Annotated in this window: 107 protein-coding genes, 2 pseudogenes and 2 riboswitches (2 of these 111 only partly in view); of the genes and pseudogenes, 37 read left to right on the top strand and 72 right to left on the bottom strand. The window is 44.4% G+C overall.

Annotation, left to right across the window (positions count from 1 at the left end; all coding sequences use genetic code 11):
- From ACXADE_RS18270 to ACXADE_RS18310, 9 genes are all read right to left on the bottom strand, one after another.
- Positions 1-47 carry the start of a DUF4166 domain-containing protein gene (locus tag ACXADE_RS18270; RefSeq protein WP_474981846.1) on the bottom strand. It extends 598 nt beyond the left edge of the window, so only the first 47 of its 645 coding nucleotides appear in the window; the start codon lies at positions 45-47; its stop codon lies beyond the left edge, outside the window.
- 274 nt (positions 48-321) lie between these two features.
- Positions 322-1,845, bottom strand: a complete 1,524-nt coding sequence (locus ACXADE_RS18275) for an RQC-minor-2 family DNA-binding protein (RefSeq protein WP_474981847.1) — start codon at positions 1,843-1,845, stop codon at positions 322-324.
- 82 nt (positions 1,846-1,927) lie between these two features.
- A complete protein-coding gene (gene rpiA, locus ACXADE_RS18280) occupies positions 1,928-2,626 on the bottom strand; it encodes a ribose 5-phosphate isomerase A (RefSeq protein WP_474981848.1) in 699 nt (232 codons plus the stop codon).
- Between the two features lie 343 nt (positions 2,627-2,969).
- Positions 2,970-3,602: a response regulator transcription factor gene (locus ACXADE_RS18285; RefSeq protein WP_474981849.1), complete on the bottom strand. Its 633-nt coding sequence runs from the start codon at positions 3,600-3,602 to the stop codon at positions 2,970-2,972.
- Positions 3,599-4,639 carry a sensor histidine kinase gene (locus tag ACXADE_RS18290; RefSeq protein ID WP_474981850.1) on the bottom strand — a complete coding sequence of 347 codons (1,041 nt, stop codon included), beginning with the start codon at positions 4,637-4,639 and terminating at the stop codon, positions 3,599-3,601. The genes ACXADE_RS18285 and ACXADE_RS18290 overlap by 4 nt, the downstream gene beginning before the upstream one ends.
- Entirely contained in the window at positions 4,636-5,355 is a 720-nt protein-coding gene (gene liaF, locus ACXADE_RS18295; RefSeq protein ID WP_474981851.1) for a cell wall-active antibiotics response protein LiaF, read from the bottom strand. Before liaF ends, ACXADE_RS18290 begins: the two co-directional genes overlap by 4 nt.
- A 66-nt stretch (positions 5,356-5,421) precedes the next feature.
- The gene (locus ACXADE_RS18300) at positions 5,422-6,063 is read right to left on the bottom strand and encodes a PspA/IM30 family protein (protein WP_474981852.1); all 642 of its coding nucleotides are present in this window, start codon (positions 6,061-6,063) and stop codon (positions 5,422-5,424) included.
- Positions 6,064-6,085: 22 nt separating this feature from the next.
- On the bottom strand, positions 6,086-6,433 hold the full coding sequence (locus ACXADE_RS18305) for a lmo0954 family membrane protein (RefSeq protein WP_474981853.1): 348 nt from the start codon (positions 6,431-6,433) through the stop codon (positions 6,086-6,088).
- A 697-nt stretch (positions 6,434-7,130) separates the two neighbouring features.
- Positions 7,131-8,231 carry a M24 family metallopeptidase gene (locus ACXADE_RS18310; RefSeq protein ID WP_474982270.1) on the bottom strand — a complete coding sequence of 367 codons (1,101 nt, stop codon included), beginning with the start codon at positions 8,229-8,231 and terminating at the stop codon, positions 7,131-7,133.
- A 174-nt stretch (positions 8,232-8,405) separates the two neighbouring features.
- On the opposite strand from ACXADE_RS18310, the gene ACXADE_RS18315 reads away from it, so the two are divergent.
- Positions 8,406-8,807 carry a hypothetical protein gene (locus ACXADE_RS18315; protein WP_474981854.1) on the top strand — a complete coding sequence of 134 codons (402 nt, stop codon included), beginning with the start codon at positions 8,406-8,408 and terminating at the stop codon, positions 8,805-8,807.
- 36 nt (positions 8,808-8,843) lie between these two features.
- Here the strand turns inward: ACXADE_RS18315 and ACXADE_RS18320 are convergent, their stop codons facing one another.
- A complete protein-coding gene (locus tag ACXADE_RS18320) occupies positions 8,844-9,431 on the bottom strand; it encodes a biotin transporter BioY (protein WP_474981855.1) in 588 nt (195 codons plus the stop codon).
- A 183-nt stretch (positions 9,432-9,614) separates the two neighbouring features.
- On the bottom strand, positions 9,615-11,894 hold the full coding sequence (locus ACXADE_RS18325; protein WP_474981856.1) for a helicase C-terminal domain-containing protein: 2,280 nt from the start codon (positions 11,892-11,894) through the stop codon (positions 9,615-9,617).
- A gap of 171 nt (positions 11,895-12,065) precedes the next feature.
- Between ACXADE_RS18325 and ACXADE_RS18330 the strand changes: the two genes are divergently transcribed.
- The 4 genes from ACXADE_RS18330 (at position 12,066) to cysK (ending at position 14,657) form a co-directional block, all read left to right on the top strand.
- Positions 12,066-12,698, top strand: a complete 633-nt coding sequence (locus ACXADE_RS18330; RefSeq protein ID WP_474981857.1) for a GDSL-type esterase/lipase family protein — start codon at positions 12,066-12,068, stop codon at positions 12,696-12,698.
- A complete protein-coding gene (locus tag ACXADE_RS18335; protein ID WP_474981858.1) occupies positions 12,670-12,996 on the top strand; it encodes a GDSL-type esterase/lipase family protein in 327 nt (108 codons plus the stop codon). The genes ACXADE_RS18330 and ACXADE_RS18335 overlap by 29 nt, the downstream gene beginning before the upstream one ends.
- Before the next feature lie 17 nt (positions 12,997-13,013).
- Positions 13,014-13,649, top strand: a complete 636-nt coding sequence (locus ACXADE_RS18340) for a YpmS family protein (RefSeq protein ID WP_474981859.1) — start codon at positions 13,014-13,016, stop codon at positions 13,647-13,649.
- Between the two features lie 78 nt (positions 13,650-13,727).
- Positions 13,728-14,657: a cysteine synthase A gene (gene cysK, locus ACXADE_RS18345; RefSeq protein WP_474981860.1), complete on the top strand. Its 930-nt coding sequence runs from the start codon at positions 13,728-13,730 to the stop codon at positions 14,655-14,657.
- 84 nt (positions 14,658-14,741) lie between these two features.
- Here the strand turns inward: cysK and ACXADE_RS18350 are convergent, their stop codons facing one another.
- Positions 14,742-15,353 carry a trimeric intracellular cation channel family protein gene (locus ACXADE_RS18350; RefSeq protein WP_474981861.1) on the bottom strand — a complete coding sequence of 204 codons (612 nt, stop codon included), beginning with the start codon at positions 15,351-15,353 and terminating at the stop codon, positions 14,742-14,744.
- 226 nt (positions 15,354-15,579) lie between these two features.
- On the opposite strand from ACXADE_RS18350, the gene ACXADE_RS18355 reads away from it, so the two are divergent.
- Together ACXADE_RS18355 and ACXADE_RS18360 are read left to right on the top strand one after the other, a co-directional pair.
- Positions 15,580-16,281: a YqjF family protein gene (locus tag ACXADE_RS18355; RefSeq protein WP_474981862.1), complete on the top strand. Its 702-nt coding sequence runs from the start codon at positions 15,580-15,582 to the stop codon at positions 16,279-16,281.
- A gap of 79 nt (positions 16,282-16,360) precedes the next feature.
- On the top strand, positions 16,361-17,317 hold the full coding sequence (locus tag ACXADE_RS18360) for a ring-cleaving dioxygenase (protein WP_474981863.1): 957 nt from the start codon (positions 16,361-16,363) through the stop codon (positions 17,315-17,317).
- Between the two features lie 35 nt (positions 17,318-17,352).
- Here ACXADE_RS18360 and ACXADE_RS18365 read toward each other — a convergent pair whose 3' ends face one another.
- The gene (locus ACXADE_RS18365; protein WP_474981864.1) at positions 17,353-19,302 is read right to left on the bottom strand and encodes an aconitate hydratase; all 1,950 of its coding nucleotides are present in this window, start codon (positions 19,300-19,302) and stop codon (positions 17,353-17,355) included.
- A gap of 320 nt (positions 19,303-19,622) precedes the next feature.
- On the opposite strand from ACXADE_RS18365, the gene ACXADE_RS18370 reads away from it, so the two are divergent.
- Both ACXADE_RS18370 and ACXADE_RS18375 read left to right on the top strand, forming a co-directional pair.
- Positions 19,623-20,903: a helix-turn-helix domain-containing protein gene (locus ACXADE_RS18370; protein ID WP_474981865.1), complete on the top strand. Its 1,281-nt coding sequence runs from the start codon at positions 19,623-19,625 to the stop codon at positions 20,901-20,903.
- Positions 20,900-21,022: a hypothetical protein gene (locus ACXADE_RS18375; protein ID WP_474981866.1), complete on the top strand. Its 123-nt coding sequence runs from the start codon at positions 20,900-20,902 to the stop codon at positions 21,020-21,022. The genes ACXADE_RS18370 and ACXADE_RS18375 overlap by 4 nt, the downstream gene beginning before the upstream one ends.
- A 236-nt stretch (positions 21,023-21,258) precedes the next feature.
- Here the strand turns inward: ACXADE_RS18375 and ACXADE_RS18380 are convergent, their stop codons facing one another.
- The 6 genes and pseudogenes from ACXADE_RS18380 to ACXADE_RS18405 form a co-directional block, all read right to left on the bottom strand.
- On the bottom strand, positions 21,259-22,665 hold the full coding sequence (locus tag ACXADE_RS18380; protein ID WP_474981867.1) for an MBL fold metallo-hydrolase: 1,407 nt from the start codon (positions 22,663-22,665) through the stop codon (positions 21,259-21,261).
- Between the two features lie 165 nt (positions 22,666-22,830).
- Positions 22,831-23,340: a DUF6933 domain-containing protein gene (locus tag ACXADE_RS18385; protein WP_474981868.1), complete on the bottom strand. Its 510-nt coding sequence runs from the start codon at positions 23,338-23,340 to the stop codon at positions 22,831-22,833.
- Positions 23,341-23,429: 89 nt separating this feature from the next.
- On the bottom strand, positions 23,430-24,143 hold the full coding sequence (gene treR, locus ACXADE_RS18390; protein ID WP_474981869.1) for a trehalose operon repressor: 714 nt from the start codon (positions 24,141-24,143) through the stop codon (positions 23,430-23,432).
- Positions 24,144-24,163: 20 nt separating this feature from the next.
- Positions 24,164-25,843, bottom strand: coding sequence for an alpha,alpha-phosphotrehalase (gene treC, locus ACXADE_RS18395; RefSeq protein ID WP_474981870.1), 1,680 nt, complete (start codon positions 25,841-25,843; stop codon positions 24,164-24,166).
- Between the two features lie 25 nt (positions 25,844-25,868).
- Positions 25,869-27,277 (bottom strand): annotated as a pseudogene (treP, locus tag ACXADE_RS18400) (PTS system trehalose-specific EIIBC component).
- 20 nt (positions 27,278-27,297) lie between these two features.
- Positions 27,298-27,786 carry a PTS sugar transporter subunit IIA gene (locus tag ACXADE_RS18405; RefSeq protein WP_474981871.1) on the bottom strand — a complete coding sequence of 163 codons (489 nt, stop codon included), beginning with the start codon at positions 27,784-27,786 and terminating at the stop codon, positions 27,298-27,300.
- A 341-nt stretch (positions 27,787-28,127) separates the two neighbouring features.
- On the opposite strand from ACXADE_RS18405, the gene ACXADE_RS18410 reads away from it, so the two are divergent.
- The 3 genes from ACXADE_RS18410 to trhO all read left to right on the top strand — a co-directional run bounded on the left by ACXADE_RS18410 (position 28,128) and on the right by trhO (position 31,185).
- Positions 28,128-28,676: a cysteine hydrolase family protein gene (locus tag ACXADE_RS18410; RefSeq protein WP_474981872.1), complete on the top strand. Its 549-nt coding sequence runs from the start codon at positions 28,128-28,130 to the stop codon at positions 28,674-28,676.
- Between the two features lie 120 nt (positions 28,677-28,796).
- Complete coding sequence (locus tag ACXADE_RS18415; protein ID WP_474981873.1) at positions 28,797-30,158, top strand: MFS transporter; 1,362 nt, start codon at positions 28,797-28,799, stop codon at positions 30,156-30,158.
- Between the two features lie 85 nt (positions 30,159-30,243).
- Positions 30,244-31,185, top strand: a complete 942-nt coding sequence (gene trhO, locus ACXADE_RS18420; protein ID WP_474981874.1) for an oxygen-dependent tRNA uridine(34) hydroxylase TrhO — start codon at positions 30,244-30,246, stop codon at positions 31,183-31,185.
- Positions 31,186-31,351: 166 nt separating this feature from the next.
- Here trhO and thiD (ACXADE_RS18425) read toward each other — a convergent pair whose 3' ends face one another.
- Positions 31,352-32,158, bottom strand: coding sequence for a bifunctional hydroxymethylpyrimidine kinase/phosphomethylpyrimidine kinase (gene thiD / locus ACXADE_RS18425; protein ID WP_474981875.1), 807 nt, complete (start codon positions 32,156-32,158; stop codon positions 31,352-31,354).
- A gap of 244 nt (positions 32,159-32,402) precedes the next feature.
- On the opposite strand from thiD (ACXADE_RS18425), the gene ACXADE_RS18430 reads away from it, so the two are divergent.
- The 4 genes from ACXADE_RS18430 (at position 32,403) to ACXADE_RS18445 (ending at position 35,830) form a co-directional block, all read left to right on the top strand.
- Positions 32,403-32,714: an MGMT family protein gene (locus tag ACXADE_RS18430; protein WP_474981876.1), complete on the top strand. Its 312-nt coding sequence runs from the start codon at positions 32,403-32,405 to the stop codon at positions 32,712-32,714.
- Between the two features lie 44 nt (positions 32,715-32,758).
- Entirely contained in the window at positions 32,759-33,703 is a 945-nt protein-coding gene (locus ACXADE_RS18435) for a PD-(D/E)XK nuclease family protein (protein WP_474981877.1), read from the top strand.
- 78 nt (positions 33,704-33,781) lie between these two features.
- Positions 33,782-34,417, top strand: a complete 636-nt coding sequence (locus ACXADE_RS18440; protein WP_474981878.1) for an SDR family oxidoreductase — start codon at positions 33,782-33,784, stop codon at positions 34,415-34,417.
- A gap of 141 nt (positions 34,418-34,558) precedes the next feature.
- Positions 34,559-35,830, top strand: a complete 1,272-nt coding sequence (locus tag ACXADE_RS18445) for a tetratricopeptide repeat protein (RefSeq protein WP_474981879.1) — start codon at positions 34,559-34,561, stop codon at positions 35,828-35,830.
- A 37-nt stretch (positions 35,831-35,867) separates the two neighbouring features.
- Here ACXADE_RS18445 and ACXADE_RS18450 read toward each other — a convergent pair whose 3' ends face one another.
- On the bottom strand, positions 35,868-36,743 hold the full coding sequence (locus ACXADE_RS18450; protein ID WP_474981880.1) for a 5'-3' exonuclease: 876 nt from the start codon (positions 36,741-36,743) through the stop codon (positions 35,868-35,870).
- A 198-nt stretch (positions 36,744-36,941) separates the two neighbouring features.
- Here ACXADE_RS18450 and adh point away from each other — a divergent pair, with 198 nt between their 5' ends.
- Together adh and ACXADE_RS18460 are read left to right on the top strand one after the other, a co-directional pair.
- Positions 36,942-38,462, top strand: coding sequence for an aldehyde dehydrogenase (adh, locus tag ACXADE_RS18455; RefSeq protein ID WP_474981881.1), 1,521 nt, complete (start codon positions 36,942-36,944; stop codon positions 38,460-38,462).
- A 53-nt stretch (positions 38,463-38,515) separates the two neighbouring features.
- Entirely contained in the window at positions 38,516-38,884 is a 369-nt protein-coding gene (locus tag ACXADE_RS18460; protein ID WP_474981882.1) for a DUF779 domain-containing protein, read from the top strand.
- Positions 38,885-38,949: 65 nt separating this feature from the next.
- Here the strand turns inward: ACXADE_RS18460 and ACXADE_RS18465 are convergent, their stop codons facing one another.
- A complete protein-coding gene (locus ACXADE_RS18465) occupies positions 38,950-39,678 on the bottom strand; it encodes a hypothetical protein (RefSeq protein ID WP_474981883.1) in 729 nt (242 codons plus the stop codon).
- 96 nt (positions 39,679-39,774) lie between these two features.
- Between ACXADE_RS18465 and ACXADE_RS18470 the strand changes: the two genes are divergently transcribed.
- The gene (locus ACXADE_RS18470) at positions 39,775-40,779 is read left to right on the top strand and encodes an NADP-dependent oxidoreductase (RefSeq protein ID WP_474981884.1); all 1,005 of its coding nucleotides are present in this window, start codon (positions 39,775-39,777) and stop codon (positions 40,777-40,779) included.
- Between the two features lie 62 nt (positions 40,780-40,841).
- Here the strand turns inward: ACXADE_RS18470 and ACXADE_RS18475 are convergent, their stop codons facing one another.
- Positions 40,842-41,663: an STAS domain-containing protein gene (locus tag ACXADE_RS18475; protein WP_474981885.1), complete on the bottom strand. Its 822-nt coding sequence runs from the start codon at positions 41,661-41,663 to the stop codon at positions 40,842-40,844.
- 111 nt (positions 41,664-41,774) lie between these two features.
- On the opposite strand from ACXADE_RS18475, the gene ACXADE_RS18480 reads away from it, so the two are divergent.
- Positions 41,775-41,936: a hypothetical protein gene (locus ACXADE_RS18480; RefSeq protein ID WP_474981886.1), complete on the top strand. Its 162-nt coding sequence runs from the start codon at positions 41,775-41,777 to the stop codon at positions 41,934-41,936.
- A 52-nt stretch (positions 41,937-41,988) separates the two neighbouring features.
- On the opposite strand, the gene ACXADE_RS18485 is transcribed toward ACXADE_RS18480, so the two are convergent.
- Genes ACXADE_RS18485 through ACXADE_RS18495 form a run of 3 tightly spaced genes read right to left on the bottom strand, consistent with a single transcriptional unit; the run spans position 41,989 to position 44,718 of the window.
- Positions 41,989-42,360: a thiol-disulfide oxidoreductase DCC family protein gene (locus tag ACXADE_RS18485; RefSeq protein ID WP_474981887.1), complete on the bottom strand. Its 372-nt coding sequence runs from the start codon at positions 42,358-42,360 to the stop codon at positions 41,989-41,991.
- A gap of 22 nt (positions 42,361-42,382) precedes the next feature.
- Positions 42,383-44,122, bottom strand: coding sequence for an aminodeoxychorismate synthase component I (gene pabB / locus ACXADE_RS18490; protein WP_474981888.1), 1,740 nt, complete (start codon positions 44,120-44,122; stop codon positions 42,383-42,385).
- Positions 44,119-44,718, bottom strand: a complete 600-nt coding sequence (locus tag ACXADE_RS18495; RefSeq protein WP_474981889.1) for an anthranilate synthase component II — start codon at positions 44,716-44,718, stop codon at positions 44,119-44,121. Before ACXADE_RS18495 ends, pabB begins: the two co-directional genes overlap by 4 nt.
- 179 nt (positions 44,719-44,897) lie before the next feature.
- Between ACXADE_RS18495 and ACXADE_RS18500 the strand changes: the two genes are divergently transcribed.
- The 3 genes from ACXADE_RS18500 to ACXADE_RS18510 are packed head-to-tail and all read left to right on the top strand — an operon-like array spanning position 44,898 to position 47,633.
- Complete coding sequence (locus tag ACXADE_RS18500; protein WP_474981890.1) at positions 44,898-46,253, top strand: sensor histidine kinase; 1,356 nt, start codon at positions 44,898-44,900, stop codon at positions 46,251-46,253.
- On the top strand, positions 46,231-46,851 hold the full coding sequence (locus ACXADE_RS18505) for a response regulator (RefSeq protein ID WP_474981891.1): 621 nt from the start codon (positions 46,231-46,233) through the stop codon (positions 46,849-46,851). The genes ACXADE_RS18500 and ACXADE_RS18505 overlap by 23 nt, the downstream gene beginning before the upstream one ends.
- Positions 46,852-46,910: 59 nt before the next feature.
- Positions 46,911-47,633: a Bax inhibitor-1/YccA family protein gene (locus tag ACXADE_RS18510; RefSeq protein WP_474981892.1), complete on the top strand. Its 723-nt coding sequence runs from the start codon at positions 46,911-46,913 to the stop codon at positions 47,631-47,633.
- Between the two features lie 50 nt (positions 47,634-47,683).
- Here the strand turns inward: ACXADE_RS18510 and ACXADE_RS18515 are convergent, their stop codons facing one another.
- The 3 genes from ACXADE_RS18515 to ACXADE_RS18525 all read right to left on the bottom strand — a co-directional run bounded on the left by ACXADE_RS18515 (position 47,684) and on the right by ACXADE_RS18525 (position 51,986).
- On the bottom strand, positions 47,684-48,976 hold the full coding sequence (locus tag ACXADE_RS18515) for an alpha/beta hydrolase family protein (RefSeq protein ID WP_474981893.1): 1,293 nt from the start codon (positions 48,974-48,976) through the stop codon (positions 47,684-47,686).
- 322 nt (positions 48,977-49,298) lie between these two features.
- On the bottom strand, positions 49,299-50,690 hold the full coding sequence (locus tag ACXADE_RS18520; RefSeq protein WP_474981894.1) for an amidase: 1,392 nt from the start codon (positions 50,688-50,690) through the stop codon (positions 49,299-49,301).
- Positions 50,691-50,708: 18 nt separating this feature from the next.
- Entirely contained in the window at positions 50,709-51,986 is a 1,278-nt protein-coding gene (locus ACXADE_RS18525) for a diguanylate cyclase domain-containing protein (protein ID WP_474981895.1), read from the bottom strand.
- A gap of 352 nt (positions 51,987-52,338) precedes the next feature.
- On the opposite strand from ACXADE_RS18525, the gene ACXADE_RS18530 reads away from it, so the two are divergent.
- A complete protein-coding gene (locus ACXADE_RS18530) occupies positions 52,339-52,677 on the top strand; it encodes a hypothetical protein (RefSeq protein ID WP_474981896.1) in 339 nt (112 codons plus the stop codon).
- Between the two features lie 111 nt (positions 52,678-52,788).
- Here ACXADE_RS18530 and ACXADE_RS18535 read toward each other — a convergent pair whose 3' ends face one another.
- The 3 genes from ACXADE_RS18535 to ACXADE_RS18545 all read right to left on the bottom strand — a co-directional run bounded on the left by ACXADE_RS18535 (position 52,789) and on the right by ACXADE_RS18545 (position 55,360).
- The gene (locus ACXADE_RS18535) at positions 52,789-53,493 is read right to left on the bottom strand and encodes a CAP domain-containing protein (RefSeq protein WP_474981897.1); all 705 of its coding nucleotides are present in this window, start codon (positions 53,491-53,493) and stop codon (positions 52,789-52,791) included.
- A gap of 86 nt (positions 53,494-53,579) precedes the next feature.
- Positions 53,580-54,710: a DEAD/DEAH box helicase gene (locus tag ACXADE_RS18540; RefSeq protein ID WP_474982271.1), complete on the bottom strand. Its 1,131-nt coding sequence runs from the start codon at positions 54,708-54,710 to the stop codon at positions 53,580-53,582.
- 209 nt (positions 54,711-54,919) lie between these two features.
- Positions 54,920-55,360, bottom strand: a complete 441-nt coding sequence (locus ACXADE_RS18545) for an SRPBCC family protein (RefSeq protein ID WP_474981898.1) — start codon at positions 55,358-55,360, stop codon at positions 54,920-54,922.
- 631 nt (positions 55,361-55,991) lie between these two features.
- Here ACXADE_RS18545 and ACXADE_RS18550 point away from each other — a divergent pair.
- The 4 genes and pseudogenes from ACXADE_RS18550 (at position 55,992) to ACXADE_RS18565 (ending at position 60,973) form a co-directional block, all read left to right on the top strand.
- Positions 55,992-56,902: pseudogene (locus ACXADE_RS18550) on the top strand (Na+/H+ antiporter NhaC family protein).
- A gap of 263 nt (positions 56,903-57,165) precedes the next feature.
- On the top strand, positions 57,166-59,277 hold the full coding sequence (locus ACXADE_RS18555; protein WP_474981899.1) for a BglG family transcription antiterminator: 2,112 nt from the start codon (positions 57,166-57,168) through the stop codon (positions 59,275-59,277).
- 21 nt (positions 59,278-59,298) lie between these two features.
- Positions 59,299-59,568, top strand: coding sequence for a PTS sugar transporter subunit IIB (locus ACXADE_RS18560; protein ID WP_474981900.1), 270 nt, complete (start codon positions 59,299-59,301; stop codon positions 59,566-59,568).
- 37 nt (positions 59,569-59,605) lie between these two features.
- Positions 59,606-60,973: a PTS ascorbate transporter subunit IIC gene (locus tag ACXADE_RS18565; RefSeq protein ID WP_474981901.1), complete on the top strand. Its 1,368-nt coding sequence runs from the start codon at positions 59,606-59,608 to the stop codon at positions 60,971-60,973.
- Positions 60,974-61,088: 115 nt separating this feature from the next.
- Here ACXADE_RS18565 and ACXADE_RS18570 read toward each other — a convergent pair whose 3' ends face one another.
- From ACXADE_RS18570 to ACXADE_RS18610, 9 genes are all read right to left on the bottom strand, one after another.
- Positions 61,089-61,574 (bottom strand): GyrI-like domain-containing protein, encoded by a 486-nt coding sequence (locus tag ACXADE_RS18570; RefSeq protein WP_474981902.1) that lies wholly within the window; start codon positions 61,572-61,574, stop codon positions 61,089-61,091.
- Positions 61,575-61,760: 186 nt separating this feature from the next.
- Positions 61,761-62,717 carry an ornithine carbamoyltransferase gene (gene argF, locus ACXADE_RS18575; protein WP_474981903.1) on the bottom strand — a complete coding sequence of 319 codons (957 nt, stop codon included), beginning with the start codon at positions 62,715-62,717 and terminating at the stop codon, positions 61,761-61,763.
- A complete protein-coding gene (locus tag ACXADE_RS18580) occupies positions 62,717-65,719 on the bottom strand; it encodes a carbamoyl phosphate synthase large subunit (protein ID WP_474981904.1) in 3,003 nt (1,000 codons plus the stop codon). Before ACXADE_RS18580 ends, argF begins: the two co-directional genes overlap by 1 nt.
- Positions 65,709-66,773, bottom strand: coding sequence for a carbamoyl phosphate synthase small subunit (locus ACXADE_RS18585; protein WP_474981905.1), 1,065 nt, complete (start codon positions 66,771-66,773; stop codon positions 65,709-65,711). The genes ACXADE_RS18580 and ACXADE_RS18585 overlap by 11 nt, the downstream gene beginning before the upstream one ends.
- A gap of 110 nt (positions 66,774-66,883) precedes the next feature.
- Positions 66,884-68,044 carry an acetylornithine transaminase gene (locus ACXADE_RS18590; protein WP_474981906.1) on the bottom strand — a complete coding sequence of 387 codons (1,161 nt, stop codon included), beginning with the start codon at positions 68,042-68,044 and terminating at the stop codon, positions 66,884-66,886.
- Complete coding sequence (gene argB, locus ACXADE_RS18595) at positions 68,041-68,850, bottom strand: acetylglutamate kinase (protein ID WP_474981907.1); 810 nt, start codon at positions 68,848-68,850, stop codon at positions 68,041-68,043. Before argB ends, ACXADE_RS18590 begins: the two co-directional genes overlap by 4 nt.
- Complete coding sequence (gene argJ, locus ACXADE_RS18600; protein ID WP_474981908.1) at positions 68,813-70,039, bottom strand: bifunctional ornithine acetyltransferase/N-acetylglutamate synthase; 1,227 nt, start codon at positions 70,037-70,039, stop codon at positions 68,813-68,815. The genes argB and argJ overlap by 38 nt, the downstream gene beginning before the upstream one ends.
- Positions 70,040-70,059: 20 nt before the next feature.
- The gene (gene argC / locus ACXADE_RS18605) at positions 70,060-71,097 is read right to left on the bottom strand and encodes an N-acetyl-gamma-glutamyl-phosphate reductase (RefSeq protein ID WP_474981909.1); all 1,038 of its coding nucleotides are present in this window, start codon (positions 71,095-71,097) and stop codon (positions 70,060-70,062) included.
- 318 nt (positions 71,098-71,415) lie between these two features.
- Positions 71,416-72,723: a lysine N(6)-hydroxylase/L-ornithine N(5)-oxygenase family protein gene (locus ACXADE_RS18610; RefSeq protein ID WP_474981910.1), complete on the bottom strand. Its 1,308-nt coding sequence runs from the start codon at positions 72,721-72,723 to the stop codon at positions 71,416-71,418.
- Between the two features lie 164 nt (positions 72,724-72,887).
- Here ACXADE_RS18610 and ACXADE_RS18615 point away from each other — a divergent pair, with 164 nt between their 5' ends.
- Positions 72,888-73,352, top strand: a complete 465-nt coding sequence (locus ACXADE_RS18615) for a GNAT family N-acetyltransferase (RefSeq protein ID WP_474981911.1) — start codon at positions 72,888-72,890, stop codon at positions 73,350-73,352.
- A gap of 94 nt (positions 73,353-73,446) precedes the next feature.
- On the opposite strand, the gene ACXADE_RS18620 is transcribed toward ACXADE_RS18615, so the two are convergent.
- Positions 73,447-73,899: a hypothetical protein gene (locus ACXADE_RS18620; RefSeq protein ID WP_474981912.1), complete on the bottom strand. Its 453-nt coding sequence runs from the start codon at positions 73,897-73,899 to the stop codon at positions 73,447-73,449.
- 171 nt (positions 73,900-74,070) lie between these two features.
- Between ACXADE_RS18620 and ACXADE_RS18625 the strand changes: the two genes are divergently transcribed.
- The 3 genes from ACXADE_RS18625 to ACXADE_RS18635 all read left to right on the top strand — a co-directional run bounded on the left by ACXADE_RS18625 (position 74,071) and on the right by ACXADE_RS18635 (position 78,911).
- Positions 74,071-75,588 (top strand): spore germination protein, encoded by a 1,518-nt coding sequence (locus ACXADE_RS18625; protein ID WP_474981913.1) that lies wholly within the window; start codon positions 74,071-74,073, stop codon positions 75,586-75,588.
- A gap of 2 nt (positions 75,589-75,590) precedes the next feature.
- The gene (locus tag ACXADE_RS18630) at positions 75,591-76,793 is read left to right on the top strand and encodes a Ger(x)C family spore germination protein (protein ID WP_474981914.1); all 1,203 of its coding nucleotides are present in this window, start codon (positions 75,591-75,593) and stop codon (positions 76,791-76,793) included.
- Positions 76,794-77,801: 1,008 nt separating this feature from the next.
- Positions 77,802-78,911, top strand: coding sequence for a GerAB/ArcD/ProY family transporter (locus ACXADE_RS18635; protein WP_474981915.1), 1,110 nt, complete (start codon positions 77,802-77,804; stop codon positions 78,909-78,911).
- A gap of 24 nt (positions 78,912-78,935) precedes the next feature.
- On the opposite strand, the gene ACXADE_RS18640 is transcribed toward ACXADE_RS18635, so the two are convergent.
- The 5 genes from ACXADE_RS18640 to ACXADE_RS18660 form a co-directional block, all read right to left on the bottom strand.
- Positions 78,936-79,589 carry a LysE family translocator gene (locus ACXADE_RS18640; protein WP_474981916.1) on the bottom strand — a complete coding sequence of 218 codons (654 nt, stop codon included), beginning with the start codon at positions 79,587-79,589 and terminating at the stop codon, positions 78,936-78,938.
- A gap of 44 nt (positions 79,590-79,633) precedes the next feature.
- Positions 79,634-80,089 carry a cupredoxin domain-containing protein gene (locus ACXADE_RS18645; protein WP_474981917.1) on the bottom strand — a complete coding sequence of 152 codons (456 nt, stop codon included), beginning with the start codon at positions 80,087-80,089 and terminating at the stop codon, positions 79,634-79,636.
- Between the two features lie 162 nt (positions 80,090-80,251).
- On the bottom strand, positions 80,252-81,154 hold the full coding sequence (locus ACXADE_RS18650) for a vanadium-dependent haloperoxidase (RefSeq protein WP_474981918.1): 903 nt from the start codon (positions 81,152-81,154) through the stop codon (positions 80,252-80,254).
- 55 nt (positions 81,155-81,209) lie between these two features.
- Positions 81,210-83,027 (bottom strand): ABC transporter ATP-binding protein, encoded by a 1,818-nt coding sequence (locus ACXADE_RS18655; protein ID WP_474981919.1) that lies wholly within the window; start codon positions 83,025-83,027, stop codon positions 81,210-81,212.
- Positions 83,024-84,727, bottom strand: coding sequence for an ABC transporter ATP-binding protein (locus ACXADE_RS18660; protein ID WP_474981920.1), 1,704 nt, complete (start codon positions 84,725-84,727; stop codon positions 83,024-83,026). Before ACXADE_RS18660 ends, ACXADE_RS18655 begins: the two co-directional genes overlap by 4 nt.
- 330 nt (positions 84,728-85,057) lie before the next feature.
- Between ACXADE_RS18660 and ACXADE_RS18665 the strand changes: the two genes are divergently transcribed.
- Together ACXADE_RS18665 and ACXADE_RS18670 are read left to right on the top strand one after the other, a co-directional pair.
- On the top strand, positions 85,058-85,255 hold the full coding sequence (locus ACXADE_RS18665) for a hypothetical protein (protein ID WP_474981921.1): 198 nt from the start codon (positions 85,058-85,060) through the stop codon (positions 85,253-85,255).
- Between the two features lie 16 nt (positions 85,256-85,271).
- Positions 85,272-85,637, top strand: coding sequence for a winged helix-turn-helix transcriptional regulator (locus ACXADE_RS18670; RefSeq protein ID WP_474981922.1), 366 nt, complete (start codon positions 85,272-85,274; stop codon positions 85,635-85,637).
- 45 nt (positions 85,638-85,682) lie between these two features.
- Here the strand turns inward: ACXADE_RS18670 and ACXADE_RS18675 are convergent, their stop codons facing one another.
- The 10 genes from ACXADE_RS18675 to ACXADE_RS18720 form a co-directional block, all read right to left on the bottom strand.
- Positions 85,683-86,669 carry a Gfo/Idh/MocA family protein gene (locus ACXADE_RS18675; protein ID WP_474981923.1) on the bottom strand — a complete coding sequence of 329 codons (987 nt, stop codon included), beginning with the start codon at positions 86,667-86,669 and terminating at the stop codon, positions 85,683-85,685.
- Between the two features lie 74 nt (positions 86,670-86,743).
- Positions 86,744-87,439, bottom strand: coding sequence for an SGNH/GDSL hydrolase family protein (locus ACXADE_RS18680; protein WP_474981925.1), 696 nt, complete (start codon positions 87,437-87,439; stop codon positions 86,744-86,746).
- A 66-nt stretch (positions 87,440-87,505) separates the two neighbouring features.
- On the bottom strand, positions 87,506-88,270 hold the full coding sequence (locus ACXADE_RS18685) for a CAP domain-containing protein (protein ID WP_474981926.1): 765 nt from the start codon (positions 88,268-88,270) through the stop codon (positions 87,506-87,508).
- A gap of 301 nt (positions 88,271-88,571) precedes the next feature.
- Positions 88,572-88,778: a hypothetical protein gene (locus tag ACXADE_RS18690; RefSeq protein WP_474981927.1), complete on the bottom strand. Its 207-nt coding sequence runs from the start codon at positions 88,776-88,778 to the stop codon at positions 88,572-88,574.
- Between the two features lie 78 nt (positions 88,779-88,856).
- Entirely contained in the window at positions 88,857-90,296 is a 1,440-nt protein-coding gene (locus tag ACXADE_RS18695; protein WP_474981928.1) for an aldehyde dehydrogenase family protein, read from the bottom strand.
- Positions 90,293-91,360, bottom strand: a complete 1,068-nt coding sequence (locus ACXADE_RS18700; RefSeq protein ID WP_474981929.1) for a homoserine dehydrogenase — start codon at positions 91,358-91,360, stop codon at positions 90,293-90,295. The genes ACXADE_RS18695 and ACXADE_RS18700 overlap by 4 nt, the downstream gene beginning before the upstream one ends.
- Positions 91,357-92,559 carry a M20 metallopeptidase family protein gene (locus ACXADE_RS18705; RefSeq protein WP_474981930.1) on the bottom strand — a complete coding sequence of 401 codons (1,203 nt, stop codon included), beginning with the start codon at positions 92,557-92,559 and terminating at the stop codon, positions 91,357-91,359. Before ACXADE_RS18705 ends, ACXADE_RS18700 begins: the two co-directional genes overlap by 4 nt.
- A gap of 2 nt (positions 92,560-92,561) precedes the next feature.
- Entirely contained in the window at positions 92,562-93,755 is a 1,194-nt protein-coding gene (locus ACXADE_RS18710; protein ID WP_474981931.1) for a cystathionine gamma-synthase family protein, read from the bottom strand.
- Positions 93,736-94,710: a cyclodeaminase gene (locus tag ACXADE_RS18715; RefSeq protein WP_474982272.1), complete on the bottom strand. Its 975-nt coding sequence runs from the start codon at positions 94,708-94,710 to the stop codon at positions 93,736-93,738. Before ACXADE_RS18715 ends, ACXADE_RS18710 begins: the two co-directional genes overlap by 20 nt.
- 13 nt (positions 94,711-94,723) lie before the next feature.
- Positions 94,724-95,926: a M24 family metallopeptidase gene (locus ACXADE_RS18720; protein ID WP_474981932.1), complete on the bottom strand. Its 1,203-nt coding sequence runs from the start codon at positions 95,924-95,926 to the stop codon at positions 94,724-94,726.
- 185 nt (positions 95,927-96,111) lie between these two features.
- Between ACXADE_RS18720 and ACXADE_RS18725 the strand changes: the two genes are divergently transcribed.
- Entirely contained in the window at positions 96,112-97,341 is a 1,230-nt protein-coding gene (locus ACXADE_RS18725; RefSeq protein ID WP_474981933.1) for a threonine synthase, read from the top strand.
- An 85-nt stretch (positions 97,342-97,426) separates the two neighbouring features.
- Here ACXADE_RS18725 and thiE read toward each other — a convergent pair whose 3' ends face one another.
- The 5 genes from thiE to thiW form a co-directional block, all read right to left on the bottom strand.
- Positions 97,427-98,041, bottom strand: coding sequence for a thiamine phosphate synthase (gene thiE / locus ACXADE_RS18730; RefSeq protein WP_474981934.1), 615 nt, complete (start codon positions 98,039-98,041; stop codon positions 97,427-97,429).
- Positions 98,038-98,796 carry a hydroxyethylthiazole kinase gene (gene thiM / locus ACXADE_RS18735; protein WP_474981935.1) on the bottom strand — a complete coding sequence of 253 codons (759 nt, stop codon included), beginning with the start codon at positions 98,794-98,796 and terminating at the stop codon, positions 98,038-98,040. The genes thiE and thiM overlap by 4 nt, the downstream gene beginning before the upstream one ends.
- Positions 98,793-99,599 carry a bifunctional hydroxymethylpyrimidine kinase/phosphomethylpyrimidine kinase gene (thiD, locus tag ACXADE_RS18740; protein WP_474981936.1) on the bottom strand — a complete coding sequence of 269 codons (807 nt, stop codon included), beginning with the start codon at positions 99,597-99,599 and terminating at the stop codon, positions 98,793-98,795. The genes thiM and thiD (ACXADE_RS18740) overlap by 4 nt, the downstream gene beginning before the upstream one ends.
- The gene (tenA, locus tag ACXADE_RS18745; protein ID WP_474981937.1) at positions 99,596-100,282 is read right to left on the bottom strand and encodes a thiaminase II; all 687 of its coding nucleotides are present in this window, start codon (positions 100,280-100,282) and stop codon (positions 99,596-99,598) included. Before tenA ends, thiD (ACXADE_RS18740) begins: the two co-directional genes overlap by 4 nt.
- Positions 100,283-100,324: 42 nt before the next feature.
- A riboswitch (TPP riboswitch) is annotated at positions 100,325-100,431 on the bottom strand.
- A gap of 5 nt (positions 100,432-100,436) precedes the next feature.
- Entirely contained in the window at positions 100,437-100,925 is a 489-nt protein-coding gene (gene thiW, locus ACXADE_RS18750; RefSeq protein ID WP_474981938.1) for an energy coupling factor transporter S component ThiW, read from the bottom strand.
- Positions 100,926-101,018: 93 nt separating this feature from the next.
- Positions 101,019-101,128: riboswitch (TPP riboswitch) on the bottom strand.
- Between the two features lie 112 nt (positions 101,129-101,240).
- Between thiW and ACXADE_RS18755 the strand changes: the two genes are divergently transcribed.
- Complete coding sequence (locus tag ACXADE_RS18755; protein ID WP_474981939.1) at positions 101,241-101,777, top strand: DUF3221 domain-containing protein; 537 nt, start codon at positions 101,241-101,243, stop codon at positions 101,775-101,777.
- Between the two features lie 19 nt (positions 101,778-101,796).
- On the opposite strand, the gene ACXADE_RS18760 is transcribed toward ACXADE_RS18755, so the two are convergent.
- From ACXADE_RS18760 to ku, 5 genes are all read right to left on the bottom strand, one after another.
- Positions 101,797-103,467 carry a PucR family transcriptional regulator gene (locus ACXADE_RS18760; protein ID WP_474981940.1) on the bottom strand — a complete coding sequence of 557 codons (1,671 nt, stop codon included), beginning with the start codon at positions 103,465-103,467 and terminating at the stop codon, positions 101,797-101,799.
- A gap of 16 nt (positions 103,468-103,483) precedes the next feature.
- Positions 103,484-104,449, bottom strand: coding sequence for a pyridoxal-phosphate dependent enzyme (locus ACXADE_RS18765; RefSeq protein ID WP_474981941.1), 966 nt, complete (start codon positions 104,447-104,449; stop codon positions 103,484-103,486).
- A gap of 206 nt (positions 104,450-104,655) precedes the next feature.
- A complete protein-coding gene (gene asnB / locus ACXADE_RS18770; RefSeq protein ID WP_474981942.1) occupies positions 104,656-106,161 on the bottom strand; it encodes an asparagine synthase B in 1,506 nt (501 codons plus the stop codon).
- A gap of 628 nt (positions 106,162-106,789) precedes the next feature.
- A complete protein-coding gene (locus ACXADE_RS18775) occupies positions 106,790-106,972 on the bottom strand; it encodes a hypothetical protein (RefSeq protein WP_474981943.1) in 183 nt (60 codons plus the stop codon).
- Positions 106,973-107,044: 72 nt separating this feature from the next.
- A complete protein-coding gene (gene ku / locus ACXADE_RS18780) occupies positions 107,045-107,884 on the bottom strand; it encodes a non-homologous end joining protein Ku (RefSeq protein ID WP_474981944.1) in 840 nt (279 codons plus the stop codon).
- Between the two features lie 111 nt (positions 107,885-107,995).
- Between ku and ligD the strand changes: the two genes are divergently transcribed.
- Positions 107,996-109,753, top strand: coding sequence for a DNA ligase D (ligD, locus tag ACXADE_RS18785; protein ID WP_474981945.1), 1,758 nt, complete (start codon positions 107,996-107,998; stop codon positions 109,751-109,753).
- A gap of 78 nt (positions 109,754-109,831) precedes the next feature.
- Here ligD and ACXADE_RS18790 read toward each other — a convergent pair whose 3' ends face one another.
- From ACXADE_RS18790 to ACXADE_RS18810, 5 genes are all read right to left on the bottom strand, one after another.
- A complete protein-coding gene (locus ACXADE_RS18790) occupies positions 109,832-111,388 on the bottom strand; it encodes a long-chain-fatty-acid--CoA ligase (RefSeq protein ID WP_474981946.1) in 1,557 nt (518 codons plus the stop codon).
- Positions 111,389-111,517: 129 nt separating this feature from the next.
- Positions 111,518-112,285, bottom strand: coding sequence for a 3-hydroxyacyl-CoA dehydrogenase (locus ACXADE_RS18795; protein WP_474981947.1), 768 nt, complete (start codon positions 112,283-112,285; stop codon positions 111,518-111,520).
- A gap of 2 nt (positions 112,286-112,287) precedes the next feature.
- Positions 112,288-113,430 (bottom strand): thiolase family protein, encoded by a 1,143-nt coding sequence (locus ACXADE_RS18800; protein ID WP_474981948.1) that lies wholly within the window; start codon positions 113,428-113,430, stop codon positions 112,288-112,290.
- A gap of 13 nt (positions 113,431-113,443) precedes the next feature.
- Entirely contained in the window at positions 113,444-114,592 is a 1,149-nt protein-coding gene (locus tag ACXADE_RS18805; RefSeq protein WP_474981949.1) for an acyl-CoA dehydrogenase family protein, read from the bottom strand.
- Positions 114,593-114,824: 232 nt separating this feature from the next.
- Positions 114,825-115,343: the 3' portion of a Cof-type HAD-IIB family hydrolase gene (locus ACXADE_RS18810; protein WP_474981950.1), read on the bottom strand. Its footprint extends 225 nt past the window's final position; 519 of the gene's 744 nt are visible here — the last part of the coding sequence; its start codon lies beyond the right edge, outside the window; the stop codon is at positions 114,825-114,827.

The following is a 115,343-nucleotide window of genomic DNA, read 5'->3' on the forward strand; positions in this document are numbered from 1 at the left end:
AGATTTTGGAATTGCTCTCCTAATGCTCGCTGAAAAATTGACTTCATATAAAAACCTCCCGCTAACGGTTCCATCCAACACGGTGGATGTTCTGGATGGTCGTCCTTTATGTACTCATTCTATTATCATCTGGTATGAAACTATAAAATTTGAATATGGTTTTATTTAGGAACTTCATTCTGTTGAGGTATGTATTGGCATTATAGCATAAGTAACCGCTTTCTATTACATCTGTCCATAAAAATAAGACCTGCCGATTCAGCAGGTCTTTCCACTTGCCTAACCATGCAGAGAATGACACCATGGATCAAAGCCAAGAGCTTACATCACTTCTTCTGCAAAATCACTAATGGAATAGCCTTTCTGTTGTTTCATAAGCCACCCTTGTTTTTCAAGTTGATTGAATAATTTTTGAATGTTTTTCTCCGGCCAGCTAGATAGGATCCCGAACCATCTTGTTTCGTGCAAATGCAGCTTTCTTAACTTGTTTGTGGCTTTTCCAGCGAGCACTTGTACCAGCGTATGGGCAGGGAAATCTGTTCCGTAATAATGAATGAGATCGAGCACTTGCTGTGTTTCTGCATAAGTCAGCGACCTTCCCTTGACCGTGATAATTACATCATCTTCATCATAACGCACGTCGTTCAATTTATTTTTCAATTCTTCCAGCACATGACTAGTCATCGGATATACGTGCTCAGGGACGATCTTCTGCCACTCCCGAAGCTCTTTCAACATTTTCACGTCATCGAGTTCCACTTCTGAGAGCCACAATAACTCGGATTCAGTCTTACGTTCAGGAATGCGACTCTGATTCAGTTTGTCATACATATAGAGCAGCGGATAAGACTTCATGTCCTCTTTACACTGGTATCTTTCGATTTGTCTTAAAACGTCCAAACTTTCATCCAACGTTTTTCTCGCGGTCGTCAATTGCTTTTTCAAGCCTCTTAACTGGTGAAGTTGTTCTAACAAGCGTTGATTCTGTCCAGCAATTTCATTGAACTGCTTTTCAATGGTCTCCATCCGCTTCCTAGCTGTTGCGACATTGAATTCTTCTTCAAGCTCCACTCGATCCTCGTCGATATAGTAGATCAGCGAATAATCACACGTTTCACAATGACAGCAAATCGCACGCTCCCTCGAGTAGAAAGTCAAAGATTTCCTATGTGAGCAGCCCTCTTCTCTTCCTTCGAGCCACGATTCAGGTAAAGCTCGGAAAGGCCGCATGACGATACCTGCTCGATGCCTCCAATAAGCCACATCTTCCGGATAATTCAACACCGACAGAAGGGCAGATTGATTCATGATTTCCACAGCGTCCACCACGTTCCTTTTTTCATGGAACAACCGGACGATCGGGTGATTATGAAAGGCGTTCGTGATCTTGTCGATCCAATGCTCGCGGTCTTTTTTACTAATATGTGATAAAAACAGATAATCCTCAAGAATTTCTCCTATATGCTCATTAAGCTTTTCAGAAGAAAGTTGAGTGAAATCTGTCGGGTACAGATAATCCTCTTGTAAAGGTAGTCCATGTTCTTCAGACAAGGACCTCCATAAAAATAATTCTGGGCGCAACAAGTGTGGATGAACGGTTCCTTCTTTGACGAATGAAACCGGAAGGACAGCACTTCCTGACAATCCTAAATAAGAGCGGATGTGCTCAAGATCAAGCGCTTTGTCATTGATCTGATCCACGATTGCGTCATTCAGCCTGGATAGTAACCCCCGTTCAAATTTATGTCCAATCGACCGGATTTGTTTGTTCTTCTTTCCGATCGGTGCAAGTACTACATACGGGTATCGTTGATCCTGGTAAGCAATCCTGTTTGGCAGTCCCATAATGATTCCCCTTTGAATAAGGATTTACTACTATTATAGAAAAAGTATTACGATATACCAATAAATATAAGTAAAATGGGCGTCATACCGTTAAAATTTCCACGGAATACCCAATGAAAAGGCCCGTTTCTATGATTCCTGGAATCGCACTCAGCTCTTTTTCCAATGTATCGTAGATCTGAGGGAACCTCACGTCCATGAGAACATTCCCACCTTCAGTTATGATGGGGCCGTCCTTCGATTGTGCCATCCTTAATTGGATATAAGAGGGGCTGAACGCTTGTATGGAGGTTTCCACAAGGTGTACAGCACGCGGATCCACTTCGAGAGGGACCGCGAACTTCTCTCCCAGCCTTTTCACATGCTTGCTTCCATCTACTAAAATGTACGTTTTTGCAGCACTGGCCATCACGAGTTTTTCAGCAAAAAGAGCCCCTCCTCTTCCTTTGATGAGCCGTTGTTCCCCATCCACTTCATCAGCTCCATCGAATCCCCAATCTGGTTTATGAGTGAGAAGGCTGGTCGTGTTCAGCCCGTAGTAACTGCAGTTCATTTCTGCCTCTTTAGAAGTCGGCACTGCCATAATGGACAGCTTTTCCTTCCTGGCCCTTTCCGCAATCTTCTGAACCGCAAGGAATGAAGTCGATCCGGACCCAATCCCGATTACATCGCCATCCTTCACAAACTGGCTCACTTGTTGAGCGACTTCCTCTTTCTTCTGCCGATTGGATATATCCCCTGAACATACAGGGTGACAAGCCAGATCATTCTTCCACTTCACTGAAATCACCTCTCCCTTGGTATTCCCGAATGGCCTGGAAAACAAGCATAGGTGTTATAAAAAGTGTACCAAAAGAAAAAGCCCCTCTTCAGATTCTCTATGAAAACTTAGTCATTCTTAACGCTGCGTTCACATAACAATAAACTAACCATTGTTCTACAGAAAGAAGGGGATGGAATTGAAACGAGTATACTGGAAACTGTTCATCTTCTATCTCATTCTCATCACGGCCATCGTGCTGGTCTCATTGAACCAATGAGGGAGCTTAAACATTGAACAAACGTTTGATTAAGGCATTAATATTTCAGCACATGAAAAACCTCGACCAATAATGGTCGAGGTTTTATTGGATTAGATCATGCTTGAAAGCATAAATAACCGCCTGTGTTCGATCTGATACCTGCAGTTTCCCAAGAATATTACTCACATGGACTTTTACGGTTTTAAGCGCTATAAACAACTGCTCTGAAATTTCCTGATTGGTTTTCCCTTCCGCCATTAACATCAGGACTTCTTTCTCTCTTTCTGTCAATTGGGCATGTAGTTCTGTTTCTTCCGGCGAACGCATCTTCGTCATGATTTTACCGGTTACTTCAGGTTCTAAAATAGACTGGCCTGCGTATGTAGAGCGGATGGCTTTTGCAATCTCCTCGGCTTTCGAGGTCTTTAACATATAGCTCGTTGCTCCTGCTTCAAGTGCCGGATAAACTTTTTCATCATCAAGAAAACTGGTGACGATGATGACCTTCGCTTCCGGCCATTGTTCAGTGATCCGTTTGGTCGCTTCTATACCATCCATCACATCCATCACCAGGTCCATTAAAATGATATCCGGACGATGTTTCAACGCAAGATCCACGGCCGCATCTCCATCGTCCGCCTCCGCAATGACTTCTATATCCGGCTGGGCAGATAAGTACGCCGACACTCCGATCCGGACCATTTCGTGATCATCAGCAAATAATACGGTTATCACCTTTCATCGCCTCCTGTAGTGCGGTGAGGTACTTTGACTTCCAACCGCGTTCCTTGATCTTTTACGCTCACAATTTTTAAATTCCCGCCTATCTCAAACGCACGTTCCTGCATATTCTGCAGCCCATAGGAACTCGTTTTCGCCTCTTCCACATTAAACCCTATACCGTCATCCATGATTCTGAGGATGACATTGTGATCCCGTTCAATCAACATGACGCTTAATGAGTGAGCTTTGGCATGACGGAGTGTATTGGAAACAGATTCCTGCAGGATGCGGAAGAGTTGATCTTCGATTCCTTTTTCCAGGACCAATGGTTCTACAGACCAATCAATTTCCATCGGTACTTTTTGGGTGAGTTCATACAACAGTTCTTCCGCACCTTCAGAAAGGGATTTGTCTTTGAGGGCTACGGGTCTCAAATGGAGCAGCAGCGCCCGCATTTCGAGTTGGGATTGATGAATCATTCGTTCGACCATTTTCATCTGCTTTTGGGTTTCACGGCGGTCAGCATCATCACTATCGTTTATAGCAGACATCATCATGGACGCTGCAAAAAGCTGCTGACTGACGGAGTCATGAAGTTCTCTCGCCAGACGGTTTCTTTCCTGTACGACCACTTCCTGCAAACTCTTTTCACGTTCTTCCGCTCTTTCTGTCACCATCCGTTGAGCAAGCTCTGTTTGTTTGATCATCTTTTCTTCCAACTGTCGTAAATAAAGGTCGATTTGTGCAATTTCTTTCAAGTTGATTTCTTCTTCGGAAAGTTCATTCCCCTTGCTCAATTCCGATACGCGATGTTCAATGGTGAGCAGCTGCCTTCTCCAAAACCAACCATGGAGGACGCCAACTATAAACCCAAACGATAGAGAGGTAAACAACACAAAGAAGATGTAAGGAAGGTCGAAAACCTCTCTCTCCCAAAGCTCCCCCCAGGACCCAAACGGAAAGGCATAAAAAGTAATCCCGAGAATCAGAATGGCGAATCCGGAAAACGTCAACGTACCAGACAGCAGCTGCCTCTGCCATACATTCATACGCGCTTCACCTCAAGTTCTCCCGAAACCATGGACGTAATAATCTTCACTCGAGGCTTCCCTTTGTGATAACCCTCCGTTTGATAGGAGACCACTTGATTAAGCACTTTCGACTTTTTATATTGGAAGATGGAACTGCGACCTACTAAAGCACTGTGGTGAATACTGACTTCTACTTCGTAGGGGACATATACGGTCAGATTACCAATCAACTGCCGGATGGAAATCACCGCTTCATCGTGGGGGAGTACAGTTTGACTTAAATCAACCACACGATCTCCGAATCCGCCATGTATATTTATATCTCTCCATTCATAAGAGGTTTTCGGCGTAGATTCATTTCCAAAAAACTTCTGCTTCAGCACCGGCTCCTGATCAGGAATCTCCTGGGAGACTTCAATGATTTCCGGGCGGATTCTTGTTGGATTATCCCTCGATTTGAAGTAATCTCTCAAAAAAATCAGAAGGAGCGCAATAACAAGAAATCTCACAGCGATCATACTCAGTACGGTGAAAATCAAACTGATCAAACCGACCCAGAAAAAAACTTTCCTCCATAATGGGCGGTAATTTTTCCATCCGATATAAATGAGAACACCGGAAAATACAACAGAAAACACAAGTCCTCCGTTAAAAAAGACAATTTCCACGACGAGGAGAATCACCCCTATGATTAAAATCGTGTTCATCATATCTGTTGAAAGCCTTTTAAGCATAAAGGTCATCCCCCTCTCTAAATCGATAAAGGCGCAGAAATCTGCGCCTTTATCATACCATGATTTCTATTGAGCGGACACTTCTTCCCGTTTCTCCATTTCTTTTTCCAAGTGTGCCATCTTACTGTCGAAAGTATTATGATAATAGTCACTATTCACTTTGTATTCCAAGTCCTCCATGTAACGGTCAATTTCAGAAAACTTGGAATAAGGCTTGTCCGCTGCATCATCAATGACGCGATCCATCCGATGATGGGCGCGGGCAATGTTCTCCCGCCCCATCAATTCCATCCTCTTCAGGTGCATATCTTTCAATTTATGTTTCATTTCTTCATATTTGCGTTCCAGAGCCTCCAACTGTTCTATCGACTCTTTCCGTGAAGATTGCAGACGCTCCGTACGCGCTTCATATTCCTGCTGCTCTTTAACTGCAAATTCGTACATGTCCGTTTCTCCGGCTTTCTCGGCAATTTCTGCCTGACGCTTACGCTTGTCCGCCATATCCTGAGCTTTATGTGCCTCTCGGGAAAACTCATCCTTCAACCGATACTGACGCTCGACCAGCTTTCTCACCTTTTCTGTTTCCTTTTCACTCTCACGCAGATATTGATTCAACATCGCGATCGGATTTTTTTGTTCCTTTTGGTCCAACGCTTCGTGCAAATCTGCTGTGACGGAATCTTTCAACCTTGTAAATAAGTTTGCCATAACGTGAATCTCTCCTTTGAAATTATTTGTTCATCTCTGCCCATTGACGTTCAAAGTTTGTAAAAGGATCATCAGACTTTGAAGAGTGGACTTGTCCGCTTTTGCTTGTCCAATTTTTATAGATCCAATAAAGCGCAAAAGCAGCAGCTACACCGAGTACCGCATAAATATTGGAAACGGCTATGCTGAGGATGATCAGTCCAAGAATGACCCAGCCGATTTTTCCGGCCGTAGAATCACTCTTCATGAATTGCTTGAACACGACATACAACAGCCATACACTGACACCCAGGAGGATCATCGGTCCAAGATTGGCAAGCAATACGGTCAGAGCGATTAATCCAGCCAGGAAAAGTAGAAACTTCTTCATCGTTTTTCCCTCCTTGCTGTTTTCTTGTCTTTATCATACCTAGAATAGAATTTTGCCGGAATGATCCAGAGATATATTTTCAACTAAGACCAGAGGCGTATAACACGTTGGACGCGGATCGATACACGCATGTTTTAACTTTCCTTTTTCTAAGGCTCTGTTCAAGTTCAGTGATGATATTTGCACCAACAGATTGAAGTGACAATGAATGATGGGAGGATTAAAAGGGGGGTATTTCCAAGTGTCGAAACCTTTAGATGATCTCCTTTAACGATGTAACCATTAAATCTTGTTGGATTATGATTTCGAAACGGTGTCTTAAGCTAAATGGCAGGATTGTTGAAGACTCCGTTTCGAGAGGGTTCGGGGTTCGTTATTGTGTTGAGTGCCAGGGGTGGCTGGGAAACTACTCGCTTTCCTGCGGGGGAGTGCCGAGCTTCCTCGGGCTTATCGCCCTGCGGGATCTCGCCGCTCTCCTTTCTCCCACGGGAGTCTCGCAGCCCCTAACTCCCACACAAACATCTCGAAGCTGAGTCTTCAAGAAAAGGGAGTTTTAGTTGAATAAGCCAAATACAAAAAGAAACTTCCTTTAAATGGAAGTTTCTTTTTTTGCAGTAATATCAAAACTAAACTTTAACAGAGCCTTTTCTAAAAATCCCCTACAAAAAAAGACCGCCAGGACATGGCGGTCTTTTGATTATTCGATAATTCGCAGTTCTTTCGGTGTCTTCGTCAACGTGATATATCCATCATCCGTCACTAAAACGTCATCTTCCAAACGTACGCCCCCTACTTCAGGGTCGTAGATGCCCGGTTCGATCGTGTATGTCATTCCTTTCTTCAACACACCATCGTTCAGATGGCTCATGGAAGGAAATTCATGTACATTGATTCCGAGGCCGTGGCCGATCCGGTGAGGGAACTTGTCCCCATAACCTGCTTCTGAAATAACATCCCGTGCCGTCTGATCAAGGTCACCGATGCGCGTGCCAGGCTTACTAATAGCAAGCGATGCTTCCAGCGCTTCTTTCACTTTGTTGTAAATGGTCCTTTGTTCTTCATTTACTGAACGATAAGCGAATGTCCGTGTGATGTCTGAGGTGTATCCTTTCCAGACAACGCCAAGGTCGAATAAAACGAAGTCCCCGGCCTGAAGACGGCGGTCGCCAGGGTTTCCGTGGGGCTGGCCGGATTTTTCACCGAATAAGACCATCGTGGAAAAGGACATTTCCGCTACCCCTTTTTTCTTCAATTCGTATTCGATCTTTGCAAGGACTTCCATTTCAGTAATTCCTTCTTCAAGGGCTTCAACACCTACGCTCACACCGAAATCTGCAAGCTCCGCTGCTTCCTTCATAATGCTGATCTCATGCTCATCTTTAACGACACGCATCTCATTCAATCGTCCTTCTATGTCCTCAACACTCACTTGATCAAACAGTTGAAAGAAGGATTCACTTCTGCCGTAAGAAAGCACCTGCTTTTCAATGCCGACGGTTTTCACACCGGTGATGCCGTTCTCTTTCATTTTAACAGCCATCATCGCCCACGGATCTTCGTGATCCGCATAACCGATCACTTCACGAGTCCATCCTGCATCACGGATCTGACCTTTTTCCATTCCTGGAAGTACGGCAATGGGGTCTGCTTCAGGAAAAACAAGCAGACCGAGCAGTCTTTCATGCGGGTCGGTATGAAATCCTGTCAAATAAAAAAAGTTTTCGGTCGAATTAATAAACGCTGCATCAACGTTCGTTTCTTTCAGATATTGTGAAAACTGTTCCAATCGATGTTCCAACATTCATCACTCCTCTTTACTTCTTGTTCCATCATAGCTCAAACATTCAAGCAATCCAAATCACACAAAAGTCCGAAAAATATGAGGTTTTCCAACTCTTACAGCTTTTTCATTCTCATAAGTGAAAGCATTCGATATAATGGCAGAAGTTGATTCATTTTAGGAGGTGAATATATGGACCGCACTCGTTTCTTTGTTCGTACAGCTGCGATCTATGCACTGATCGGTGCATTCATGGGCTCTCACATGGCTGGGGGTGGAGGACTTCAATTAAGCGCCATACACGCCCATATCCTGGTTGTTGGGTGGCTTTCCCTTTTTGCATTCGGTATTTATTACAGAGTGTTTTCCATTCCGAAACACTCGAAGCTGGCAACTGCCCACGTATGGACATCTTTTTCAGGGGTCTTCGGTTTGACTGTCGGGATGTGGCTTTACTACACGCAGCCGGTGCCCGGCCTGCAAACTTTCAATACCGTATTTTTCATTGTAGGCGGTACGATTCTCCTTACTGCTTTCGTTTTGTTCGCCATCATGACATTCGTTCATGGAAAAGAGATATCTGAGGACGCATAGAAAAAGGATCCGCCGAACCACGGCGGATCCCTTTTTTTATGCGGCCTGCCTTAAGGGAGTGCGGTGAAGCAACACCCTTTCCAACCTAATGGCAAACCCGGCAGCTACTATAGCTAATGCTATATCTTTAATCAAGAATGGGACCATACTGGACCAGGCTACGGCAAAGCTTATGCCTCCTCCACCTACCCAGAAATTCAAAGCCAGATAGAAAAGATTGACCCCGATTAGATAATTCAAAGCAATACCGACCAATGCTGCCGTAATGTAAGTCGGAAGGTTACGTTTGGATTCTGCAATCTTTCCAACGAAGAACGCAAGGATCACATAAGAGACGATAAACCCAAATGTAGGGGATAGAAGTATGGCAAGTCCCCCTTTGAATCCTGCAAAAATCGGGGCACCGACAAGGCCTAAGACGGCATAAACCAAAACTGAAAACCCTCCAAGTCTGCTGCCAAGCACAAGACCAGCTAAAATTGCGAAAAATGTCTGCAGCGTCAGCGGCACGCCCATGACTTGCAGAAATGGCATAAATGCGGTGATATTGGCCCCGATGGCCATGAGTGCTACAAATAGACTTCCAAGGGTAATGTCGTATGCAGATAAACGAGATGATTTCATGAAGATGTCCTCCTACTTTTATACTCTAGAACTAATATAAAGATACGAGAACTCACCCCACAATGTCAACCTTAATTGAAAAGGGTTAACATCATCTGTTCTTCATGAGCTCACGTTCTCCCTAATTGCCCTTCGCCTGATTATCCCGACATCACCCGTCTTTTTATTTCCTGGGAAATCAAATTACTTCAAAATTTGATAATCTCCCCAATCTTCCGGGATAAGCTGCAAATATTTTCTTGAAAGAAAACGGTCATCGACAAGTTGTATCGAACCATGATCATACTCAGAGCGGATCAGCCGTCCTCCTGCCTGCAATACTTTATTCATCCCTGGATAAACATAAGCATAATCATAGCCGCTTCTCCCTTTTTGATTGAAGTAATCTTTGATCAATTCCTTTTCAAAGCTTTTAGGAGAAAGACCTATCCCTATAACAGCGACCCCATTCAACCGGTCGCCTCTAAGGTCTACACCTTCTGAGAAGATACCACCAAGTACCGCAAACCCTGCAAGACGGCCGCCTTCCTCAAATTGAGAGAGGAAATCCTCTCTACGATCTTCATCCATCCCCCGCTCCTGCATGACGGCATCCACATCTGAAAATGCTTTGAACTTTTGATAGATCATCTCCATGTATTGGTACGAAGGAAAGAAGAAGAGATGATTGCCTTTATTCTGAGCGGTTTGTTCATACAAACGCCGGGCCAATTCCTCTGACGTTTTTTCTCTACTCTTGTACCTTGTCGATAAAGGCGTGATCGTAAAATCGATTTGAGAAGGATTATATGGAGAAGGGAGATGGAGAATATAATCCTCCTTCGTACCACCCAACATCTCTTTATAATAGGCAAAAGGCGATAGGGTAGCAGAAAAAAAGGTGCTTGACCGGAATGTTTTTGTTGTTTCACGGAGCACATGAGAAGGATCGAGACAAAACAGCTTCATGATAAAGTCTCCTTCTTTCGTACTTTCCCCCAGCAACCGGTAATGTTCATCCACATATTCAAGAATTTTTATAAATCTCTGAGATTGAAAATATACATCCGCCAGACGCTCAGCTCGATCTCCTTCACTATCTTCTAGTAAGAGAGATTCAGCTGTTGATAAAAACCTTTCCAAATTTTCCTCCAATTGACCCGGCACCTGTTCCAACTGCTGAAACTCTTCATTCGTAGAAAAGAACCGTTCCAAATCTCCAGCGATTGCAGAGGCTGCTTTCACCAGGGAGTCCTCATCCCCCGCCCATTCTTCTGACACGTTTTCATACGACTGCTTTTGGATAGAAGCAGAATACATGTCCCGGGCACGTTCGACAAGATTATGACTTTCATCAACGAGAAGTGCTGTTTTTTTTCTGCGCTCAGGCGTCAATCGTTTCAAAGACACCCTGGGGTCAAAGATGTAATTGTAATCACCAATGACTATATCAGCCACATCGGTAAGATCCAGAGAAAATTCAAAAGGACATACCTTATGTTTTCTAGCATACGACTCAATGATCGGACGGGTCATCCGCGTTTCATGAAGCAAGATATCAATGATGGCTCCATTGATCCTGTCGTAATACCCATCTGCGAATTCACAGTAATCCGGCTGACAGATCGTTTCTTCCTGGAAGCAAATCTTATCCTTGGCCGTCAGCGTAACGGAACAAAGCTCTAGACCACCGTCCTCCATCCGCTGAAGGGCTTCTTCTGCCGTAGCCCTCGTAATCGTTTTCGCGGTTAGATAGTAGATGCGCTCCATTCCTTCAGACTGCAGAGCTTTGATCGCAGGGAAAAGAGTGGATATCGTTTTTCCGATTCCTGTAGGGGCCTGAGCAAATAAATGTCTTTTTTCTTCAATCGTCCGATACACGCTCCCTGCCAGTTTTCGCTGTCCATCCCGGTAGTTTGGAAAGGGAAATTGCAGGTCAGGGACTGTCTTTTCTTTCTGCTCTCGAACATGGATAAGAATTCTGGCATAAGAAGCATACTCTTTGACTGTTTCCTCCATAAACTGATGCAGGTCACCATATGTAAATGTACGTAACATCCGTTTTTTCTCTTTCGTTCTTTTCTGGACATACGTCAGTTGCACCTGGATTTCGGGAAGCTCTTCCTTCGCCGCGTAAATAAATGCATATCCTTTGGCCTGCGCCCAGTATACAGGGTGGCTTGAATCATCAATCTCCTCCAATTCTCTGGAGGTGGACTTAATTTCATCAATGACCGGACCTTTATCGGTGTCCAATAGACCATCACAACGTCCCTGTACCCTGAGGTTAACGCCATCCTGCTGAAACTCATATTCCAGAAAGACTTCGGACTCATCCTTTTCTTTATACTTTTTTTGGACCTCTTGATGTATAGCCGTTCCTTCTACAAGGGCTGTATTGGTTTGGAATCGTTCATCTATACTTCCGGACCTGTATACATAGGAGACAAGATCTCTGACTGATATCGTCATTTGATTATCCATCAAGTCCCTCCTTCTCCGACGGTTTTTATTTCTTACCCTCATCTTCTTATACTCTTTTCCGTATGTCTATTGTATAAGACCATGATATAATTGTGGTTAAAACTTTTCATTTCCCAATGGATGGAAACCACATATAATAGAAGTGAGATTACCCTCGGGAGGGATTAAGCTTTGAAAACATGGAGATGGTTAGCAGCCGTCGCACTCTCCTTCGTGATTGCCTTTTTTATCATAGCCGCTTTTATATATACCCCGGAAGAAGAGCCGTCGACAAAACCAAAAGACTCAGAGCAAGCAGCGGAAAGTATCCCTGCCCAGGACCAGAAGGTAGATGATGGAGAAATCGATGCCTCGGAACCGGAAAGCGAAACAGAAGATGAAGATAAATTGAGTGAAGGACTGCGCGAGGTCTTCACAAGTGTGATTGAAAGTGCAAGGGATGTATTTATTAAAGATGACTTAAATATCGTTGCTATAGGTGACTCTTTGACCCAGGGGGTCGGAGATGCTACGGACAGCGGAGGTTACATTGGCATTCTGGAAGAAACGTTCAATGCCAATCCGGATACAGAAAGCCTCAATATTACAAACTACGGAAAAAGAGGGAACCGGACGGATCAAATGCTGGCACGGATGGAGGATGAGGAGATTGCCCAATCCCTTCAGGAAGCAGACATCATCCTGATCACCATTGGTGCCAACGATGTTATGAAAGTCGTGAAAAATAATTTTTCAAGCTTGAATTATGAGGATTTCGTTGAGGAACAGGACGGATATGAAGCGAGAGATGCGTCAAATTATTGATCGAGTTCAACAATTGAACCCAGAGGCGCCGGTCTATCTATTAGGTCTCTACAACCCTTTTAACCAATACTTCAATAACATCCCGGAACTTGGACAAATTATGGGAGACTGGAATGACATCAGCCGTCAGGTCACCCAGGATTATGAACAAGCGACCTTCATCCCCATCCGGGACTTATTTGAAGGAGAAGAAGATGAACTGCTCTGGGAGGAAGATTCGTTTCACCCGAACGAAAGAGGGTACAAAAAGATGGCTGAGCGTGTATTACAATATATCAAAGAAGATATCCAACAATAACAGGTGGAATGTATAAGATGAAACGACTTTTGTTAAATAATAAATGGAGAACGTTATTTTGGTTTTTAGCTCTGATTAATGTAGGAATTATCATATGGCTTGTCGCGCTCGTATTTTTACCAAGTTCCTATACCATCGTCAATGTAGATCAGAAAAAAGAGAGTCAGGATGCAGAGTTCACCATCGTCTCCACAAAAGAGAATATGGAGCAGCTCGCCAATGAATATTTAGCTGAACTCTCCACACAAACCGTTTTCGATTATTCAATTTCATTGGATCGTAATGTTACCTTATCCGGGAATATCAAAGCCTTTGACCAGGTCATCCCCATCAATGTCGAACTTCAGCCTGAAGTACAGGAAAACGGGGACCTTATATTAAAACAGGAAAAGATTTCTCTCGGAAAACTACCTCTTCCAAACAAAAAGGTACTGGAGTTTGTGAAAGACAATTACAACCTTCCTGACTGGGTGATCGTAAACCCGAACGAAGAAAATATATATGTAGCTGTCACTCAAATGGACACAGCGAGCAATTTCAATGTCCGAGTCGACCGGTTTAACTTGAATTCAAACCAGCTCGCCTTCAAAATTGCCGTGCCGAGTAACTCGTTCCAATTCGCCCAGCAAATGGTCAACGAACACCTGGAGTAATGAGCACACGGTATGAATGCTCCCATCGATTTATGATAAAATTGGACTACCATTCCCAACTATAAGGAAGTGACAGACATGCGCGTAGTAAACAATATTTCGGACTTAATCGGTGATACACCGTTAGTGAAATTGAATCGTGTTGCTCCAGAAGACGGAGCTGATATTTATATGAAACTGGAAAAGTATAACCCGAGTGGTAGCGTCAAAGACCGTGCAGCTTTCAACATGATGGAACAAGCAGAAAGAGACGGACTACTCAAAAAAGGCGCGACCATTATAGAGCCGACAAGCGGTAATACCGGAATCGGAATTGCTATGAATGCTGCAGCCAGAGGGTACCGCGCCATTCTCGTCATGCCGGACACGATGACCCAGGAGCGCATCAATTTGCTTAAAGCTTACGGTGCTGAAATCGTGCTCACCCCTGGCGATGAAAAAATGCCGGGAGCGATCGCTAAAGCGAAAGAGCTCGTCAACGAAATTGAAGGAAGTTTTATGCCGATGCAATTTGAGAATATGGCAAATCCGGATGCTCACCGACACACCACAGCCGCTGAAATTATTGAAGCGATGGATGAGCTGGGCAAGCCTCTGTCCGCTTTTGTTTCAACTGCCGGTACTGGCGGAACCATTACAGGAACCGGGGAAGAACTAAAAAAACGTTATGAACATTTGACGATTCATGTAGCAGAACCCGCCGGCTCTCCCGTTCTTTCTGGTGGAAAACCCGGAAAGCATAAACTCGTAGGGACAAGTCCTGGATTTATACCGTCGATTTTGAATGAAAAAATCTATGATGAAATCTATCAGGTGACGGACGAAGATGCTTATGATATCACCCGCCGATTAGCCCGTGAAGAGGGATTACTTCTCGGCACCTCCTGTGGTGCCGCCTGCTGGGCAGCTATTCAGGTAGCTAAACAAAAAGAACCAGGCGAAGTCATTGTATGCATTGCACCTGACACAGGTGAACGGTACCTGTCAGGAGACCTTTTCCGCTACTAGTTGAATGAAGCCTCCAGAGCATACGATCTCTGGGGGCTTTTTTTGGTATCATCTCTATTCATTCTGCGAGCGGCAGAACTCTTTTTATAGGCGATATAGATCTCTGAAGCGTAAGTGCCAGCCCAGATGGAAGGAGGCGACGCGACAGATGATGACGAGTAGGAAAATCATATAGGTCTGCCATGCACTTCCTATATCCACCCACCCCAATCCGATAACGAGTCCGGCCATTAATGCCCATACCGCATAGATTTCCTGGTGCATAACCATTGGGCGTCTCTGAGCAAGGACGTCCCTCGTAACACCGCCCCCGACCCCTGTTAGAATGGCCGCAAAAATGATCCCACCCAAAGGAAATTCGTGGTTGATAGCAAAGGATGCCCCTTGCAAAGCGAAAGCCGATAACCCGACAGCATCCGGATATATATTCCACCGGTCCCATGCCATGACCCATGTTTTAGGAAAGAAATACACAATAGCAATCGTCCCTAGCGCCACATAAAAAAGGTACCCCTGCTCCCACACGTGCACAACCGGGACATCCAATGCAATATTCCTGATAATTCCTCCAGCAAAAGGGGTGGCAATACCTAAAATGAATGTTCCAAATATGTCATATCTCTCATTTAACGCTACAATTGCTCCACTGAAAGCAAAAGCCGACACAGCTAATATATTCAAAATTTCCCACGTCATAATGATCCTCCTCCCGGCTCAACGTATGGCCTATTTATATATTCAAAGGAAATATCCCTCCAGGGGATGACGTTTATTCATGCCAGACTGATGTATTATATCAAATTTTTCTGAAGGAAAGATGGAGTTTTCATCTTTTTCTTGTTCGTTCTCAAAGCCTCTCTCTTCCACATCGAGATGTATGGTTCATATGTCTGGAGGGTAAAACATGGGGGAGGTGATTGACATGAAGCAAAAAAATTGGATCATGCACCAGGAATGGGAAGACTTAATTTTTATGCACTGGCCTGTCCCCACCGATACCTTACGACCGTTCATCCCCTCCCCCTTTGAAATTGATGAGTACGACAATACTGCATGGATAGCCATCGTCCCTTTCCGGATGCAGAATATCAGGTTCCGCTTTCTCCCTCCTCTTCCATTCGGTGACCAGCTGCTTGAGTTGAATGTCCGCACGTATATTACTTATAAGGGAGAACCAGGAGTATATTTTTTAACATTAGATGCCAACCACCCTCTCGGTGTCCTTCTAGCCCGTAACATTTTTAAACTCCCTTATGTAAATGCCAGGATGAGGATGGATCAGACGGAGAATGGCTATCATTTCACAAGCCGCAGGGTACATAAAGGCTACCCGGCTTACCATTTCCATGCCAGCTTCCATACAATATCTGAACCGATGCACCCCCGTCCATGTTCCCTCCTTTATTGGTTAACGGAGAGGTATGCTCTCTGGGTGAAAAATGGTTCAAAAATTTACAAAGGACCCATCTTGCACAAACATTGGCAGCTTCAAAAAGCTGAAGCTGTCATAAAAACCAACCATCTTCTCGATTTTCTGCCTGTTGAAGTAAGGAATAAGAAACCAATCACCTACTTCTCCAGATCCCTTCACACAAGGATTTTTCCTTTTGAGAGAATAGATTGATCCTGAAGCTTTGACACTTTCTTTGAATCATTATATAATTATCTCGAATTCAAGATAAATGATAAAGGGAGGATTCACCATGGAACTCAAAGGGATTCATCACGTATCAGCCATTACTGCGAATGCTCAGCGAAATTATGATTTTTATACAACGGTTATGGGCATGCGTCTCGTAAAAAAGACGGTCAATCAGGATGCTCCGTCCATGTACCATCTATTTTATGCTGATGAACAAGGCCGTCCAGGAACAGATTTAACCTTTTTCGAAATCCACCGTGCAGGAAATACGTACCCTGGAACCCGGAGCATTTCCACCACCTCCTTGCGCGTACAGACAGATGAGGCACTTGAATACTGGCAGGATCGCTTCAAAGAATATGAAATTGAAGCAGAAGAGATGAAAGAAAGATTTGGAAGAATGACGATCGCCTTCAAAGACCCAGAAGGCCAACGATTGATTTTGGTCTCTGATGAAAATAATCACGGTGTAACTTCGGGAAAAGCGTGGAAACATGCTTCTGTACCAGAAGAATATGGGATTACAGGACTTGGCCCTGTTCACCTGACCGTTAATGAAGCTCAAAAAACCGAAACTGTCCTGACAGGGATTTTAGGTTTCCGTAAGAAAGGTACGTATGAGCATTGGACGGTTTATGAAACCGGAGAAGGAGGTACAGGCGCGGAAGTCCATGTAGAAGAAAAAAGGCAGGAAAACCCTGAAAAACCTGGCCGCGGTAGTGTACATCACGTAGCTTTCCGCGTACATGACGAAACTGAATTGAAAAAATGGCACGAAATCATCCAAGCGGCCGGTTACCCTAACTCAGGACTGGTTGATCGCTACTATTTCAAATCTCTTTACTTCAGGGAAGCCAATCACATTTTATTTGAACTAGCTACGGACGGCCCTGGTTTTGCTACAGATGAAGACATGGATCACCTAGGAGAAACACTCGCCCTTCCTCCATTCTTAGAGCACAAACGTGAGGAAATAGAAGAGAACTTAACCCCCTTGGATACCTCGCGGCGGCAATAAAAATTCCCGGCAGGTTTTTCTGCCGGGAATTTTCATTAGGCTTCTAATCTATTCTTCACCCAATTGATCAAGCCACCCATCTGCATGATCTCTATTTGCCGATCGGATAACGCATGCTCCAGCTTCAGGGTTTTCCCTTTTCCTTTCACTTCAACTTCCACCTGAGGGGACTGCTTGATTGTATTGCGAAGATCTTTGAAAACGAGCACGTCCCCTTGTTCTAATTCATCAAGATCAGCACTGTCTGTGAAAGTTAATGGGAGTACTCCAAAATTCGCAAGGTTCTGCCAGTGGATACGGGCAAAATCTTCGACGATTGCTACTTTAAGACCAAGGTACTTCGGCGCAAGAGCCGCGTGCTCACGACTTGAACCTTGTCCATAATTGGCCCCCGCAACCACGGCATGCCCTCCATCATCTCTCACTTCCACCGCTCGATCGTAATAAGTTTCGTCTACAATTTCAAAGGTGAATTTGCTGATTTCCGGCAAGTTGCTTCGATAAGGCAGTACACGTGCCCCTCCTGCTAAGATTTCATCCGTGGAAATGTCATTCCCCATCTTCAAAAGAATAGGCAGTTCCATTTCATCAGGAAGTTCTCCCATTTCAGGAATAGAAGCAACGTTCGGACCCTTGACCAGCTCCACTTCTTTCGCCTCTTCATAAGGCAGCGGTTGGTCCAGCAATCTTGTATCTACCGTTGGATGATCCAAGTCTTTCACAGATGGGAAATCGATTTCTGATTTTCGCGGATCGGTGATTTCTCCTGTTATAGCTGATACAGCTGCCGTTTCTGGACTGGAGAGGAACACACTATCTTCTTTTGTACCCGAACGCCCAGGGAAATTCCTCGGAGTTGTACGTAGACTGTTCCGGCCGGTCGCAGGAGCTTGTCCCATTCCAATACATCCATTACATCCTGCCTGATGAAGTCGACCACCAGCTTGAAGGAAGTTCGCAATATGCCCTTCCTGGGAAAGGTCAATTAACATTTGACGTGAAGTCGGGTTCAAATCTAAGGAGACTCCATCTGCAATACGCCGACCTTCAACGATTTTAGAAGCCACTGCAAAATCACGATAGCCAGGGTTCGCAGATGAACCGATGTACGATTGGTAAATGGGCTCCCCTTCGACTTCCTCAATCGGAACTACATTCCCTGGACTGGATGGCTTAGCAACCATCGGCCCTAGTGACGAAAGATCCAACTCATCATGGACATCATACGAAGCATCTTCATCCGCTACAAGCTCCATCCATTCATCTTCTCTTCCCTGGAGCTTCATAAATCGTTTCGTTTCCTCATCAGAAGGAAATACCGTTGCAGTAGCTCCCAGCTCAGCTCCCATATTTGCAATGACATGACGATCCATTGCGGTCAGGTTTTTCAACCCAGGACCATAATACTCAAAGATATGATTGACACCACCTTTGACACCATGCCTGCGGAGCATTTCCAAAATAGCATCCTTAGCACTTACCCAATCTGGAAATTCACCTGTAACTTTTACTCCCCAGACTTTAGGCATTTTCACATAGAACGGCTCCCCAGCAATAGCCATGGCTACATCAATTCCTCCAGCCCCCATAGCAAGCATCCCCATACAGCCATTCGCACAAGTATGGCTGTCAGATCCTAGCAAAGTCTTACCAGGCTTGGCCAAACGCTGCATATGGACAGGGTGACTCACACCGTTGCCCGGTCTGCTGAAATGAAATCCAAACCTCTTCGCAGCACTCTCAAGAAATAGGTGATCATCCGGGTTTTTACTATCTTCCTGGATTAAGTTGTGATCCACGTATTGCGCAGATGCTTCCGTTTTCGCCCGTTCGATGCCCATCGCTTCCAGTTCGAGCATGACCATCGTCCCTGTCGCATCCTGCGTAAGTGTTTGATCGATTTTCAAACCAATTTCCGACCCCGGGTTCATCTCCCCCTCTATCAAGTGATCTTTAATTAATTTCTGTGCGACATTATATCCCACAATTATTCCTCCTTCTCACTTGTAGTCGATGACGTTCCTGATGATAGACTTTTTATTAAATTCCTATACCTTTTATACCCTTAATACGTTATGATTACTCATAAGTAACAAAATATCCCTTGCCAGGGATATTATAGGTTGCTGAAGATCAATCTATGAAAGTCCCCCTCCAAAAGTCCCCTTAAAGCAACAAAAAATCCTCAACTTGGGAAACTAGTAAATTTTGTTGAAAATCCCGGAACGAACATGTATTCTAAATATAGATTTAAAAGAGTTATTACTCTGAAAAATCAAGAGTTGATCAACTAGGTGTGAGAAAAATGGAATATGGTAAAGTGCTTCGATTCCATCGTGTGAAGCAGGGTTTGACGCAGAACCAGCTCGCAGATGGGATAATCTCTCCGGCGTATTTGTCTAAGATTGAGAACGACCAAACCGTTCCCGCGTTCGAGGTACTTGAACACCTCTACGAACGTCTTGGGCTCGACTTCCACGACTCCTCCTATCATCATCCTTCCAAAGAAAAATTGAAGGAATGGTATGAAGCGATCGTTTTCAAAAGGAAAGAAGAAGCCAGGGAATTGAGGGAAGAACTCTCACAACAAAAAGATACGCTTAACAATCATCATTTGTATATATTCTTCGAGCTGTTCCGCATCCGCCATCTTTTGTTGGAAAACGAAGTGGAGGAGGCTTACGAAGTATGGAAAAATATACGACAGCATAAGGATACATTCGATGAAGAGATGGAGTATTATTTCCACGTAACTTCTGGTCTAGTTAGCTACTATAGAGAAGACTTTGAACAATCTTATTTAGAACTTATGGAAGCCAAGAATTATAGTGTTTCCATTAGTTTAGAAGGTTGGGAAGAAAGTGACCTCTATTACCTTCTTGCCTTGAGTGCTAGTCAAGCTAATAATATATCAGCTTCTATTTTTAATGCAGAGCATGCATTGGATTTATATCAAAAACAATATAATTTGTTTAAAAGTGCAAACTGCCATATTTTATTAGGTATAAACTATGGTCGACTTAAAAATTATGGAAAAGCATTAGAAAATTATCACTTAGTTAGTAAAATTGCCCTTCAAACTAATAATTATTATCAGTTGGGGGTTATATATCATAATATAGGCGTAATAGAATCTAGACTCGGAAATTTCGAATCAGCTATTATGAATTACAAAAAATGTCTTTCATATAGGACTGAAACCGCATCCGATCACGAAATTTTCGAAACAATTTATTGCTTAGTTGTAGAAACTTATAAAATTGGAAATATTGATGATTGCAGAAATTGGCTTGATGAAGGTTTTTCTCATTTGAAATCCTCATCTTCTGACACGACTACAGACGAAATTCATTTAATTATTTATAAAATGCTAATAGAGCAAAATGAAAGTACAATTGATTATCTAGAGAATTCAGCAATACCTCATTTTCTGGATAAAAAACATCATAGATTCGTAATTCGCTATTGCATGATTGTTTCAGAACTATTAGAAGCTGAGCGAAGTTATAAAAAATCCACAAAATATTTAAGGTTAGCAATTGATTTGTTAAATAAATATTCCAACTTAGGAGGTATTGTAATATGAAAAAGCTTTTCGGCGTTATCATCGCTATGGGGCTTGTTTTATCTGTTTCAGCTGGAGTTAACTATGTTGATACTGCAGATGAAAGACATCCTCAACCACTAGTTGTGGATCAAATCTAATTCACAAGCAACATTTTTGTTTTAATTTTGTGTGTTAATTCAATTTCTATATAATTAACACCTCCCCTAATCCTATACCTATACAAACTTTCGCCTCTATCTCTATGGTAGAGGTCTTTTTTTGTCAAAAGATTCCCATCTCGGATAATAGGCCGTTCCGCTCCTTATAAAGCAAAAGGACGAACACCCTTACTAAACCTAAAAAACACCTGCCTTTTCCAAGGCAGGTGTTCGTGTTAAGCTTTGGCTTTTTCATAAAAATCTTTCAAGGCCGAGAATCCACCTTTTAAATTTAATACACCTTTAAACCCATTCGCCTGCAGGACACTTGCAGCAATCGCCGACCTCACCCCTGACTGACAATGGACAATCGGTGTTTTATTTGAAGGAATATCCTGAATGCTTTCCTTCAATCTCCCCAGCATGATATGCTGCGCTTCATCAATATGATCATCGTCCCATTCACTGTCATTCCTAACATCAACGATGACATAATCCTCGTGCTTCCTGTACGTATCCTCCAATTCTTCAGCGGTGATACTGGCGTATGTTTCCAATCCTCCATACCCATCGATTTCTGATTCATCAATATAGCCTACTAAATCATCCAGTCCGATGGATTCCAAGGAACGTTTGATATCAGGAACAGAATCTTTCGAAGCTACTACTATGATTTTTTGATCATAGTCAATTAGCCACCCCGCCCAATTTGTGAACGAACGATTATACGGGATGTTCAACGTTCCTTTTAAGTGACCGTTTGAAAACTGAGCGGAAGGTCGAGTATCTACGAATGCATATTCTTCGGTTTGGTAATTTTGTGAATCCTGTACGGATACGACATTTACATCTCTGTCTTTTTCTAAGGAAGGTCCTTCTTTGTTTAATTTTTTCATCATAGAGAAATATTTAGGTGGTTCTGGCTGTCCATCCAGCAGCTCCTCATTAAATGACTGTTCCTCCGTATGTTTCAACGCCCAATTGTTCTCTTTCTCGTACCCTACCGTTGAAGATGGCACGGCGCCAAGAGATTTACCACAGGCACTCCCAGCTCCATGTCCCGGCCATACCTGCACATAATCCGGAAGTTCTTTGAAGCGCTGAAGTGAATGATACATTTCTGAAGCCCCCTGGCTTGCAGTTCCTTCTGCTCCGGCTGATTTTTCAAGTAAATCAGGACGGCCCACATCTCCAACAAAAACAAAATCACCTGTAAAAATCCCCATCGGAACAGATGAACCTCCTCCTTCATCCGTGAGCAGGAAGGAGATGCTCTCCGGCGTATGACCAGGAGTATGGATGACATCCAACCTGACTTTTCCTACATAAATTTCATCTCCATCTTTCACCAACTGATGACGAATTTCTTGAAGGTATTGATATTTCCAGTCATCATCTCCCTCATCCGAAAGGTACAATTTAAGTTCGTTGTCATTGGCCAGCTCTCTAGCACCTGAAAGGAAGTCGGCATGGATATGTGTTTCAACTGCTGCTGATAAATGAAACCCTTCTTTTTTAGCTGTTTCATAATAAGGAGATAAATCCCGCGCAGGATCAATAACCATGGCTTCTCCGGTTTTCTGACAGCCGATCATATACGACATCTGCGCTAATTCTTCATCAAAATACGATTTAAAAAACATTCAAACCCCTCCATTTTATGAAATACTCTCCACTATACTTATACCCTGTGCGGTATAAGAAAAACATTATTCCATTCCCATATTATCTATCCTCTAATTGATATCCTTCTTTTCCTACTGAATTTAATACAGGGTTAACATAAAAAAAGCAGTAGTGTATATACACTACTGCTTTTTGAAATATCCGTTGAACTCTTTAAATGGAACAGTATGTTCCAGATTGTTGAAAATGAGAACCTTATTATGATGTTCATTAATGCCTGCTGCATCTATATCTTCATAAGCTTTACCTGCTGCCAGCTTCTCTGTGAAAAGCTTAATTTCATTCATCATTCCCAAAACTTTTCTACTCTTCGTTTTTGTATAGACAATTTCATCAGCAGCACCCAACATGTAGTCTGCCTTCTCTTTATCGATACCTAGCAGTTGAAATAATTGCTGGAGAGATCCTTTGATGACGCTGTCCAGGTGCTGGAACTGCTCTTTTCTCAGACCGAGCAGTGTCAAATTAAGCCCCGTGGCGTTATTCATAAGAATGAGGCATTTTCTCCTATTAATCGTCACCACATTTGCATGCCATTGATGAATTTCGGGGACCTCTTTATAGTCTTCTACATTTCCAATCGGGTAATCGATCTCATTTTGTAATTTCTTTGTAGCTCCAATAACGAACAATTCGCCCACCTCGTCCTTACTAGTCGTACTATTATTCTAACGTGTAACGATTAAAAAACAAAGAGGAACCAATCTATGGCCCTCTTTGTTTACATTTTTGTCCTGCGAGCAAAATCCACAAACTGAAATTTATCAGGTCTGTGCCTGGACTCTGTATATTGGAAGGCCGTTGTATCGCCCAAATACACATAATTTCGGATGACAACCACTTGGTCATGTCCATTTAAATCCAGGAATTCTTCATCTTCCTCTGTAACCGGTTCGACGACGATCTCTTTCTTCGCGAAACTGATATCCAGACCAAGTTCATCCTCCAAGTATTGATAAATTGAAATTTGTGCAATTTCTTTTGTTAGACCAGGGACAAGATCTTTTCTTAGATAATCTTTATCCAAGATGATTCGTTCACCGCCAATTTCTCTGGAGCGTATGATTTTCCATAGGGGCGCCTTGGATTTATCGTTAAGCTTCCTGCAAACATCCGGGTCTTTCACCAGAGTCAATTCATGTACATGGGTATGGAAACTCTGTCCCAGTCGTTCTGAAAGTTCTTTGAAGCTGGTCAATCCTGAAACGGGGAATTCAAATTTATCACGATCAAGAACAACCGACCCTTTCCCTCTCACTTTTTGAATATATCCATTTTGAGAGAGGAGATTAAGTGCTTTACGGATGGTTTCCCTTGATGTTTCAAACCTTGCACTTAAATCATGCTCAGAAGGGAGAGTACCCCCGACCGTGTACTCTCCCTTTTGTATATCTTTGACGAGACCGTGATAAATCTCGACATATTTCTTTTTCATAGTAAGCCCCCTCACCTGGATTAGGTAAGATGATAAACGACCGACTCGTATGGGCGCAGATTGATTTCCCGGTGACCTTCCGGAGCATCTTCGTAATTGCTTAATAGGATGTCAGCTTTCCCAAGTCCTTGAATATTTTCAGGTACCGTGAACGTCGTCTCTTTTCCATAGAAATTGTTCACAACGAGCAGCTGTTCACCATTCCATTCCCGCAGGAAAGCAAACACTTCTTTATGATCCGGCGTCAAGAGCAGGTAATCCCCATGCGTGATAATATCATACGTCTTACGCAAACCTATCAATTTTTGATAGTGATGGAAAATAGAATCTTCCTGATTCATGACTTTTTCCGCATTGATTTCCTTATAATTATCCGCTACATCAATCCATGGGGTCCCTGAAGAAAAGCCGGCATTTTCCTCTTGATTCCATTGTACAGGAGTACGGGAATTGTCACGAGACTTCTGTTTTAAAATTTCCAGGATTTTGTCCTCACTGACTCCTTTTGCCTTGAAGTCTTCATACATATTCAGTGATTCCACATCCCGATAGCGGCTGATGCTTTCAAATTTAGGATTCGTCATGCCAAACTCTTCACCTTGATAGATATACGGCGTCCCCTGCATCATATGAATCGTTGTGGCCAGCATTTTCCCTGATTCTTCAGGATAGTTTACGTCATCTCCGAATCTTGATAAAACACGGGGCTGATCGTGGTTACACCAGAATAGAGCGTTCCAGCCATTCCCTCGATTCATTTCACGCTGCCACTTGGAAAGAATCTGCTTTAAATCATAGAAATTAAAATCAGCATCTGTCCATTTTTCACCATTTGGATAATCCACTTTCAAATGATGGAAATTGAACGTCATACTCAATTCATCCCGTTCAGGAGCCGTGTATTTTATGCAGTGTTCTATGCTGGTCGAAGACATTTCTCCCACCGTCATCAAGTCATAGGGTTTGAAAACTTCACGGTTCATTTCCTGCATGAATTCATGGACACGTGGTCCATCTGTATAGTATTTACGACCATCACCTGGAGCGACACTTCCATCATCATTGGGGAACTCCTGATTTTTGGAAATTAGATTGATGACATCCAAACGGAAGCCATCCACTCCTTTTTCACCCCAGAAACGCATCATTTCATAGATATCTTCACGCATCTGTTCGTTTTCCCAGTTTAAATCGGCTTGAGTAACGTCGAACAAATGCAAGTAATACTGACCTGTTTGTTCATCGTACTCCCACGCATTGCCCCCGAATTTAGACTGCCAATTCGTCGGCTCTTCCCCATTCACAGGGTCATGCCATATATAATAGTCACGATAAGGATTGTCTTTTGACTTTTTAGCCTCTTGAAACCATCGGTGTTCCGTAGACGTGTGGTTAACGACGATGTCCATGATGAGTTTCATCCCACGTTTGTGTGTTTCTTGAAGCAGTCTTTCAAAGTCTCGCATGGTCCCGTATTCATCGTGAATGTCATAATAGTCACTGATATCATATCCATTATCATTTTGAGGAGACTTGTACATCGGGGTCAGCCAAAGGACATCGACCCCGAGTTTATGCAAGTAATCCAACTTTTCAATAATTCCCTGAATATCACCGACACCGTTTCCTGTCGTGTCATTGAAGCTTTTCGGATAAATTTGATAAACGACAGCTTTTTTCCACCAAGGTTGTTCAATCATTGTAGCACCACCGTTTTTAAATTTTTTATACGTCTTTTTTACGCTTCGCATAGAGATACGTTCCTACGAGCGGAAGGACAATGACGATGACCATTCCGATGGCAAAGTCCAGCCAGTACTCTGCAACGATTGAGAGATCCCCGGCACACCACCGACTCCGATAGAGCTTGCCAATACACCTTGAGCTGAGATATAAAGGCCAGCAAGGGCGGAAGAGCTGATCGCTATAATGAATGGATACTTAAAGCGTAAATTCACTCCGAATAGGGCAGGTTCAGTAATGCCGAGCCAAGCTGAAATACCGGAGGAAACGCCCAGGCCTTTAAGCTTGTCGTCTTTAGAAGCGAGCCAAATAGCAAATGCTGCAGAACCCTGTGCAATGTTGGAAAGAGCGAGCATCGGCCATAAGAATGTGGTGCCCGTACTCCCCACCAGTTGGATATCAACCGCTAAGAATGTATGGTGCATTCCTGTAATGACGAGCACACCGTACAGACCACCATAAATCAGACCGCCTAACCAGGCGAATGTATCAAAGACACTAACAAGACCATCTGTAATCCAGTTACCGATTGCAAATGTAATTGGTCCAATGATAATAAACGTCAGGAAACCAGTAACTAACAAGGAAATCGGTCCAACGAACAGCAGTTGAATATTATCAGGAATACGGTTCCTTAAGAAAAGTTCTATTTTAGTCAACAAATAAGAGGCAACAAGGACGGGAAGCACCTGCCCCTGATAACCGATTTTTTCTACTGTCAATCCGAATAGATCCCAGGTTGGTACAGAACCTTCAGCTACGGCATCACCGTAAGACCAGGCATTCAGAAGGTCCGGGTGGACAAGTACAAGACCTATGACAATCCCTAAAATCGGACTACCTCCGAATTTTTTAACCGCCGACCAGCCAATGAGTCCGGGTAAGAACACGAAGGCGGTATTGGCTATGATGATGATCATATTCGCTATACCGGACCACTGTGGATAGACATCAATGATCGACTGATCATCCCAGAAAATACCCTGTGCCGTCAAAATATTATTGATCCCCAGCAATAAACCAGCTGTTACAATCGCTGGCAAAATCGGAATGAAAATATCCGCAAGCGTTTTGATTGCTCTTTGCAGCGGATTCATCTTTTCCTTGGATGCTTCCTTGACTTCCTCTTTTGAAGATTCACCGATGCCTGCAAGCGCGACGAATTCCTTATAAACCTTATCCACCGTTCCTTGACCGACTACTATTTGAAACTGTCCGTTCGTTGAAAAAGAACCTTTTACAGCATCAATGTTATTCAATTTTTCTTGATCAACGATTCCTTCATCGTGTAAAGCTAAACGTAGTCGTGTCACACAGTGCGTCGCAGCAGAGAGGTTTTCCTTTCCACCGATCGCTTCTAATATTTGTTCGGCCTGTTGCTTATGGTTCATTTTTCATACCTCCTGATGAGTTATTTTTTCCTCAGCGTCATGAGTGACGTAGAACCAGCTTTCATTTCAACTTCTTCAGATGCCTGCACCACAAAGCCATCACTGTTCGTAACGATGACTGGAGTCACCGTGCTCTTTGCCTTTTCCTTAACGAGGTCAAGATCGAATGAAATCAACTTATCTCCAGCTTTTACCTTGTCTCCCTGAGATACAAATGCTTCAAAACCTTCCCCTTCCATGGCAACCGTTTCAAGGCCGATATGGATTAAGATTTCTGCCCCACTTTTCGTTTCTAACCCTACCGCGTGATTCGTCGGAAACACTTGGACAACTTTACCTTCCACCGGACTGAGGACTAGACCTTCATCAGGTTCGATTGCAATTCCTTCTCCCATCATCTTCTCTGAGAATACTGGATCCGGTACTTGCTCCAAGACCACCTTCTTTCCTGACATGGGTGACGATACAAGCTCTTCGGTTTCTTTATTTCCAAACAATTTCCTGAACATCCATCTTCCTCCTCAAACGCTTTCATAAAATCTCAAACATGTATATACATCAATTAACTATGATTATAATTTGTATATACATGTTTTGCAACCGTTATCAACTTATACTTATATCTGGAATTCCCTTCCTTACGGGAAGAAAACTTATGAACAGAAAAAATGCTGGATATCTCTTCATTCTTCTTTCATCAAAGATCGGTTTTTACTCTCTCCTCCGATGTTTTTCGTTTTTTTCTTCCCGTACGTTACTCGTAGAAGAAATAGAAATTTTTAATGACGATCGAGCGTTCTTATCACTGACACATGTTAAGATAGATGTAAAGACATCGGGAGGGGATTGTATGACACGTGCGTTGATCATCATTGATTATACAAATGACTTTATAGATCATGACGGAGCCTTAACATGTGGAGAACCCGGGCAGGTTTTAGAACCGTACATTTGTGAGACAGCAGAGGCCTTCCTGCAAAGAGAAGACTTTGTCGTCTTTGCCGTCGACGTCCATGAAAAAGGGGACCCTTATCACCCGGAGACGAATCTTTTTCCTCCTCACAACCTGAGAGGATCAAAAGGCAGAGAATTATACGGAACGCTCCAAAGCATTTACGAACAAAATGACAAGAAAGCCCATACCCTATACTTGGATAAAACAAGATACAGCGCCTTCACAGGAACGAACTTGGACGTAAAGCTCAGAGAACGTGAGATTACTGAACTTCATCTCTTAGGTGTCTGCACGGATATATGCGTCCTCCATACAGCCATTGAAGCTTATAATCTTGGATATGAAATCCACGTTCATAAAGACGGAGTGGCAAGTTTCGATGAAACCGGCCATCACTGGGCATTGAAGCATTTTGAATCGACTCTTGGAGCAACCCTGTTGTAAAAAATCTCCCGTTGAGATCTCAACGGGAGATTTTTTATGCCTGTTATTTTTCTATCTTTGAAACATGTGGTATAGTATTTCGGGTGTCTAATGAAATGATAGAAAGGAAGAAGTGACGATATGCCAATAACTTCTCATCCTTCCCAGGAACATTTTCGTACAGTTTTTATATTAGCTGCTACCATTTTGATTGTTGTTATGAATACCACAATGTTTAATATTGCACTTCCAAATATTCTTCAAGACTTTTCCCTTCTGCCATCGGAGGGAGCCTGGATTGTTTCAGGCTATTCAATCGTCTTAGCTATTTTCACCATTACTTTTACGCGACTATCTGATTATCTGCCGATCCGAACCTTGTTGACGATAGGAATTTGTATATTCAGCCTCTCTTCCATCATTGGTTTTCTTGCCGACAGTTACCTCTGGTTAATGATTGCGCGTTTATGCCAGGCAGCAGGTGCAGCCTCCATCCCTGGGTTATCAATGGTCTTTGCCGGGAGATACATTCCGATGACCCGGCGGGGAAGTGCGTATGCTCTGATCGCCTCCGCTACATCCTTAGGCTTTGGATTGGGACCTGTGATTGGGGGTCTAATCACTGACTACTTGAATTGGAATTATTTATTCATTGTAACCATCATGGTTTTCATCGTTATTCCCGCCCTCTATAAATTCATGCCATTAGAGGAATCAAGAAAAGGACGTTTTGATTTCATCGGAGCTGTTTTATCTGGTGCCACAGCCACCTTGTTCTTGTTATATATTTCAACATTAAGCCTCTCCTATCTGTTTGCAGGCCTCTTGTCCGCCGGCCTTCTATGGTGGAGAGTCAATCGTACTAAAGTTCCCTTCGTTCAACCTGATTTACTAAAGAACGGACACTATCTTAAAATCGTCTTTGTAAGCTATATCGGCTTCACGATGCACTTCTCCATCCTATTCCTAATGCCGATTATGCTCGAGCAGGTTTACGGGCGCGGAGCAGCCGCCATCGGGTTCATCATCTTTCCTGGTGCGATGCTGTCAGCTGTAGCAGCCATTTACGTAGGACGGATGATCGATGCTTACGGAAACATCAGAGTTCTCTTTTTGTCTCAAGTATTATTGATGATCTCTGCATTGATTTTCTTCATTCTTGCAGGTAAACACCCGTATATGATCATGGGGGCTTACATGTTCACAAGCTTCGGCTTCTCGAGCCTTTCATCAAGCTCTACCAATGAGGTATCGCGAATTCTTCCCAGTGAACAGATCGGTGCCGGCATCGGTTTGAAGCAGCAGATGCAATTCATCGGAAGTGCGACCGGTTCTGTCCTTGCCGGAATCCTATTGGAGCTCAGTCCTAAACCTTATTCGGCTGAAAACTTCGTTCTCCCTTTCGGATCCTTGGTTTTTCTAATGACGGGATCCATTCTGGCTCTGTGCGTCTATTCATACAGGATTAGACGTGTGAAAATTGTTCAAAAAACTGACATTTGAAATCTGTTGACAAATCGAATATGATGGACTATGGACATTTCTGTTATTTACTATTGTTTAGATATAAATCTAGGAGGAATCACTTATGAGCTCAAAAGATTATCGAGTTCTGCTGTATTATAAGTATGCCGACCTTCCTGACTATGAAGAATATTGCCAAAACCACTTAAAATATTGCAAAGACCTTGGTTTGAAAGGCCGTATTATCGTTTCTCACGAAGGGATCAACGGAACGGTCTCAGGAACCGTTGAACAAGTGGAAGACTATATGAATTTTGTACGCTCTGATGAGCGTTTTGCAGATATCCACTTCAAGATTGATGAACACGAAGGTCATGCATTCAAAAAAATGCATTGCCGCGTGAAGCCTGAACTGGTCAACTGGAGCCTCGATGATGATGACATCGATCCGAAGACGTACGGCGGTAAACACTTGAAGCCGAAAGAATTCAACGAACTGTTAAAAAACGATGACACCATTATCATCGATGGGCGTAACGAGTATGAATATCGAATCGGACATTTCCGCAATGCGATCCAGCCTGACGTCAACCACTCCCGTGAATTCCCTGAATGGATCGCTGAAAATGCAGATCAATGGAAGGATAAAAAGGTCCTCACCTACTGCACAGGTGGCATTCGTTGTGAAAAACTTACCGGAATTCTTAAGAAAAACGGAGTCGAAGATGTATACCAGCTTGAAGGTGGCATTACCACTTACGGCAAAGATCCTGAAGTTAAGGGTGAACTCTTCGATGGAAAGATGTATGTATTTGATGAACGCATTTCTGTGCCTATCAACCAAGTAGAAGAAAAGGTGATCGCAGAATGCGAACACTGCGGAAAAGCTGAAGACCGTATGATCAACTGCAGTAACCCCGTGTGTAACCGTCAATATGTATGCTGTCAGGAATGTGAAGAAAAGCAACATGCGGCATGTACAGCAGAATGTAAAGAACACCCAGAAAACCGCTGGGACGTTGACCGCAAGAAACAAATCGATAAATATGACCGAATCAATGGTTAATAAAACAAAAACCCCATGCCCACCGGATCCGGTGGGCATGGGGTTTTATTTTAAGCCTCTGTTAAAGTTTAGTGTTGATATTTCCAACACAAACAATGTACCCTCAAAACGTCTTGAAATTAAGGATTATCCACCATTTATGCACAGGGTGATTTCCAAAAATTGTTCATGATGATTCCATGGTTCGATGAGCCGCATGGTAGGTGGAACCAATCCCACGATCAAAAGATAAGGCATGACGGATAGCACTGGTTACGAATGACTTTGCTCTTCTGACCGCCTCCTCAACCGGGACGCCTTTAGCAAGTTCTGCTGTGATAGCCGCTGAATACGTACACCCTGCACCACTGGTGTGTATAGTGTCCACCCTCTCCGTTTCAAGCTCCACAATACCAGACCCATCATAGAGCATATCCACTGCAGGATATCCTTTCAAACTGCCTCCCTTGACTAACACATAATCGGCTCCTAAATGATACAAGTCCCTTGCCACCACTTTCATATCTTCCGGTGTTTCAGGAACCTCACATTGGAGCATCCGCGCTGCTTCATGCAAATTCGGAGTGATGACTCTTGCCAGCGGGACGAGTTTTTGAGTAAGACTGTTAATGGCTCCATCTTTCAACAATTGGGACCCCATCTTCCCGATCATCACGGGGTCCACCACCACATTTTCTATTCCGGTTTGTTCAATCAATCTGGCTACCGTTTCGATGATTTCTTCGGTGAACAGCATACCCGTTTTTAGTGCATCCACTCCCACATGTTCCAGGGAAGCATGAAACTGAGCTTCTACGGATTCAATAGGTTGAGTGAAAATTCCCTGTTTTGTTTGAGAGTTGTTTGCTACAACAGCTGTAACCGCACTCATTCCATATACATTGAATTCCTGAAACGTTTTTAAGTCTGCCTGTATCCCTGCACTCCCCTGCGCCGCAGACCCTGCTATACTCAAAACTTTTGGTATATTCATGAAGAATCCCCCTCTCTACTTTCTATGAGAAATTGTACCAATAAAGATGGACTGGTTCTATTCCTGAAGCCTATGTCCCCAATAAAGTGCAGAGTTCTGTTACTATTATTGGATGAACCCTAAATATCCATCCGTTAAAGACATCAAACGGTGCACTCTATAGAAGGTCGAAGCTTCTACGACTCATTAGTTGATCTTTAGGGAGAGAGTAGATGGACGTGTCATAGAAAAAGGAGTTCGAGTTATGCAACCTTTTACTGAACGCATCATAAAGATTATACGCAGCATTCCAGCAGGACGCGTCATGTCCTATGGACAGATTGCTTCTTGTGCCGGAAACCCTAAGGCCGCTAGACAAGTCGCCCGGGCCCTTCACAGTATGAGCAGTAAGCATAATCTCCCCTGGCATCGCGTGCTCAATGCGAAAGGGGAAATTACAATCAGTGATCCATCCAGACAGCGTCTGTTACTGGAAGCAGAGGGCGTCGTTGTTCTCCATGATAAAATATCGATGAGAGAATTCCAACATGATGATCCGCCCTGTTATGATGAATGAATTAAGTTACTGAAATCTATGAACAAATTAGAAAGGTGTTCCTTATGTTTGAAGTGAAACCTTATCCAGAACTATCTTGGTCTTTGTCCCGACATAAAACCATGCTGACCTGCCTCCGCAAATATGCTTATGATTATTATGTTTCCCATAATGGATGGCTCCGTTCGTCTGATACTTTAGCCAAACAAACGTACCGATTAAAAAAGATCACCAATTTGGAAATGCACTTCGGAAGCGTTGTGCACGATTTAATCTACCAAACGATTCAGCGCACTTTAAAGAATCAACCAATCATGGAAGAACAGGAATTCATAGACGAAGTCCGTCACCATCTGAACCGCGGCTTTATAGAATCCACAAAGAAGGAACATTTATGGGCGAACCGGCCTAAACATTATACAATGCTCCATGAAATCTATTACAGTCAAACAGACAAACTTCCAGAAGCAAAAATCAAAAAAATAACGGACCGTCTTCAAAAAACGGTCAAAAACTTCTACTCCAGCAAAACCTTCATCGATGTCCGAAATAAAGAAGAGATGCAATTCTTAGAATCTGAAACTTTTCGTTTCCTAAAAACTGACGATGCAAAAGTTTATATTGTGATGGACCTTGTGTATAAGGATCTCGTAAACAACAAGTGGATTATCGTGGATTGGAAAACAGGTAAAGCCTCTGAAGAAGATCGTAACCAGCTGGCTCTTTATGCGCTTTATTTACAACACAAGCACAAGATCGAGTCCCTTGACGACATTATCATCCGAAACGAATATTTAGTCGACGGTACGCATGTCGAACACCAGTTAACGGAACAAGACCTTGTGAATGTCCAACATTTATATCAGATCAGCATGGAACAAATGAAGCTGTATCTGGAGGACGAAAAGAAAAATCAACCTCTGCCTATTGAGCAATTCCCGATGCAGGATGATCCAAGGATTTGTGCGCGCTGCAATTACCAGGAGCTTTGCTTCCCATCTCAACTGTAGGTCTATATGTTTACTGGATACAGAAACAGGCTAAACAAGGATTGTAATCTTATTTCAAGAAGGAGTCGTGATTAATAGATGAAAGTACTCGTAGCTGGAGCAAATGGACATACGGGACGTTTACTCGTTCAATATTTGAAACAAGATGGTCACGAGCCATATGGCATGGTCAGAAAGGAAGATCAGAAAGCGACAGTCGAAAAGTTGGGCGGAACACCGGTCCTTGCTGATCTTACCAAAGATGTCGGCTATGCTGTAAAAGGTATGGATGCTGTCATCTTCGCTGCGGGATCTGGATCTTCCACCGGCCCGGAACAGACAGAAGCCGTGGATCGTGATGGAGCGATTAATTTGGCGAAAGCGACAGAAAACCTTGGAATAAAGAAATTTGTTATGTTGAGCGGCATGGCTGCAGGGGATCCCGATAGAGGCCCGGAAGAATTGAAGCATTATCTCCAAATGAAAGGGGAGGCAGATGACTTCCTGAAAACGACGGAACTCGATTATACCATCGTGCGCCCCGGCGGATTGACGAACGATGATGGAACGAGCAAAATCCAAGTGGGTGAAACGGTAGAACGAGGAACAGTTCCGCGCTCAGACGTTGCTAAAGCAATGATCGCTTCTCTTCAGGAACCAAATGCTTATCATAAGACCTTTGAAATGATTTCAGGTGATACTCAAATCGAAGAAGCCTTAAAAACACTATCCTGATATCACAGCTCAACCACTTTCTGTGGTTGAGCTTTTTACATATTCCTCCAGACCATCTCCATTCGACGGAAAGGATAACCATTGAAAGTGACGGTATTTTGATATAATGTAATTAATTGGCGCTTTAAAGGAGTAGTGACTATGAAAGGTTCGTTAATTAAGCAGCATCGTAAATATAAAAATCTGACCCTTGAAGAACTTGCATCAGGGATATGCTCGGTATCCTATTTGAGTAAAATTGAACACGATACCATTAATGCCAGTGAGGAAATTTACCGCCTGATCGGTGAACGGTTGAAAATCAAGTTAACTGATATCAACCAGGAGTTTGACGAAACGATCCACCAAAACCTTCTGGAATGGCATGAAGTGATTCAACGCCGTGATCTTCCATTAATGGAAACTTACTTTGCGAAATGCACAGAGGCACTAAAATCTAATCAGAACACAACACTTAATCATTTATATATGATCGTGAAAGCTCGTCACACCATGAAGACCAACGAAGGACCTCTCTCCGAGGGCGATTTGAAGGAAATCAATAATTTGTATCCATATGCAAATGATGAATATAAATTCTTCTTCCACAAAACCGTCGGAATCCATTACCTTTTAAAAGATCATCAGTTAAAAGATGCCCTTCATCATTTCCACAAAACAGAAGAGCTTTTAAAAAAACTCCCCTTTACTGATAGCGAAACATATTTTCATTTAGCTCTCGCTTATTCTCAAACCAGAGCAGCGGTTGAGTCTAACTTTTATGCTCACACAGCATTAGAAGGCTATATAAAGGATTTTGATTATGAACGGATTGTAGACACCTATATGGTGATCGCCTTAAATTATCGAGCACTTGAAATTTACCCAATTGCAGAAGAATATTTCATGAAATTAAAAAAGATTTCAAAATATCATTTGAAATCCATTGATGAAAGACGAATCTACCACAACCTGGGTTATATTTATGGAAATCAGGAAAAATATGAAGAAGCGCTTGAACACCTGGATAAAGCTCATAACATGACCCTTGAGATCAAAGACGACTATTTTTATGTGAACACGATTTACTCCCTTGCGTCGACAAACTACTATGCGGGAAATATAGAAGAAGCATGGGAATATATCGAAAAAGGGGAAAAGGCTTCAGAAGAACATGAGATCCAATTCTTTAAATACAAATTTTTTGTGTTAAGAAACACGGTATTAGATAAAATAAAAGAAGACTTTTTTATGGAGGCCCTGGAAAATGAAATCATCCCTTATTTCCGGGAACACAATGAATATGGCAGCTACAAAAATTACTGTGAGATGTTAGGAAATTTATACTACGAAAAACGAATGTATAAAAAAGCCGCCATGTACTTTAAAGAAGTGAACAATTACCGCAAAACGCAAAAGAAAGACCTCTTATAAAAAGGCCGGAAGATTTCTACTTCCGACCTTTTTTCACTTACATCCTCACTATATTCTTTTTCCAGTTTTTAAATTCAAGCTCATCAAATTTTGCACTCATCTTTTCATCATCAATATAGAAAAGAGCCTCCTCCAAGGAACAATCTACGTCCGCTTCACAATGGATAGCCGCAAGCTTTCTGGACAGGTGGAGCATATCCAGATCATCCTTGATCTTTGTGCGCTGCCCTTTTGTCAGTCCTTCGATATTCTCAAGAATTCCTTCTATCGTTCCGTATTTCAAAAGGAGTTTCAGAGCAGTCTTCTCACCGATTCCTTTCACCCCGGGATAATTGTCACTGGAATCGCCCATGAGAGCTTTCAAGTCAATCATCTGGCCCGGTGTAATTCCTTTTTCCTCCGTAAATGATTCTTCATGGTATTCAGCATAATTGCCATAGCCTTTTTTCAACAGGACGACATGGACATTCGGTCGAAGCAGTTGGAGAAGATCCTGATCCCCAGTCAATAAGAAGACCTGGGAATGCTCACTGTAAGCCCGGCTTAATGTTCCCATACAATCATCCGCTTCATAACCAACCTGGCCAACGTTTGGAATATTCAACGACTCCACGACTTCTTTCGCTAAGTCAAACTGAGGAATCAACTCTTCCGGCGGAGCCCCTCTGTTCGCTTTATACTCTGGAAACAGGTCGTTCCGAAACGTCTTGCTCCCCATGTCCCAGCAGCAGATGACATGGGTCGGCTGATAGGCTTCAATGGCCTGAAACAAATGTTTCATCATTCCGTAGACACCGTTCGTAGGAATCCCTTTACTGTTTATCATATAATAATTGCTCATGGCCGTTGCGTAGAAGGCACGGAAGAGAAGCGCCATCCCGTCAACGAGCATCACTCGGTTTGTCGTTGTCATATCTTTTGAAAACTCCTTTGACTGTAGATAATTTCATTATAACAATCTTTCCTTTCCAATCGTACCCGAAAATCCTCCGCATTTATCTGTAAATTGACAATATTCTGTCTAAGTGGTAATTTAAAGAGTAAGAGCGCCTACTTACATAATTTCACTATTGTAAGCGGTTGCAATATATTTACTAGGAGGATGTTTTACATGGTATATGCTTTTCCTAATACGGAAGGATCTAAAGTTCAATTTAAAGAACGGTATGACAACTTCATTGGTGGAGAGTGGACCGCACCGGTAAAAGGCCAATACTTCGATAATGTAACACCAGTAACCGGTAAAACCTTCTGCCAGGTGGCACGCTCGACAGAAGAAGACATAGAGCTTGCTCTCGATGCCGCTCACAAAGCCAAAGATACCTGGGGAAAAACTTCCGTTACTGAACGTTCGTTAGTGTTAAACCGGATTGCTGATCGAATGGAGGAAAATCTAGAAAAATTAGCAATTGCGGAAACGTGGGAGAACGGAAAAGCTGTACGTGAAACGTTGAACGCTGACCTGCCTCTCGCCGTCGATCATTTCCGTTATTTCGCATCCGTGATTCGCTCCCAGGAAGGGACGATCGGAGAAATAGATAATGATACAGTCGCCTATCATTTCCATGAGCCTCTAGGTGTCGTCGGGCAAATCATTCCTTGGAACTTCCCATTATTGATGGCCACTTGGAAAATCGCCCCTGCTCTTGCAGCAGGAAATACGATTGTCCTGAAGCCTGCGGAACAAACACCGGCATCCATCCTTTATCTGCTGGAAATGATTGAAGATTTACTTCCAGCTGGTGTTCTGAATGTCGTTAACGGGTTTGGCCTGGAAGCTGGAAAGCCATTAGCCCAGAGCGATCGTATTAATAAAGTCGCTTTCACAGGCGAAACGACAACCGGTCGAATGATCATGCAGTATGCTTCACAAAATATTATCCCGGTTACCCTCGAGCTTGGCGGAAAATCACCAAACATCATTTTTGAAGACGTCATGCGGGAAGACGATGACTTCCTGGATAAGACGATTGAAGGCATGGTGATGTTCGCACTAAACCAGGGCGAAGTTTGTACGTGCCCTTCCCGTGCCTTGATTCAGGAGTCGATCTATGATGAGTTCATGGAACGCGCCATCAAGCGGGTTAAGGAAATCAAGACAGGAAATCCACTGGATCCAGAAGTGATGATGGGAGCACAGGCTTCATCTGAGCAATTGGAAAAAATCCTATCTTACCTGGAAATTGGTAAAGATGAAGGAGCCGAGTGCTTGACTGGTGGAGCACGTAACCAAATGGAAGGCGACTTTAAAGAAGGCTATTATGTTGAGCCGACAGTCTTTAAAGGGGACAACAGCATGCGAATTTTCCAAGAGGAAATCTTCGGTCCTGTCCTATCAGTAACGACGTTCAAAGATAAAGAAGAAGCGATGCAGATTGCTAATGACACGCTTTATGGACTTGGAGCTGGCGTGTGGACACGTGATATGAACACAGCCTATCGTTTCGGACGTGGAATTGAAGCGGGTCGTGTCTGGACAAACTGTTATCATGCATATCCTGCCCATGCGGCATTCGGTGGATACAAGATGTCAGGCGTCGGCCGTGAGAATCATAAAATGATGCTCAGCCACTATCAACAAACGAAAAACATGCTGGTTAGCTACAGCCCGCAGAAACTTGGATTCTTTTAATGATCAGCCACTGGAAACATCTTGATTCTGGCATCATGGAAAGGAGCTGAACGATGGTTGAACGTGTAAAAGCGACAGATGCTGCTCTTGAATTGATCCAAATGTTGAAAGAAAAACACGGTCCCCTGCTCTTTCATCAGTCAGGAGGATGCTGTGACGGTAGTTCTCCGATGTGCTATGAAGAAGGCGACCTTATGATCGGCAGTCAGGATGTTTTGCTTGGAAAAATCGGTGAAACCCCATTTTATATTAATAAAAAACAGTATGATTACTGGAAACACACGCAGTTGATCATTGATGTCGTCGATGGCCGTGGTGGAATGTTTTCGCTTGAAGGAGTAGAAGGAAAAAGGTTCCTTACCCGCTCACGCGCGTTCACCGACGAAGAATATAAACAATTGAAAGAAAGTGTAGATTTATAGATATTCAAGAAGCCCGGTGGTCCTCACCGGGCTTCTTGAATGTGGATGTAATGGAAACTTAAACATCAACTGGAAAATTTATAGACACCGACTCTCCCAGTTTCCTTACAACCACAACGGTTAAATACATTCAACATCGGCTGGTTATGTATACTTGTAGCTCCAACACTGTAGGAAGCTTTGAAACGTTTTTTCAAAAGGTCAAGACCCTCCTGATACAACGGAGTACTCTTGTTTTTCCCTCGTTCTTCCGGCACAAGTCCGAAATAAAAAAACCTTCCCTCATCCATTGTCCCCGGTTCAATGTGCGGCATGATCACACCCATCGGACGGTCTCCTTCATAAGCTGTCAGGCATGTATTCACATAACCTGCCCCCAACTCTTTTTTCACACTTCTCATCTGCTCATCCATGTTCAATGACTGAGGAGCATTCAATGAGCCCTCCATCGATCGGCGCCAAGTCTCCCGGAAGACCTCCTCTCCCACTTCACTGAATGGCTGAATGGTAAAGGACCGCTCTCCTTCCCAATCCCACTTCTCTAAATCACATTTAAAAAAATACACCTCATCATGATGGCTGAACCCAAAGCTCTGTATAACTTCAACTGTCTCTTTTTTAAATGTGGAAGGAACGAGAAGGGTCCGGTTTTTCAATCCAGAAAAGTCAGGGTCCCTGATCAAATATGAAGATAAAGACTGAAGTTCCGCATCTGTAAGAGCATCCGTGTCCTCCACCGTTACAAAATTTTCACCTTCTACGAATTTCACTTTTTCATAAAGCATCTCTTTCATAGTTTGCCCCCCCCTCTCTTATCCTACTGCTTGAAACATATCATTTCCCTATCAAGGAATCTACCCGTTATGATACAAACAAGGAGAGTGATAGCAATGAATAAAGAGATCCAATTAGTGAAACGTCCGGAATCTGCCCCCACACATGAGCATCTCAAAATGGTAGAAACAAAACGCCAGGACCCGTCTCAGGGCGAGGTTCTCGTTAAATTGCTTTATGTGTCTGTAGATCCATATATGAGGGGCCGCATGAGTGCTGCTAAATCCTATATCGCTCCTTTCCAGTTGAACGAACCAATGGAAGGCGGAGTCGTAGGTGAAGTTGTGGAAACAAAGGCTGAAGGGCTGCAAGAAGGTGACATTGTCACGGGGATGCTTCCTTGGAAAGAGTTTGCAACAGCTCCTGCCGACACCTTAAGAAAAATCGACCCAAGCCTTGGACCTGTAACGACATCTCTTGGTATTCTCGGCATGCCCGGGTTAACGGCTTATTTTGGTCTGATGGATATCGGACAGCCAAAAGAAGGCGAAACCTTAGTCGTATCAGGTGCCGCAGGAGCCGTGGGTTCAACAGTTGTTCAAATCGGAAAAATTTCAGGTTGCCGCGTCGTCGGAATAGCCGGTTCAGATGAAAAGCTTTCATATTTGAAGAACGACCTTAAAGTCGACGAAGTCATCAATTACAAAACCGAAAACGTTGCCGAACGTCTTGAAAGCGCCTGCGCCAATGGAATAGACATTTATTTCGATAACGTCGGTGGTGAAATCTCTGATGCGGTCTATCCACTATTGAACAAATTTGCCCGCATTGCACAATGCGGCGCGATCGCATCTTACAATATCCCAAATGATCAGGGACCGCGTATGCAGACCCACTTGATCAAATCAAGCGCCCTCATCAAAGGGTTCACTGTTGGAGACTATCAAGATCGCTTTCAGGAAGGCTTTAGTCAATTGGCTCAATGGCTTCAAGAAGGACAATTGAAGTACGAAGAAACCATCACGGAAGGGTTTGAAAATATTCCAGATGCTTTCTTCGGATTATTTGAAGGAGCGAACCTAGGGAAGCAACTCGTCAAAGTAGCTGAACCTTCTCATTAACTTCACCCTTCATCTGCCTGAAAAAAGGACGGAGAGTTTTATACTCTCCGTCCTTTTTTCGATCAATCGCTATGATGAATGTAAACGCCGATCTCTTCCAAGGCTTGATGAAGGCCTGCCTTCGTATGTACCTGAGTGAAATCCACTCCCATATCAACGAGCGATTTTGCCGTCTCGGGGCGCAATCCAGTGAGTGTCGCATGAACCCCAACAAGTTCCAGCGCGTGAATCACTTGATAAATATAATTTGCAATCAATGTATCAATGACCGGAACACCGGAAACATCGATAAAAATATAGTCCAATTCGTACTCTGAACTTTTATTCAAAGAGGTTTCCATGATCAACTGAGCACGATTAGTATCCACTTCTCCAATCAAAGGAAGAACAGCGACCCCTTTTGTTATCGGAACAACAGGAACCGATAGTTCAGCCATTCGCATTTCTTTCTTCTCCCATTCATTGCGGATGTTTCTGGAATAAGTTTGACTGAAATGCTTAGTGATTTCATCCAACACTTCATTCGTCGTCTTACAAACATGAACAACCGTTTGAGAAGAAAAAGCATCATTGGATAGTTCATCAGAGAAAATCCCCCAGATGGCACGGCGGACAAAGTTCATCGTTCGGAGAGATTGATCCAATTCAACTTCCGCTTCCACCTTCTGCTCTCCGGCACGGTCAGCCCAGGACTCGATTTGCGCCATCGAAGAAGGTCCTTCTCCAATGATGACTTCACCGATATAGGAGAAAAGCTCCTCCCAATTGGCTGTACGAACGGTGGCAGATCCAAACTCTTCGGTCTTTAACTCCCTTACCCGCTCCGCAAGCTGATCTGTGTTTTTTAAGATTTTTTCACCGATATACCTGACTTCATCTTTCATATTGGATACCCCTTATATTATTTTATTCTCCCATAATAATGTAACACAGAAACCTGGATAAAACGAAAATCGTCCGTTATGATAAAGAGAGTTTACATCTAGGAGGAAATAATGAATAAAATATCCTTACTCCTGTTTCTGATTCTATGTCTATTGTTTGTAATCCACGGCCTGTACCAAGGCATCGTCAACGATCAATGGACGTCACTAGCCTTCGCAATGATCGTTATCATCCTCGGCTCATACAGCCTTTTCAAAAAGAAACAAAAATAGTCCCTCCTGGGGTGAAAAAATATCAAGTCGGGGCAGTAATGCTTTGTTTTATTTAAGCATATCTTGGTAGGTCGTACCGGCCGAACCATTGATGACGGTGATCCGAAAACCAGCGGTATAACGGCGAGCCAATACGTCCAGCCCCCGGAAATGAAAGAAGAATGCCGATAACAGAAAGCAGAGGCAACGACAGCAGGAGTTTGCGGATCGTTTCAAACCCTTGTTTGACCTCCCCCTCCTTCGTCAACATATGAATTTCATCTAAGGTATTCCGGCCATCCAAATAGGGGTACTTCCCCTCCTGTGTTGTCTCCTGAACAGCTACCCATTTGATTTGATGAAACCAATCAAACGTTCGAAAGGTTTTCTTCACATAAAAGCAGAACGGACACTGAGCATCATAAAAAACGATATGTTTGTTCATCAAATAACATCCCTTCCCATCATTAAGGGTTGTCCAGTAGATCCACCCTTACCCAACCTCTTAAAGCATTAACCATCCATATTTCATCAAACGAGTAAAGATCTTTTTTGAAGAGGACTTTTTCCTCTACTCTTCCACTTCTTAATAAATCTTCTCTAAAAACGCCTGGGAGCAACCCAACATGCACAGGAGGAGTATAGAACTTCCCATCGCTTTTGACCACCAGATTAGCAATAGTGAACTCCGTCAATTCTTCTTTTTGATTCCACAACAACGTTGCTTGTGCCTTCTTTGATTGGTGCTGTTGATACACATCTCTGAACGTCGTCTTATGAAATAAAAAGAAATTGCCCTCGTCCAAAGGATTTGCTGACACTATACCTGTGACCCGATTCTTGCCAAGAGAAACGGGCTTGACTTGAAGCTCCACGGCACTGCTTTCATCAACAAGCATGCGGACTTTATAAAGGCCTTGTGGACAGGAAGCAGCTGCTTGTAAGCATTTCTCCTCCAGGACTCTTCGTTTCACAGGTATGCCAAAATACGAAGCTGATTCCACTACCCTATTCAAATGGCCCTTGAGGAGCGGAATCGATCCATTCTCCAACTTCATCGTTTCCAATAGTTGAAATGTTGGACGTTCTTCCGTAAGAAGACGTGCTTTCGTCTTCAATTCTTCATATTCACCCTTTGTAGTGGAATCCCATGTAATGCCTCCACCTGTACCATAGGTCGCTCTGTTGTTCTGGTGATCGACCATTACGGTCCGTATGGGCACATTGAAGACGGCGTCTTTCTCCGGTGTCATATAACCGACCGCCCCGCAATAAACCTCGCGTGGTGTATCTTCCAACCGTTCGATATACTCCATCGTTCTCACTTTCGGGGCGCCGGTAATGGATCCACATGGAAACAGGGCCTTAAACAATTCGAACATCGTATAAGATTGAGGCAGTTCCCCTTCAACTGTGGATGTCATCTGATGGACCGTAGGGTATGTTTCCACTTCAAAAAGACTTGGCACATGAACACTCCCGGGTAACACAATTTTCCCCAGGTCATTTCTTAACAAATCAACGATCATCAGATTTTCAGACTGTTCCTTTGCTGAACTCCTTAAATGCTTCAAGCGTTCAGTGTCTTCTTCGAAAGAGCGCCCCCTGCCGGCGGTCCCTTTCATTGGTTTTGTGGTTAATCGTTTTCCATCGATCCGGAAAAACAGCTCCGGTGATGCGGATAAAATCCTGCGCTCTCCCATATTCAGGTAAGCACTGTATGGGCCCTGTTGGTTTTTCACAAGTTTCCGATAGAAGGTATAGTCGTCTCCTGAAAAAGCAGTCGTCATTCTAGTCGTGAAGTTCACCTGATACGTATCCCCACGCCCAATGCCAGCTTTCACTTCTTCTATTCCTTTTTGGTAAGAGGCATAATCGCCTTGCAATTCCCAGCCTCCCACTTCGAAGGGGCCTATTCCCTTTTGATATTCAGTTTGAAATCCATCAAACACGCCGAACCACACCAACGGCCATTCAGGATGAGAGTGGACACTAAAAGCCTGATCGAAGGCTGGCGCGGCTTCATACGACACGTAACCTGCTACGTAGTATCCCTCGTTCAGTCTTTTTTCCACACGATCAAAAATTTCTTTAACCTCTTGCAGGTCATCCGTTGAAAGAACTTCAATCGGATTTTCAAACACCTTGGGCGCCGACTTCCCCATAAGATCTGTATACTCAAACTGCATGTAAACGGAAGAGGTCATACGCCGACCACCTTCTTTTCTGAATAACGGACCGCCCGCTCATATACATTTTTCAAAATATCAAACCCATATTCCGTCATAATGGACTCTGGATGGAACTGGATCCCTTCCATCATCATGTCCCGGTGACGAACGCCCATGATGACACCATCCTCCGCCAGGGCTGTAACCTCAAGAATTTCCGGGAGTGATGAAAGCTCGGCTATTAAAGAATGGTAGCGGGTGACTTTGAAGGATCCGGGAAGCTTATGGAAGAGGGTGCGGCCGTCATTTGTCATGGCGGTTACCTTACCGTGCATCGGCCGTGCGCCTCTATGAACGACGCCTCCGAAGTGCTCAACAATCAACTGATGCCCAAGGCAGATTCCCAAGATAGGAATCTCTCCTCCGAAGTGCTGCAAAACCTTCCTGGAGATTCCTGACTCATCAGGTCTTCCGGGACCCGGAGAAATAACGATGAGGTCAGGGTGTAGAAGACGCATTTCTTCCATTACCCATTCATCATTACGTTTTACAACCACCTCGCCATCCATTTGTTTGAAATATTGGAATAAATTATATGTGAATGAATCATAGTTATCGATAATAATAATCATAATTGCGGACACCTTTCATCCTCGGTTATATGTCTATTATACTACCGCATGCTTCGATTTCCATAGAAGATAAGATTGGAAAACCTTTCTTCTTTCCACGGGAATAGAAAAAAGAATCGAAAATATCAGTCTCATATATTAGAATATATAGAAAGATATCGTCGTTAGGGTGACTTCCATTGAAATCAGAATTGCTTACGTCGAAAAGTATTTGGGTTAAAATCGTTCTCATATTGATCGGAATGACCATGCCACTCTGGCTTAGCGTTGAAAAATCCGGTCTGGCAGAGGTCATCGACAGACTCCAATCAGCTCCTTCCGGGGCCAAATTAATGATGGCCGCTTTTGGACTCGTCATGTTAAACACCATCCGTGCGCTGCCCCATTACATCGGAGCCCTCCTGCTCGGAGACGAACTCGGAGTTAAATTGAACCGTCCATGGCTGAAGGTGATTGCCCCAGTGCTGATCATTCCATTGGTTTATGCATTCATCAATGGCTACAACTCTATCCATTATCATTTTGGTGGGCCTGCCATTTTCCTTTTGTTATCCATCGCTGTTCTTCATTTTTTAGGGAACGGACAATTACGCCCTGTTTTCAAAGCCTTTATTCTTGCTCAGCTTCTTTTCGGATTTCAATGGCTGGATACCGTCCTATTCCTAAGTGCTTTCGGTTTTGGCGGCGGAGAGATCTCCATGGAAGTGAAAAGGATCGCAGAAGAATTAGGATTCGGCAGTACATTGAGTTTTTACAGCCTCGTCTTTTTCGCTGTATTCATCGTCAATGCCACCTTTCTTGCTGTTTACTTGACTGTAGCGGAACAGAAAGCAAAAATGAGACAGGATTTGGACATTGCTCGCTTGGATATGGTCGAGTCCAGATCCGGTAGAGAGGCCCTTCATCTCGTTCATGACTTAAAAACCCCCCTATCTCTGATGGAAGGGTTGAACAGTCTGATTCAAATGAAAACCAAGGATGAGGAAATCCTTCAATACACCAATAAAATTTCTTCCTCCATTCAAGCGACCAGTGATATGGTCTCTGAAATTTTATATCATGAGAAGAAGAACTGGTGTACATTGAAAACGTTCATCGAATATGTTCGCGCCAATAAATTATCTGATTCGGCCACCATCTATGCATTCGATTTGGAAGCCGATGAAAACATAGAAATCTATATCAATAAAATTCGAATGACACGCGCACTCGTCAACTTGATTGATAATGCCAGTGACGCTGTAGAAGGAAAAAAAGACGCCAGAGTCACCATCGCAACCAAAATTGACCAATCGAGCATTCTGATAGGTGTCAAAGATAATGGTCACGGCATAAGCCAGGCCAATATCGATAAAATTTGGAATGCTGGTTATAGTACGAAGTCCCATCCGGGTGTTGGGCTGACGTTCGTTCAGAACGTCGTCAAAGAACATGGGGCGCAACTTTCTATTGTAAGCGAACAAGGAGTAGGAACAACATTCTGGATCCATTTACCGAAGGAGAGAGTACGCGATGAAAATACTGATCATGGATAATGATGAATCCTTACGTTACATGCTGACAGAGTTTTGTAAACACGCAGGATGGGAATCAGATACAGCAGCGAACGGACGCGAGGGTGTGGACCTTTTCCTGAATGGATCCTATGACGTGATTCTCGTCGACTACCACATGCCGGAGATGGATGGGCTGCAGACCGTCCGGGAAATACGCAAGCATAATACGATCGTTCCTCTTCTTGTCCTCACAGTGGATGAGAGGCAGGAAGTCGCTGATCGATTCCTGGAAGAAGGGGCGACCGATTTTGCTTTGAAACCTGTAAAAGCTCCTGATCTCATATCAAGAATCAAACTTCATGCACAAATCGCCAACATGAAAAACAAACAGGAAGAAGATGAAGATGTATTTACAGCGAAGGGGATCAGCAAAGGAACGCTTCATTCAATTTCGAACTACCTTCAGGAAAATCGAGATGCCTATCCTGTCGATATCATTTCGAAGGAAATCGGCCTTGCCTACCCGACCGTTTACCGTTACTTGATGCATTTACTCGAAGAAGGGAAAGTGAAACAGGTCGTCAGCCACCAACGCATTGGACGACCGAAAAAATTATACAAGTGGTATGCCCACTAGTGTCCCCATACGTGTATACGGGTATAGGAAAATTAGAAAGATCGAGAAGGAGTGTTTGAATGAGATCCGGCAACCCTGTTTTAAAAGATGACGCGTTCCGCCGAAGCGGATCCACGGGTAAGACCATGACTTTAGGTGGAACGACAGCTAAAGTTTCTCTTTTGTTTCTGTTCTTATTAGGAACTGCCGCTTATACGTGGTACCAGTATTCGCTGGGAGTGGATGTTACGCTCATGATGGTCATTGGTGCCATCGGAGGGCTTATTTTTGCCTTGATTACCGCCTTCATTCCGAAAGCGGCCCCCATCACCGCCCCAATTTATGCGGCATTGGAAGGCTTTTTCATAGGCGGGATATCAGCTTTTGTAGAGAGTTCCTATTCAGGAATCGTCATTCAGGCTGTCAGTTTGACGCTGGCGGTTATGGGGGCGCTCTTGCTGCTTTACGCGACGAGAGTGATTAAAGTGACGAGAAACTTCCGGCTCATGGTCGTTTCTGCGACCCTTGGCATCTTCCTCGTCTACCTTGTGAACTTTATATTGAACTTCTTCGGGATGACCGTCCCCTACCTTCACTCTAGCGGCCCGATCGGCATCGGAATCAGCTTATTCATTGTAGCCATTGCTGCTTTGAATCTGGTCCTTGATTTCGATTTCATTGAACGCGGAGTCGAGCGCGGGGCACCGAAACATATGGAATGGTACGGAGCCTTCGGTTTAATTGTCACTCTCGTTTGGTTGTACATCGAAATTCTCCGTCTTCTTCAAAAGCTGAGACGTTGATCCCCCACTCATAAAGAAAGGACTCCCCGGTCGGGGAGTCCTTTCTTATGTCATTGGTCAAATCCGTTTTGATTCAAAAATTCAAGAATGCCTTCAATCAGTCCTTCAGCAAGAGGCAGATCAGGATTCGTATAAGTCGCTATATTTTCTTCCCGATTTTCCGGGGCTTTTTTCAGTACATGATTCATTCCGTCAATCAACAGAAGATCAGCTTCTGGTTTTGCTTCTTTCAACCGCTCTGCTTCTGATACGGGGACTTGAATATCATGTGTTCCATTGATGATTAACGCCGGCACATCTATTTCCTTTAATTGCCGGGCGGGGTCATAAGACATCCATGATAGGATAAAGGGCTGGGTATCCGGTGCAAATACTCCTCTCAACGATTGACTGACATCATCAACCGTCTCTCCCTGGCGCAGGCTCTCCAGAATCGTTTGACTTTCTTTGTGTAAATCGTCAGGAAGGCTTTGACTCAATTGCTCTTCCAATACCTGATCAATTGTCCGGCCGGCTCCAGCAAGGGAAATGAACGCCTCTGTCGTTTCCGGACCTGAAGCCATCATACCAACAAGAGATCCTTGACTGTGACCAATAACTGCAATATCTGTAAACCTTTCATCGCCTTCCAACGTTTCCAGCCACTGCTGAGCGTCGTCGATAAATACCTCAAAACGCATGTCGTTTTGATTACCTACCGCTGCACTATTCTTTCCCGCACCTCTTTTATCATATCTTAAAGAAGCTATGCCCTTTTCGGCCAGAGCTTCTGCCAGGAGTTTGAGACTGTTATTCTTCCCACCACTCCCCTGCGAGTTTCCATTCCGATCCGTCGGTCCTGAACCCGGGATGATCAAGGCGACAGGGAAAGGACCTTCTCCTTCCGGCTTCAACAACTCGCCATACAATTTACCTGTCGTAGTTTCAATCGATAGAAACTCCCCTTCATCCTCTTCTTTCTTTTCTTTCACACCTTTCACCACCGAGAAAGGAAAACTTTGTCCATTTTGTGTAAAGGTACCGCTCAGTTCTTCTTCTTCAAGGTTTCCATCAAATTCCACACTCTGACCGGGAAGAGGCATACGGAAAGTAACCCTTCCTTCACTTTTCTTCACTTCCGTCAGACCAAAATCCGCAATATTCTGTGCAGGGATGGTAATCGTACCCGTCCACTTTTCCCTGGATTCAAAATCAAGGATTATACTCAAAGGTTGGTTCGGAATTTCAATGGCCCCTTCCCAATGACCTTCCAACTCAGCTTCTCCCCCTTCAGTTTCTTCCTCAGGATTGCTGCATCCCGCTGTTATAATAAATATCATCATGATCCATAATAATTTCTTCATCGATATCCTCCCTCTCATCTCCTATTTTACAAGAGATAGAGGAAATATATAACAAGGGAATCACAAGCTTTTTCATAAAGACACTATAAAGGTTTAATGAAAACGGAGACTCCAAGGGAAGGACACGCATGTGTGAAAGCCTTCATTTCAAGGCGTTTATGGAGTGGGAGTAGCTGAGGCCAATGACTCACTTCCCAATGATGTTTCTCCACTATCCCCCATTAGTAGCATAAGGCCTTTTTCAAGCTTTCAGAATCGATATACACCTAATAGACCGTTTACCTTTCATCAAACGGATACAGGCTTATTTATAGACTCTCCGTTAAAGGATTTCTTTATATTTGTGCCACCATGGTCGTGCTTCCTCAAGTTGAGAAGCAAGCTTCAGCAGTGTCCGTTCGTCTCCGAACCTACCCGTGAAGTGGGATCCGATCGGAACATTCTCTTCATTCCAGTATAGAGGGACGCTCATGGCCGGCTGTCCAGTTACATTGGCTACCGGTGAGAGATGGGCATATTGAGCAGATACAGCCAGAATTTCATCGATGGTTTTTTCTTCTCCGTTATAACAACCGAGAGGCAGCGCAGATTTCGAATTAACGGGGTGCAGAAGTACATCATATTGATCGAAAAAGGCATGGTACTTCACACTTTCCGTCGCCAAAAACATCCGTGCCTGTTCATACTCCATAGCTGTGTATCCTTCCGCTTTCTTTATGAGAGTGGAGAGCATTTTCTCCAAGTTGTCATCAGAGGGCTCCCTTCCATTCATACGCGAGGCGCCCTTGACAGCCAATGCTCCTCCGACCACCCAAACGGTCACGAATGCTTCCATGAATCGATGGAGGTCAAAATCGGGATAAGCGATTTCTACCTCATGCCCCAGTGATTCACATAGCTGAGCCGTTTCTTGAATCGCCGCCTGCACATCGTCCTGGATCGGCATCGACTCTCCGAAATCAGCCATATAGGCGATCCTCAACGATCCCAGGTTCTCATGGTTGATTCCTGCATAAGGTTTCTCTTGTAAAGGTGTGGCAAAGAGATCCCCTTTTTGAGGACCTTCTAATACATCAAGAAGAGCTGCACTATCCCGCACTGATTTCGTAATTCCGTGACTAACAGCCAGACTGTTTAGGTGCATCGAGAAGGGCGTCCTTCCTCTTGTCGGTTTCAACCCGAACAATCCGCAGTTGGACACCGGAATTCTGATCGAACCTCCCCCGTCACTGGCATGTGCAAAAGGGACCATTCCGGCTGCTACGGCGGCGGCTGCACCCCCGCTTGAGCCTCCAGGTGAATATTTCTTATTCCAAGGGTTCTTCGTAAAACCGAGATGAACAGATTCTGTCGCCGGTGTAAATCCGAATTCAGGGGTATTGCTTTTTCCTATAAACGTCAGCCCTCCTTTTCTGAAACGCTTGACGATTTCATCATCCCAAGCCGCTTCAAATCCTTCCATAACCTTAGAACCATAAGATAACGGCTGGCCTTGCACAGCATTAAGGTCTTTAATGAGAAAAGGAAGACCACGGAAAAATCCTTCTTCCCGGATGGGTTCATCTATATAATGGACGACAGCCTTCAATTCGGGATTCATCCGTGCCATGATCGTTTTATAATGGTTTATGACCTCATGAATATTCAATTCTTTCCGAACCAGTTTTTCCCTCAATGCCATCGCATCGAGATTGTGTATGTCTGTGATTTCCAAGTTTTTTCTCCTTCCTACTCATTTATTGGTATAAACGGTTACACAACTTCTACCATTTTCCTTTGCCCTGTAAAGCGCTTGATCCGCTTTGGTGAGGAGTTCTCCCTGATTCAGCCCATGTTCTGGATAAATGGAAATGCCGATGGAAACACTGATTTCTATTTCATACCCTTGCAGAAAAATGGGTTGAAGGACGCGATGGAGCATCCTGTCTGCCACCTGACGGGGGTGGTCGACATCTGCTAAATCAGTTAAGAGAATGACAAATTCATCGCCACCAAGACGAGAGAGGGTATCAGTTTTTCTCAACCCTTGGTTCAGTCGTTTCGTGAAAATAACAAGAAGCTCATCTCCAATTTGATGGCCATAGCGGTCATTGATTTGTTTGAAATTGTCCAAATCAAAAAACAACAGAGAAAAAATTGACTCTTCCTGCTTCACGCGCTTCAGTTCATTTTCTAACTTCTCAAAGAAATACCGTCGATTCGGAACTTTTGTCAACTGATCGCGATAAGCCAGATCCTCCAAATGGTCCTGCTGCTTTCTCCGTTCCGTAATATTGCGGCCGATCGTTTGAACAGCTTTGGTTTGATTATATTCTACAAGACCACCATGGAGTTCCACATCAATGATGGTCCCATCCACCCTTTTGAGCTGACGTTCAATAGGACCCTTTACTACTCCCCCAGACAACAGCGTAGCCAGTCTCTTTCGTACATCTTCATACGATTCATTGTGAAGAAATAAGGCAATATCCAACCCCAGCAACTCTGCAGCACTCTCAGCACCCAGCATTCGAACGCCTGCCTGGTTCACATAAATAATCTTATCTTCTTCATCGTGCAAAAAAATGGCATCTGGGGATGTCTCCACCAAATATTGATACCTTTTTTCACTCTCAACGCGCTGCTGTTCTTTCTTTTTGAGAAGTTCCATTGTTTGTTCGGACCCCATTTTTATGTAAAGAAGATAGAGCTTGTCCTGGTTTAAACTTTGGATAGCATAGCGGATTTGGAATGGACTAAGGGAAAGATCATCACTTTCCACCCAAGTTTCTGACTCACGATCCGATTTTTTTATAGTTGTCACAATGTGGTGTAATTGCTGTTCACAATAAAGGTGGTCAAGATTACACCCTATTAAATCACCGTACATTTCCTCCATCATCGGGTTGGTATAAGTAAATAGGAAACTTCCTTTTTCCTTCTGTATAACAGCTACGGCATCACTAGAATGGTCGAATAAATTTTGAAAAATTCCTGGATGGTTCATGAAGGTATAATTCGTATCTTCCATATTTATGCACTACTTTCTTGTTCTTCATTAGGTGAAGAGAACTATAATTCATTGGTTTCATCTCGAAAATTATACCACTTTTTCCCTATATTTACCTGTTTCCAAACAGAGTTTTTACACTTTTCTTAATTATTCAGTATAAACCTATAAATTTTAAGGTCAAAATCTTCCGCATTCACTTATATGCCTATCTACATAGGTTTGTTTAAAGACGGGAAGGGTAAATGAACCGAAAGCCATTCAGGAGTTGAGTTTTTAATGAAGACTTATCCGTTGGTTCACCAAATGGACCATGGCTCCCATTTTTTGCAGTTCCTTCTTCCTGATTACTATATTGGGAAGCCATGCATTGTTGTCCCGCTCCATAATTCCTCCATTGTTTCCCATGATTCTTTCAGGCATTGGATCGTTAATCTACTGGCCTCCTTTCTTACTGCAAGGTTCTTTTATTCGCCGCCAAAGCTGTGCCCGCCGTTTTATCTACTTATCGTTAACATTCATCATGTTAGTGATCAGCCACGAAGTATTGGCATCATTGAGTCCTTCTTCTTCCCAAGCTGCTTTTATGTTCATGGGCGTATTGGTTATGATCACTCAATTGTTCTACTTGATCATGGAATGGGCAGAATCTGAGAGGGTAAATGATCCTGTAAATGTGAAAGGCTACTTCAAGTCAGTTACTAAAAACTAGACTCCGTTAAAGTTTAGTGTTGATATCTCCAAAATGAGTATATCCATAACAAATATTAAACAGAGCCAAACAAAAAGACGAATCCCTGTCATTAGGGACCCGTCTTTTTGACTAACGCGGTGTCATGAATAATTGTGTCCAATATCGTTTATAAGGGCCTGAACCTTCGATATACCCCACGCCGATATGCGTGAAATCTTCATGAAGAATATTCGCCCGGTGGCCATCACTGTTCATCCAGCCCTCTACAACTTCCTCCGGGGTCCGCTGCCCAGCGGCGATATTCTCACCGGCAGCCTGATAGGTGAAGTCGAACTCATCCATCATATCAAAGGGTGACCCATACGTCGGGGAAGTATGACTGAAATAACGTTTATCCGCCATATCCTGTGACTTCACATTTGCTAAAGCACTTAAACGATTGTGAGTCTCCAGAGGGGCCAGGTCTTGTTTCTTCCGCTCTTCATTGACCAGAGTGACAACTTCCTTTTCAAATGCTTCTAACTCATAATCTGAAAGGGATCCTTCCGAAACATCTTTTTCAGAAACCTCAGCGGTTTCCTGCTCATCCGATGACTCTTCTGGATATTTCCACTCCACACCTTCAAGAAACTCAAAAAAAGATTGGATATCGACCGCAAAATTTTCAAACTCGCGTTTTATATTCGTATTCTCCACCATGCCTTGGACGTGCTGCGATACCTTTTCATAGGAAGCCCGCGGGCCTTCTTTCCAAAGGTCCTGAGCAGAAACTGGTGTCGCTATGACAATGATGATAAACAAGGCAGTGAGGAAAAGGAAGAACTTTTTGATCATCTCAATTCTCTCCTTCCTTCATGTTGGAAGTCTTCTATTCCAGTATTCCACGGGATCGCGCCAAAGACAAATGAGAAGGTCTACTTTCAGGAAGTTTGAATGTTTCCTTTGTAAATATTTGCTCGATGAAGAGGTACATCCAGATCACGTGCAAATTTCTTTAGACGTTTCTCTTCCACAGAGTTTACAAGTGAAACGACGGTTCCTTCCTGCGATCCAATCCGGCCTGTCCGGCCTGCACGGTGAATATAGGAGGTCATATCTTTAGGAACATCCAGATTAATAATGTAATTGATTTCTTTGATATCCAAGCCTCTTGCTGCCACATCCGTAGCCAATAGTAATGGATATTCTCCTTTTCTGAATTCCCTGATCGCTTTGGCACGTTGTTCTTTTTTTGCGTCACTATGCAACAAACCGATATCCAAATGTTTATAAGCAAGCTTTTCAGCCATAACATTCAGTTTGGCGATGTCCTGCAGAAATGCAAGGCCTTTGAAGCCGTCCATACGAGCCAGCTTTCTCAAAGTTTCTATCTTATCTCGATCTTCACAGACGATATATGTGTGAGTGACATCAGGTTTTTTCACTTCTTCCCTCACCCTGATGACTTCTGCATCATCATCCATGAAGGTTCGGGCGACCTCAATCACTTCATCCGGCAGAGTGGCCGAGAACAACAGTGTCTGGGTATCACGCATCGTGCTCCGCAATACTTCTTCCACCGTTCCGATGTGCTCCGGTACAAGCAGTTGATCGGCTTCGTCCATGACAACCGCATTGATTTCATGAGCTTTCAACTTTTTCTTCTGCATCAGCTCAAATACTCGGCCGGGAGTCCCTACGACGACGTGGGGCTTTTTCTTCAGCTTATCCATTTGTCTTTTAACATTTGCTCCGCCGATCATAGTCATACTCGTGATCCCACTACCCTTCGTCCACGTTTGGATTTCCTGGTGGATCTGCATGACTAATTCATGAGACGAGGCCATGATCAACACTTGGGTGTGTTTCTTTTCAGGATCGACTTTCTCAATCAGCGGGAGTACATAAGCGAGCGTTTTCCCACTTCCTGTAGGGGCTTCCGCCACAACATCTTTTCCATTTACAATAAAAGGAATGGCCTGTTCTTGTATTTGTGTCAAACTTTCATATCCTGACTGGTTCCATGCGTCTTTCGTCGAAGAGGACAACTCCTCCGCCCATGACTGATTCATATCTGTCATCATTCATCGTTCCTTTCTATATCTCTCTATATTCCCTCATCTAAACGTTCATCATCCATTCTGACCACACGTTCTTCTTAAGAAACGAGCGTTCATATTCATACATCATTCAGCCTGAATAAAAAATAGACCTCTTCCCATGTTGGATAATGGAGAGGCCTTTCATACATGATCCATAGCTTAGTCTTATTATATCACCATTACGAAGAAGATTCGATAAACTTCTTTAAATGCTTCAGGTGATCCTGGTCTTCTTTTTTTATAATTTTTTTGATCAACGGCTTCATCAATTTATTACGTAAGCCTTCTGTAAATAATTCACCACGGAATTCAACCTTTGTCCAATCGGAAGTCTGAATGAACTCATAATGGTACCTGACATCCAGTCCGTGCTGGTGGCTACGGACTGAATATTTGCGGTTTGGATCGAAATCAGTCACCTCAATGATGGCACGGGCTTTTCTCCCCCTGATTTCACGCGTCTCCTGAAACCTGTAACCTTCCCTGACCGGACCTTCACTCAAGAGCTTTACATCGATGACAGTATCCATGATCTCAGGGCTGTTGGTGAAATCCGCAGCCATTTGAAACACTTCTTCTACAGGTTTCTCGATAATTACGGTTTGATTCATAAATGTCATTAGTATCCTCCTCTGTTCGAAGCTCTCCCCCCTATATTCGCTTTCCAATCCCATAGTCCTTTTTCCCGGGCGGAGAATATCCTGGCCAAACACACACAAGCTAACAGAAGACTTCTAAAAAGTGAGGTACATACGTATGGGTTGGATTTCGGTTGTTCCTTTCATTGTAGTTATCGTTACTGCCATCTGGACCAAGCAGGTGATCCCGAGCCTGCTTTTCTCTGTAGTCGTGGCTGGATACATTATTGACCCTCACTGGCTTGGTGGCATGATGACAGCTTTAATGTTCATTATTGATGGGTTAAGGGATGAAGCCAATTTAAAAATCATTCTCTTCCTCTATGCTTTTTCGGCACTCATTGGATTAGTGAAAATGTCTGGAGGCATTAAGGGTTTTGTCAAAGAAGCTACCGAGCGGATCGATCATAAGCGGGGAGCCTTCATTCTTACATGGATCTCTTCACTGGGAACCTTCAGTGCACCGAGCTTTCGCATCGTTACCATCGGCCCTGTCATGAAAGCATTAAGAAAGAACATTCCTATGACGAAACAGGAACTTGGCTTCGTCATTGAGACTACTGCTTCTCCGCTTGTAGTATTGATTCCGATTGCAACTGCCTTCGTCGGCTATATGACATCTGTCATTGAATTGTCGTTGCAGCAGGCGAACACTGAGGGAGACGCCTACTCCTTATATTTAAACAGTATCCCCTTTAACTTCTTCGCTTTTTCTATGTTGATCGTCGGTTTTTACATGAGCTTCTTCCATAAAAACAAGAAACCCGCAACGGATGCTGAGAACATGGACCAGGAACCGAAGGAAAACGATGATCAGTGGGAAGATTGTCATCCCGCCGTCACAAAAAACCTCCCGGCAAAGCCGTGGCACCTTATCGTTCCATTGTTCAGTGTCATCGTCCTCACATTCTTCCTTATGTACACGGTCGGTGTAAGAGGAGGTAAGTCAGGCTTCGGCGCCTTAATCAATGCCAACGTATTAGACGCGATGGTTCTTGCCGTCGTTCTTACTTTAATTGGATTTGTCATCTATTTGAAGTTCCGTAACGAGAAGCTTAAAAAGATGATGGAGACAGTTGTCACTGGAGGAAATGAAATGATGGGGGTCATCGTGCTCCTTGCCATGGTCTGGGGTTTAAGCAGCGGTTCAGAAGCCTTGTCATTCGCAGATACGATTTCCCAGTCTTTTAACTGGATACCCGGAGGTTATGTGGCAGTCATTTTGTTCATTGTCGGGTGTGGGCTTTCCTATTTCATCGGATCTCCTGGGGGACATGGGGAATCTTGATGCCCGTGGGAATCTCCATAGCTACTGCAGCGGGCAGCCCACTCCCTGTCGTCATCGGTGCCGTTTTTGCGAGCGGTACTTTTGGGGCTTTCGCTTCTCCATTAAGTGATGATACGAACACGACAGCAGGAATCTTGAATTTGAACCCGATCAAATATGCGCGTTTTAAGCTTAAGCCAGCGCTTATAGCTGCAGGTGTAGCCTCTATTCTTTATTTTGGAATTTCATTCTTTTAGCAGAGCATAAGGAGGAGCCTCTTTGAGGCTCCTCCTTATGTTTTCTATCCCCTTTTTCAACTCTCATGCCCCTCACAGGACATGAAATTTCCCAAGTTAACCAACTGTGCATTTTTGCAAATTTAAAATCTACAAAAACCGCACACTGAAACCCCTTACACAACTCCCCATGCAGAGTTATACTGTATTCACAAGATGATCATCTATTCCATGTGAGTCCAAGTTTTGCAAACTTTCAAAAGTAGTTATCCAAAGGGGGCCCCATGATTTTAGATAAACGACGCGCGCATTTATTATCTATCATCCAACATGCCGATGACCCTGTATCCACCAGGGATCTAATCGACAAAATGAAAGTTTCTCAAAGGACCATTTACTATGATATCGACCAAATCAACAACTGGCTGGTTTCCCAAAGTCTGGATCCCATCCAAAGCAAACACGGACGCGGATTGTTCTTACCCCCCGATTCTAAAGCAGAACTCTACAACAAACAGGATTGGGGAATCAATGACTGGCAGTACCAACTATCCAAGCAAGAACGAGAAACACTTATTAAAGCGAAAATCTTACTAGAAGACCAGGATGCTTCTATGGAACAGTTTATGAATTTGACCAGCATGAGCCGGGGAACAATAGCCAAAGTATTAAAGAGTATCAAGCAGGACTTTAAGGAAGCAGGTCTGGACCTTCAATACAAGAAGAATGTAGGGTATCAGCTTACTGGTTCTGAAGAAGAAAAAAGAAAAATGCTTTCCAATATCCTTGCCACCATCTTTTCACAATCGAATTGGCAGAACGTCAGAAATAAAATTCACCAAATGATCCAGCCTGAATTTGAAAACAGCTCTCAGGAAACGGAACTAAGAGATAAAGTAAAAAAGATCCTCTTTGATGTTGAAAAAGAGTTAGGGTTGACGCTCACCGATGAAATGGTGGAAATCCTCTCTTTCCAGGTGCTAATGGTCATTAAACGAATTGAACGGAAGAAGTATATTTCCGTCCACCCTGAAGAAAAAAAGGTATTGCAGCAAACAACCGCCTACCAAGGTGCTTTACTCATTACCAAATCGCTTGAAAACTGGCGGGATATGGATTTCCCTGAAGATGAAATATGCTTCATCACAATGAACCTATTAGGTTCAAAAGTTCAACATGAAGACTTCAGTCACTACTCCGAACAAGAGTTGTCAGGATTAAGAGAAGTCGTACATTTGATGATGAATGACTTTCAAATATACTCCTGTGTGGTGTTTGATGATAAAGATGGACTTACGGAAAACCTTATCTCACATATAAAACCAACCTATTACCGACTTAAATATGGTGTGAAAATCGCTAATGATTTAGCATTCAGCATTCAGGAAACGTATCCTGACATCTTCCACTTGACTAAAAAAGTCATGAAACACTTAGAGGTTTACGTTGGTAAGAAGATTCCAGACGAGGAAGTGGCCTATATCACGTTACATTTCGGTGGATGGATCACGAAAGAAAAGAAAAAGGTAGAAACAAAACTCACGGCCATCATTGTGTGTGAAAACGGTATAGGCACATCCAATATGTTACGTTCCCAACTTGAAAACCTCATCACAGGCTTAACTATTACAGACACCTTATCCATGAGAGAGTATCAACGGCGGCATTATTCTGCAGATGTTATTTTCTCAACCAATTTCATAAAAAAGAAAGACACCCCTGTTGTCCACGTCCCTGCTATATTAACCAACTATGAAAAGCAGAGAATCATTCAACGGATGAATGAACTTTTCGGTTCAGATACGACGGAAAATGACCCGGGTTTTCAGTTAATGGAAGTCATCGAACGTCATGCAAAGATTTACCGTAAAGAAGAGCTGAAAGAAGAACTCATAAAACTGTTAGAACAAAATATTCTGCAGACAAAGGAGCCACGAAAACCTATGCTCAATGAATTATTGACGGAAAAGACCATTAGGTTTAAAGATCGCATATCCGACTGGGAAGAAGCCATCACGGAAGCCTCTACCCCCCTTCTGGATCAACATTTCATCCGTCAGGAATATGTGCAGGCAATGATTGAAAATGTAAAGGAATTAGGCCCTTATATCGTCATTGCTCCACGAATCGCCATCCCTCACGCCCGGCCAGAAGCAGGAGTGGAAAAGCTTGGGATGAGCTTATTAAGACTCAAAGAACCTGTTTACTTTTCGGATAAAGAAAAGCACAGGGCTCAACTCATCATCGTGTTAGCCGCTATAGATAATCAGACACATCTCAAAGCGCTCGCCCAACTTACGGGCCTATTATCAGAGGAAAAAAACGTCGATCGATTAATTGCAGCCGATAACGCTGAAGCTGTCATTCAATTAATTAACCAAACGGTAGAAGTTTAACAATTTGAGGAGGAATAAATAATGAAAAAAGTATTAGTTGTATGCGGAAATGGTCTAGGAAGCAGCATGATTGTAGAGATGAATGTCAAATCAGCATTAAGTGAGATGGGAAAAGAAGCTGAAGTCTCCCACACCGACTTGACGACAGCAAAAACCGAACAGGCGGATGTGTACTTAGGATCAGAGGATATTGTGGAAAGCCTTGAAGACGGACAGAAAAACGTGGTCAAATTGAAGAATTTGATGGACAAAAATGAACTTCGGGAAGCGTTGGAAAAGCAGAGTTTATAAGTTACCTACACCAAATAAATAGTAAGGAGCGTCTACCATGATTGATTTAATAATGAAGGACATCTTAGGAACTCCCGCCATCCTTGTTGGGTTATTTGCCCTGATTGGTCTGCTGGTTCAGCGTAAGAATTCTGGAGATGTTATCTCCGGAACTCTAAAAACAGTCATGGGCTTTGTTATCCTGAGTGCAGGTGCAAATGTACTCGTACAGTCCCTCGGGAAGTTCAGCAGCATGTTTAATGAAGCATTCTCTGTCGATGGAGTCATTCCGAACAATGAAGCCATCGTAGCTCTTGCGCAGGATAGCTTCGGTACAGAAACTGCCATGATTATGTTATTTGGGATGGTCGTTAATATCATCCTCGCGAGAATTAGTCCTTTTAAATATATCTTCTTAACTGGGCATCATACGATGTTCATGGCCTGCCTTATCTCTGTCATCTTAACGACAGGTGGATTTTCTGGAGTTTCACTTATTCTCCTAGGTTCCATTATCCTCGGTGGTTTAATGGTTCTATTTCCAGCGATGCTTCAACCTTTCACCAGAAAGATCACCGGATCTGATGATTTTGCCATCGGTCATTTCGGTTCCATTGGATACTTAGTCGCCTCTTTTGTAGGGAAGCGTGTTGGCAAAGGTTCTAAGTCAACAGAAGAGATCCAAGTGCCAAAATCACTCGGTTTCCTAAGAGACACAACCGTATCTGTATCCTTGACGATGATTATTCTTTTCTTCGTTGTTGCTGGAGCAGCCGGACCTTCATTTGTTGAAGGTGAACTTAGTGAAGGACAAAACTTTTTGGTTTTCGCCTTTATGCAGGGCCTTACATTCGCCGCAGGCGTTTACATTATTTTAGCAGGTGTACGGATGCTCCTCGGAGAAATCGTTCCTGCTTTCAAAGGAATCGCCGATAAAATTGTCCCAAATGCCAAACCTGCACTCGACTGCCCAGCCATCTTCCCTTTCGCCGGGAACGCGGTCATAATTGGTTTTCTATCCAGTTTCATCGCCGGGCTGATCAGTATGCTGTTCCTCCCTTTATTAGGCTTGAAAGTCATAGTACCAGGATTGGTTCCTCACTTCTTTACAGGAGCAGCCGCAGGGGTATTTGGTAACGCAACAGGCGGCAGGAGAGGCGCGATTTTAGGATCAATGGCAAATGGAGTAATGATCAGTTTCCTCCCGGCGCTCCTCCTGCCCGTTTTAGGATCCCTTGGCTTCCAAGGAACTACGTTCGGCGATGCCGACTTCAGTGTAGTAGGAGTAGTCCTTGGTAACCTGATTAATTTGATCGACTCAAATGTTACCGTGTTCGCTTTAATTATCTTGATTCTCAGCATTCCTTTCCTGATAAGCATCAGGTCCAGAGGCGGGAAAGATAAACAGGACCCAAACGCTGCTTAAATCCAGGAACCTACTTTTTCGGGATCATCACCTCATTCAAACAGCAGCTTCCATTCTTCAAAGAATGAAACATAAAAAAGCAGGGAAAACCTCGGTTTTCCCTGCTTTTACTTTTTTATTTGATGGGCAGATATAAGCAGTAGCTCGTTTCCGTTCCTGTATATGGACGATATTCTTCAAACCCGAACCCTTCGACCTGTTCGAACCCTTCTTCTTCCAGCCATTCATGCAGGTAAACATAAGGGTTGAAATCATGAATTGAAGGATCATATTCAAGCATGGCATACGTATGAGCAGGGATCGTCTTTGTAATCATATTGGATGGAATCTTCTCAAAGCTGTCGACCTCTACTGCAGCAATCCAATAAAAAGCGTCCGTCATTTCATTCCAATTCGGCGGGTCGACAAACATCCCGATGGAGCTTGGAGCATTCACCCTGTTTCTTACTTTCGGCAGATTTGTCGTATGGAACTGTTCCATCAAGCGTGGAATTTTGACTTCCCGTTCATCCATCATCGTTTGACAAGAGACGCCGACGACTTTGATGTTGGACTTACGAACAACCTGGGGTTCCACAACGGTTGTCAATGACTTACTCATTGCATGGCCACTCCTTTTCATTTGAATACTCTCCTCAAACTACTTCCACATCCGTCCTGGATTTCCTTGTAAAAGTTGTACGTTCGATGAAATTCGTAGCCTTTCGACCTTCTTTTTACATGATTGAATGATGAGTTCCTATTCCTTTATCCTATTATTGTTCTCATTTGATTTATGCTCATAAATTCACTTCCATCCGACGAGGGCCTGCAAAATCGCTTTCTGCACATGCATACGATTCTCAGCCTGCTGAAAAACCGCCGTATGCGTACCATCTATGACCTCTGCCGTCACTTCTTCCCCGCGGTGGGCAGGGAGACAATGAAGAAAAGATACATCCGGCTCAGCCATGCTGATCAAATCATTATTCACTTGATAGTCATGGAAGTCCACCAATCTTTTTTCCGCTTCCTCCTCCTGCCCCATGCTCGTCCAAACATCTGTATAGATAACATCCGCATGCTTCACAGCTTCATTTGGGTCTGTCTCCAGACGAATCGATCCCCCGTACTTTTTGGCAAGTGCTTCAGACTTTTTAGTGATCGCAGGATCAGGCTGATACCCCTCGGGAGCTGATACGACCATCTCCATTCCCATCATAGCAGCCAAAATCATCAAGGAGTGTGCAACATTGTTTCCATCCCCGATATAAACAACCTTCACGCCCGCCAGACGGCCTTTCAGCTCAAGAATGGTGAAGATATCCGCAAGGGCCTGACAGGGATGATAAAGGTCGCATAAACCGTTAATAACCGGCACCGTTGCATGCTCTTCTAATTCTTTCAATTTATCATGGGAAGACGTTCTGAACATGATGGCGTCCACATATCCAGAGAGCACACGGGCGGTATCTGCAATGGTCTCTCCCCGCCCCACCTGAATATCATTTGTATTCAAATAAAGCGCGTGTCCCCCCATTTGTACCATACCGACTTCAAACGAAACACGCGTCCGTGTCGACGACTTTTCAAAAATCATCGCCAGGCTTTTCCCTTTGAGAGATTGGGAATAAGGGTTTTCTTTCAAATGCTGGGCCTGTGCTAATAACTGCGACACTTCTGTCTGGGTGTAATCAAGCCAGGTCAAAACGCTTTTTCCGTGCATCGTTCCATTTGCAGAAGACATTTGTTCCATCAAATTCATTAAGATCGCACTCCTTTACGTGAATTGCCCGGCAATGGGGCCGGTACATAATGTTCGCAGGATAAAGACTGGATATAAGCATTGAATGTCGTCTTTTCACTAAAGACAGTCAAACCATTTTTGACGGCCCGGATTCTTCGCTCAGCATCTACAGGTTCATCACCATCATTGACATAGATGGACGCTTCCTCCTGTTTCAGCCAATCGGCAAAGTCTGTCGTTGTACCTGGAGACTCTCCCTCTACATAGCAAGCTCCCTTCACTTCATCGGCATCCGGGAGATGAGCGAATACTTTTCGAAGCGCTTCGTCTACGTTTTTTCCCAAGCACATCCCTTCACCCGTCGATTTCATATTTGGACCGAGTTTATGATCAACTTCCGTTAATGCATAAGAAGAAAAAACAGGGTACTTAACGGCCGTTGTAAGGAAGACAGGCGCAGGAATCTCCGTAAGATCAACCTCACTGCCTGCCAGAATCCGGACAGCCAAATCAACCATAGCTACATCCGACACCTTGCTCACGATAGGAACCGTCCGGCTCGCTCTTGGATTCACTTCCAATACATAAACGTCTTCTCCACTCAATAAAAATTGGATGTTCATAATCCCTTTATAGTTAAAATGGGCAGCGATCAGCTGACTATAGGAAGCGATCTTATCTTTGAACACCGCAGGCAATGTAGATGGGAAAAGAGCCATACTGTCCCCTGAATGCACGCCTCCCGGCTCAATATGCTCAATGATCTCAGGGAGGTACATATGATTTCCGTCCGACACCAAATCAACTTCCACTTCTTTTCCTTCCATGAATGTATCCAGCACAATCGGATAATGACGGTCATCTGTCTTTTGAAGCGACTCTTTTAGTTCAGTCATGTTATGGACGATGACCATGCCCTGTCCACCTATGACATAAGAAGGTCGACAGAGAATAGGGAAAGAATAGTGTTCAGCAGCTTGAAGTGCTTCATTGCCTGTGTGACATGTGGTTCCTGAAACATAGGGAATCTCCAATTCTTTCAATGCCGAATAGAATTTATCTCGATCCTCAAGAGCATCCAGGACACTAGTATCGACACCGGCAAGCGGTATACCTTCCTCTTCCAGTTCGGCGGCCAGATTAATAGCTGTCTGTCCACCGAACTGAGTAAATACCAGATCGATTGTTTCATGATCCACAATCGATTTGATGATTTCCTTTTGAATCGGTTCAAAATAAAGGCGATCAGCTGTTTCATAATCTGTACTGACGGTTTCCGGGTTGTTATTCACCATAATGGTGGTCCATCCTTGCCTTTGAAGACTTTGTATAGCCTTTACGGCGCTATAATCGAATTCTACTCCCTGACCGATTCGAATGGGTCCCGACCCAAGGATTAAAGCTTTCTTCTCCCCCTGTAAGGGCACGATTTCGTTATTTCCTGCAAATGTGCTGTATACATAGTTCGTAGCGGCTTCAAACTCCGCTGCGCAAGTATCCACAAGTTTAAATTGACGTTTAATGCCGGCGACTTCCCTCTTTTCCTCCACTTCTTGTTCAGACAGGCCGGAGAAGGAGGCAATTTCTTCATCCAAAAACCCGAATAGCTTCACTTTTTCTAAAAGCTCATCACTTAATGGTTGTTGCTGCAGTTGTTGTTCACACGTAATCAGGTTTTGAAGGACTTGCAAATAAAAGCGATCGATTTTGGTTTTCTTATGAATCTTTTCTATACTCTCCCCGTTCCTTAGAAGGTGAAGGATAGCAAAATAGCGTAAATCGGTGGGCTGCTCAAGATGCTCCCACGGATGAATAATATCCGGGATGCTGGTATCCAGTGATTGGACAGCCTTTTGGAAAGCTCCTTCCAACGTCCGATCGATAGACATGACTTCCCCTGTCGCCCGCATTTTCGTTCCCAGTTTCCGATCCGCCTCGGAAAATTTATCGAACGGCCAGCGAGGGAATTTCACCACAACGTAATCAAGCGCCGGTTCAAAGCTTGCGTACGTATGTCCAGTAAGCGGGTTTTCCAACTGATCAAGCGTATAGCCAAGGGCTACCTTTGTCGCCATCTTCGCAATTGGATACCCCGTGGCTTTCGAAGCAAGGGCGGATGACCGACTCACACGAGGATTCACCTCGATGACGTAATAATTCTTGCTTTCAGGATCGAGGGCTAGTTGAACATTACAACCACCGATAACATCTAACTCTGAGACAATCTTGAAAGATGCTGTCCGAAGCATTTGATAGTCATTGTCCGATAAGGTTTGCGAAGGAGCGACTACGATAGAATCACCGGTATGCACACCGACGGGGTCAAAATTCTCCATATTACAAACAGAGATACACGTTCCATTATGGTCACGCATGATTTCATACTCGATTTCCTTAAAACCTGCAATACTCTTCTCTACGATGACTTGGTGGATCGGACTTGCTTTTAACCCTGTTGCGATCAACTCTTCCAATTCATCAGGGCTGTGAACGATTCCACCTCCACGTCCACCGAGGGTGTAAGCCGGGCGACTGATGATTGGATAACCGACCTTTTCAGCGAAATCTTCGGCCTGAGCGATCGTCGTAATCACTTCACTCTCAGGGACCGGCTGGGAGAGGTCCTGCATGAGACTTCGGAACAACTCTCTGTCCTCCCCTTTTTGAATAGAGTGGACGCTCGTTCCTAACAATTCGAGGTTATAAGCATGCAAAACTCCTTCTTTCTCCAGTTCAACTGCCAGATTCAGAGCCGTCTGTCCCCCGAGCCCTGCAAGCAGAGCATCTGGTTTTTCGAGTTCAATAATTTTCGTCAGACTTTCGACGGTTAACGGTTCACAGTAAACGACGTCTGCAACATCATGGTCCGTCATAATCGTCGCTGGATTATTATTTACAAGAATCACTTCGCACCCTTCTTCTTTCAGTGCGAGACAGCCCTGCGTCCCTGAATAATCAAATTCTGCGGCCTGACCGATCATAATAGGTCCAGATCCAATGACTAATACTTTACGAGACATGTGTTTTCACTCCTTTGTTCTTTACAAGTGTTAGGAAGTCGTCAAACAACCATTCTGCATCTTTCGGCCCCGGATGAGCTTCCGGATGGAATTGGGCGGACATGATGGATTTCGACTCATGCATCAAACCTTCTACCGAACCATCGTTAACGTTATAAAACCTTTTGACAAGCGGTGTATCATCCAATGTTTCTTCTTTCACGACATAATTATGATTTTGGGAGGAAAGAAACACTTTTCCTGTCACCACGTCTTTTACAGGATGGTTGGCTCCACGGTGCCCGAAGGTCAATTTTGTCGTATCCGCTCCATAAGCAAGGGCAATGACTTGATGACCCATACAAATACCAAAGGAAGGATACTTCTCCAATGCCTGTGTTAACAGCGGTAAAACTTCTATGGTATCTTTCGGATCCCCTGGTCCATTCGATAGGACGACAGCGTCTGGATCCATTGAATCAAGCTTTTCCAGCTCGGAAAAAGGAAGCACTGAAACCCGGACCCCTCGTTCAAGAAGAGCGTTTAAAATCGATTTTTTCCATCCGAAATCGATAAGCGCGACATGCATACCGGATTCACCGTACGTTTCTATACCTTCCCCTTTCACCTGTTGAATTTGGTTGTTCTTCGTCGGAGAAAAGGAATAGTCTCGTTCAAAGGTGAGAGCGGCTTGCTGCGTCCCATCCGCACGTATGGACTTAGTCACTTCTCGTGTGTCTACGCCTGTCAAATACGGGATACGGTTCTCTTCCAAATAAGTACCTAATGACTTCTTCGCTTGAAAATGGGAAGGAGTGTCTGCACATTGGAACATGACAACCCCACTCACCTGGATTTCATAACTTTCTCCATCCTCCTCATTCACCCCGTAATTTCCAATCAACGGATAAGTGAATACAACAATCTGATCTTTATAAGAAGGATCCGTGAGAACCTCCTGGTAACCCGTCATACCTGTAAAGAAGACGACCTCACCCTGGACGTTCAGGCTAAGAGTTTCAGAAGCCTCTCCTTCGAATGTTGTTCCATCTTTCAAACATAAGTACCCTTTCATTTCTTCACCCCACAAAATGAATATTTATTATATATTGCGCATTTTTATACATTAAGATCTTGAGAAAAACGGTGCGGATCACAAATGTGATCATCACCGTTTATACAATTTCATGCTTTTTGAAGACTGTCTTCATGTTGTTGGATCGCTTCCGTAATCAGCGCCACTGCCTGATCCAACTCCTCGTATTCTACCGTTAATGGTGGAAGCAGCCTCAGCACGTTAGGGCCGGCGACGACGGCCAGGAGTCCTTTTTCCCTTAATGAATGAACGATTTGAATCGCCTCACCGGATACAGAAACCCCAAGCATCAGTCCTTCTCCTCTTACTTCTTTCACGCTATTAAATCGACCCAGCGAATCAACCAGTTTATCTTTAAATGCCATCCCTTTCTCTGAAACACTTTTCAAAAAGACTTCGTCAAATACTTTTGTGGCTGTTGCTTTCACGGCGCTTGACGCTAATGGATTACCACCGAAGGTAGAACCATGCGAACCTGCTGTAAAGGCTTCCTTTAAGAAAGCTTTCCCTAACATAGCCCCGACTGGGAAACCACTCCCCAGTCCTTTAGCTGCGGTTACAATATCAGGGTCCAAGCCATGGTGCTGATAGGCAAAAGCTTTCCCTGTCCGTCCTATGCCCGTTTGTACTTCATCGATGATCAACAAGGCTCCAAGTTCCCGGCACTTATCCTGGACTGTTTGAAGGAATTCAAGAGTGGCTGGAAGTACCCCGCCCTCTCCTTGAATGACCTCGACCATAATAGCCGCCACATGACCATCGTGTACCTCTTCAATCTTTGAAGCGTCGTTGAATGGGAAATATTCAAACGTCGGCAGCAACGAGCCGAACCCGTCATGGATTTTTTCCTGGCCCGTCGCACTCATAGTAGCAAATGTGCGTCCATGGAACGACTGCTTGAACGTAATAATCTTCTCTCTTCCTGTATATTTACGTGCCAATTTGATAGCAGCTTCATTCGCTTCAGCTCCACTATTACAGAAAAACGCATAATCAAGACCAGAGGCCTTGCATATGAGGTCGGCTGCTTCTTCCTGAACAGGAATTTGGTACAGGTTGGATACATGCCACACTTTGTTCAACTGTTCTTCCAGAGCTTCTTGAACTTCCGGAGGGCGGTGACCCAGGTTGCATACAGCAATACCGGACACAAAATCCAAATATTCACGCCCCTGATCGTCTACTACTTTCGTTCCCTCTCCAGATACAATCGTTAAAGGAAACCGATTGTACGTCGGAAATAAACTCATTCTACCGGCTCCTTTCTTTTCGCGCGAATCGATGTGCCATTCAACGAATCGCCTTCCATCAATGCTTGCTCGCCACTTACAATTCTTACTTCTTGTAATTGACCGGATAACGCTTCCGTAGCTGAATGAACTTTCGGGATCATCCCCCCATAAATAACTCCCTGATCGATCATGCCCTCGATTTCCTCAGGAGTTGCTGAAGAAAGAATTTCATCTTTCACTAATATCCCGGGTACATCCGTCACATAAAAGAGTTTATCGGCTCCTACTGATCTGGCTATAGCTCCCGCTGCTGTGTCGGCGTTAATATTGACGTTTTGATCGTCCCCTGTTCTCCCGAAAGGCGCAACGACAGGGAGATACCCCTCATCGAGAAGGTGATGCAGGATAGCAGGATTTACCCGTTTCACTTTTCCCACATACCCTAATCTCTCTTTATCGAGGTAATCAGCGAGCAAAAGTGAAGTTTCTGAACCTTTCACCCCAATGGCGCGGATACCCTTTTTGGCTAACTCTCCCGTGATCCTGCTGTTCACCGATCCACCAAGAACCATTTCCACGACTTCAAGCGTTTCCGAAGTGGTTTTCCTCAACCCCTCATGGAACTCACCATCAATGTTCAACTTGTCCAGCATTTTAGTGATCGCAGGACCTCCGCCATGCACAATGATGCATCTAAAATGTTCCTGCATCTTTTTAAAACTATCATAAAAATCTTCGGTTAGACGATCCAGCATACTTCCTCCGAGCTTAACGACAATGACAGGCTTACGTTCTGTAGCTTGCATTAATCTTGACATAGTCATAAGTCAAGTCGCACCCCCAAGCCGTCCCTTTTCCCTCACCTTCATGTAGACGGATCGTGATTTTCACCTGCTCATTATCCAGATCTTCTGTTGCTTGTTCCTCAGAAAACGGACAAGGAGTCCCATGGCTGAACACGAGCTGTTCTTCCAAATAGATATCACATTGATTTGGATCCACTTCAGCCTCACTGTGACCGATGGCACCGACGATCCGTCCCCAGTTGGCATCTAAACCATAAACGGCTGTCTTTACAAGACTCGATCCCACGACTTTTTTCCCGATGATGCGAGCTTCCTCGTCCGAGCGAGCACCTTCTACTTCTACTTCGATCAGTTTGGTAGCCCCTTCCCCATCCTTCGCAATCTGCTTGGCAAGATCTTCGCAAACCAATTGGAGGGTCGTTTGAAAAGCTTCCCAGTCCTGATGGTCTTCTGTCAGCGTGGAATGCTCGACTGCCCCATTTGCAAGGGCTAGGACCATATCGTTCGTTGAAGTCTCTCCATCGACCGTAATCTGATTGAATGACTTATCAATCGTATGGCTGAGTGCCCGTTGTAGAGCTTGAGATTCTATCGTTGCATCTGTTGTAATAAAACCGAGCATTGTCGCCATGTTCGGATGAATCATCCCTGAACCTTTGGCAGCCCCCCCGATGCTGATGGTTTTTCCATCCACCTGCACCTGATAGCACGCATGCTTCTGACAAGTATCTGTTGTCAGAATGGCTTTTTGAAAGTCCTCGTATCCATCTTCCGTCGGTTCTACATGTTCACAGCCGTGAGCAATCTTCTCCATTGGAAGCTGCTGTCCAATGACCCCAGTTGAGGCCACTGCTACATATTCATTCGAAATCGCAAACCTGTCCGCAATCATGCGACGCATCTCATAAGCGTTCGCAAGCCCTTCTTCCCCTGTACATGCATTGGCAACGGCACTATTGATGGCTACACATTGAATTTTCCCTTGTTCCGCAATGCTTTCCTGGGTCACCTTGAGAGGTGGAGCTTGGAAATGGCTTTGAGTATAGACCGCTGCTGCCGAAGCCGGCTGCTCACTGATGAGAAGTGCAAAGTCCTTTTTCCGGTAGCGTAACCCACTATGAACTCCGCCAGCCTTATATCCATTCGGTGTAATAATTGACCCGTTTGTTACTTTTTCAATCGTCTTGGTATTCTTCGCTTGTATCAAACCATCTCTCCCTCTCTTCATTATGGATAAGCAGGCAGCGCTCCAAGACCTGCCCGTTCATCGAAACGGAATACGATATTCATATTGTGGACCGCCTGACTGGCCGCCCCTTTCATCAAATTATCAATTACACTTACGATGGTCACCCGGTTTGTGCGAGTATCGATCGTCATGCCGATGTCACAATAGTTGGATCCATACACATCTTTCGTACAAGGAAACACCCCTTCTTTCCTTATACGCACGAAAGGCTCTGTTTCGTAATAGCTTTCAAATTTTTGCCTGAGGGCCTCTTCTGACATCCCTTCTTCCAACTGAAGGTATATCGTTGCCATAATCCCCTTAGTCATTGGTACCAGATGGGTGGAGAAAGTGATCGGTTCTATCCGGCCGTCCCATTCGGACAGTTGCTGTTCTATCTCCGGAATATGCTGATGCTGGTTCACTTTATAGATTTGGAAATTCTCCTGGGCATGAGCAAAATGAGTGATCGGATTCGGGTTTTTCCCCGCCCCTGAAACTCCGGATTTTGCATCGATGATGATCGATCCAGGTTTCGCTAGTCCCTCTTTCACCACTGGTCCTAAGCCAAGTAAAGCTGCTGTTGGATAACACCCCGGGTTCGCGATAAGATCCGCATCCTGAATCTCTTCTTTCTTCCATTCAGGAAGGCCATAGATTGATCCATTCAGCGTCTCATCAGGAGCCGCTGCTTTTTTGTACCATTGTTCATAAGAAGCCGGGTCTTTCAACCTTAAATCCCCAGATAGGTCAATGACCTTTGCATGACCTCCTCGAAGCTGTGGAGACAATTGTGAGGAAACTCCAGAAGGTGTCGCAAGAAAAACAATATCCAGTTCTTCCTTCATTTTTTCCGGCTCTAAATCTTGTAATCGGTAAGTCTTTTCCCCTTGAAATTGAGGGTAAATATCTTCAAATTTCACCCCTGCCTGGGATGATGAGTATAATGTGATCGTTTCAACATGTGGATGATTGGTTAACAAGCGGAGCAATTCAATTCCGCCATATCCGGTCGCACCTACAATCCCTGCTTTCACTTTGAATCCACCTCTATGTATATTTATTATTTAAACTGTATATTTACAATATTATTAACCCTTAGGAAGCAGATGTCAATAGATTCCCATCACAATTTGCGAGTTTTACAGATTCTTAACGGGAACACTGCATAAACTCAATATCCCCTGCTAAAATCGAATCGTAGAAAACCAAGAAGAAACATCACTTATAAACATGTGGATAAGTGATGTTTCTTCTTGGTTTTTCTTTTTTTATTCACATATGCACAATTTTATACACATTATCAACATTCACCTAACGAAAAACCCCCGGTCATGAATGACCAGGGGAAAACTTTAAACATTGAATGACTGGAAGATATTCTTCTCATTCGTAGGGAACACTTCACGCCCTACCAAATGATTAATAATCACTTTATTTCGATGAATGGATAATCCGAGGTTAGTCGAACCAACTCCATGAGTATGGGAAATACCGCTGTGGACGTAGATTTGATTTTCCGTCTCCTCCGTCGTGATCAAGCGATAGTCTTCAGTCACCTTGTACCTGCCTTCTTCATCCCATTCCAGGAAATCTTCCAGATGATGAATAAAGTCTGGAACATAAGGCTTGTAACCTGTAGCTGCAATCACAAGATCCGTGGAATGAGTGAACGTTTCTTTCTTCTGATAATGATAACACTCTAATTCATAACCGCCTTCTGCTTTTGGACGGACGTCTTTCACTTCACTGAGTACCTGCAAACCTACATTCAATGCTTCCTGTCCCACTGAATATTCGTAAAGCAGATTATAGATATCGTTAATGGTATGATTGCTGATCCCTTTGTAATACAACCCTTGGTTCGCAAATATTTCGTCCTTTTGCTTTTGAGGAAGCTGGTAAAAATAATTCACATAGTCCGGTGAAAAATGCTCGAGACTGAGCTTTGATTCTTCCATCGATTCAAAGCTGGCAGACCGGGTAATCCAGTCCAGTCGATATCCACAGTCCCTTTGTTCTTTCAGCAATTCCCTGAAGGTTTCAGCAGCACTCTGACCTGACCCTACAACCGTAATGGATTGCGCTTTTCGACAGCGCTCCTGATTAGGAAGAAAGTCAGCTGTGTGGAATACATCTTCAGATGAAGCCTCACGGAAAGACCTCGGCATGACAGGAACACTCCCCGTCCCCATCACTAAATTTTTCGTGCGGTATACGTCTACATCTCCCGTTTCCATGTGAGTCACTTCAACTTCAAATACTTCCTCATTATCCTTGTAGTGCTTGATGTTGCTTACCCTTTTTCCAAACTGACAACTGTCCAGCTGACCCGCCGCCCATTGGCAGTAATCATTGTATTCCCTTCTTGGGATATCCAGGCGCTGCAAAAAGTAAAACTGATACATCCGCTCATTTTTACTGATGTAATTCAGAAAGCTGTACTTATTTGTAGGATCTGCCATAGTCACCAAATCCGCTATAAATGGCACCTGCATTTTTGTACCTTCAATCAGCATTCCGGGGTGCCAGTCGAATTTCTCACGCTGTTCAAAAAATAAAGCTTCCGCTTCGTCAACCTCATCAAGCAAAGCAGCCAGGCTGAGGTTGAAAGGTCCTACACCCACCCCGATCAGATCGTAAATCTTACCTTTTTGTTCCATTATTGACGACTCCTTTAAGTAACGTTCCTCATTTATATTCATTGCTGGTTTCCTACTCCTGCCTTTTCTCCTTTTCAGAAAAATCCCCGATTTCTGAAAAGGATAGACTAACCTTATGTTATCATAACCACATCCATACGATAATAGCCGGAAAGGAAGATCTCATGACCACCATTCGTCTCCTGGAAACAAAGGACCGCCGCCGTTACATGTCCGATCTACTTTTGGCTGATGAGTCTGAAGAAATCATTGAAACTTATATCGATGATGGACTTTTCTATACCATTTCCTTAGGAAGTGAACACATTGGAGTATGCTTGTTCGTATTCCCCTCGAAGAACACAGTGGAAATCAAAAATATAGCCCTGCTCGAATCCTATCGAGGTAAAGGCCTCGGAAAAGAAGTCCTGCAAGCATCCTTCCACCTTTTTTACAAACAAGGGTTCAGTGATATGCTTGTCGGAACATCCAATTCAAGCATCGAAAACTTCGCCTTTTATCAGAAAGCTGGGTTCAGGTTTCATGATATTCATCACGATTTCTTCCTTTCGTACGAAGCCCCATTTTATGAGAATGGGATTAGGGGCCGGGACATGATATATTTCAAAAAGTCATTGAACCCGGGATAAACGAAAGCCTCATAAATGATTCCACAGAAGTAAAAGAAACCGACGGACCATCTGGGTCCGTCGGTTTCTTTTACTTCTTAACTTCATTGAAGAATCAACTTTCGACCTTTGTTTCCAGTGCACGCAAAATCATTTCTTTAAGCTGGGGGGTCATGGATCTCAAGTCTTCAACACTGTAAACGGCCGTAAAATACTGAACGACCAATCCATCCACGAAAGCTACAAGAAGCGAAGCTCCTGAAGGTTGGTGCAGTACAGGGTATTGTTTATCTTCATCCAGTTCAACGAGGCGGTCCCGAAGGTGATCCACCATTTCATTGAACGCGCCCTGAAAGGTGGACTTGTGAATTTTCCCTTGGGCATATTTTTTCAGAGTGGACTGGATCATTTCAATGTTCGTATCGTTGTACTCCCAGGAATCATAGAGGAATTTTTCAACGAACCCTTCCACTGTCGTACGGTCGTTGTCCCTTACGGCCTGAACATAATCGTCCTCCAACTTCTTCAGCGATTCATCCATATTGTCATGCGAAATCCGGTGCTCCATCGTTTTCCTCCTTTTTAACCATCGCATTCCCTTTAGCTTTCTACATAAACCTACAAAAATCGATCATCTCTCCATTGCTTATAAAAGATATTCAACCAACTTCCCTATTCTCATAAATTCTAGAAATATGAACATGCTAATGCAAAACAACGTCAGGAGAGGTGGGACCCTATGAAGGATGACAAGAATAAACAAACATTGTCCGATGGGACTCAACCTCTTCACCTTTCCTTAGCTGACAACATTAAGGAGATTCAGGAGATGCTGGGAAACAGCTCCGACCTTGTCATACGTTCTTTTACTATACAGAAAACAAAAGCGGCTGCCCTGTATATAGATGGACTAGTCAATACGGACAGCGTTCAAAAATTCATCCTGGAATCACTCATGCTGGAACTCCCTGAGAGTCACCGTATTAAACACCATTTATACCAATCGATCAAAGCTGCCAACCTTCCTATCGGGGAAGTCGCTGATGTTTTGGATAAAAAAACATTGTTCGACCGTTTGCTTTCGGGGGAGACCATCCTCCTTCTGGATAAACAAAAGGAAGCCTTATCAGCGAGTACAAAAGGCTGGCGTGACCGAGGCGTTCAGGAAACGACGTCGGAGAGTGTCATCCGCGGTCCTAAAGAAGCATTCACAGAAACCATCCGAACAAACACAGCGCTTCTAAGGAGGAAAATCAAAGACCCCAGTCTAAGAATTGAAGCAAAAAAAATCGGGAGAAAGACCTCTACAGATGTAGCGGTCGTTTACTTGGAGGGGATCGCCGAACAAGAAATCATTGACCAGGTGAATACCAGACTTGAGCAGATTGATATTGATGCTGTGTTGGAAAGTGGCTACCTTGAAGAATTCATTCAGGATGCTCAATATTCCCCATTCCCTACTATTTTCAATTCAGAACGGCCTGATGCCATCGCAGGCGGACTATTGGAAGGAAGAGTGGCGATTCTCGTCGATGGGACACCGAATGTGCTTTTAGTCCCTGCTCTTTTTGTAAACTTCATGCAGTCAAGCGAGGATTATTACCAGCGAGCGGACATTGCAACACTCGTACGACTGCTCCGTCTGTTCTGTTTTTCAGTGGCCTTGTTTATGCCTTCTCTTTATATAGCGTTCACTACCTTTCATCAGCAAATGATTCCTCCACCGCTCCTCATAAGTCTTGCTTCTCAACGGGAAGGAGTTCCCTTTCCCGCCTTTGTAGAGGCAATCATGATGGAACTGACGTTTGAAGTCCTTCGCGAAGCCGGAGTCCGCCTCCCAAAACCTGTAGGTTCAGCCGTATCCATCGTCGGTGCTCTTGTGCTTGGTCAATCCGCCGTCCAGGCGGGGCTCGTATCCCCCGCTATGGTCATTGTCGTTTCTATTACAGCCATAAGCAGCTTCGTCTTCCCTGCCTACAATATGGCCATTTCTGTAAGAATTCTTCGCTTTCCATTTATGATTTTGGCCGCAACGTTCGGGGTTTTCGGGATTATTCTAGGAATGATTGCCCTGGTTCTGCATTTATGCAGTTTAAAGTCATTTAATAAACCTTACATGGCACCTCTCGCACCTTTAATCGGCAAAGACCAGCAGGATGTTCTGGTTCGCTTCCCACATTGGGGGCTTTTATCCCGTCCAAAATCCTTAACTAAAGCCAGTCAGGAACGCGTGGATTCCACAACAAAGGAGAGATAAGGATGAATAAACCTGTATATTTTAAAGTATTGTTCATGACCTCTCTCTCCTGCCTGCTGTTTCTTTCGGGCTGTTGGAACAGCAAAGAATTGGATAACCTCGGTGTCGTGGTAGCTATGGGCATTGACCGGAATGAGGAAGGGATGTATTCATTGACCACACAAGTCCTCAACCCATCAGAAATAGCCACTGATGCCCCAACCAGCAGAACTCCGGTTTCTATTTATAAAACGACTGGGGAGTCTCTGTTTGAAGCTTTCCGAAGTATGACCGAAAAAGCTCCGAGAAAAATGTACTTATCTCAACTCCGTCTGCTGGTCATTGGAACAGAACTAGCCGAAGAAGGGATTCTGCCTTCTCTGGACATTTTTTATAGAGACCACGAATTTCGAACGGCTTTCTTTGTCGCCATTGCCAAAAACACAGACGTAGAAGAATTGCTTGACGTGCTCACTCCGTACGAAAAAATTCCTGCCAACAAAATTATGAAATCGATCGAAGATGTCCAGAGTTATCACGGGGACTCAAGAGGGATGGCTATAGACGAGCTGATCGGTCAAATATTAAGCAAAGGTCAGAACCCCGTTCTGACCGGTCTGGTGGTAGAGGGAGACCCCGCTTTTGGCACAGCGATGAACAATGTGGAAAGAATGGATGCATTGACACAGCTTAGAGTGGATGGTCTCGCCGTTCTGAAACAAGATAAACTAGTCGGGTGGCTGGATGCTGATGCTAGCAAGGGATTGAATTATATAACGGGAGAAATGAAAAGTACGACTGTCACGTTTCCTTGCGATGATGGACTTGGAAGTGTGGAGGTACTCCGGACAGACAGCCGGCCGGAAGTAAAGTTTAAAGATGGCCAGCCTTCTGTATCCGTAGAATTGGAACTGGAGGGTAACGTAACCGAGATGGATTGTTCCGTCGATCTCTCCAACCCGGACGTCATTCAGGATATCAATAGCAAAGTGGAAGAAAAAGTTAAACAGCAGATGGAAACAGCAGTAAAAGCTGCCCAGGAAGAATTCGGGAGCGATATTTTCGGATTTGGAAGTCTCCTCCACAGAAAAAATCCGAAGTACTGGAAGACGGTCGAAGATCATTGGAATGAAGAGTTCAAAACGTTGGAGGTCAACATTAACGTGATCGCTCAAATAAGAAGGAAAGGGAACTCTACACAACCCCTGACCAAAGAAGAGGCGTGATTCATATGTGGTCTACCTTGGCCATCCTCATTTTTTCAATAGCCCTATTTTTTCTTGAATTTCCAAAACTAATAAAAAAAGACAAAAAGAAAGATGCTGGATTTTTTTCAGGTTTCCTCCTCATTTTTACGATTATTGCCGTGATGGAAGCCCAAGGGGTAGCGCTTCCGAACCCTCTTACGTATATTGAGAGGTTTTATAAGATGATTGGATTTTAAAAAACGCTTTTATTATTTTGGCTCTGTTAAAGTTCAGTGTTGATATTTGCATCAACGGATGGAAGTGACCATGAATGATAGGGTGGTAAAAGAGAATTTATTTCCAAGTGTCGAAACCTTTAGATGATCTCCTTTCACGATCCAACCATTGAATCTTGTTGTATTATTATTTCGAAACGGAGTCTTAAGCTAAATGGCAGAATTGTTGAAGACTTGATTTCGAGAGGGTTCGGGGTTCGTTATTGTGTTGAGTGCCAGGGGTGGCTGGGAAGCTACTCGCTTTCCTGTGGGGGAGTGCCGAGCTTCCTCGGGCTTATCGCCCTGCGGGATCTCGCCGATCTCCTTTCTCCCACGGGAGTCTCGCAGCTTCCCAACCACCCCATTCGATCATGCGAGAAACGAACCCCTTTACATACGTTGGATGGTCTTCCATTCCCCCGGTTGTTGTAAGCATAAAACGCTATGTATCAAGCTTTCCGGGTTCGAGCCCCTCGGTTTGGGCGTATGAACCTTATCCTCTCACCAACTAGAATAGCTGATGATTCATGAAGGGGCTTCGAGACCCTGATATAGCCAAGGGGCGGAGGGGGATGGCGAGACTCCTGCGGGAAAAGAGTGCTGGGTGAGACCCCGCAAGGCGTAAGCCTGAGGAGGCTCACCGCGCTCCCGCGGAAAGCGAGTCATCCCCCGCAGCCCCTAACTCCCCCACAAACATCTCGAAGCTGAGTCTTCCACAAACGGGAGCTTTCGTTGAAGAAGCCAAATAAAACGACTAAAAAGAGGTGTAAAGATGGATAATCAGACAATCAGTCCCAGGCAATTCATGTTTCTCGTTCTTTTGTTTTTCGTGGGAAGCTCGATCCTGATCGTACCGGGACCGCTGACGTCCAACGCCAGGCAAGATGCCTGGATATCCCTCTCTATATCTATCGCCATCGGACTACTCCTTGTCGTCATGTACAATCATATGACCACACTTATGAAAGGACAAACCTTTGTGCAGGCCACCATTGAGGTGTTCGGTAATTGGCTCGGAAGATTTTTTCTGCTTTTCTACCTCTCATTCCTGTATATTTTGGCCTCTCTTGTGTTACGAAACATAGGAGATTTTATGACAACTCAGATCATCCCGGAGACTCCGCTGCAGTTCACCCATATTCTCTTTTTGTTTGTCGTCATATGGGGTGCTTATTTGGGGATTGAAGTTATTGGAAGGTGTTCGGAGATGTTCATCCCCTGGGTCGTATTACTCCTGATTTTCTTTACTATCTCCCTCGCTCCGCAAATCAAGATAGAAAATATACAACCCATGATCGGCGAAGGGTTTCTTCCTATATGGAATACTTCCACTTTCCTGATCGGAACGCCTATTCTCGAACTGGTGACTTTTTTGATGATTATTCCTTATGTCAAAGATTCAAAAGCGAAGAAAAAGGCATGGTTGCTCGGCACAGTTTTCGGCGGAGCTGTCCTAATGTTGATCACTCTTTTATGCATTCTAATCCTCGGAAGTGACCTTACTGCCTTGAACACATATCCGACATATAAGCTGGCCCAAAAGATCAACATCGCTGGTTTCTTAGAAGGGTTGGAAATCATCATCGCTATCATTTGGATGATAACCATCTTTTTCAAAATGGTGGTTCTCTATTACGCCATCACCGTCGGGACCGCCCAATTCCTTACAATGAAGGATCATCGTCCTCTTTTACTCCCCCTTGGCATAGGAATGGTCGTATTATCCATCATCGCTTACCCGGATGTATCTTATTTTGAGTCTTTTGTTAATAAAACGTGGTTCCCCTATGCAATAACCCATGGACTGATCATCCCATTCATCGTATGGGCGGGCTTATGGATCAAGGCTGTTAGAAAGAAAAAAAGCGCACCAACGTCCTAACCTTATGTCCCCTGTTCTTTGCTATCATGATGCAAAGGAATTATATAAGATGTCGACAGCGATCCATCCAAATTTAAGACCATAAAATATTAGAATGAGGCTGGCAGCGCGCTGGATCCCATTTAACACAACCGAATGAACGATAAAACGACCAAAGTGCACAAAAAAAGCCAAGTTCGCATTCCAAAGGCCGATTCCGAGAAAAACCATTGAACTAATGATGAAGGACCGGATAATATTCTCATCCTGCAGCGCCCGACTTAAGACAGAACCGTAAATGCTGATCCAAAACAATAAATTCATGGGATTCGTTCCTGCTATTATGGCACCTCTTATGTAGGAAAGGAGAGCATTCCCTCGTCCGCCCCCCATACTCCGTACAGCATCTACACTCCATTCTTCTTTGATCCTGAGACTTGTCCATCCCGAATGAACCAATACGATACAGCCGATGAGCATCAGCACGACCTGCACCCATGTCCATGTCAAAAACACTCCAGCGCCAAAGAACATGACGGCCATCAACAACAAATCAGAGGTCATCCCGCCAAGCCCCACGCAAAAAGCAGGCCAGAACCCATAAGAAAGGCCCCGCCGCATGATCTCAATATTGATCGGTCCGACAGGTGCGGCGATGGACAATCCGAGTACTATGGAGCTTACGAACAAGACGACCATGCCGTTCATCCTTTCTATCCAATGTTAAAAAGAACACTCAACCATCAATCCACAACGATGTAGGCGATCATGGGACCATCCGATCCGATATCCGCATGGGTAGTGCAGATGAGACGGTAGACGCCCTCTTTTTTAAATTGAAGATCCAAAACCGTTTCTTTTCCCTGCTCCACGACTCCTTTAATATCCGTTCCCTCAATATAAAAAGGATGTTCCTTGCCGTTCACACCGTACACGCTTAATTTGAAAGGCTCATCCTTTTCCACAAAAATGGTCCCTGGATCAAAACGGTAAGATTCTATTTCCTCGCCGGCAGCCGTCTCTGCTTTAAATTCTCCTGTCACCATATGAATCATCCGCGGTTCACCATTTACGGGCTCCGTTGAAGTAGAAACCGCCCCTTTCCAAAAGAAACTTCCAATAAAGTACGCAGCAAAAGCAATGATCACCGCTCCCACCAGCAATCCTACTTTACGTGCAGATACAATCCATGCATCCAATGAAAACCCCTCCTATCATGTCGTTCGTTCATATATATGCGACCGCCCACCAAGAACTTGTCTACTTTTTTCCCTTCACGTCCTTCCCTTCGATACTCAGAAGGATAAACAAAAATCACCACGTCCCGGACGTGGTGATTTTCTTTCAATCAACATGGCAGACTAGAAAAATATTTTAGGGTCAATCCATTGAGTATAGGAGGATGATTCTTCACGGTCTTCAGAATCAAGAAGTAAAGAACTGCAGGTGTGGTCATAATGAAAGGGGATCGACTGCTGATAATCTGTTGGGTGTAGATCTGCATTGCGGTATTCTGTAAAAGGGAAATCAAGCGGTTTTCCTGCTACAAAATCTTTCTTCAATTCTTCCACTACCATACGACCCACCTGTCTTCCAAGACGCAGTCCCTCATCATTATCGACAGGATAATGCACCCCTGCATAAAGCCTGGATCGTGCATTTTCTTCTGCCAGTTCATTCAGCTTCCGTCTCTCCGCTGGAAAGAAATAGCTTAAAATGATCTCTGCAGCACCTGAAATAGTCGCATGTCCGGAGGGATAGGATGGATGTTTCGGGGTACAGATGACTGTACGCAGATGAGGATCCAACTGGTTCGGCCGTGGTACAAGCCACTGGTATTTTAAGGACCAGCAGACAACGAACGCGTCATTCATCCCACTGAAAACGGCTCCTAAAATTCGTGCAGCCCTTGGAGCTTCCACCCCATAAGTATCGATCAGGCGGTCAATAATCGGAATCCATTGCTTAGACGCCGGCCCCTCTCCCCAATACATGGCTATTTTCCTTTGATCAGCCGTTAAATGAGCCAACGTTTCTTTTACATCTTTCAATTCGCGGTGCCAATCAATGGTTTTTGGATTTTTAATCGCAAGTCGGATCGGGCGTCCATCCAACGTTTCAAATCCACTCTTCCTGCTATGTTTAATAAAATAGGTCTTCCACTTTCCAGCCTCGTACTCTACTCCGTCACTCCCTGCAGGTGGCCGGCTTTCCCCGGCATAAGGTAAATCAGTCCAGTACGGATATGGTTGATTCAGTGACATCGTCACCCCTCCCTTTTCCCTATCGTATGCCGTGGGATAGGCAGAGGTGTAATCATTACCCGGAATTCTGATTCATAGAGGAAGTCTGCGCCTGAATCAGCGCGGCGTACTCCCCTTGTTCATTCATAAGCGTTTCATGGTCTCCCTTTTCAATAATCCGGCCACCTTGAAGCACTAAGATCAGGTCGGCTGACCGGATGGTGTGCAGGCGGTGGGCAATTACAAAACTCGTCCGGCCCTTCATTAAATTCGTAAGACCTGCATTAATCTTCATTTCCGTTACAGTATCGATGCTACTGGTTGCCTCATCCAAAATAAGCAGGGAAGGATCAGCAATCATGGCGCGGGCGATGGACAGTAGTTGTCTCTGCCCATGACTGATTCCTTTCCCGTCTGAGTCGAGGACCGTATCATACCCATTTGGCAATTGCGAAATGAAATCGTGTGCTCTTGCAGATTTAGCAGCCACTTCCACTTCTTCATCCGAAGCATTCAACCGCCCGTACCGGATATTTTCCCTTATGGACGTATGGAACATACTGGCATCCTGCAGAACGACCCCCATTTGACTTCTTAAACTGGCACGCGTAATGTACCCCAAGTTCTTTCCATCCAATAATATTCGGCCGGCGTCCGGGTCATAAAAACGGGAGAGCAAAGAAATAATCGTCGTTTTCCCAGCCCCGGTAGGCCCCACCAGCGCAACCGTCTGACCGGGTTGTACTTCAAAGGTGATATCTGAAAGTGTAGCCTGGTTTTCCTCATAAGAAAAATCAACATGCTCAAATCGTATATCTCCTTTGATTTGGTTTACTTCAAGCGCGTGTTCTTCATCAAGCTTTTCTTCTTTCTCATCCATCACTTGAAAGACTCTATCCGCCCCTGCGACGGCTGATAAGATCATATTGAATTGATTGGCGAGGTCGTTCAGAGGGCGCGTGAATTGACGAGAGTATGTCGTAAAAGCGACGATGACACCTATGGATATGTCTCCATTCAATGCGAGCCATCCACCCGCCCCTACAATGATCGCAAAGCTTACATTATTCAACATGTTCATTAATTTGGGGATGAACCCGGTATAGACTTGAGCATAATAACCTGACGTTCTCAATGCACGATTCTTCTCTTTGAACGCATGAATGACATCTTCTTCTTTAGAGAACATTTTAATGATGGGTTGTCCTGAAAATATTTCCTCTACATAGCCGTTGACTTCCCCAAGGTCCTGCTGTTGTTTTTTGAAAAATGGTCCTGTACGATCGGTAATCCACTTCATGCCAACGTACATTCCAGGAACAATCGTCAAAGTCAACAAGGTAAGCATCGGACTTAGGGCTACCATGATAATGAGCGTACCGATAATGGTCAATACACTCGTTAAAAACTGGACAACAGCCGTATTCAAGGTCCTGCTTACATTCTCGATATCATTCGTCAGCCTGCTCATCAGTTCTCCCTGTTGGATTTTTTGAAAAAAAAGGAGAGGAAGCAATTGCACGTGTGAAAACAAACGTCCTCTCATCAGCTGAACAGCATTTTGAGCAATGCCGATCATCCAGTAATTTTGAAGCCATAGAAAAAGCGACTGAAATAAGTAGACGAGAAACAACACTCCAAGCATTCGAAGAAGTGCATTAGATCGAGGATCTTCTATGATCGCGTCTACCGTCTGTCCCAGAAGGTAAGGACCCAGTAAAGATAAGGATGAACTGATGATAATAGCAGTCACAACCAAAGAAAAAGTCATTTTCTCCGCAGCCATATAACCCCATATTCTACGAAGAGTGGAACCGATGTTTTCAACTTTATCCAGTTTCACAGTTGTCCCGCGAGTGGGCCGCCCGGCTCTCGTCCCTCGAGTCTCTTTCATGACCCCACCCCTTCCTGCTGAGATTGATGAATATCGGCGTAGTATCGACTTTCCTGTAACAGTTCTTCATGTGTTCCTTGAGCGATGATTTCCCCTTGATGAAGAATAAGAATATGGTCGGCATCCTTAATGGAACTTACTTTTTGGGCAACGATGAATACTGTACAACGCTGTTCTTCTAAAGCTGCTAAAAGTCGTCTTTCTGTATGGGCATCAAGCGCACTCGTACTATCATCCAGTATTAATATTCGAGGGGTTCTCACAAGGGCTCTCGCAATAGAAAGCCGCTGCTTCTGTCCACCGGAGAAAACCACCCCTTTCTGACCGATCTGCGTGTCATATCCATCGGGCAGAGAAACGATAAAATCATGAATCTGCGCCTGTTTTGCCGCTTCTATAATTTCTTCGCCCCCTGCATCTTTCTTTCCCCATGCGATGTTGTCTTTTACTGAACCCGAGAACAAATGAACCTCCTGAGGTACGATGCTGATCTGTTGTCTAATAATTTTCACGGACAGTTTTTCAATTTCCACGTCATCCAAAAAGAGTTGGCCTGCATTTTTTTCATACAGCCGGGGTATTAAATGTAACAAAGAGGTTTTTCCGGAGCCTGTTTCCCCAATAATTCCTACCGTGGCTCCCGCCTGTACCTTGAAATTCAAATGACTCAGCACCTGGGTCCCTTCACGGGATAAGGAGACATCAGAGAAGCGGACTGCTCCCTCTAATTCTTTCATCTCGCCTCCAATTTCTTCGTCTGTTTCTTGCTGCAGAACATTAGAAATTCTGTCCGCCGATGCTTGTCCCCTGGAAATGACCATGATCAGAAATGTGAATACTGAAAAGGTGAACAAGATACGGGTCGCATAATTAATGATAGCAACCAGTTCACCAGCCTCCACTCCAGCTGCACTAAGTACCTGTGCACCGACAAACAGTAAAACAAGAATGACGATATTCATCCCCAGCATCACGACCGGGATGGCCACTTCCATAAGCCATAACGCTCTTTTATTATGCTTGACCAGGGAGTCATTGCCCTGTTCAAACCTTTTCACTTCATACTCCTTACGATTGAATCCTTTAACCAATCGGATGCCGGCAATATTCTCACGTATGATCGTATTCAATCCATCGATTTTATGCTGGACTTTCTTGAACCACTTGATCCCTTTGGTCAATAAGAACAGTAAGAACAGCAGAAATAGAGGAACACTGGCAAATAGAAAAAGAGCAAGTTCCCGGTCTATCGTAAACGACATCACTAATGCAAAAACAATAAACAAAGGTGCCCTCAATCCTATTCTCACAAACATAAACAGCAAGTTTTGGATTTGAATCACATCATTAGTGATTCTCGTAACGAGACTCGGGGTCGGGACTTTTTGAAAATGATGGTCTGAAAACTGCTGGACTTTAGAAAACATATCCTTCCTCAAGTCATATCCAACACCCTGGCTTAGCTCAGCAGCAAAAAAAGAGTTGGTCATCCCTGCAGTAAAAGCAATAAATGATAAACCCAACAGCACACCGCCCCATACCAGGACAGCCTGATAGTCTCCCTGTAAGATCCCATCATCTATAATTTTCGCCATGAGCAGAGGCTGCGCTAGTTCTACCAGTAATTCTATAAACATCAGAACAAGAGCAATTACTGCCGGCTTTTTATAAGGAAAGGTATAAGAAAAAATCGAACGCATAAAAAAACCTCCAAACACTCATACAAGTAATGGCCCACTATACAGATGGGAAATAAATTAAGCTTGGAAAACACTCGTGTGATGCTGATTTTCAAATTCCCGGACCCAATCGTTGTACAAAAAGGCCTTGCCCGGTTATCTCAGTATAACTTTTGTATAAGGATAACAGCACTGGAAGTTGCTCCACTGAGGCAAAAACACGGACTTATCCATTGATTTCATACTTCCCGATAAGTCATAATAGTTTATGTACGCGCAAGGTTCACTAATAGTAAATGGTTAGAATTATATCAATAGTATTTCCCGAATAAACAGGAAGGTGATCCTTTTATGGATAATATAAAACCGATTTTTCCCGTTACCGAAGAACTTTTGGAACTCGTGGACTTGCTGAATCAAGTCTCAGAATCGGAAGAAGAAAACGTCATCCCTCAAACGATGACTGTCTTAAATAAGGTCTATGCTCAAGGAATATTGGAAGGTTACGAAAAAGCTATGCAAAAACACGGACAGACTACAAAAAAATAACGAGAGGTGATTCAGGATGAAGGAAGATGGGATCGGCCTTGATGTAACTCTTGAAGTGGTATGCGGAAAGTGGAAAGGTTTAATTTTATGGAAGCTCATCCACGAAGATCATCTGCGTTTCAATGAATTGCGCCGTTCCCTTGATGGGAATATATCTTCCAGAATCCTGGCCAGAGAACTTAAAAAGTTGATTCATGATGGTTTAGTCGAGCGTATCGACTATGAAACCATGCCTCCCAGAGTGGAGTATCGCATTACCCCCTATGGCAGAACGACAGCTTCTTTCCTTGAAAAGATGAATCACTGGGGAATCCATCATGAACGTAGGCTGGACAATCAGCAGAGCCGCCCGGGCGTATCGATGACAAGGAAAGAAAATTAGTAAAAAGAGGCACATGTTTCTATATGTGCCTCTTTCTCCGGGAATCTAAGACCGGTCATTCGGATAGGCCAGGCCGACCTTTTGGCGGGCCTCCTCCATAATTTTCGCGGTCAAAAGTGTATGCTCTAATGAATTATTCTCAGATCGTCTCTCTGCATCTTCCACCAGGCTGATGAATTCAGCAGCTTCATAATACATTGGTGAATAATTATCTTCGAAAGAAAGTTCTTCTATCGTCCCATTCCTATCGATTATTTTTATATCTCTCGGTTCAGAAATATTCGGAATGAGGATTGTCCCCTCTTCTCCCTGAATTTCAGATGGGGTATGAGAGTCCACGATTTTGGAGTGATGAACGATTCCTTCCATTTCATCATATTCAACGAAAACGGTTCCCTGTCCGTCAACACCTGTCTCTAAAAACACAGCACTCGCCTGTACGTTTTCAGGCGCGCCAAACAGCGTCACCATCGGATATATCCCATAAATACCCAGATCCATCAACGACCCATTGGATAATTCGGGCTTGAATGCATTCAGTACTTTTCCCCGTTTATAGGCATCATACCGAGAAGAATATTTGCAGAAGTTCCCGACAAAACGACGCACTTTTCCAATCTTATGTAAATGTTCCTGAATACTTAAAAAACCGGGCATCAGTGTCGATTTGACGGCTTCCATCAATTGAACCCCTTCTTCTTTCGCCACTTCAATCATGGATGCAATTTCCTGTTGATTAGAGGCCATCGGTTTCTCACAAAGGACGTGAGTCCCTTTCCTCATAATGACTTTCGCCTGCTCGGCATGAAAAGCATTTGGGCTGGCAATATAAACCGCATCAACATTCGGATGGGCAGCCATCGCTTCTATATCCGTAAAAGTTGCATCTGCACCATGTTTATCTGCAAAGGCCAGAGCCCGCTGTTCAGACCGTGAATAAACCGCCTGCAATTCAAACCGGGGGTGCTGCTTTGCTGCTTCAATAAATTTCTCTGTAATAGTGTTTGTGCCTATGATTCCAAACCTTACCATGTTTTTTCACCTCCAAAATACCAATACCTATATTATACATGAAAGCAGGGGGGAAGACCCAAACAGAGACCTATTCAATCCAGGTGCTTTAAAGCAAGGTCAGCAAGAACTTTCTGGCCCGACAACGTAGGATGAACATCCCCTTTAAGAATATATTCCGGATGCCCGTTATAGGCCTTGTATGCATCAACAAGAGTAACAGGTGAAAAATGTTTAAGGAGTTTGATCAAAGAAGCATATTGCTGGTTAATATATGCGAGTGGTGTGTTCAACTGATCACCAGCTGCCGGATAAGGATTATAGATGTTGTAGACTAAAATCTTCCCGTCGGTTAATTCATCAATCTCCAAAATTGTTGAATAGACGTTATAAATAAGATCCCGGATGACAGGGGCTGCCTGCTCCAATTCCAATCCATCCAACCCTCCATTTTTTTTGACGATATTCAACAAGTCATTACCACCTATATACACAATCACATAGTCAGCGTCTTTAAGACTATTCCTGAATAAGTCGTTGGATTGCACAGCTGCCAGCAATTCTGCAGAAGTCAATCCAGGGATGCTTAAATTGGTCACTTCCATGTCCTTCTTCATCCCAATTAAAGATGGGAACGCACCATCCGGAGGATTTGAATTTTCTTTAGTCAAATTATATCCAAATGGAATAGAGTCCCCTATAGCAACCAACCTTTTCTCAGTAAAAGCATGGCCTTGAGAAGGGGATGACAATAGGAGGATGATGACCAATAACATTCCAAGCTTTTTCATTTTGCTTCCCCTGCCTTATCCTTATGTAAAACAAGACGCCTGATACGAACCAAGCGTCAAGTTTTATTATTTGGCTATAAACATTTGTACCCAGTAATTTCCGTCTTTAGCATACCCGACACCAATGTGGGTAATATTTTTGTTCATGATGTTCTTACGGTGTCCTGAACTATTTAACCACCCATCCACCACGGATTGCGGCGACTGCTGTCCTGCAGCAATATTCTCAGCGGCTGTCGAATAATCCACACCGAATTCCTTCAACATATCAAAAGGACTTCCGTAGGTTGGTGATGTATGGGAGAAGTAATCATTCTCAGCCATATCTTCTGATTTGGTCTGAGCCACCTCTTCAACCTCATTGCTGTTTTTCAAAGGTTTCAGACCATTTTTCTCACGAGCTTTGTTCGTCAGTTCAATTACCTGCTGTTGAAAATCTCCATCCGCCTGGTCACTGGTTTGCCCACTATCTCCACGGTTTTGGCTGGAACGATTGTCGGCCTGCCCGGATGGTTCCCCACCCTGAGGGTCTTGAGTGTATCGACCATCGTGATCAAAAAAGTACGGACCCTGCATCGATCCACTTGTACCATTAGGGTTCATTCCTTCAAAAGGGATGTTCGCATCAAAGCGGCTTTGCCCATTAGCCCCAGGGTCCATGTAACGGCCTTGATTCCCGTCTGCCCGCTCCCCTTGACCTTCAGGACCGAAGCTGACTTGATTCAAATTGTTCCGCTGACTCTCGCGTGCGCGTTCTTCAGATGTATTACAAGCAGCTAACAGGACAATCATCGTGATCGCTGCGATTAAAAGAAACCATTTTTTATTCATCTTGCATCCTCCTCAGGATTAATCTTCACGTTTACTATTTGCATGAAAGCAAACAATATCCCTGAGAAGAAGTACCATTTACATACGACAGATTCTTGATATCAGCTTCCATATGATGGATCTGTTAAAGTGTTGATACTTCCAGGAAAGAGAATCCGTTTTCCTCAGCCCTCTTTCAAAAGGAGTATCTCGATAATCTTTTGCCACTCCTGTTCGAAGGATCCATATCAACAACATTTAACCCCCTCATAATAAAAAAGAACCTGAACGTCCACTGACGGACGTTCAGGTTACTGAAAGATTATTTAGTATGGCAGTCGGGGCAGCAGTGGCGGCAACCACTGACATCACTGTAAGTATGGGTCGCTTTTTCGATGGCACTTGCACAATCATCATGCCCGCCCAACTCTAATAAATTTTTCTCAAATGGCATAAAATCACAACCTTCAATATGGACCTCATGTTCTCCATCCGTCTGTTGGTTTTGATTCACAAAATATTGTGCCATTACATGACCTCCTTTTGAAGGAGGCTTTCCCTAACCAGTCCTCTGACAAACAGAACAATAGGACATGGGTTGATTTACTCAATCGTCAAGCTGAAAACATACGACTTTTTGTTCGGTCATGGATTCCATACTGAACCTCACACCTTCACGTCCGATTCCGGATCCTTTCGTTCCTCCGAACGGCATTTCATCAATCCGATAGTCACTTGAATCATTAATCATGATACCGCCGACGTCCATTTTTCTGATCGCTTTGAATGCCTGGTTAATATCGTTCGTGAATATTCCGGCATGTAGACCGTAATTGACGGCATTCGATTTTTGAATGGCTTCATCCAAATCATCGACAGCATCTACCATAACCACTGGTCCGAACACTTCTTCCTTCATGAGCTTAGCGTGAGCGGGCACATTCGTCATGAGGGTCGGCCTGTAAAAAGCCCCTTCACGCCTCCCACCCACTTCGACTTTCGCTCCCATATCCACTGCTTCTTCGACCCATTGCTCCACTCGGACCGCTTCTTTTTCATTGATCATCGGTCCCATATCTGTCCGCTCATCCATCTTATCACCGACTTGCAATGCTGCCGCCGCCGCTGCCAATCCATCCACGAAGGCAGGGTAGATATCCTTTTCTACAAATACCCTTTGCACCCCGATACAATTTTGACCAGCCGCTGAAAAGGCTCCAGAACAACAGGCGTGAACAGCTTTTGAAAGATCGGCATCTTTCAATACAATCACCGGCGAGTTCGATCCAAGCTCCATACTCACTTTTTTCGTCCCTGCTTTTTTCGTAATAGCCTCCCCTGCTTCGCTGCCCCCGGTGAAGGAAATCATCCGTACGGCGGGGTGAGTGATCAAAGCATCCCCGATTTCTCTCCCTGAACCTGTAACAACCGATAAAAAACCAGCAGGGAGACCCGCTTCTACAAATGCTTCGGCAAGTTTCAATGCACTCAAAGGGGTAGCTGAGGCAGGTTTAACGACAATGGCATTACCTGCAGCAATAGCAGGACCTATTTTATGGGCGACTAAGTTGAGAGGGTCATTGAAAGGAGTGATGGCTCCTACGATCCCTACAGGGAACCTCTGGTAATACCCGACTCTTTTTTCGCTTCCAGGGTTTTGATCAAAGTTAATGGTTTCTCCTTTCATGCGTCTCGCTTCTTCGGCACTGATACGAATGGTTTGGGTGGCACGTGAAACCTCTGATCGTGCTTCTGAAATCGTTTTACTACCCTCTCGTGCCAAGGTTACTGCAAAATCCTCAGCGTTTTCCTCCATATAATCCGACACTTTGCTAAGAATCCGAATCCTTTCATGAGTCGGAATGGGATCCAGATGATGGAACATCCGTTCAGCCGCTTCTACAGCTTCTAACATCTCCTCTCGGGTAGCTGCTGGGACAACTGCTTCTACTTCACCATTTTGAGGATTGCTTACTTCAAAATTGTCTGAACCCGTGCGCCACTCTCCACCGATAAGCATTTTATATGTTTTTACCTTCGTCGTCATGAATGACTCCCTCCTCCCACTTTGATGATCCCCAAGTTTTTGTGGGCGTGAACCAAATCAATTAATAAAGAAAAACCTGTTTCTTTCAAACCTGCACCAGCCCCTGTAAGCATGATCGGGCCTGACAAATCACATTCATAGACAATAGCGTTTGTCGCTCCAGTAATGCCGGCCAGTATATCATCTCCTCGAATCCGCTCAGGTCTTACGGATGCTTTAACAATCCCTCTGTCTTGTTGAATACGGGCGAGGAGCTTCCATTTCTCCCCTTCTTTTGCTGCTTCTTGAATATCCTCCGCCGTTATCCCCGTTATCCCCTCACAAAAAATTTCATCGGGATCGATGTGGACACCAAAAACATGATTGGATAAAATTGCTGCTTTATACCTTACATCGTATCCCTCAAGGTCGCTCGTCGGATCAGCTTCAGCATATCCAAGTGACTGCGCCTTTTCCAACGCATCATTTAACGTCATTCCACTCTCCATGGACGTCAGAATATAGTTGGTCGTCCCATTCAATATCCCTCTGATTTCCTTGATCTCATTCCCAGCCAAAGTTTCAAGAGGAAGTCTTAAAGCAGGCGTTCCACTCATGACGGTTCCCTCAAAACCAAAAAAGACATGATGACGTTCAGCTTTTTCGATCAGTTCTTGATAGGCGAGAGCGACAGGTCCTTTGTTCGTAGTAATCACACTTTTTCCCGTTTCGAAAGCACGGTGACAATGGGTAAGGGCAGGCTCACCAGACTTCACATCCGTGTAAGTCACTTCCATAATGACATCGGCGCACGATTTCTCTATCGTTTCAATACTCCCCCAGCCTTTAACCGTTTCTTGGGAGGAAGGATAAGTCTCAACAGACCCCGTTTTTCTGACACATTCCAAAAGTTTAGGGATGTTCAGTCCTCCCGGCTGGTATACAGACCCTTTCATTACATCAGAAACGGCAACAATTTCTATGTCCATGCCGTAATTCTGCTGCATTTCTTTTTGTTTAGCTTCGACTATTTCCGCAAACGCCTGACCTACTCCTCCGAATCCGATCATGGCTACTTTCATCATTGTTCAATCCCTCCCTGCTCAAGTATCCGATAAGCACTTTGCAGTAGAACCCGCACACCGATCGGCATCGATCGTTCGTCGATGTCGAAATCAGACTGATGAAGGCTCCTTTCTCTACCCAATCCACATCCGAGAAAAAACATAGCCCCCGGGACCTTTCTCGTGAAATGACTGAAATCTTCACTCCCCATACCAAAGGGCTCTTCATACACTTGTAAATCCTTCGCCACTTCCAAAAATACACGATTGATCCGAGGGTCATTGATTAATGAAGGTTCCCCCTGGTCAATTCGCAACGTATACTCGCCACCAAGGGCTGTGATTACGTTAGCAGCCTGATGAAGTTCTCTGCTCAAACTCTCTCTTACATTGTCTTTGTAAGACCTTAGGGTTCCTTTTATATCCACCCAGCTTGGAATGACGTTACTGGCATCACCAGCATGTACCTGACCAACACTGATCGTTCCCACTTCAAGCGGGTTAGTCTTCCGTCCGTTAAGACTGTATAAGATTTGAAGGAGGGTGGTGGCCATCCAAATCGGGTCCTTAACATGCTGCGGATATCCTGCATGCCCGCCAACCCCTTGTATTCTCAAATGAAACTCATCGTTATTCGCCATGCTCGGCCCATCATTCCACTGCAGTTCATTCGTCTTCTTCCAAGGGCACATGTGAAGAGCCATGACGGCATCCAGACGATCCAGTTTCCCTGAAGCCAACATTTTTACGGCCCCCGTTTCTCCCTTTTCATCACACGCTTCTTCTGCAGGTTGGAAGATGAGCTGGATGGTTCCCTGAAAACGGCCGGCTTTTGCATCTTCCGCAACCAATTGAGCGATGCCGAGTAAAATCGATAGATGCGCATCATGACCACAAGCATGCATGACGCCTGGATGCTTGGAAGCCCAGGGGGCGCTCGATTCCTCCACAATCGGTAAAGCATCCATATCCGCGCGTATCCCTACGACCGGCCCCTCTCCACAAGTCACGGAAGCAATAATGCCATGGCCGCCAACATTTTTCTCTATGACAAAAGTTTGCAGGCTGCTCAGGACCTCTACAATTTTTTCACTCGTCCGCCTTTCCTGGAAGCTGAGTTCAGGAAAAGCGTGAAAATCTCTCCGCCATTCCACAAGGAAATCCATAAGCTGACCGGCCCGTTGGATGAGGTCATATTTTTCACCTTTCCCATCTCCCATCCTTACTTCTCAGCATAGGCGGGTAAAGATTGAAAGGCCTGAGAAAGATCCTGTTTCAAATCTTCGATATCTTCGATGCCTGCGGAGTAGCGGATTAAGCCTTCTGGGATCCCCATAGCCGCTCGCTCTGCAGGTGTACACTCCACATGGCTCGTCGTCCTTGAAGGTCCTACCACAGTCTCTACAGATCCAAGATTGGCGGCACGATTGGCATATTGAAGTTTGGGTAACAAGTCTCGCACCGTCTCCACTCCGCCTTTAACAGCAAAGCTCAGCATCCCTCCGAAACCTCTCATTTGCTGCTTGGCAATATCATGATGAGGATGGGTTTCCAAGCCCGGATAATAAACGGCTTCCACTTGATCAAAGGAGTGCAAATGCTCGGCTATGGCTGCTGCATTTGCATTCTGCTTCTCTACTCGGAGTTGCAGTGTTTTCATGCCCCTCAACAGCAGGTAGGCAGCCATCGGGTCAAGAGTGGCTCCATTAATCTCCCGGTAATGATAAATGGCCTCAACAAGACCCTTTCTACCACAGACCGCCCCGCCTAATGCATCTGCATGACCTCCGAGGAACTTCGTCGCACTATGGATGACAAGATCGGCCCCGAGATCCAACGGGTTTTGATTGACCGGTGTAGCAAAAGTATTATCCACGACCACTGTGGCACCAACAGCTTTACCTGCGGCTGCCATCCGCTTAATGTCAGTGATTTTCACGGTCGGGTTCGTTGGGCTTTCCAGGTAAAGGACTTTACACCCTTTCGCCACTTCTGCTTCAAGCGCTTCATGATCCCCTGTATCACAAAGCACGACATCCACTTTCTGTTTTGGCAGAAATTCTGTAAAGATTTTATTCGTGCCTCCATACGTGTCTTTGATGGATACGACACGATCTCCCGGAAACAGAAGAGTACCAAGTGTATTGCTGATCGCAGCCATCCCTGTTGAGAAACTGGTCGCTGCTTCTGCATTTTCAAGAATGCGGATTTTTTCTTCGAAAGCCTGTACGGTAGGATTCGTATTCCGGCCATAAATGTGGCCCGGCTTATTGCCGACCGCTACTTCATACCATTCATCCATATCGTCATAACCGAAAGATACACTGTGTACGACAGGTACCTGTGTAGCACCGAAGGCAAGCTGCTCTTTCTCTCCTGCCCAAATCGATTTTGTACTAAATTTCGCTTCGTTCATGTGTAACGCCCTCCCTGATTAATAATCGTTGGTATACTTCTCTTGCAATTGCGGTGTCCTGCACACCGGTTCCTGTAAGGTCACAAATGGTCACCTCATGATCTGTCTTCCTAAACGTACGTCTTCCACTTGTAATTTCTCCGATTTCTATGGCACGTTCCTGTTCTGTTGGAGATTGACGCAGCTCGCCCAGACGGAGGGATTGCGCTTTAAGATCACACACAATGACATCCGCTCTTTCCATCGATGAAGGATGAAGTTCCTGTTTATGCTCTGCATCTGAGCCCATAGCGGTAACATGCAGACCGGGACGCATCCACTCCCCGTGAATTAATGGTACGCGTGACGGAGTCGTGGTTACGACAAGATCACTGTACTGCAGGACCTCTTCCACTGAATGACAGACGGCCACCTCGACTCCCAACTTTTGTTCGACTTCTTTTTTATAACCTAACGCTTTCGAGGGATCTCTTCCGAAAACGAATACCTGCTCGATCGGGCGGACCAGGGTGAGAGCGTCAAGCTGGAGACGGGCCTGTGCGCCTGTTCCGATGATGCCTGCCGCACGACTGCCTTTCCTGCTCCCATATTTTGCAGCAACGGCTCCTGCTGCAGCGGTTCGAAGATCGGTCAATCTCCCTTCATCTGCCAATACAGCCAGCGGCTCCCCTGTATGGCTGTGTATAAGGATCATAAGCCCATTAGCACTCGGCAGCCCTTTGGAAGGATTATTGAAAAAACCGGAAGACAATTTGACGGCAAAGCTGTCTTCCCCTTTCACATAAGAGGATTTGATATCTACTTCTCCGTTTTGATCCGGTACATCGATCCGCATGATTGGCGGCACATTCGTTTCCTTTTCCACCAGGGCGGCAAACGCTTCTTCTATTTTTTGTATCAGGTCTGTATCCAGACGGATCACTTTTTCGATTTCATTTTTAGAAAATAATCGGATGGAAAAAACCCCCTCAACTGATCTGACCGCTCAAATCCATATGGTCTCTTATAATTAATTCCGGCGGGTAAGTGGTAAACCGTTCACTGCCTGACTCTGTAACCCTGAAGGTTTCGCTGATTTCTATTCCGTCTGTATCGAACCACAGGGCAGGAATCAGATGGAACGTCATATTAGGCTCCAAAACCGTTGTATCTCCTTTGCGAATGCTGGCCGTGTGCTCTCCCCAATCCGGTGGATAGTTCAATCCAACGGAATAACCCAACCGTGCTTCTTTTTCAAACCCATGCTTTTTAATACTGTTTCGCCACACTTCTTCCAATTCACCGCAAGTCACCCCTGGTTTTGCAAATGCAAGCACTTCGTGAACTCCTTCTAAAACGACAGGGGCGACCTGTTTCATTTTTTCGTTAGGTTCACCAATGGACACCGTTCGGGCCAGAGGGACGTGGTATCGTTTGTAACAACCGGCAAGTTCAATAATCACAGCGCTGCCTTTCACAAATGGACGGTCTGACCACGTGAGATGCGGGATAGATGTATGATCGCCTGTTGGCAAGAGTGGAACAATTGCCGGATACTCCCCTCCGAATTCAGGTGTACCTCTGACCATGTGATAATAGATTTCTGCTGCTGTATCGCATTCCCTCACCCCTGGATGAATGCTTTCCACTCCTTTTGTCATGGCCACATCTGCAATTTGCGCCGCTCGTTTCATGTATTCAATTTCCTGGTCGGACTTCACGATACGTACGCGGTTCACCAACAGGTCAGCGGATGTGAATTCAGCATTCGGCAACCCTCTTTTCAATCGCTCCAACGCCTTGGCTGTAAAATAATAGTGATCCATTTCTACACCGATCTTGCGTTTTCCCTGACCGATTTGAAGCAGAATATCAGCTATAAAATCCATAGGGTGATGAACTTCTGAGTGGACGTAATAATCCGGATAGGCAATGACATTTTCATCATAAATCCACGTCGTGACTCGTGCGCCGTTGGCATCCTGGTAACGCCCGATCCACAGCGGCTGCGGTTCATCAATAATGATCACAAGCATTTGGTGCACATAAAAAGACCAGGCGTCATAACCAGAAAGGTAATTCATGTTCGCCGGGTCTGTAATCAAAAGCACGTCAATTCCCTGATCAGCCATACGCTCCTTCGTAGCCTGTAAACGCTGGTGATACTCTAAAATGTCAAAAGGAAGAACCATTTCATCCCCTCCGCGCTATTTGTCTGAATTTTTAAACGACTATACATTCATTGTATTCGAAGATTTTTTTTCTTGTAATGTAAAAAGTGTATGAAGTTTTGAAATTGTCCTTAATACAATGTGGAAGCGATCGCCTTTTGTTCATGTTAAGATACGGGTATCCAAGCTAAGAGGAGGAGATGAACATGCCTTACAGTTACTTGTCTCATTTGTACTGCCCGAAATGTGAAGAAACGTATGACCCGGTGAACGCTCACCACCTTTGCACCTGTGGATCACCTCTGCTTGTAGACTATGATTTGAATGAATTAAAGAAATCATGGTCTCCTGATGATTTGAAAGAAAGAAATCCTGACCTCTGGCGTTACCATGAACTGCTGCCACTCCAAGACCCTGTCCACAAAACTTCATTGGGAGAGGGCATGAGCCCTTTGCTTCCCCTCCCTTGCCTTCAGTCAGATATGAATATTCAAACCTTGCATATGAAAGATGAAGGAACCATCCCTACCGGCTCATTCAAAGCGCGCGGAGCAGCCGTCGGGGTTTCGAGAGCAAAAGAACTCGGGATCCAACACATCGCGATGCCCACGAATGGGAATGCAGGAGCCGCATGGTCCTTGTATGCTTCAAGAGCATCTATGAAGTCCACCATCGTCATGCCGGTGGATGCCCCTAAGATTACCCGCAACGAATGTGCCGTTTCAGGTGCTGACCTTTTTCTTGTAAACGGACTGATCAGCGATGCCGGGAAGATGGTCGCAGAAGCCGTGAAAGAATCAGATCTTTACGATGTATCTACATTGAAGGAGCCTTATCGGATCGAAGGAAAGAAAACAATGGGACTTGAAATAGCCGAACAATTGAAGTGGAACCTCCCGGATGTCATCCTCTATCCGACAGGCGGGGGTGTAGGATTGATTGGAATTTACAAGGCGTTCAAAGAGCTTCAGGAACTTGGGTGGATTTCCAAGGACAAAATGCCAAGGCTTGTGGCTGTCCAATCCGATGGATGTGCCCCTATCGTCGAAGCCTGGCAGCATGGAAGAAGGGAATCAACCTTCTGGAAAAACTCCAAAACGACAGCTTTTGGTATCAATGTCCCGAAAGCCATCGGTGATTTCCTTGTCCTTGAAGCTTTGTATGAGACCGATGGATGTGCAGTATCCGTAAGCGACGAAGACCTTTTGGAAGAACAAAAAACGGTCGCTCAAAAGGAGGGCGCATTTGTCTGCCCAGAAGGAGCCGCTGCGTTTTCTGCCGCACGCAATCTCCGCGCTGATGGATGGATCTCCTCAACAGATGAAGTGGTTGTGCTCAATACGGGTGCCGGCATCAAATACCCTGATACCATACAAATGGATATCCCGACTCTCCAACCGGAAGATCGTTTGAACGATCAAAAAATCAACAATTGAACTTTACAGCCTATTCGCAAACGATGCATACATAGGCCATAGACAGAAAAAAGGAACGCATGGCCTATGCGTTCCTTTTTTCTGTCTATATGGAGTTTACTGCAGCAGCGATGTTTTCTGCCTGGGTGATCGCTGAAATGACAGCCACCCCATCCGCCCCTGCTTCGATCACTCTTGCGGAATTCCCAGGGTGTATCCCTCCGATCCCTACTACCGGCAGGTCCGGATGTCGTTCCTTTACAACTTTCACCCACTGTGGTCCCACGACCGGGCTGGCATCTGACTTTGTATTCGTTTCATACATAGGGCCAATACCTAAATAATCAATATGGTCAATGGGACTGGATGCTAACTCAGAGCGATTGGATACCGAGAGTCCAATGATTGTTTCAGGAAATTTCGACCGGATTTCCTCTACGCTCCGATCATCCTGACCAACATGGATTCCATCTGCCTTCAGGGCATCAAATAACTCGACATCATCATTGACGATGAACAACACTCCCGCTTCCGCGCATCGCTGACGAAGCTTATGCCCGAGGCTGTACTTCGCCTCTCCCGACAACGCGCCTTCCCCTTTTTCTCTGTATTGAAAGCAAGTAATACCTGCTTTAAGTGCCTCATCCAAAATAGTCAAAGGGTCACGTTCACAGTTTTGACTCCCCATAATAAAGTATTTTCTTAGTTTTTCAGCATTCATGAATCTTCATCCTTTGCCAGGGCATCTATAAAACGCGGGAGAAAAGTGCCAGGCCCCCCGACATCGGGATGGGAGGCCGCCTGCTCCGCTGCCCATCCATAATGGCTGAGTATAGCAAGCACTTTTTCTAACGGGCGGCCTTCGACTGATAAACCTGCGGCCAGCAGAGATCCTAACAAACAACCAGAACCTGTAACTTGCGCAAGGTAAGGATGTCCCGTTTCATTGTAAGAGAGTTCCCCATCGATACACACGACATCTTTCTTCCCTGTACATACGGCACCTGTCTGATATTGTTCCGCCACCCGTCGGACGATGGACTCTTGATCCGACGCTTCTGAGGAATCCACCCCTTTTGTTTCAACGTTTACACCGACGAGATGGGCAAGTTCACCCGCATTCCCCTTAATGACTGTCGGGCTAACTTCCTTCAGAATTTTTTTACAGACTGTGGACCGATAGGAAGTCGCTGGGGCACCCACAGGATCAAGTACGACAGGGATCCCAGACTCATTCGCTACTTTCCCTGCGAGTATCATCGCCTCAACCTGCTCCTCATGCAACGTACCGATATTTAATAAAAGACCTTGAGATAAACGGGTGATATCTGGAGCATCCTGCTTTGCGTTGGCCATGATTGGAGATCCTCCAAATGCCAACAGGCCGTTTGCTGTAAAGTTCATGACCACTGCATTCGTCATATTATGAATGAGCGGCCGCTGTTCTCTTACTTGTTGGATGACGTGATTTTTCATGGTTGATTAACCTCCTTACGTAGGGCAAAATGATTCGTCGGCCCGTTTCCTTTCCCTAAATCAAAGGAGTAACGGATGGCCTCGGTTACGAATTGCTTCGCTTCTTTAACGGCCTGAGGAAGCGGGTAGCCTTGACTTAAATACGCTGTAATGGCAGCAGAATACGTACAACCGGTGCCATGAGTGTTGGAAGAATCGATGCGTTCAGCCTCAAATTCATAAAATTGCTTACCATCATACAGAAAATCGATCGCTCTTCCTTTAAGGTGGCCCCCTTTGATCAAGGCAGCTCCAGCCCCGAATTCCTTCACGATGACTTCAGCTGCTTCTTTCATATCCGCTTCTGTCGCAATATCTCCCCCGACCATCACTTCCGTTTCGGGAAGGTTCGGGGTGACAAGGGCTGTCTGCGGCAAAAGATATTCTTTTAAATAACGCTGATCTTCTCTTTCTATCAATGGATCGCCACTTTGAGCGACCATGACCGGATCCATCACATATGGAGCATCCAGATCTGACAGCCATCCACTAATGACTTTCATCATTTTTTTATTCGCGATCATTCCCGTTTTTAATGCATGCACAGGCATATCCTCCGACACGGCCCTTAATTGGCTTTCTATGAATTCTTCAGGCAGGTGATGGACATCTTTGACCCCCGTCGTATTTTGTGAAACAACGGAAGTGACGACACTCATTCCATAGCTTTTCAACTCCTGAAATGTTTTCAAATCTGCTTGAACCCCGGCGCCTCCGCTCGGATCTGTACCGGCAATCGTCAAAGCACAGGACACGTCCCTCATCGTACTCCCTCCTTTTCACAAGGCCACTGTTCCTCGGTGTAAGCCATTTCCCAAAAGGCATATTCCAACTGGCAGCTTTTCCTGAAGGCTTCTCTCATCCGCTGCTTTTCAACTTCTGAAGCGTCTTCCGCGTATGCATCCAGACGTTCACACAACACGCTGGTGAGGCTTTTCACATCCGCATCGGCATAAAATTGGATCCATGGATAAAAAGGATGGCCGTCGTCAGGTTTGAATGTTTCCATCAATTCAACACCGATCTCGTAATACGTCCACGGGCATGGGAGCAAAGCGGCCAAAATTTCTCCAATGCCGCCATGATGAGCATGGTAGAGCATATGCTTGATATAATGATCCGCGGTCGGAGGCAGTGGAAAGCCTTGAAGTTCTTCGTAAGGAACGCCGATCTGTTCACAAAAGTTGTTGTGAGGATGAACTTCACTGTTCAGCACAAAATCGATTTGTTCGTTAAAAAGTTGAATATCTCTCCGATCCGTAGACTTAGAAATAGCTATTCCATAAACATGCATAAAGGCATTCAAATACTCATAATCAGCTTTGATGTAATGAGTCAAAGCATGTTTCGTGACTTCTCCCTTTCCGATTCCCTGAATGAAAGGGTGATTGAAAATGGCTTGATAAACATCCTGGTTTTCTCTTCTTATTTGGTTGGAAAAAGACATGGTAGAGCCTCCTATTATTATCGGAAGCTACTAGAGGACAGTAGAGGACTAATACTACTTCCCTCCGCCGGCATGACCCGGATCAGGTAGTAAGGGACCAAGGAAAATGATCCTTATCTCAGCGATTACTCGCGCCCCTAGCAGTTTCCGTGTATTATGGTTGTAAGATCATATTTTCCTTTTTGACGCGTGATAGAATGAAAGAAGCAATTAACGCTCCAGAAACACTACTCACGAGGAACGATGGAAGGAAGGTTAATGCACCTGCACCACTTCCCATCAGAGCATGTGCAATCGGTACTGAAACGAATGCCCCGATGACGCCGGTACCAAGTACTTCACCAATCACCGCAGACCTCTTTTTCTCATAAATCCGATAACAAATTCCAGCAAGTAGAGCACCGAACATTCCGCCCGGAAAAGCTAGAATCGTGCCTAGCCCCAGTAGAAAACGCAGCATACCAATAACAAAAGCGATAGTGACCGCCGGAACAGGACCAAGCACCACTGCCGCGATCACATTTACAGCATGCTGTACAGGATAAGCTTTGGCTATCCCTGCAGGGAACCAGAGAAGCTGTGCGCCGATCGTCCCCATGGCGACAAGGACAGCCATCGTAGTGAGCACCTTCGTATTTTTCATAGGTCACCTCCCTCTTTGAAAGAAGCTGAACAGGTTATAACAAAAAAGCCAGATCCTTAGAGGACCTGGCCTGGTATGCAGTAAGTCGATACATGTATCGTCAGACTACTTCCCTCCGCTGGTATTAACCAGATCAGGTTCATAAGAGTCGGAAAGTTTGTCTACTTTCCTCTCAGCCTATTCAGGCCCCCCTAGTAGTTTCATAAATCTATTCGCTTGTTGATTATCATCATAACAAAGTTGGATGTTTCTGTCATGTGAAACTTTCTCTACCATTCAAACGTCTTCATAAAGTAGAAAAGGAGTGTGGGAAACATGAAAATCATAGGGATGCTTGGAATGTCGATCATCATTTCTTTTTTTCTCAGTAGTTGCGGCCTTTTATCAAAAACGGAACCAGTGGATGTAGAGGAAGTGGATGCTGAAACTGCTGCTCCTGATATAAGCGGGTTCGTCATGGCCCAGGAAGAGGACAGACTTCTTGTTGTCACCCCAATGAATGATGGATCTAAGGATGAAGGACGAGCCATGTGGGTATCCGATGTGCCTGAAGGCCAATGGGTGGGAAAACAAGTGGAAGTCTGGGTGGATGGGGCGATTGCTGAATCTTATCCTGAACAAGCAGCGGCAGAAAAAGTGCTGGAGCTTGAAATGAGTGAAGTCCAAGGGGCAGACATGAAAGCATCTGAAGCTTTGTCCACAGCCTTATCTGAAAAAGGGCAGGCCCAGACCGAAGTTCTCATTGTTTCTTTACTTTCCTTTGATGAAGAAACCGACCAGTGGACGATTACACTTGATCAAAGGGGAACAGGACAGGAGAAGTGGAAAACCACCGTTAAGGATCAAAAATAGAGCGCCATCCCTGGGCGCTCTAGGCATCTACTTTTTTCAGGATCCACAGCCTTACACTCAGCTCCAGTAAAAAGAGATCATCCGCATTCAGAAGGGACAAGCCCGTCAAATGCTCAATATTTCTCAGTCTGTGAAGCAGAGATTGACGGTGAAGGTTAAGGGCACGAGCTGTCTGACTGACATTGCTGTTGTATTTATTATAGACCATAAACGTATGGATCAATTCTGTCTGCCTCTTCTGATCATAATCAATCAGCTTCTCTAGAGTATCCGATACGATGGTGCCGATTTCCTCTTCATGGGACAGGGCCATCAGTAACCGATTCATTCTCGTATCACTGAAAAATGTCCGTTCACCCTCCTCATGCTGCTGACCAATTTTCAATGCCGTCGCTGCTTCTTCATAACTTTTATGAAAGACCTGGTAGCCTCCTTTATGACAGGAGATTCCCCAACTGATTGTAATCCCCTTCAACAGCTCATGAAGTCTCCGCTCAATCAAATCCAGAAACTGATTCGCAATTTCTTCAAAGTCCGGACGGTCCGTTTCTAAATAAACGATCACTTCACCTTCATCAAACGTCGTCATCGTACGCCTTTGGAGAGTATCTCCTGCGTGGGTGATTTCCTTTTGAATATAATAATTCCGGCTGTTGATCGAGGAAGACTTCACATGGGATCTTGTGGCATTCGGTTTCTCTTCTTCCGCAGGAACGAAACGAATATGACCGACCAGGCAGATGTACGGTTTCTCTAAATCATAACCGAGGAGCTGTGCCTTCGACAAAAGCGCCCGATCCATTTCCTTATCCTGCTTTGCTAAGTCTAATAAAAAGTTGTCTTTCAGCCGTATTTCCGTCATTTCAATCGCGTTTTCTTTTACAAAATAAAGGGCGCAGGCTGTGAGGGCATGTTCTAAAATATGGAGATTCACCCAGTTCAAATCTTTTTCATCCTCGGGCTTAAAAAGGATATATCCCTGCTTTTTATAGTTCGATAAAATTGTCAGCTGATAGCATTTTTGATCTTTAAACTCATAGGTTTCAATGTAATGACACAGGGGGTGATCACTCTCCAGTTGCGTTTGGACGAGAACCCCCTCCTTCGAAGGCTCATTCCCATTCAGAATATCAATATAGTAACGATCGAAATACTGATTGGACCGGACCTGTTTGTTATGATCACTGATGGCTGTGGGGATACCTGTTGTTTGATAAACAATGGTAGTGATCTCCTGAAGCCCTTTCCCATTTAGGACACAGTTGATCAATTCCTGACGTATTTCTTCTGTCCGTTGCTGCTCATTCTGCTTTTCCTTACTGATTAGCCGTAATACATCCTGCAGAATATCCCCAAAGCGGATCTCCCATGGTATTTCCATGACGATCAATTTATGTTCCTCAGCAAGCTTCAACACCCGGTCCGGAATTTTATACAGATGACGTCCTGTGGCAAATGCGAGAATGGATGCTTCCGAACGAATGACATCTTTCACATACTCTTCGAGTGCAAGAACATCGTCTGCACACCCTACTCCTGTACTTAAAACAAACTCATTGTTCCTCACAAAGTTCTCTACAGGTGTTTCAATGACAGATATCCAGTCCACCTCGCGCTCATACAATTCTGTCTGAACTTTCGCCTGTTGGAATACTGGAAGTTTCAAAACCTCTTCCACCGCAACCCCCATCTCCACTCCTCCCCGCTTACGAATTAACAATGAGTCCTTGAACAACCTCATGGTCGATATTGTTCCCACTCATGATGACCACGACCTTCTGATCTATCCGGGAACTCCTGTGAAGAAGGTGTCCCACACAAGTCGCAGCAGCTCCTTCCACGACCATTTTATGATGTTCAAGGACAAAGAGCAGTCCTTCCTCAATTTTCGATTCTTCTATTAAGACACCTTCATCCATATACTTTTGAGTCATCGGAAAGGTGAACCGATTGTCCGTTCCGATTCCTCCGAGCAAACTATCGGCCAATGTAGGCTGTTCCTCGAGGATGACCGGCTTTCCATGGCGGAGACTCTCCTGCATGACTGCCCCTTTTTCCATCGTTACACCGGTAACATGGATAGAAGAATCTATAGATTTCATTACAAAAGCAATTCCTGATAACAGCCCTCCTCCAGATAAAGGGATCACGACTTCATCCACACCCGGACACTGTTCCATAATTTCCAGAGCAATCGTTCCCTGACCTGCAATGATAGCCCGATCATCGAAAGGCTTGATCACTGTCTTTCCTTCCACTCGTTCCAATTCACTACATCTTGCTTCCGCATCATCCTGACTCTTCCCGACCACCTCCACCGTTGCGTTTAGATCTTCCAAACGATTCACTTTCGCTTTGGGAACACGATCGGATATACAGACGGTACAAGGAATTCCCAGCTTGTCAGCTACATAAGCTACCGATATGCCATGGTTACCTGTCGAGAACGTCGTCACCCCTTTTTCCAAATCCTCCTGGTCGAGAGTCAGCATTTTATTCGCCGCCCCTCTGAGTTTGAAAGAACCGGTGGGATGGGTATGTTCAAGTTTCAGATGAATACGCGCCCCTGTATGTTTTGAAAGCGGATCTGAATAAAAGAGCGGGGTAGGTTTGACGAGGGAATCGATTCTCTTCTTCGCCTGCCACACTTCCCTGAGAGAAAGGCTGATCATCCTATATTTCCCCTTTCTGATATGGATGTTTTCGTTTTGAATTTTCAGTTATTTTAATTATAGTGGAACATCCCCCTGTAATAAAAGATAAAAGTCATTTTTACCCACAATTGCCAGACAGATCAGAGCGGCGTCTACTACAACAGTGAGCGCCCTGAACGAGTCCAAAAAAAAGAACAGATGCACAAGACATCTGTTCTTGGAAATCATGCCGTCGCCCATTTGCCAACGGTATGAAGCATTTTTTCTTTTGGAAAATGATTTCTGAAAATCTGATAATAGAACATTTCCTGTTTAGAACGAATAGAGACGGGCGCCTCTTCCTGAAGATTTTGGAAATCTCCATCTGTAATTGTCCGTTCTGCATGTATATCAAGGAGGTCCAAAGCGCCGCTCCCTTCGGAGAACTCTGCCTTTTTGCGCCATAACACTTCGTCAGGAATAATACCGTCAAATGCTTTTCGAAGCATCCATTTTTCCATACGGTCTTTTTTATGCACTTTCAATCCGGCAGGAATTTGTAAGGCATTATCAACGACATCCAAATCGAGAAAAGGAACGCGCAGCTCAATGGAGTGAGCCATGCTCATACGGTCCGCCCGCTGGAGGTTTACATGATGAAGAGTGTTCAGCACACGGATGATTTCTTTATTCATAGATGCGGTGTCCTGATATTTTTCCATGTAGGCATAACCGGCAAATAGCTCGTCAGCACCTTCTCCGGATAAGATGACTTTGACATGTTCAGCTGCCAGTTTAGAAACAAAGTAGTTAGGAATGGCACTCCGTACAAGAGAAGGCTCGTAAGACTCCAAGTGATAGATGACATCAGAAACAGCCTCGATCAATTCTTCTTCCGTATAGATATATTCATAGTGTTCTGTGCCTAAAGCTTCCGCAACAATCCGGGCATTTAGGATATCCGCACTCCCTTCAGAACCTACACAGAATGATTTCAATGGTTTGTCCGTCCCTTTGTGCTTTTCAGCAAGTGCCGCGATGAGACTGCTGTCTAACCCTCCGCTGAGAAGAACACCCACTTCAACATCCGCTATCAATCGCTTTTGAACAGCTTCCTGCATCGTTTGTTGAATGGAAGTAAACACTTCACTCATTTCATCTTGTGTGTAGGATTGATCTGGGGACTGGATTTTCCGATAACAAACAAATCCCTCTTCAGGTGTAAAGTAGTGTCCGTGTGGAAACTCTTTCGCTTCTTCCACAAAGGATTCAATCGCTTTTAATTCAGATGAAAATACATACTGACCACTACTGTCCTCTCCGTAATAAAGCGGTTTGATTCCAAGGGTATCCCGTGCCACAACAAAGGAATGATTTTCTTCATCAGCAATGAAGAAAGCGAACATCCCATCCAGCTGATCAATCGCTTCCGGCCCTTGTTGTTCTACTAATTTCAAAGCGACTTCACTATCAGAATGGGTTAGAAAAGAAACATCCTCTTCTAAAGATTTTTTAATAGACTTGTAATTATAAATCTCCCCATTACAGACAATCCAGCGTTTTTCATCGGCTGTATTGATCGGTTGAATGCCGTCATCAAGACCGATGATCGACAAGCGTCGGTGCCCCAGATGAATCCGATCGCTAACGACGGATTTCCCCTCGTCCGGACCACGATGGTACAACAGACCCAGTACATCCTCCATTTGATTTTCACTCATCTCTCCTTGAGAAACGAAAATTCCACACATAGTTATAAGAACCTCCTAAATTTGCATGCATAAGTTGCATACGAATCAGGCTACGCTTTTTTTATGTGTCTATCAAACCGGTTCTGCTGTCAAAAAAAAGCAAAACAAGCGAAATGTTGATAAGACCTGCGGATAGACTAAACATTCTTGGAATGGTCAGCTTTTCAAAAGAAATCCTCTTAATCCTTCGTATCTGTTCATTTTTGTGAAGAATTTTCCAGGGAATTGAGAGAGGACCGAGACCTCTCATCCAAAAAACCACCCGCGTGAATTCACGCGGATGGTTTTTGGTAGGTGGATATCGATTGACTCATTACTTTAGCAAGAGGTCCCACATCTTTCACCGATCGTATACTCGCCTGAAAACGGCTGAAGCTTTTCCAGTCCTTCCCCATCAACTATTGAAAAATCAGATCCGCCGCCTCATGAATGTAGCGGGCCTGAGCAAAAGAAAACCCGTCTTTCATCAGATTATCTGTCCTTAATTTACCGGCAAATGGATAAAGGTCTAAAAAAGATGGGTATGGATTTTTTGTAAATGAAGCAGGTCAAAATCACCCGGAACCGGAGATGATTGATTAAGACATCTGTTCCCGCAAAACAGTACTTCGACTTCCCGTTTCCGTACCTAGGATGAGGCATGCCGCGCCAATTCCAACGCCTGGGCTATAAACGCCTCGTGAGAGAGCTCACCAGTCAAACGTTTCTTCACAAGGGCTTTCTGTTTCTTGTTCAAGCGATCTCCCTCAACAGAAAGCGAGGCGAGCGCAGGGTGCATCAGTAGTTCCACTTCTTCTGAACGTACTGTCATGACTCCCCCTCCGAACGTTAATAAGTTCCTCACTATTATACAGATCAAATCCCTATAGACATCAAGGAAGGACTAAGAAGTCTTTTTCTTTCCTGAGGTCGTCGTTTTTCTTTTTGTTGTTTTCTTCTTTTTGGACGACCCTTTCGTTTTCTCCAGGGACTTCTCCAAAGCGTCCATTAGATTTGTTACATTATCAGGCTTCGGCTTATCTTTAGCCGTTGTCACCTCTTCATTATTTTTCTTCGCTTCAATCAATTCCATCAAAGCTGTCCGATACTCGTCTTTGTATTTGTCCGGATCGAATTCCGCCGTCAGCTGGTCAATTAATGTAACGGCTGTGCTCAGTTCTTTTTTACTCAGATCTGTTTCTTCCGGGACATTGGGTACATCCTGGACAGACCTTACTTCATCTGGATAGTGGATCGTTTCCATCAACAGCGTGTTTTCATAGACGCGTACAATAGCCAATTGTTCCTTCGAACGGATGATGATTTTTGCAATTCCGATTTTCTCTGTGTCTCCAAGGGCTTGTCTCAAAAGACTATATGCCTTGGAACCCCCTTCACTGGGAGAAATAAAATAGCTTCGTTCAAAATAAATCGGGTCAATTTCTTCCAGTTTGACGAAATCGATGATCTCTACCGCTTTGTCTTCCTGCTCCTTTTTTAATTGATCAAGATCTTCCTTATCTAAAACAACAAATTTATTCTTTGCATATTCATAAGCTTTGACAATCTCATCATTCTCTATTTCACGATCACATACAGGGCAGCGTTTCTCATACTCCACCGGAGACTTGCATTCCTCATGAAGCTGTCTTAATTTAATATCCTTATTCTCTGTTGCAGCATGCAGTTTAACTGGTATATTTACCAGCCCAAAACTGATGGTTCCTTTCCACATCGTGTGCATGGCGATCCCTCCATTTTTCTATAGGTTTCACGGGAAAGAGGAAAAATATGTTTCACATGTATGGGTAAACTACAGGAGAAGAACCATGGATCAGTGGAAGGGGAAGAGAAAATGAAACCCATGCTGTTAACAACAACGGAAGAACTTCCCACAGGCAAAGAATGGGTATATGAAATTAAATATGATGGGTTCAGGGCCATTCTGGAAGCTTGTGAAAGCGGCGTCAAGATTATGAGTCGTAACGGGAAAGAATTAAGTAGACAATTTCCGGAGATTGCACAGATAGAGATTCCTAAGAATCTGGTCCCCTTCACATTGGACGGAGAACTAGTCATTTTGAACACTCCCTATCAGGCAAACTTTGAAGCTTTACAGCACAGAGGCCGATTGAGAAACCTTCAAAAAATTCAAGGCCTGTCAAAGGAAAGACCAGCAACTTTCATAGCTTTTGACAAAGTTGATGAAAAAGATCTTCCCCTGTTAAAACGAAAGGAAATCATGGAAACCATTGTCGATCAATTGAATCACCCAAACATCCGGAAAGCCGATGTCTACAAGAATCAAGAGGAAGTTTTATCTGTTGCTGAACTCCATCAGTCTGAAGGCATCATAGCTAAATGGAAAAAGAGCACCTACAATCCCGGAGAGCGCAGCAGGCAGTGGATGAAATGGAAGCAATGGAGGACAATCTCCGGGTTCCTGAAAAGTTACAATTATACAAATGGATATTATGACGTTGGCTTTTACAACGAAGACACCAGGCTCCCGCTTGGGAAATTCAAACATGGATTAACAGCGGAAGAAAAAGAAACTCTCAACACCTTCATTAAGAAAAATGGGCAGAGGCGTAAGGACAACTGGATCATAGCCCCGGGGACTTGTGTGGACCTGCATTGTCTAAACGCTCGTAATGGAGAACTGCGTGAGCCCAGCTTTCATCGTTTCAGATTTGATTTGGACCCAGAAGACTGCACGGAAGCGAAAAAGCAGTGGGATTTGTCATTATTTCCTGATGCATCTTCGCCGTCGCATGTGGATAAACCATTATGGAAAGGAGTTTCTAAACAGGAGTTCCTCGTGTATATCCGACACACCGCTCCCTACCTTCTCTCTTTCATAAGAGATAAAAAGTTAACTTTAATCCGGTTTCCAGATGGGGTATATGAAGCATCTTTCTATCAAAAGCATTATCCGGACTATGCTCCTGAATTCCTTACCATGTGGATGGAAGATGGAGAACCTTTCATCCTTTGTGACAAGCTACTCTCCCTCCTTTGGATCGCCAATCAAGGGGCACTTGAATATCACATCCCTTTCGAAAAAGCAGGTGCGATAAGCCCTGATGAAATTGTCATAGATTTGGATCCAGCAGATCACAGCCATTTTCATCAAGCTATTACAGCTGCAAACCTTCTTAAACACTTATTAGATGAATTGGACGTCATCAGTTTCATTAAGACTTCCGGAAATAAAGGGATGCAGATTCATATTCCAATCCATGAAGGAGAGATGGATTATGAGGAAACGCGAAAAATAACAGAAACCCTGGCGTCCCTTCTTGTGAAGGAAAGGCCTGACTTATTTACCGTGGAACGACTGAAAAAGAAACGAGGCGACCGATTGTACATCGACTATGTCCAACATGGTGAAGGGAAAACAATCATTGCTCCTTATTCCCCAAGAGCAACTAAAGCAGCGACTGTAGCTACACCGTTACGCTGGAGTGAAGTGAAAGAAGGTTTACATCCAGAGGCATTTACTATTGCTACGGTGCCGAATCGCCTGAAAGATAAAGGCTGTCCATTTTTCAATTATGAACAAGCGCGAGATGATCAGCCTATTCAAAAATTGAAACAGCTGATTCAATGACTTGTCGAATATTGCCCGGGAAATACAAAAAAAGCCGCCGGTCGTCACCGGCAGCCTTCCCAGGAATTGAATCTGTTTTTATTCCGATAATGTTTTACTCCGCTCTCTTAACTTAAATTTCTGAAGCTTCCCACTGGCATTTCGTGGAAGTTCATCGACAAATTCATAACGCCTCGGTCTCTTATACCGCGCAAGCCTGTTTCCTGTCATACAAAATTCATCAAGTTCTTGTTCCGTCACTCCGCTGTCTTTTTTCACAATATAGGCTACCACACGTTCGCCCCACAGTTCATCCGGTTCACCTATGACCGCAGCATCCATGACCCCGGGATGGTCGAACAGAGCATCTTCCACTTCTCTCGAATAAATATTCTCCCCACCTGACAGGATCATATCTTTTACGCGGTCACTGACCCATAGGTATCCATCTTCGTCAAAGCTTCCGATATCTCCCGTATGATACCATCCTTTATACATCACTTCTTCGGTGGCTTCCGGTCTATTGTAATACCCCCTCATCATGCTCGGCCCTCGAACGATAATTTCCCCGAGTTCATTCGGTTTACATATCTCTTCAGGCTCTGCCGGTCCATGCTCATTCGTCCTGACCACTCGCACCTCATGATTCAACAAGGCTCGTCCTGCCGACCCGGCTTTTTTCACTTGTTCTTCCTCTGTAAGAGCTGTAATGGCAGGGCCCATTTCTGTCATACCATACGCCTGAAGGAGTTGTACGCCCAACGATTCATGCAGTTTCATCGTCAAAGCGGGGGCCATTGGCGCGCCTCCATAGAGACCTTGCCTTAACGTTCGGAAGTCCTCTTTCGTGAATTCTTCCTGTAACATCATGTTCCACATTGTGGGAGCAGCAAAGAACGAAGTGATTTGTTCTTCTCTTACGGTTCCAATAACTGTGTTTGGCTCAAAGTGATGCAGGAAGACGTTGGTTGCCCCAATCATCACGCGTGGAAAGAAGGCACAATGAAGCTCCGCACAATGGAAAATAGGAGCAACCGTCAAACCCCGGTCACTTTCTGTCAGGCGAAGACATGCGGCCATGATCAAGGCTTGGTCGATCATGTCGCGATGAGTATGAATAACTCCCTTAGGAAGCCCCGTTGTACCGGAGGTATACATGATGGCGTAAGGATCGTCCTCATTCAGTTCGCATACCGGGCGGTCTGTAGTCACTCCTTCGACTCTTTCATAATAATTCATCGCATAGGGCAGATTCTCTTCATCAATGGACCAGAACTCGATATTTGGCATTTCTTTAGCTACAGGAGTGATTTGAGAGGCCGTGGCTTTTTCAAAGACGACCACCTTCGGGTCAACATCTTTCACAATAAATGCAATTTCTTTTTCCGTAAGGCGGAAGTTCACCGGATTAAAAACAGCACCGATCTTCATGCATGCAAACAACACTGTGGCAAATTCGGCCGTATTAAAGAGAACAGTCGAGACTCTATCTCCTTTCTCTACACCAGATGCTTTCAGGGCGTTCGCCGTACGATTCACCTCTTTGTCCCATTCATCGTACGTCCATCTTGTTCCAAGCCGGACATCTACCAATCCCTCTTTCTCCGCATGCTTCGCTACTGTTTGCTCAAACATACTTCTAAGTGTTGGTCCCATTTTTCTCATCGACTCCTTTTGATTTTTTTGAATCCGTCCGCCATGATCTTTACAGAAAAAGCTTCCACACGAACAAATCGGAGTACTTCAGTCCTACAAATCGAACCTCAGACCTCGCAGGACAGTTTCCTATTTAGGCTGCATTCGAATCGCTCCGTCTAGACGGATCACCTCCCCGTTCAACATTGGATTATCTATGATGCTGAGAGCTAACTTCGCAAATTCATAGGGCTTACCTAAACGTGATGGGAATGGAGTGGCTTTTCCCAGCGCATTTCTAGCTTCTACAGGCAGCTGTTCAAACATAGGGGTTTCAAATAAACCAGGGGCAATGGCCATCACACGGATGCCGTCCCGGGCAAGCTCCCTCGCCACAGGCATCGTCATAGCTGCCACCCCTCCCTTGGAAGCACTGTAAGCCGCCTGCCCAATCTGCCCTTCAAAGGCGGCAACCGATGCTGTATTAATGATCACGCCACGTTCTCCGTATTCATTAGGTTCGTTTTTCTGCATTTCTTCAGCAGCCAGACGAATCACGTTAAAGGTACCCACTAGATTCACTTCAATAATTTTCGAAAAAGAATCCAAACGATGGGGGCCTTGTTTCCCCACTACTTTTTCGCCGGTAACAATTCCTGCACAGTTGATGACTGCGTTTAAAAACCCGAACGTTTCCTTCGTCGTGATAAGCATTTGCTTAATGGCATCAGTTGAGGTAACGTCTGTTTGAATAAACGTTACGGAAGCACCTAACTCTTCCGCGAGCGCTGCACCTTTTTGTGCATTTTGATCGACAACTACGGCCCTGCCACCATTTCTTACTATCTTTCTAACCACCGCTTCACCAAGACCTGAAGCTCCTCCTGTTACGACAGCAACGACATCTTTCACATCCACCCTTATCCCTCCAACCTTTCAATAATCGTACCGTTCGCCATCCCATGACCTTCACAGATCGCGAGCAGACCATATTTACCTTCTGTTCTTTCCAGCTCATGAACCAATGTAGTCATGAGTTTCGCCCCTGTAGCGCCTAATGGATGACCTAGAGCGATCGCCCCTCCGTTTACATTCAATTTTTCATGAGAGACTCCCGTTTCTTTCATCCAGAATAAAGGAACCGGTGCAAATGCTTCATTTACTTCAAAAAGATCAATGTCTTTCACCTGGAGCCCCGCTTTTTTCAAGACTTTATATGTAGCGGGTACGGGACCTGTGAGCATCAGCGTAGGGTCTGATCCAACAACCGCCCGGGACACGATTTTGAACCTTGGCTTCAAACCTAGTTCTTCGGCTTTACGGCGGGACATTAATAAAACGGCCGCTGCACCATCACTGATCTGACTTGCATTCCCGGCGGTAATTTTGCCATCTTCCTTGAAGACTGTCTTCAAGGTGCCAAGCGATTCTACTGAGGTCCCTGGACGAGGACCTTCGTCTATTCCGAATGAATGGGACCCTGCTGTAGCTACAGGGGTGATTTCTCTTTCAAACCGTCCTTCATCCATCGCTTTTAACGCTCTTCGATGACTTTCAGCAGCATAAGCATCAAGTTCCTCTTTACTCAATCCCCACTGGTCTGCAATCCGTTCTGCTGAAAGACCTTGATTAATCATTTCATAGTTGGAAGTCAATTGATCATTAAATCCCGTGCCCTGCATATTCGAGAACATCGGTACCCTTGACATGCTTTCTACCCCACAAGCTATGACCACATCCATATCCCCACAAGCAATCGCCTGAGAAGCAAAATGGATGGCCTGTTGGCTTGATCCACACTGCCTATCAATTGTGACGCCCGGTACTTCTATAGGAAAACCAGCCGTAAGAGCAGCAATTCTGGCAATATCTCCTGCTTGCTCCCCCACCTGGCTGACACACCCGGCAATGACATCCTCTACTTCTTCAGGGTTAATGCCAGCCCTTTCCACAAGGGTCTTGAGAAGATCAGCTAAAAGGATATCCGGACGTACTTCACTCAACCTCCCGCCCCTTTTACCTACGGGAGTTCTTAACGCTTCCACGATGACTACTTCATTCACCTCATCATTCCTCCTATACTAAGCCCATTTTTTTCGCAATGATCGTTTTCATGATTTCATTGGAACCTGCATAAATAGCGGTGACCGGGGCATCCCGGAAACGCCTGGCAATCTCATACTCTTCCATATATCCGTAACCGCCGTGAAGATGCATGCATTCCATGGCTACCTTTTTCACAAGGTCGGTGGTCCACCATTTCGACATCGAAACTTCTTTCACTACATCTTCTCCCTGCATATGCGCTTCAATGGTCCGGTCGAGAAAAGTCCTTCCAATTTCCACTTCCGTTTGAAGTTCAGCCAGCTTGAATTGGGTATTTTGAAAAGAAGCGATTGATTGATTGAAAGCCTTACGCTCTTTCACATAGTCGATTGTCAGCTCCATCATCCGTTCACAGGCGGAAATCGCTCCTATGCCTACAATCAAACGTTCCTGCTGGAGCTGGTTCATTAAATAATAAAACCCTTCCCCTTCTTTACCGAGCAGATGACTATTAGGTACAGCTGCATCTTCAAAAATCAATTCTGAAGTGTCTTGACTGTTTAACCCGATCTTGTCCAGTTTCCTTCCCCTTGAGAAACCAGGAGTATCCCTCTCCACAATCACCAGGCTGATCCCTTTATAAGCTGGAGATATTTGGGAGTCTGTTTTGCAGACAACAACGATTACATCTGCATGAATTCCATTTGTTATAAAAGTCTTCTCTCCATTCAGTATATAGCCATCGTCGTTTTTCACCGCCGTTGTACGTATAGACGCAAGGTCTGATCCGGCTCCAGGTTCCGTCATGGCAATCGCTGTAATGCATTCACCTGTGGTACATTTCGGCAACCATTTTTTCTTTTGCTCTTCTGAACCGTAGGCTTTCAAATAAGGGACGACAATGTCATTGTGTAAACCGACGCCGATCAAACCGGTCCCCACCTTTTCCAACTCTTCATTAATGACAACCGAGTAGCCAAAGTCTGCTCCGAAGCCTCCGTATTCTTCGTCGAGCCACGGACAAAGATACCCCTGTTCTCCGAGCTTCTTCCAAAATTCACGAGGAACTTCACCTGCATTTTCCCATTCGGTATAATAAGGATAAGCCTCTTTCTCGAGAAATTTCTTCAATGATTGGCGGAGTATTTCATGTTCTTCCGTTATGTATGCTGCCTTCATAAATTTCCTCCCTGAAGTTCTGGACTATTGGAAGTAATTCTCGTTTCACAGCTCCCTTTCCTGCCGTTCACGGAAAACGCTTACATTATTTTGTATTTAGAACGTTTTCGACAGCCTTTATTCCGGCCGGGGCATCTTCGCTCGAATAATAGCCACCCTAAAACCTTAACCATCCTATGATATAAGACGTCCTCTACAAAAAAGAAACCAGCCTTGTACGGCTGGTTTCTTCCTATTGTTGCAAGACTTTTTCAATGGCATAGGCCACTCCATCATCTTTATGGCTCTTTGTGGTAAAGTCCGCCTCTTCTTTTACCGGCTCTTGGGCATTACCCATAGCGACACCTAAACCTGCTGCTCGAATCATCGCCATATCATTCATACTGTCCCCTACGGCCATTACCTGGTCCATGCTTAGATCCAGCCACTTGCAGACTCTCATTAGAGCAGCTGCTTTATTCACTCCCGCAGGATTGATTTCGATATTGGTTGGACTGGAGTTTGTAATTTCTAGGTCCTCATTGTTATTGAGCTCATCCAGGATCACTAGCCTTACTTCATCCTCTTCAATATCAAATCCGAATTTCAACCAGTCATAATCTACTATGTCCTTGTCGAACGGGGATTGACTATTGTACAAGCCCTGGACAGTCGATGACCAGAAATGAAGTCCATGCTCTTTTTTCAATTCCCATAACCTTTGAACATGTTTATGCTCCAGTTTGTTCTGCTCGACAAGATTGAATTCATG

This window comes from Halobacillus sp. ABR2_026 (assembly GCF_056158545.1).

What these genes read in the sequence shown, in the direction of transcription:
- ACXADE_RS18320 (WP_474981855.1), bottom strand. Translation starts at nt 9,431, where the DNA reads ATGAAATCATCTCGTTTATCTGCATACGACATTACCCTTGGAAGTCTA.
- ACXADE_RS18590 (WP_474981906.1), bottom strand. Translation starts at nt 68,044, where the DNA reads ATGAGTTTATTTCCGACGTACAATCGGTTTCCTTTAACGATTGTATCT.
- ACXADE_RS18720 (WP_474981932.1), bottom strand. Translation starts at nt 95,926, where the DNA reads ATGGTTCTTCCTTTTGACATTTTAGAGTATCACCAGCGTTTACAGGCT.
- ACXADE_RS18515 (WP_474981893.1), bottom strand. Translation starts at nt 48,976, where the DNA reads ATGAAGAAATTATTATGGATCATGATGATATTTATTATAACAGCGGGA.
- ACXADE_RS18630 (WP_474981914.1), top strand. Translation starts at nt 75,591, where the DNA reads ATGAATAAACCTGTATATTTTAAAGTATTGTTCATGACCTCTCTCTCC.
- ACXADE_RS18765 (WP_474981941.1), bottom strand. Translation starts at nt 104,449, where the DNA reads ATGATCAGCCTTTCTCTCAGGGAAGTGTGGCAGGCGAAGAAGAGAATC.
- ACXADE_RS18615 (WP_474981911.1), top strand. Translation starts at nt 72,888, where the DNA reads ATGACCACCATTCGTCTCCTGGAAACAAAGGACCGCCGCCGTTACATG.
- adh (WP_474981881.1), top strand. Translation starts at nt 36,942, where the DNA reads ATGGTATATGCTTTTCCTAATACGGAAGGATCTAAAGTTCAATTTAAA.
- ACXADE_RS18640 (WP_474981916.1), bottom strand. Translation starts at nt 79,589, where the DNA reads ATGGTCGTCTTGTTCGTAAGCTCCATAGTACTCGGATTGTCCATCGCC.
- ACXADE_RS18560 (WP_474981900.1), top strand. Translation starts at nt 59,299, where the DNA reads ATGAAAAAAGTATTAGTTGTATGCGGAAATGGTCTAGGAAGCAGCATG.
- argF (WP_474981903.1), bottom strand. Translation starts at nt 62,717, where the DNA reads ATGAATTTGATGGAACAAATGTCTTCTGCAAATGGAACGATGCACGGA.
- ACXADE_RS18480 (WP_474981886.1), top strand. Translation starts at nt 41,775, where the DNA reads ATGAATAAAATATCCTTACTCCTGTTTCTGATTCTATGTCTATTGTTT.
- ACXADE_RS18290 (WP_474981850.1), bottom strand. Translation starts at nt 4,639, where the DNA reads ATGAATGTATGGCAGAGGCAGCTGCTGTCTGGTACGTTGACGTTTTCC.
- ACXADE_RS18710 (WP_474981931.1), bottom strand. Translation starts at nt 93,755, where the DNA reads ATGAACGAAGCGAAATTTAGTACAAAATCGATTTGGGCAGGAGAGAAA.
- ACXADE_RS18755 (WP_474981939.1), top strand. Translation starts at nt 101,241, where the DNA reads ATGAAAATCATAGGGATGCTTGGAATGTCGATCATCATTTCTTTTTTT.
- ACXADE_RS18465 (WP_474981883.1), bottom strand. Translation starts at nt 39,678, where the DNA reads ATGAAAGAGATGCTTTATGAAAAAGTGAAATTCGTAGAAGGTGAAAAT.
- ACXADE_RS18685 (WP_474981926.1), bottom strand. Translation starts at nt 88,270, where the DNA reads ATGAATAAAAAATGGTTTCTTTTAATCGCAGCGATCACGATGATTGTC.
- ACXADE_RS18510 (WP_474981892.1), top strand. Translation starts at nt 46,911, where the DNA reads ATGAGATCCGGCAACCCTGTTTTAAAAGATGACGCGTTCCGCCGAAGC.
- asnB (WP_474981942.1), bottom strand. Translation starts at nt 106,161, where the DNA reads ATGTGTGGAATTTTCGTTTCTCAAGGAGAGATGAGTGAAAATCAAATG.
- ACXADE_RS18300 (WP_474981852.1), bottom strand. Translation starts at nt 6,063, where the DNA reads ATGGCAAACTTATTTACAAGGTTGAAAGATTCCGTCACAGCAGATTTG.
- ACXADE_RS18335 (WP_474981858.1), top strand. Translation starts at nt 12,670, where the DNA reads ATGAAGCGAGAGATGCGTCAAATTATTGATCGAGTTCAACAATTGAAC.
- ACXADE_RS18665 (WP_474981921.1), top strand. Translation starts at nt 85,058, where the DNA reads ATGGATAATATAAAACCGATTTTTCCCGTTACCGAAGAACTTTTGGAA.
- ACXADE_RS18440 (WP_474981878.1), top strand. Translation starts at nt 33,782, where the DNA reads ATGAAAGTACTCGTAGCTGGAGCAAATGGACATACGGGACGTTTACTC.
- ku (WP_474981944.1), bottom strand. Translation starts at nt 107,884, where the DNA reads ATGCACACGATGTGGAAAGGAACCATCAGTTTTGGGCTGGTAAATATA.
- ACXADE_RS18475 (WP_474981885.1), bottom strand. Translation starts at nt 41,663, where the DNA reads ATGAAAGATGAAGTCAGGTATATCGGTGAAAAAATCTTAAAAAACACA.
- ACXADE_RS18415 (WP_474981873.1), top strand. Translation starts at nt 28,797, where the DNA reads ATGCCAATAACTTCTCATCCTTCCCAGGAACATTTTCGTACAGTTTTT.
- ACXADE_RS18525 (WP_474981895.1), bottom strand. Translation starts at nt 51,986, where the DNA reads ATGGAAGATACGAATTATACCTTCATGAACCATCCAGGAATTTTTCAA.
- ACXADE_RS18565 (WP_474981901.1), top strand. Translation starts at nt 59,606, where the DNA reads ATGATTGATTTAATAATGAAGGACATCTTAGGAACTCCCGCCATCCTT.
- ACXADE_RS18610 (WP_474981910.1), bottom strand. Translation starts at nt 72,723, where the DNA reads ATGGAACAAAAAGGTAAGATTTACGATCTGATCGGGGTGGGTGTAGGA.
- argB (WP_474981907.1), bottom strand. Translation starts at nt 68,850, where the DNA reads ATGACTATGTCAAGATTAATGCAAGCTACAGAACGTAAGCCTGTCATT.
- ACXADE_RS18405 (WP_474981871.1), bottom strand. Translation starts at nt 27,786, where the DNA reads ATGTTCAGGAAATTGTTTGGAAATAAAGAAACCGAAGAGCTTGTATCG.
- cysK (WP_474981860.1), top strand. Translation starts at nt 13,728, where the DNA reads ATGCGCGTAGTAAACAATATTTCGGACTTAATCGGTGATACACCGTTA.
- ACXADE_RS18555 (WP_474981899.1), top strand. Translation starts at nt 57,166, where the DNA reads ATGATTTTAGATAAACGACGCGCGCATTTATTATCTATCATCCAACAT.
- ACXADE_RS18505 (WP_474981891.1), top strand. Translation starts at nt 46,231, where the DNA reads ATGAAAATACTGATCATGGATAATGATGAATCCTTACGTTACATGCTG.
- thiM (WP_474981935.1), bottom strand. Translation starts at nt 98,796, where the DNA reads ATGAAAAATCACGTCATCCAACAAGTAAGAGAACAGCGGCCGCTCATT.
- ACXADE_RS18675 (WP_474981923.1), bottom strand. Translation starts at nt 86,669, where the DNA reads ATGGTAAGGTTTGGAATCATAGGCACAAACACTATTACAGAGAAATTT.
- ACXADE_RS18340 (WP_474981859.1), top strand. Translation starts at nt 13,014, where the DNA reads ATGAAACGACTTTTGTTAAATAATAAATGGAGAACGTTATTTTGGTTT.
- ACXADE_RS18760 (WP_474981940.1), bottom strand. Translation starts at nt 103,467, where the DNA reads ATGGGGGTTGCGGTGGAAGAGGTTTTGAAACTTCCAGTATTCCAACAG.
- ACXADE_RS18275 (WP_474981847.1), bottom strand. Translation starts at nt 1,845, where the DNA reads ATGGGACTGCCAAACAGGATTGCTTACCAGGATCAACGATACCCGTAT.
- ACXADE_RS18625 (WP_474981913.1), top strand. Translation starts at nt 74,071, where the DNA reads ATGAAGGATGACAAGAATAAACAAACATTGTCCGATGGGACTCAACCT.
- ligD (WP_474981945.1), top strand. Translation starts at nt 107,996, where the DNA reads ATGAAACCCATGCTGTTAACAACAACGGAAGAACTTCCCACAGGCAAA.
- ACXADE_RS18355 (WP_474981862.1), top strand. Translation starts at nt 15,580, where the DNA reads ATGAAGCAAAAAAATTGGATCATGCACCAGGAATGGGAAGACTTAATT.
- ACXADE_RS18430 (WP_474981876.1), top strand. Translation starts at nt 32,403, where the DNA reads ATGCAACCTTTTACTGAACGCATCATAAAGATTATACGCAGCATTCCA.
- ACXADE_RS18660 (WP_474981920.1), bottom strand. Translation starts at nt 84,727, where the DNA reads ATGCGTTCGATTTTTTCTTATACCTTTCCTTATAAAAAGCCGGCAGTA.
- trhO (WP_474981874.1), top strand. Translation starts at nt 30,244, where the DNA reads ATGAGCTCAAAAGATTATCGAGTTCTGCTGTATTATAAGTATGCCGAC.
- ACXADE_RS18650 (WP_474981918.1), bottom strand. Translation starts at nt 81,154, where the DNA reads ATGTCACTGAATCAACCATATCCGTACTGGACTGATTTACCTTATGCC.
- ACXADE_RS18450 (WP_474981880.1), bottom strand. Translation starts at nt 36,743, where the DNA reads ATGACAACGACAAACCGAGTGATGCTCGTTGACGGGATGGCGCTTCTC.
- ACXADE_RS18680 (WP_474981925.1), bottom strand. Translation starts at nt 87,439, where the DNA reads ATGAAAAAGCTTGGAATGTTATTGGTCATCATCCTCCTATTGTCATCC.
- ACXADE_RS18470 (WP_474981884.1), top strand. Translation starts at nt 39,775, where the DNA reads ATGAATAAAGAGATCCAATTAGTGAAACGTCCGGAATCTGCCCCCACA.
- thiD (WP_474981875.1), bottom strand. Translation starts at nt 32,158, where the DNA reads ATGAATATACCAAAAGTTTTGAGTATAGCAGGGTCTGCGGCGCAGGGG.
- pabB (WP_474981888.1), bottom strand. Translation starts at nt 44,122, where the DNA reads ATGACCTCTTCCGTTTACATGCAGTTTGAGTATACAGATCTTATGGGG.
- ACXADE_RS18570 (WP_474981902.1), bottom strand. Translation starts at nt 61,574, where the DNA reads ATGAGTAAGTCATTGACAACCGTTGTGGAACCCCAGGTTGTTCGTAAG.
- ACXADE_RS18725 (WP_474981933.1), top strand. Translation starts at nt 96,112, where the DNA reads ATGCCTTACAGTTACTTGTCTCATTTGTACTGCCCGAAATGTGAAGAA.
- ACXADE_RS18315 (WP_474981854.1), top strand. Translation starts at nt 8,406, where the DNA reads ATGGACCGCACTCGTTTCTTTGTTCGTACAGCTGCGATCTATGCACTG.
- ACXADE_RS18670 (WP_474981922.1), top strand. Translation starts at nt 85,272, where the DNA reads ATGAAGGAAGATGGGATCGGCCTTGATGTAACTCTTGAAGTGGTATGC.
- thiD (WP_474981936.1), bottom strand. Translation starts at nt 99,599, where the DNA reads ATGAGGGACGTGTCCTGTGCTTTGACGATTGCCGGTACAGATCCGAGC.
- ACXADE_RS18580 (WP_474981904.1), bottom strand. Translation starts at nt 65,719, where the DNA reads ATGTCTCGTAAAGTATTAGTCATTGGATCTGGACCTATTATGATCGGT.
- ACXADE_RS18545 (WP_474981898.1), bottom strand. Translation starts at nt 55,360, where the DNA reads ATGACATTTATGAATCAAACCGTAATTATCGAGAAACCTGTAGAAGAA.
- ACXADE_RS18495 (WP_474981889.1), bottom strand. Translation starts at nt 44,718, where the DNA reads ATGATTATTATTATCGATAACTATGATTCATTCACATATAATTTATTC.
- thiE (WP_474981934.1), bottom strand. Translation starts at nt 98,041, where the DNA reads ATGAATGCTGAAAAACTAAGAAAATACTTTATTATGGGGAGTCAAAAC.
- ACXADE_RS18655 (WP_474981919.1), bottom strand. Translation starts at nt 83,027, where the DNA reads ATGAAAGAGACTCGAGGGACGAGAGCCGGGCGGCCCACTCGCGGGACA.
- ACXADE_RS18695 (WP_474981928.1), bottom strand. Translation starts at nt 90,296, where the DNA reads ATGACGACGAAGGTAAAAACATATAAAATGCTTATCGGTGGAGAGTGG.
- ACXADE_RS18370 (WP_474981865.1), top strand. Translation starts at nt 19,623, where the DNA reads ATGGAATATGGTAAAGTGCTTCGATTCCATCGTGTGAAGCAGGGTTTG.
- ACXADE_RS18435 (WP_474981877.1), top strand. Translation starts at nt 32,759, where the DNA reads ATGTTTGAAGTGAAACCTTATCCAGAACTATCTTGGTCTTTGTCCCGA.
- tenA (WP_474981937.1), bottom strand. Translation starts at nt 100,282, where the DNA reads ATGTCTTTTTCCAACCAAATAAGAAGAGAAAACCAGGATGTTTATCAA.
- ACXADE_RS18305 (WP_474981853.1), bottom strand. Translation starts at nt 6,433, where the DNA reads ATGAAGAAGTTTCTACTTTTCCTGGCTGGATTAATCGCTCTGACCGTA.
- ACXADE_RS18360 (WP_474981863.1), top strand. Translation starts at nt 16,361, where the DNA reads ATGGAACTCAAAGGGATTCATCACGTATCAGCCATTACTGCGAATGCT.
- ACXADE_RS18805 (WP_474981949.1), bottom strand. Translation starts at nt 114,592, where the DNA reads ATGAAGGCAGCATACATAACGGAAGAACATGAAATACTCCGCCAATCA.
- ACXADE_RS18375 (WP_474981866.1), top strand. Translation starts at nt 20,900, where the DNA reads ATGAAAAAGCTTTTCGGCGTTATCATCGCTATGGGGCTTGTTTTATCT.
- ACXADE_RS18635 (WP_474981915.1), top strand. Translation starts at nt 77,802, where the DNA reads ATGGATAATCAGACAATCAGTCCCAGGCAATTCATGTTTCTCGTTCTT.
- ACXADE_RS18775 (WP_474981943.1), bottom strand. Translation starts at nt 106,972, where the DNA reads ATGACAGTACGTTCAGAAGAAGTGGAACTACTGATGCACCCTGCGCTC.
- ACXADE_RS18325 (WP_474981856.1), bottom strand. Translation starts at nt 11,894, where the DNA reads ATGGATAATCAAATGACGATATCAGTCAGAGATCTTGTCTCCTATGTA.
- ACXADE_RS18690 (WP_474981927.1), bottom strand. Translation starts at nt 88,778, where the DNA reads ATGGCACAATATTTTGTGAATCAAAACCAACAGACGGATGGAGAACAT.
- liaF (WP_474981851.1), bottom strand. Translation starts at nt 5,355, where the DNA reads ATGCTTAAAAGGCTTTCAACAGATATGATGAACACGATTTTAATCATA.
- thiW (WP_474981938.1), bottom strand. Translation starts at nt 100,925, where the DNA reads ATGAAAAATACGAAGGTGCTCACTACGATGGCTGTCCTTGTCGCCATG.
- ACXADE_RS18705 (WP_474981930.1), bottom strand. Translation starts at nt 92,559, where the DNA reads ATGGGAGATGGGAAAGGTGAAAAATATGACCTCATCCAACGGGCCGGT.
- ACXADE_RS18540 (WP_474982271.1), bottom strand. Translation starts at nt 54,710, where the DNA reads ATGAATCAGTCATGGGCGGAGGAGTTGTCCTCTTCGACGAAAGACGCA.
- ACXADE_RS18790 (WP_474981946.1), bottom strand. Translation starts at nt 111,388, where the DNA reads ATGGGACCAACACTTAGAAGTATGTTTGAGCAAACAGTAGCGAAGCAT.
- treR (WP_474981869.1), bottom strand. Translation starts at nt 24,143, where the DNA reads ATGAAAAAGAAATATGTCGAGATTTATCACGGTCTCGTCAAAGATATA.
- ACXADE_RS18410 (WP_474981872.1), top strand. Translation starts at nt 28,128, where the DNA reads ATGACACGTGCGTTGATCATCATTGATTATACAAATGACTTTATAGAT.
- ACXADE_RS18460 (WP_474981882.1), top strand. Translation starts at nt 38,516, where the DNA reads ATGGTTGAACGTGTAAAAGCGACAGATGCTGCTCTTGAATTGATCCAA.
- ACXADE_RS18380 (WP_474981867.1), bottom strand. Translation starts at nt 22,665, where the DNA reads ATGTTTTTTAAATCGTATTTTGATGAAGAATTAGCGCAGATGTCGTAT.
- ACXADE_RS18620 (WP_474981912.1), bottom strand. Translation starts at nt 73,899, where the DNA reads ATGGAGCACCGGATTTCGCATGACAATATGGATGAATCGCTGAAGAAG.
- ACXADE_RS18485 (WP_474981887.1), bottom strand. Translation starts at nt 42,360, where the DNA reads ATGAACAAACATATCGTTTTTTATGATGCTCAGTGTCCGTTCTGCTTT.
- ACXADE_RS18700 (WP_474981929.1), bottom strand. Translation starts at nt 91,360, where the DNA reads ATGATGAAAGTAGCCATGATCGGATTCGGAGGAGTAGGTCAGGCGTTT.
- ACXADE_RS18585 (WP_474981905.1), bottom strand. Translation starts at nt 66,773, where the DNA reads ATGAAAGGGTACTTATGTTTGAAAGATGGAACAACATTCGAAGGAGAG.
- ACXADE_RS18350 (WP_474981861.1), bottom strand. Translation starts at nt 15,353, where the DNA reads ATGACGTGGGAAATTTTGAATATATTAGCTGTGTCGGCTTTTGCTTTC.
- ACXADE_RS18535 (WP_474981897.1), bottom strand. Translation starts at nt 53,493, where the DNA reads ATGATCAAAAAGTTCTTCCTTTTCCTCACTGCCTTGTTTATCATCATT.
- ACXADE_RS18445 (WP_474981879.1), top strand. Translation starts at nt 34,559, where the DNA reads ATGAAAGGTTCGTTAATTAAGCAGCATCGTAAATATAAAAATCTGACC.
- treC (WP_474981870.1), bottom strand. Translation starts at nt 25,843, where the DNA reads ATGATTGAACAACCTTGGTGGAAAAAAGCTGTCGTTTATCAAATTTAT.